Origin of the sequence: Virgibacillus subterraneus, from assembly GCF_900110695.1 — a bacterium.
Lineage (GTDB): Bacteria > Bacillota > Bacilli > Bacillales > Amphibacillaceae > Lentibacillus > Lentibacillus subterraneus.
Genome location: NZ_FOEH01000002.1, coordinates 230,686 through 346,028, shown reverse-complemented (window position 1 = coordinate 346,028; position 115,343 = coordinate 230,686). Strand labels below are relative to the sequence as shown.

Below are 115,343 nucleotides of genomic sequence, written 5' to 3'. Positions count from 1 at the left end.
TCTGCAGATCATACATCATTTCCATGGCACCTTGCACACTCTTAGGATCCTGATGTGGATGAATATAACTAAACCCGTCAAGTCTTGCAATATCTTCATTTATTTTTGGGTTATATTTCATTGTACAAGAACCCAATGGATAAAATCCGGAATCTACACCATAATTTCGCTTTGATAAAGCTGTATAGTGACGCATAATTTCCAGCTCACTTACTTCAGGTAAATCGGGTGCTTCCTTTCGAATATATGAATCTTCAAATTCATTTTCTAAGTTGAATTCCGGAACATCAAATTCTGGAAAACTATAACCGGTTCTTCCTTCTTTACTACGTTCGAAAATTAACGGAAAATCTGTATTAGCCATGAATATCCCCCAATTCTTTTACAAAAGTATCAATTTCTTCTTTTGTACGAATTTCTGTTACAGCAATCAGCATATGTCCTTTTAAGTCAGGGTAAGCCTGTTCCAGATCATACCCGCCGATTATGCCTTTGTCTAAGAGCTTTTCATTTACATTTGCAACATTTTCAGAGAGTTTTACAACTAATTCATTGAAAAATGCCCCCTGTGATATTACTTCAATACCAGTTTCCTCTAATTTTTGCTTAGCGTAACGCGCTTTTTGCATATTCAATACAGCCATTTTTTTGATACCATTCTTACCAATTGAACTCATTGCTACAGAACTCGCAAGTGCATTTAACGCTTGATTTGAACATATATTCGATGTGGCCTTATCGCGTCTGATATGCTGCTCTCTTGCCTGTAGTGTAAGTACAAACCCACGTTGCCCATCTTCATCTGTTGTTTGGCCAACTAAACGTCCAGGAACTTTACGCATTAATTTATGAGTTGTCGCAAAATATCCACAGTGCGGACCGCCAAATTGTGCAGGAATACCAAATACTTGAGTGTCCCCTACAACAATATCAGCGCCAAACTCACCTGGGGGCGTCAAATACCCTAATGCTAATGGGTTACTGGATACAATAAACATTGTTTTCTTTTGTTGACTGATCATTTCGTTTACTTCATGCAATGGTTCGATTTGGCCAAAGAAGTTTGGATACTGCATAACGACACTTGCAGTATTTTCATCTAATTCATCATTTAGTTGCTTCAAATCTGTGCGCCCATTATGATGATCAATTTCAACAATTTCAAGGTTTGGTCCTTTCGCGTATGAATCTATAACTGCTCTTGACTCAGGATGGATAGCCTTTGATACAAGAATTTTTTTACGCTTGGTTTGACCAGCACTTAAATTTACAGCTTCCGCTAATGCTGTTCCGCCATCATACATGGAAGAGTTGGCGACCCCCATACCAGTTAATTCACAAATCATTGTCTGAAATTCAAAAATTGCTTGTAATTCCCCTTGTGATATTTCGGGCTGGTATGGTGTATAAGCTGTATAAAATTCTGATCTTGAAATCACATGATCAACAACTGAAGGAATAAAATGATCATAAACGCCGGCACCTAAAAATGAACTGTATTCTATCAGGTTTGCGTTTTTCTTGGCCATAGCTGCTAGTTCTTTTTTTAACTGTGCTTCATTTGCCGGTTTTTTGAGCTCCAATTCACCTTTAAAACGAACTTGATCGGGAATATCAGAAAATAGTTCTTCAGATGACCCAACACCAATTGTTTCAAGCATTTCCTTTTTATCAGTTTCAGTCATTGGTAAATAACGAAATTCCATGTAAAAAACCCTCCCTATTTATCGCGTTTGTAAAATGGCGTTTTAACAACTTCTGCCTTTAGTCTTCGTTTGCGTACTTGTACAAACAGCTCTGTCCCAAGTTCAGCAAACTCGCTTTTCACTAGTGCTAGCCCGACATTCTTTTGCAATGTTGGTGACTGTGTTCCAGTAGTAACAAATCCTACTTCAGAATTTTCGGCGTACAACTGATATCCCGTACGAGGAATACCTTTATCAATCATTTCAATACCTACAAGCTTTCTGTCAGGACCATTTTCTGCCTGATGCTTCAGCACTTCTTTTCCAATAAAGTCTGCTTCTTTGTTGACTTTAACTGCAAACTTCATACCTGCCTCAATTGGGGTTATGTCTTTTGAGAGCTCCTGACCGTATAATGCTAATTTCGCCTCAAAACGAAGTGTATCTCTTGCGCCAAGCCCGATTGGTTCCACACCATCATCCTCACCTGCTTCAAGAATCAGCTTCCACAGATCACTTCCTTTATCGGCAGCGATATAGATCTCAAATCCGTCTTCACCTGTATACCCAGTCCTGGATACAATTGCACCTGAATCGATTGTAGAAAAGTAAACAGAGTTTTCAAAACGGAAAAATTTTATTTCACTTAGATCGGTATCTGTCAAGCGTTGAAGAATTAATTCAGCCTGTGGGCCTTGAAGTGCGAGCTGTACATACTCAGATGATACGTTTTCAATTGAAACCCCTGTGTCATTGTTTTCTGTTAACCATTCAAAATCTTTTTCTGTATTGGCTGCATTCACAACTAATAAATAGTGGTCTTCCTCCAGCATGTAAATAATAAAATCATCAACTGTTCCACCATCGTGATAACACATAAATGTATATTGTGCACGCTTTGGAGTTAATGTGGAAACATCGTTTGTTGTTACTTTCTGTAAAAAATCCTTGCTGTTTGAACCTTTTACCATAATTTCGCCCATGTGCGAAACATCAAATAATCCAGCTTTTGTTCTGGTAACTTCATGCTCATGCTTTATACCCTTGAATTGTACCGGTAAGTCCCATCCTCCAAAATCGACTGTCTTCCCCCCTGCTTTTTCATATTCAGGAAACAATGGGGTTCTTTTCAGCTCACTCATTCCATCCACTCCTTTAATTAATCTTCCACATAAAAATAGAGATTTCTCTGATATACAGGGAAATCTCTGTCCTTCAACCTGAAAGTTGCATGCCAAGGAACTGAATACAAATTCCTAAAAGCATTTGCTTCGTTGGTGGTTTACCAAAAGTAAACACTCTCCAGAGTTGCGTCATACAAGAGTCTTTTTGCCTGAGAGATTCACACAATGTTTGCTCCTTCGGCGTTACATAAAAGTAAGCTCTCCCCTTGTACTCATTCGCATAATGAAATTAGTTATTTTGGTTATACTATGTATCAGTTACTAAGAAATATCTACCTTATTATAAGTCTCATTATAGCATATGAATAAGGTAAAAAGTAGAGATAAGATAACTCTTTTAAAAGGAAGTATGTTATGGACCGCATTGAACTTCAAAAAGATTCCCTCTTTATAGATAAATTCGAAACAACTCTTGAAAAAGAAGGACCTTTCTCACCCTGGGAGCTTTTCCAAATGACCTATCAAGCCGAGTTAACTACTATGGCGCCATCGTTTGAAGGGTTAAAATCACTAGATTATTTGCCACATATGGAATTTCTTGAACACCAAATATCCTGTGCTAATCAAGTTATAGAAGAAATGAATGGCCGAGCAATTTTAGCTGATGAAGTAGGGCTTGGAAAAACAATAGAAGCTGGTCTTATTTTAAAAGAATATATGCTGAGAGGACTTGTAAAAAAAGTACTCATACTGGTTCCTGCTTCCCTCGTAAATCAATGGGCCAAGGAATTAAATGAAAAATTTTATATTCCAGCAATTCCACATCGAAAGAATTATTCATGGGATCAGACTGAAATTATGATTACATCTATTGACACAGCTAAGCGTTCTCCACATCGCGAACATATACTTGATATTGACTATGACTTTATATTAATTGATGAAGCCCATAAACTGAAGAACCACAAAACAAAAAACTTTGCGTTTGTTCGATCGTTAAAGAAAAAATATTGTTTATTATTAACTGCTACACCAGTTCAAAATCGTTTAGTGGAAATATTCAATTTGGTATCCATTTTAAAACCAGGTCACTTAGGCGATTACGACAGCTTCCTGGAACAGTATGGTAAGGACCGTAAAAAAATAAAACAGGATAAATACCTGAAACAATTAGTCCAAAAAGTAATGATTCGAAATACACGAAAAAACACGGAATTTGATAAGGTAAAAAGAAAAATCGAGACGATATGGATTGATTTTAAAAAAGAAGAACAGGATGTCTATTCACACCTGCAAAGTGTAACAGAGGTCTTTGCTACATTCTCAAAAATCACATTACTTAGAGAGCTCTGTTCATCGAGAGAAGCATGCTTCTTATCACTACAGAAGATGATGACAAGCAATGAAAAAGTAGATGTAATAAAACCAATCACAGATAAAATTGAACAGCTTCCCCAACATGTAAAGGCTGAAAAAGCAGTAGAAGTCATTAAACAATTAGGCGATGAAAAAGTAATTATTTTTACTGAATACCGTGCTACACAATTATACTTACAATGGTATCTGAAAGAGAACGATATTACATCAGTACCTTTTAGAGGCGGATTCAAAAAAGGTAAAAAAGATTGGATGAAGCAATTGTTTGAAAATCATGCACAAGTATTGATTGCGACCGAGGCTGGTGGTGAGGGAATTAACCTCCAATTTTGCAACCATCTGATTAATTATGATTTGCCATGGAATCCGATGCGATTAGAACAGCGAATTGGCAGGATACACCGCTATGGTCAGCAAAATGATGTTCATATTTACAATTTGGCAATTCGCGGTACCGTGGAGGAGCATATTATGACGCTTTTGTATGAAAAAATAAATTTATTTGAACAAGTTATTGGCCAATTAGACAGTATTTTGGCCGAACTGAATATAAATGACATAGAATCGGAAATACAATCCATTTTTTCTGAATCCTCTTCTACTGGTGAGGCAAGAATAAAACTGGATAACCTTTCTTCAATCATCAAATTGACACATGATCAGACAGAGCAGAAGGAGCAGCAATATGGCAATTAAAAATTTACACCACTTTTTAGAGTCTTATTTTACAGCAAACCACTGTAAATTTGTCTATAACAATGAAGGTGTTCTTACTGTTCAGTTAACAGAGAATATGGATCGTGCTTTAATGAATCGGCCGTTTTATTGGCATTACATTAAAAAGATTGGTAATCCCGGAGACCCTATGCAGCTCACGTTAATCACAAACCCTGAAAAAAGAGATGAAAAAGGGGAATGGGTTCATTTCGGGAGTCCACGATTACAACAGATTCTCAATAAGTTAAGACAGGAAGAAACGTATACGAAACTTTTTGAACGTATAGACACGAATCAGAAAACAGCTTTATTTCCATGGCTGGTTACGAACATTAAAATCAGTTATCAAGGGAAGCAGAAAAGAGATGAAATCTTTTCAATTGGTCTGCACCTGGTAAATGGCTCCATGAAAACAGATATGATGGAGCTTTTAGAAGAGAAAACACTACATTTGACGATCTCAGATTACTGCTATACTATTTCGCCGATAATCAGACTAAAAAGCGGATTTACCAGGATTGAATCTGTTCTTGAAAGTTATATTCATAATCAAACACACGATTGGGCAGAAAAATCAATTGAAACAATGGAAGAAGAAATTAAACTGCTAACCCATTTTTACAGTAGAAATGATAATGAAGAAAATACGCAACAAGAAATGTATAAGGAAATTGGAGAAATTAAAAAGCGGTATAATCCACGCATAACTTTCAAAGTTATAAATGGCGGTATATTTTATTTAGCAGAAAACGCTATTAGTTAAAAAAGGCAAACCTTATAAGGTTTGCCTTTCATTGAGTCTTTTTTAGCAAGAGTTTAAAAGCAAATGGTAAAATGCCTAGCCACTTGGATGAATAAACTGGTGGATCTGTTTTATGCCGTGACTTTCTCAGTTTTTTTTCTTCCGCTGGAGTGTCAATATATGTTGTAATCTGTTCTGTCATATACTTTATATATTCATTCCCAGACATAATAACCACCTCAATTCATTTAGGTATTATTATTTTTAACAGCATGTAGAAATTTTATTCTTTAATTACTTTCAGATTAATAAAGCTTTAACTTCTTCAGTTATCTCTATAGCTGTTTTATTGTCTGTATGTACTATTATGTCTGCATCTTTCTCATATAATTTTTTACGATGAATAAATAAATCCTTCTTTTCCTGGACATTATTACTCCATAATGGCCTTGTCTGGTCATCTTCCAAACGTTTAGCTATCTCATCAAATGAAGTTTCTAAATAAACCACGACTCCGTTTTCCTTCATAAATAAAACGTTTTCTCCCTTTTCTACAATACCCCCACCCGTTGATATAACGCAATTTTGTAAAGGTGTATTTTTTAAAACTTCAGACTCGTACATTCGAAAAGTGCCTTCCCCATTATTTTGAAAGATCGCAGCTATTGTTTGTCCATACACTTCCTCAACCATATGATCAGTATCAATATGTGAAACACGTAATGAACTACTCAACATCTCACCTATAGTGCTTTTACCACTACCCATAAATCCAATTAAATAAAGTGTTTTCATGATTTTAACCCGCCTTAAAAAATTAATAATATTATTTTTTAAAAAAAGAAGGAGTTGTGCAAACTATGTCGAATATAGTCTAACTAAGGAGGTGAAATATTATTGAACACAGCTTCAAGTCTTTCACAACAGCTTCTTCAATCTGCTATTACTACCAATGCTTCGGATATTCATTTCTACCCTTTCCCGAACCAAGCAAACATCTATTTTCGTATATTCGGAAAAAGAATCCTTCACAAAACGATTCCCATTAATCAGTACCAATTATTACTTACTTACTATAAGTTTACATCAGGAATGGATATAGGTGAAGTTCGCAAACCACAAGATGGAACAATTGACCATGATACTATGACAAATCGTTATTCCCTACGATTATCCACGCTTCCCTTAAACCATATGGAAAGCCTTGCAATCCGAATTCTCCCGCAGGAAGACAACCTTACCCTTGATAGGCTATTTCTTTTTCCAAACCAATTAAACAAACTTAACGAATGGATCTCAAATCGCGCAGGCATCATTCTGTTTACAGGTCCAACAGGAAGTGGTAAAACAACAACGTTATATGCCTTGCTTCAAACCATTTTAACAGAAAAATCTTATCAGACCATTACCTTGGAAGATCCGATTGAAAAGGATATAAATGACATCCTGCAGGTCCAAGTAAATGAAAAAGCGGGAATCACATATCAGACTGGATTAAAGGCCGCTCTTAGACATGATCCTGACATTATAATGGTGGGTGAAATAAGAGACAGTTTTACTGCACAGTTTGCTTTTGATGCTTCCTTAACTGGTCATTTAGTTCTCAGTACGTTACACGCCAATAATGCATTGGGAACGATTCATCGCTTACTGGAGATGGGTCTGAAGCGCTCTGATTTAAAACAATCACTTATTTCAGTTGCAGCATTACAGCTACTACCTGTTCACGTTAATAATACTACTACAAGACGTGGTGCAATAATCGAGCTATTGGATGGAACCTTGCTGGAAAACACACTGGATGGGATTGATATTAGTTCCAAGGAACAATTTCATACATTTCATCACTTACGAAAGAAGGCTTTTGCTTATGGTTTTATCTCTGAAGAAACTTATTACTCAACTGGGAAATAAATCACCCAAAAAGGAAATTCAATTACGCTTTTTAAAACGCGTGGAACGGTTATTGACAAACGGTTACCCACTGATATCAGCTCTTGAAATTATTGATTGGGATAACCAACTTAAATCGATTTCCACCTCCGTTATTACTTCACTAAAAGCCGGTAACTCACTTGATCAAGCATTAGAAAAAGAGAACTTCAACCCATTAATTACATCCTACTTATACTTTGTTCGGGCTAATGGCGATCTTCAAGCAAACATTGAGAAATGTATCTCTATGTATGAGCAACGTGTACTTTATGTAAAGAAGTTTCAGGAAACAATACGCTACCCATTGATTTTGCTATTCGTATTTGCACTACTGCTCTATTTTGTTAAGCAATCGGTCCTCCCCTCATTTATGGATCTATTTAATAACAACACTGGAACAGCTTCAACAGTTATGTTTTCCATTGTTTTAATTGAACTATTAGGAAGGTTACTAACTATCATGATACTGATTACTGTTCTATCTCTTGTTCTGTGGCAAGTAATTAAACACAAAGTCAGTATCGAGAATCAAATTAAATTTTACCGATTAATACCTATCTATCATCAATATAAAAGAATGCAAACTTCATTTTTATTTGCCACACACGTCAGTTCTTTACTGAAAACAGGTATGTCGATAAAGCAAATACTCTTTAATTTGTCACAGCAGCGAAAACAGCCGATCCTTTCATATTTTGCCTTATTAATGACCGAAGAGTTATCAAATGGAGTTTATATAACGAATTTATTGGCGAATTTACCACTTCTTGATAAACAGCTATCAACTATTTTTCAAAAAAATGCAGATGTAAATGCACTTGAGAAGGACTTAACAATTTATGCAGAATTACAAACGGAAGAAATACACCGAAAAGTTATGAAAGTTATTACCTATATGCAACCGGTTTTTTTTATCATTTTAGCAAGCTTCATCATTTTTATTTACGTCACATTGATGTGGCCTATGTTTCAGTTAATTAAAACAATATAGAGGAGTTGGAAATTTTGTTCAATAGTCAAAAAGGATTCACTTTAATAGAAATGCTCATTGTCCTTATGATCATTTCCGTACTAATTATTCTAATGGTCCCAAATTTAAGTGACAAGAGTAAGGAAGTGTATGAAAAAGGGTGCAACGCCTTGGTAAATGTAGTCCAGGCACAGGTCGATGCGTATTATATAGAAAAAAATAGTTATCCAGTCGACCTAGAGGTTTTGGAAACTTCAGGTTACATTACTGAAGAGCAGAAGAAATGTCCTAATAATACTGAATTGCAAATCACAAATACAGACGGTAAAGCAATTGTCAGTATCCCCTCTGGAATTTAATGCAGTCTAAAAACGGTTTTACTTTAATCGAAGTTTTATTCGTTCTTGCCCTTTGGTCCGTATTACTACTTATTAGTGCCCCACTACAATTTTCCATTCTAGAAAAACAGGAAGAAGATAATTTTATGGATACATTCGAAATGGATTTACTATATATGCAAAACAAATCATATGGTTCAAGAAATTACTTTCGTTTAATATTTACCGAAAATAAAAGCTATACGATAACAAAAAATTCCAATTTAAAAATATTGATAGAACGTAGAATTCCTAAAGGATGGAAGATAGATTATTTAAACCTGCAAGTTATATCATTTAATCATAGAGGAACTATTGTTGATCCTGGGAGTTTTATGATTCAAACAATAAATAACAACTATAAAGTTACCTGTCCACTTGGGAAAGGGAGGTGCTATATTGTTAAACAATAAAGGCTTTTCTCTTATTGAATCCCTTGTGGCCGTAACTCTCCTAATGATGATGATTTCAACTCTTATACCGATTACAAATTTATTGATATACGAACGGGAAATACTGCATCAAAAACGACTGTTTGGAAATGAATTACATGCTGAACTTCAGCCATATTTGTGGGATGGTCAGGATAGTATCCCAACTGAATATTTCAAAACAGTTAATGAAACAAAACTTAAATTTATTTTTTTAGCTGAAAATCAACTGCTGAAAGGTTGTGTAGAATGGAAGAATGTTAAAAATAAAACTAATCAAATTTGCCTGTATGGATATTCTGCAAAATGAAAAAGGTTTTTCTTTTCTATCAGTTATTTTGACTAGTACCATTTTATTTATAATAATACCCTTCACCGGTTACCTATTAAATGGGGTTAATTTTACATCCAACTATGAAGAACTATCCGTTCAACAGTTCTATTACTTTCTGCGAGATGATGTAATAAAATCAACTGACATAAAAGTTGAACCAACCAAAATCATTCTCAATCAGCACGACGGTTCAGTTGTTACAATTGAAAAATATCAAGATTTGATTAGGAGACAAGTCAATTCTGAAGGTCATGAAATATACTTACGGCATGTACAAAACATTAATTATAAATCAACTGCATACGGCTTTCACGCCTCCATCACATCCACAAAAGGTGAACACTTTGAAAAAACAATTATCTTTTACCGGTAATAGTAGAGGATTTATTCTCCCTTATGTTCTCTTTATAATAGCAATTGCGTTAATTATCATTACAGCAAGTATTAATATGTATCAAAATGAAATACAGATAACCAATAACCAAACTGATCAACTAAAAATAGAAACATTAATACAAATGGCACGAACAACATTTAAAGAAGAAATACTACTTGGAAAAGAAATGAATAGTAATCCTGTTTATTACCAGTTCCCTTATGGCTATGTACAAGTGGATTATATAGAATTAGATGAAAAAGAATATCATCTATTTTTCAATATTACAACTGATTCTGAGGCCACCTTTACAATAACCAATAGACTACATTTAGAATAATAATTTCAATATGTATCATAATATCAACTATAAAGTTGTGTACATTTTTTAACAAATAAGCAATTTCACACATCTCACCATTAATATTCACTATAATGATAGTAACAAACATAGTGAGGTGATAATCGGTGGAACAAACACTAAAAGTAACGAATGTACTGAGTGACCCAACCAGATATAATATTTACCAGTATTTAATAAAGCACCACCAGGAAGTGTCTGTTGTTGAGATTGCCGAATTATTCGATATCCATCCGAACGTAGCCAGACTTCATCTATCAAAACTGGAAGACATAAATATTGTTGAATCCTACTCCCAAAAAACTGGAAAAGGTGGTCGGCCAAGTAGAGTTTATCGACTTTCAAATGAAGTAATCGAGTTAAATTTCCCGCATAGGGATTATAAATTACTTTCTACAATTGCAATTGAATCATTTGTTGAATTGGGAGAAGCCGGAAAACATGCATTATACCAAACTGGTTATAAATACGGGAATAAAGTAATTGAGCGATATAACAACGGCCCCTTGTTTGAGGAACTTACAAAAGAACAAAAAATTAACATATTAGAAGATGCTGGCACAATGCTTGGAATGTATCCGGACTTTCAATATAATGCTGATAAAAACAGTGTAACTTTTCAAATTAAAAACTGTCCCTTCAAAGAGGTCGCATCAACTAACCACGCTATGGTTTGTAAATTACACAACAACTTTTTAAAAGGTATGTTTGAAGCGTTGTTTACGAGTGTAGACTTAATAGAAAACGAAAATATGTTCAATGGATGTGAAAATTGCACGTATGTGGCAAAACTTTCTATTGTTTAATAAAATTTATTTTACATTATCCTAATCGTCGTTTATAATAACAATGATAAGGTTACCTAAAAGGAGGGGGAAAACATGGATCGAATGTTTCGTGTCCTTGCCTTTTGGACAGGTATTTTCACAGTAATGTTTTATGTAGGAGACATGCAGAAAACAGCACTACTATTCCTAGTTCAAACGGCATTTTTCCTAACAGTAAGTTATCTGAAATTATCAGAACGCATGTATATGTATTTATTCGGAGCTTACTGTACTGTATTTTTTATTGGATTTACATGGTATTCAGAATTCATATTAGTGCCTGGATTCGGGCATTAAACCAAAAACCCTGCTTACATATAATGATGCAGGGTTTTTTATTTTTTTGTGTTTACACTATTGACATGTTGTTAATATACAATTATAGTAATAACAGTAGCTTAACTTTTATCCCTAACCAACAAAAGAGCAGAGCACATCCCCCCTAAAGCCCTTCTTATAAAAGAAGGGCTTTTTTGTTGCTTAGTGGCCTATAAAGTCTAAGATAACTGTACTTCCGAATCAACACGCTCAGCCCGACGTACAGGACTGACTAGTGTCGGTGATGCCACAGGACCTAGCATCAGCTGCTAGCGTCTATTGTACTCCCCTCCCCCGGTCTACGTTAAGATATCAAGGATGTTCGACAAAAATCGCCGTTTCTCAACCCACCAGCGATTAACGGGCGCAGTCCATACGGCGTTGAACAGGCGCTGTTGTTCGGCTTCTTAACGGGTTGAGAAAAATGGATTATTCTGTTTTTCATTTCCGATAGTTGTCTCTGGCCCATGACCAGGACTTACAGTATAGGATTCCGGCAATTTATAAAGGTCATTACGTATACTTTGCTCAAGCTGCTTAATATCCCCACCCGGCAAATCAGTTCTGCCTATACCTCGATTAAATAATACATCTCCACTTATAACATGTTCTTGCTCATGGAATATAAAACTAACACTACCAGGCGAATGTCCGGGGGTATGTATTATATCGAATGATATTGTTCCTATCTGTAATTTTCCTGGGGTTAAATAATGCTCGGCACTTTTAGTTTTAATCTCGCTCCCGATAAATAGTAATGACCCATTTAACTTTGGGTTCTCCAGCCATGCCGATTCCTCCTCGTGAATATAAACATTGATGTCATAGTAATTCCTAACTTGATCAACGCCACCAATATGATCGAAATGTCCATGGGTTAGTAAAATCGCTTTTGGTGTAATATTTTTATCATTCAAATACTTTATTATTTTCTCAGGATCGCCACTGGGATCAATCACTATTGCATCATTAACGTTATGTACGATATAGCAATTCGTTCCTAGTGGACCTAAAGACATGCTTTTAAAGATCATTATCAACCCTCCATTGAATTTTTGTTCAATATTTTCGTTACAATATAACTCGACAAATCCCATTTTATACTATAAAATAAGAATAGGAAACTGCTTGTTACATAATAATAAATTGAAGAACTCATAGTAAATTATCACAATCAAAGAAAGTTCACAAGGAGGATATTTTCATATGATTTTAGCAGTAATACTTTTGCTTGTTACACTGTTGTCAGTAGTATCAGTAATCCGTCAATTGAAAATTAAAAATGTATTCGCACTTGGTTTCTCGGCCATTTCAGCACTAACTTTTGGCTTCTTCTCCATTGCGACCATCATTACCGAAATAGGAAATTTATAACCATAAACAATAAAAACTAACTATTACAGTTAGTTTTTTTTTTATGGTAAAAAGCTGATCCACATAATGGATCAGCTTTTTCAATTCACTTATTTACTTTTTGAAAAATCCACGAATCTAAATAGATCCCCATAAATTATCTCGTCTGAATATCCTAGTTCTTCTTCTACTTTTTCCTTAATAGGATCACATGCGGACTCTGCTTTACTTTCAGAAGTTGCGTTTTCTTTAGGTTCTACTGGTTCTCCAGTTTTACGATTATAGCAAATGTCACTTGTCGAAACATATTTCTGACTTACAAAGTCTCCATTTCGTAATGCTATATAATCTTTGCGGTCTTTACTGAACAAGTCATTACCGAAGTATATATCATTTTTAGTTGATACACCCAACATGTGTAGCAATGTTGGTTTAATATCTATTTGACCAGATACTTGAGACATTACTTTACCATCTTCATGTCCTGGTATATGAATAAACATTGGTACTTCTTGTAACTGTACATGATCATATGGTGTGATTTCTTCTTTGTCTAAATATTGACTCATAGCTTTATTGTGGTTTTCACTAATACCATAGTGGTCACCCATAATAACAATGATAGAGTCTTCATATATTCCAGCATCTTTTAACTGTTGAAAGAATTTCTCAATTGCTTCATCAGTATATCGGACTGTTGGAAAATAATTATTCAGCGTATTGGAATTTGAATCATATTTATCAATTGAGCTATCTTCTTCACTTAATTCAAATGGAAAGTGATTTGTAAGTGTAATAAACTTTGAATAGAATGGCTTTTCCATCGACTGTAAATACTTGATCGATTGTTCGAAAAATGGTTTATCCTTCAAACCCCATCCGACAGAATTTTCTTCATTCACTTCATAGGCTTCTTCACCATAAAAGTGATCGAATCCTAAGCTGTCATACATTTGATCTCTATTCCAAAAGCTTTTGTTATTTGAATGAAATACCGATGAGTTATATCCTTCTTCCTTCAAGATCTCTGGCATTGCGTTATACTCATTCTGACCGTGCGTAAAGAAAACGGCACCTCTCGATAACGGATAAAGTGAGTTTTCCGTCAAGAATTCAGAATCAGAAGTTTTTCCTTGTAGTGTTTGATGATAGAAGTTTTCGAAATAATAGGTACTATCATCATTAACTAAACTGTTTAAAAATGGTGTTACTTCTTTACCATTTACTTTTTTATTTATCACAAAGTTTTGGACAGATTCCGCTGAAATAAAGATAACGTTCTTATCCTCTGCAATACCATGTAAAGGTGATTTACTGTCACTTTGAATATTTTGGTTTACATACTCTTTAATATCAGGTAATTCGTTGCCATCTGCAAAGACCCGCTGCGTTTTCACTTTTGAATGAACTGCTAAATCGTAAACATGATAATTAAACAGCCCAATATTTTTCACCAAATATTCACGGTCAAATGCACGAGTGAATAATTGAGGTCTTTCCATCTCAGCTAGGAAAAAGTTCCCTGCAAGTAGCATTAATGACATCGCTAATGCAAATACTCTTCCACTTTTTTGATAGCTGACTGACATAGCATTTGGTATTTTCTTACTTAAATACCATATAATTGCTACATCCACAACGAATAAAATATCGTATACTTCAATCAACGTAAAAATACTTGAGCCCAAGTCACCCATATTACTTGCCTGGAATAATTGTGGCACTGTTATAAAGTCGGTAAAAGAACGGTAGAACACAAGATTAAAGTATATAATAAACGTTCCAATTAATGCTGTGTAACGTATAAATTTCATTTGTCGAGACTGTTTTTTAAACCATACACTTATTGAAAAGAATAAAAAAGCAGAAACAAATGGATTTATAAACAGGATAAATTCCTGCATCGTATTTTCCAAGTCAATACTAAATAAAAATCGATATATAAAATAAGTCTTTAATCCAAATAATAATGTTGCAATTATAAACAACGGCATTTTGACTCGTTTTAAGTTCATCTTAGACCTCCTACAGTAAAACTTTTAACATTCTACATTACTATACTTATTCATTTCATTCAATACCCGTAACTATATTTTTAAAACGTGGCAAAAGACCTATACTACTATATGACGTTTATCTCCATCAAAAAGTTTCATAGAATTTATATTTTTTTATTTTAACGGTAATTAGTTAACAAATTATTATATTAATAGAAGAACTTCAAAAAGTAAAGGTTAAAATGTAGTGTTCGTTAACTTTTGTTTCACTAAAAATGCTGCACCAATTATTCCAGCATCATTCCCAAGCTGAGCCACTTTTAGATCGCATACTTCACTTACTCTGCCCAGAGCATATTTACGGAAAGCATTATCAATACTATTTATAAATCCTTCCCCAGCTTTTGAAACACCACCGCCTATAAGAATCTTGGATGGATTTATAATTGTTGCAAGATTTGCGATTACTAACCCAAGAACATCTGCTGTATGGTCAATAACTTCTTTACTTAAAGCATCACCGTTATTTGCTAATTCAAAAATATCTTTAGTCGTTAAACTTCCATTCTCTCGATATAAGGATGCTAAACGACTTGTTGGATTTGTTCCAATTATATTCCTAGCTTGTCGAACTATTCCAGTCGCTGAAGCAATCGTTTCTAAACACCCTCTACGACCACAATTGCACTGATAACCGTCTTTTTCAATGGTAATGTGACCAATTTCTCCTGCTGTTCCATTTTCACCATTTAAAATAGTACCATTGGCGATTATTCCGCCACCAACTCCTGTTCCAAGGGTGATAGCGATAAGATTTCTGGATTGCTCACCGGCACCTCGCCAATTTTCGCCTAGTACTGCGATGTTTGCATCATTTTGTACAAATACAGGCAAATTAGATATAATTTTTAATTCATTCGCTATTTCCATATTCTTCCATCCGATATTAACAGCTTCATACACTCTTCCTGACTCTTCATGTATAAACCCGGGAGCACCTAGTCCAATACCAGTAATTGAATCTTTGTTTAATTGACCTATTTCAATTTTTTGTCTAAGTGAGTTCCAAATATCAGTCAGAATTGAAGTACCGCTGTTGGTGGCATTAGTTGGAATTTCCCACTTATCTAGGATATTCCCCGCTTCATTAATTATGCCAAATTTAATTGTTGTACCACCAACATCTATACCTATAATGTTTTGATCCATTAGGAACTCTCTCCTTTATCAACTCGTATTCGAGATGCTTCTTGTCGAAGGAGTAATGTAGCCTCCTGATATTCGTTTGGTTCAATAAATTGTGACTGATATAATTCTTTAACTTCAGCTTCCATTAGTTCAAGATCTGCTAAACGATCACCAATGTATAAAATTGTTCCGAACTTTTTCAATAATTGTCGTACATCATATATAGTTTTCATTTAATCACCATTTACCATTATACCAAAATGTGTTGAAATAAGGAACAACAAAAAACCAGACCGAAAATATTAACGATCTGGATCCTTTGGATGTAAAAATGCTGGCCTTCTGTTTTTTAATGGCATGGGTGAACGAAGGAACACGTCACGAAATGCCCGAAATGAAAAAGGTAGTAACGGCCAAAAATATGCAGTTTTGAATGAATTCATTCTTACTAAATACAGAATCCAGAGTGTGATTCCAACTGCATATCCAATTGGTCCAAAGTATGCTGTTACTAATAGTAGAAACATTCGAACCAATCGATTTGCCAAACTCAATTCATAACTTGGTGTCGCATAAGTACCTATTGCAGCTACAGCTAAATAAAGAACAACCTCACTGGAGAACAAACCAACTTCCACTGCAACTTGTCCCATTAATATTGCTGCAACTAGACCAAGTGCAGTTGCCAAGGATGATGGGGTATGAATTGCAGCCAGCCTCAACATATCAATTCCTACTTCAGCTATTAAAAATTGTGCAATCAATGGAATAGATCCAGGTTCTGATGGACCTATAAATTCTAGACCGGTTGGTAAAAACTCTGGACTTGTGGAAAAAAGGTAATAAAGCGGTAATATGAATAGTGATACAAAAACTGCAATAAATCGAATAAATCTTAGATAAGCACCAACCAATGGTTTTTGCCGATAGTCTTCAGCATGCTGTAAATGATGCCAATATGTTGCTGGGGTAATCATTACACTTGGTGATCCATCGATAATGAGGAGTATATGTCCCTCATATAAATGAGCTGCAGCTGTATCGGGTCTTTCCGTATACCGGACAGTCGGATATGGATTCCAATGTCGCCCACTTATAAATTCATCAATTGTCTTTTCAGCCATTGGCAAACCATCAGTATCTATCTTCTGTAACACTGTTTTCAGCTTCTGCACGCGATCCTGATCTGCAATATCGTCAAGGTAACAGATACAAACATCTGTCATAGATCTTCTGCCGATTTGCAGGTATTCCATGCGTAAAGATCGATCACGAACCCTTCTCCTGGTGAGGGCTGTATTAAAAACAATAGTTTCAACATAGCCATCTCGCGAGCCTCGCACAACTCTTTCTAAGTCTGGTTCAGCTGGTGCCCTTACTGGGTAGGTCCTTGCATCAATCATGATTATTTCTTCAATACCTTCAACAATCAAAGCTGCTGGTCCACCAAGAACCAAATCAGCCGCCTTGTTTAAATCTTCCAGACGATCTATCTCTATATAGGGTATATATGTTTTGAAAAGTTTTGTTAATGGATCCGGTTCCAGCTGCTTTGGTTCCAGCTGTGCCAATAATTTCATTATATAGTGCAGAATCTCATCTTTTGCAAATCCATCAATCAGAAATAAAGCCATCTTTCTTCCTGCGTACTCTAAATCCAGAGAAATTACATCAAAGCTTTTATCTACAGCCAACCTATCTTTCATATAGTCGACGTTCTTATGAAACGAAGAAAATAACGATTTTTTTTCTCTTTCCATTAATGTGTCACCCTCATTTAGAAATCTATAACTAGTTTGTTACAAGTCATTTATTCTATTCTTGAATTAGCATAAACGGTTGTCCAAACTCATACATTTTATTTTAAGTGGGAATTACAGAGGATGATAATTGAAATGAATAAGAGGCTTTTAGTTTATATAGTAATATTACTTATAATATTGCCTGTATTTGTCTACATCATGCAGGTAAAGACTGTTCCAACTATTACGTTTTTTCCAATGGACGAAAAGACGAGCTTTGAAATGGCAAATACCCGTCTTGATTTGATATCTGAAAAAACCAATGACTCCTATGAGATAATCTGGGAAAATGATTCAAAAAGTGATAAGGAAATATATTTAAGGCAAGATGCTTCCTTGATATTTGATAATGGCATGTTAAGAGGTATTCGAAGTAAATGGATGGAAGATACAGATAGAATCCAGACAAAGGAAAAAATTTACGGAGAGGATAGCAGCTATTTTCAAGCAATATCCTATCATCATGGAGAGATTCATTATCCAGACGATCAAATTAAAAGTATACACAAAATGACTTACGATCAATTATACGTTATCGATTCTCCAAACACTGTACTAGAGTCTTTTAAAACCCCTAATAATAAATATGAAACCGAGTGGGCAACATTACTAGATCATACAACACATCAGCAATTATTATATTCGTGGAAGTTGCTAATTCGTCACTTTGATATTGCCAGTGAATCTTACATTTCCGTTCCACTTACAGAGCTTTACAAATATAATAATGAGCCTCTTCCATCACTAACACAAAAACAAACAAATCAGATTATTGGCCAACTATGGGAAGGAATCTATAAAAATTATATTATAAATGCTAAGAATATTGAAAAAGACAAATTAAAAAGTTACGTGCCTTTAGTTTTGTTTGATAAACAGAATAAACATTTAATAGTTTTATATGAAATAAATGGTAATAAAGAAAGACTGATTCAGCAGTATCCTGAATTTAAATAAAAAGCTCTCACTGTGGGTGGTTAGGTGGTTACCCTCAAAAGTGAGCTTTTAGGCAATTTTTGTCAGTTTTGTAGTTTTTTAATTTTCGCAGTATACATTCTATTAAAAAATAGACTTCTGTTCGGTTCATTGATCAATAATCTTTTCATAAAACTTTTTAATATCATCACCGTTTGGTTTTATTTCATATGCCTTTTTAATTCGTTCTTGTGCTTTATTTACCTGTCCTTGGTTATAATATATAACCGCTAGATTAAAATGAGCCTCAGCAAACTCGTCGTTTATCTGTATTGTATCTTCCAAATCATCTATAGCCGAATCAATTTTATCCAGCTTTACATAAGCATAAGATCTTTGAAACAATAATTCATCTGCAAGGTCATCAGGATTCCTTAAACCAATTGTAGTAGCCTCTACTATTTCTTCATAATTTTGCACTGCTGCTAACTGCTCAGTTTTCATCAGCTGATAGGATGGGCTATTCAAATTATGTTGGATGCCAAATGTTATTAATCCAAAGATTATAATTGCATAAAGAAGGAGCGCAGAAAGCTGTATAGATATCTTTTTCATCCGAGGCAAATGCAAGATTGCCGAAGCAATAAATCCTGTAATTAATCCTCCCAGATGTGCTCCATTATCAACTTGAGGAACCATGAATCCAAATACAAGGTTTATTCCAATAATTATAAGTAAGTTTTTTCCCATCGTTTGGAAAAATAATTTTCTATGAATTAATCCAAAAAATAATAAAGCGCCGAAAAGACCAAATAACGCACCAGATGCACCCGCTGAGATGTTAGTGGTAAATGCAAAACTAGCCAGTCCACCACCTATACCTGCTAAAAAATATATTAAAATAAAACGGATTGAACCATATATTCGTTCAACAGCCATTCCTAAATAATAAACAGCAAACATATTCATAAATAAGTGCAGGAATCCAATATGCAGGAACATAGATGAGACGATACGCCACCATTCACCATTTTCAATAATAGCAGGATTATACTTTGCTCCATACTCAATTAAGGTTTCTATCGATTTACTACTACCATTTAGTTCAAGTAATAAAAACATGATAATGTTAATGCCCAATAAAAAATAGGTTAAAAATGGTTTACCATTAGAGAATACATTGTCCGCCTCATTTTCTTTATTCTTCAGAATATTGTTCAATTGGGATTTATAATAATCAACACGTTCTTCCATATCCTGTTCTATCACTTTATGTGAAATACTCACATTTGAACTATCAATTGCTTCCTGCAGCCGTGAATGTTCTACTTCTTTTTCTTCCTCCGATAAATAGTAAACCTTCATTTTCATTGGATTCTTTTCATTTAATTGCATTGGTTTCTTAAGTATGTCCCAGTCATCTACCGGTGAATGGGAAGATATATATACATTATGTATTTCAATATGTTTGCCCAGAAAAAAACGTTTCATTGCTTTTGCTTTTTGAAAAACGACCCTTATATCCTTTTTTAAATGATTTTTCCAATCAAATCCTTTATGTATTAAGCGAACTACATACGATGTTTTATTTTTATATTTTTCAAGCCATATTTCCTGACCATTTTCATTTATGTGCAGTATTTCGAAGTCATCTTCTGCAACTAAGTTATATGCTAGTTTATAAAATGTATATTGCTCAGATAGGTACATTCGTTTTCCTCCCTGAAACCATCTTACCAAAAATAAATTTATTTTTCTTTTATTGTATATTAAAAGAAGCCGTCGTAGAACTAAGTGGTTCAGTTACGGAGTACAAAAAAGAAATGGCGCTCTTTATTGCTCCATTTCGTGGCTAATCAACACCACCATTAGAGGATTGTTGTGGAATAGGAAAGAGCATCAAATTGCTCTACAATTCAATGCTCAATTTGTACTACATTCTTACTACCAGTGCTCCAAAGCTGATTACTTATCTTAGAACAGCTTTTTTAGAAAACTTGGCATTTGTTTAAGGGTTTCTTATGAAGATATATTTTGTTTTGTTAGAACTCCTTATACATTGGAGTGCAAGCCATGATAACACAAGTTCCATAGCTGCACTTATGCAATAAAAAGTATTTAAACTTTTTAACTGCTAAAATAAACAATCTAGTTTGTTGATCGACTGAACAAGTTTGGTAATATTTTATTACGGATTGCTGGCATGTTCATCGTAATCATAACTGCAATTCGTCGCAAGAAACTAATCGCCAATAGAGTGTTTACTATTCTATATCTCCATTTAAAGATTACTGTCACTACGGTCAATAAAAATGTAAGAACTAAAAAGATTCTCATCCTGACACCCTTTTCTCCTAATGATGTTGTGTTATTAATTGTTTTCAACATGTTGTGATTTTATGCATCAGGATCCAATATATCGATCATACCAAATTCTTGCCTGAACAGGGTCTTCAGTGCCTTGAACGAGAACACGCCCATCTTTGAAAATGACAAGACTTATAACTTCATTAAAAGTTGCTTTCAATAAAAATGGCGTACGTTGAACTATCGCTACTTTAGCTAATTGTTCTTCCCAGTTTTCCAAGTCCATATTTGATTTTTGATGAATTTGAACCGTATCACGCCCGCATAATACAGTCTCCCTATCTTGTGCAGTTCTTTGTAAGGCTGGATATTCATTTTTCTGGCATGTGCGACAGCTTGGGTCAGGACTTGACAATTTCATATCATATTGCTGGTTAAACCATATATCAACTGTTTTTAACGTGTTTCGTAAATTATTCTTATTTCCAGTCAAAAACTTTAGTGTTTCAGTCACCTGTAAAGAAGATATCATATCAACTGCAGGTGAAATCACGCCAACGGTATCACATGTTTGGCCGTTATCGGTACCTTCGTTTGTAATACAACGTAAACATGGTGTTTCTTGGGGAATAAAGAACGCAGTCATGCCTCTTGAACTGACAACTCCACCATATGAAAATGGAATATTATTTTTAATACAAATATCATTTAAAAGATAACGGGTAGAGAAATTATCTGTCCCATCCAATACTACATCAATGTCTTTTACTAATTCGTTTATATTTTCAATTGTAACGTTACCTACAATTGCTTCAATTGAGACAGAACTATTCATTTTTTCCAATTTATTTTTTGCGGCAATAGCTTTTGGCATTGCTTTTTTAGCATCTTCTTCATCAAAGAGCATTTGTCGCTGCAAATTACTAAGTTCAACATAATCACGGTCTATCAGGCGTACTTTACCAATACCTGCTCGTACAAGATGATTACATATCACAGTACCTAGTGCACCAGCACCAACAACAAGAACGGAACTCTTTGTCAACTTTTCTTGTCCTGATTCCTGTATTGGAGCAAACAACATTTGCCTTGAATAACGTGTCGAATTCACCATTGTATCTCTCCTTATCACAGAAACCCGCTTTCTGTAATTATTCTATCTACCGGAATATCGAATGGTTCAGCTGGTAATCCCTCTACTATTTGTTCATTGGAAGCAATGGATATTCTCTTATTTGGAAAATCACTCAAAAATCGATCATAATAACCTCCACCGAAGCCAATCCGAAATCCGTTACCATCAAATAAAAGACCTGGCACAATAAGTAACTCAATCATCCGTTTATCTATTTTTTCCGTTTTTTCAGGGATTGGCTCCAATAAATTATAATAAACCACTTCCAATTGTTCATATGTATTTATTTTATAAAATTCGAGTTTTCGGTCTTTTGGTCGGCATTTCGGCACACAGATAGACTTACCTTCATTCCAGGCGGTTTCAATGATTGGTTTTGTGTTCCATTCAAAACCATTGGAAATTGTAACACCCACAACAGCTGATTGCTTCCAAAAATCCGAGTTAACAACGTTTTGTGTCAGTTTCTCCTCGATATTCTTTCTTTCTTCTTCAGAAAAACCCTTTAACATAGATATAGCATTCTTGCGTAATTCTGATTTATCCATTTGCTCACCCCTATCAAAAGTATATACAATCTTCGGTAAAAAATAAAACTCTTGCCTTCAACAGTGGCAAGAGTTTTATTTCAAAAAATTATTATTTTGTTTCACGATGCAATGTGTGTTTTTTTAGACGTGGGCTATATTTCATAAGCTCTAAACGTTCCGGGTTAGTACGCTTATTTTTAGTAGAAATGTAGTTACGGTCGCCTGTTTCAGTACATGCTAAAGTAATATTTACGCGCATATATTTTCCCTCCAAACTATAAAGTCTTGCTTTGGCAGATAAGAAAGTATAAATCCTTTCTTACTGCATAAGTGCAACTAAGGCTTTCGCTTTCTCCATTAAGGCTAGACGATAAGCCAAGTTTTCTAATAGGCATCTTTTATTATATTCAGACTTAATTATAATAGCAGATGTTAGAGAAACAATCAAGAATCTACTTGTAAAATATTGATGATTTCTCTTTTTTAAATTATATGTTATAAATATAATTGTACATGAATGGAGGGAAGAAAAAAAATGATGTATGCGATAATTACTATTATTGTCATCGCTGTTGTATTACTTGTATTATCTTTCTTTATGAACGACAAATTTGACGAACTGGAAAGTGAATTAGAACAATTCTCAATTTCCACCATGCAGGATAATTACCAAATGAAAAAGAAAATTAAAATTTTAGAAGAAGAACTGCTTACCGATGACTTTTCCAATGATAACTTACATAATTAATAATTTAACTACTAGAGAGATAGGGGAAAATTATGAAACAACCAATTAGATCATTCGCACTTGGTCTCTTATCAGCTGGTATCCTCTTACTTGTAATGTTTTATTTTACAAATGATCCCAAAAGTAAAACTGAAAATATGTCAACTGATGACTTGATTAAAAGTGTTGAAGCTGAAGGGTACCGTGTTTTAACAGAATCTGAGTATATTTCTGTTTCGGTGAAATCAGACGAGGATAAAAATGCTGGCGAAAATGCTAATAGCGAATCTCAACCGAAAGAAGAACAAAAGAATAATTCGACTTCCGATGAAAGTCAGGAAACTGAGACAGAAGAAACTAATGGTGAAGAGAAAAATGACCCAATTACTGAGGAAAATAGTAAAGTAAACTATACATTAACAGTAAAATCCGGGATGGCACCATCGACTATCAGCAGCACATTGGCTGAAAATGGTATTATCGAAGACCGTGATGAATTTACTCAGTATATGGAAGAACAAGGGTATACAACGAGGGTTCAACTTGGTGATTTTGAATTAACAAGTAATATGAGCCATTACGAAATTGCTGAAAAACTAACTAATTAAGCTGTATTGCCACCGCAATACAGCTTTTTCTATCAAACTAGTTAAGTTTATAAGATTCTCCCTTCACCAGAAACAAAATACTTTCTCCGATATTGGTAATATGATCAGCAAATCGTTCGATATATCTGGCACTGAAAGCCATTTGCATTACAAATTGAATTTTTTCTGAATTTGTAGCTGTTTCGGTCAATAATTCGTGAATAATTCGTTCGTATAGTTTGTCAACTTGATCGTCCATCTCAGATAACTTACCTGCTATAGAAATATCTTCATATTGAAATGCATGCATAGCAGTATGAACCATTTCTACAGCCATGTCACGCATCTGTTTTATTTCATGATGGATTGTCAAACGGTGGTTCTCTCCTAAATGAATCGTCGATTTCGCAATATTTTTAGCATTGTCCCCCATCCGCTCTAAATCTGTTGTAATTCTTAATGCTATTATTAATCGGCGTAAGTCGGTTGCAACTGGCTGCTGTTTTGCAATCAGTAAAATCGTTTTATCGTTAATAGAATGCTCTTGTTCATCTATTTCATTATCCCGATCAATAACTTGATTTGCTAATTCAATATCCTGGTTATACAACGCATCAACAGCTTCACACAAGGCATTTTCTGTAGTTTGGGATAACACCATTATTTTCTCTTTAATATTGCTTAGGTCAGTTTCAAATTGTTCTCTAGCAACCATCAAAGTCCTCCTTTTATCTTTTTATCCGAAGCGTCCGGTGATATAGTCTTCTGTACGCTTATCTTCAGGATTGGAGAAAAGTTCATCTGTATTGCTGTACTCTATTACTTCCCCATTCAGGAAGAAAGCAGTTTTATCCGAAATTCTGGCTGCCTGCTGCATGTTATGCGTAACTATTACGATACTGTAATCTTCCTTTAATTTTTGAACCAGTTCTTCTATTTTTGCTGTTGATATAGGATCTAACGCAGACGTTGGCTCATCCATTAATATAACATCCGGTTCAATTGCTAAACATCTGGCGATACAAAGTCTTTGCTGCTGACCACCTGACAAACCGAAAGCATTCTCCTGCAAACGATCTTTCACTTCATCCCATAGCGCTGCACCTTTAAGACTTTTTTCAACAATCTCATCAAGTACCTTTTTCTTTTTAATACCATGAATTTTAGGTCCATATGCAACATTTTCATAAATAGACTTCGGAAATGGATTTGGGTTTTGAAAAACCATTCCAACATTTGTCCTTAGTTCTTCAACTTTATACTTAGGACTGAAAATATCTTTTCCATTATAGTTAATACTTCCCAACATCTTTACGGATGGGACTAATTCCACCATACGATTTAGTGCCTTAATGAATGTCGATTTACCACATCCGGACGGCCCAATTATGGCTGTTACATTATTAGCCGGGATATCAAATTGAACATCATATAGTGCCTGATCGCTTCCATACCACAGACTAAAGTTCTGAATGGAATAAATTGATTTAGAATCTCTACTTTTTGGTTTAATCGTTGTATTTGGAACTGGTACATGTTTGGTCTCAGCTGCACTATTCATATTAAAAAACCTCCTAATTAAAATCGCTTCGAAAACTTATTTCGTATGATGACGGCAATCGAGTTCATAAATAGCAATATGACTAGCAATATAATAATTCCTGTTGATGCCACTAAATGAAATTCCTCTTGTGGTCTTCCGGTCCAATTGAAGATTTGAATTGGTAACACAGTAAAACCAGACCAGACATTTTCCGGTAAATAAGCGATAAATGAGAGTGCGCCTATCATTAGTAGTGGTGCTGTTTCCCCTATTGCTCGTGATAGAGCTAATATACCACCAGTAAGAATGCCTGGTATTGCTGCAGGTAACACAACACGGCGAATGGTCTGCCATTTCGTGGCGCCCATTGCAAACGATGCCTCATACTGGTTCTTTGGAATAGCCCTTATTGCTTCCTGGGAAGATACAACAATTATCGGCAGAATTAATAAGCTCATCGTCAATCCACCCGCCATAATACTTCTTCCCATTTCCATTAATCGTACAAAAACTGTAAGACCCAACAAACCAAATACAATGGAAGGTACCCCAGCAAGATTTGAAATATTTATTTGAATAAAGCGTGTGAATTTGTTCCTACTTGCATATTCCTCTAAATATATAGCTGTTCCAACACCCAGTAAAAGAGATACCGGTGCAGTTACAGCCATTAACCATAACGAACCGACTATTGCTGCTTTTATCCCGGCTTCTTCAGGAAATCTTGATGCAAAGTTTGTTAAAAACCCCCAGTCCAAATGACCGATACCTTCTGAAAAAACCCGGTATAACAATACTATTAAAACCACTATTCCAAAAGCGGTAGCCGAAAAGAATAATTTATTCATAATCTGATTTTTAACTGATCTCTTACTCATTTTATTTTGAATAACCTGTTTATCGACCAAACTCATATTAGTATTCCTCCTTGAAACGACGGGAGATATATTGCGACAACAGATTCATTAATAACGTGAAAACAAACAACGTCATACCAACCGCATAAATACTGTAGTATGTGGTCGACCCATAAGACGCATCACCTAAACTTACCTGAACAATATAACCTGTCATGGTCTGAATAGACTCCGTAACATCTAATGAAAGCTTTGGTGTTGCTCCAGCTGCGACAGCTACAATCATCGTCTCGCCAATAGCGCGTGATATACCTAACACAAATGAAGCAATGATTCCAGATAAAGCAGCTGGGACTACCACCTTTAACGCTACTTCCAGTCTTGTTGATCCCATAGCCAAAGCTCCATCCCTCATTTCATTGGGGACAGAACTCATTGCATCTTCAGATAAAGATGCAATCATCGGAATAATCATTACCCCTACAACAATTCCGGGACTCAACGCATTAAAAATTGGTAAACTTGGAATGACGTTTTGAAGCATCGGTGTAACAAAAGTCAAAGCAAAAAAACCATATACAATTGTGGGAATACCGGCCAATACTTCCAAGATAGGTTTAACGATTTTGCGTATATTTGGTGAAGCAAATTCGCTTAGATAAATTGCTGAGGCAAGACCAATTGGAATTGCAACAGCCATTGCAATAACAGTGATTAATAGCGTTCCTGATATTAATGGAAGAATTCCAAAACTCGGGTTTTCTCCAAATGGCCACCATTTCGTTCCTGTTATGAAATCAATAAAAGATACACGGTTAAAGAAAGTGATAGTTTCCACTAATAACGTAAGTGTGATGCCAATTGTAGTCAGTACAGATATTATTGCACACAGCAAGAAAATCGTTGGTGCTGCCTTTTCTGAAAAACGAAGCAAGAAACGATTTGATTTATTTTTCTTCATCATGTCTTTAACGTTAACTGCCATATAAATACTCCTCTATAAAAACGTTTAGTTGCTGTCTGACAATAGCAATAACCTTAAACTATCTTAAGATGCAGGAAAGTGAAGGAGAAGCCTGTTCTGATTTAACTTCCCTCGCATGTTTTATTCCCGCAATCTTATTGTGTGAATTAGATTATTTACCTGCTAGTTCATCGATCTTTTCTAAGGCTTCTTCATATTTACTTTCCGGTTTAGCAACGTAACCTACAGCTTTTGCCATCTCACCAGCGTTTTCGAGTGTATATTTGGTGAATTCATATACTGAATCGTTTTGTAATGCTTCATTTTTCACATAGATAAACAGTGGTCTGGAGAATGGATTATATTCACCTGACTGAATTGTTTCCTGACTCGGTGTTACTGCTTCCTCATCACTGTTCACAATTGGTACTACCTTCAAATTATCTTTGTTTTCCGCGTAATAAGCATATCCAAAGTAACTGATACCATTCAGTGATCCAGTAACTCCCTGAACAAGGACATTATCATCTTCTGATAAAGAAGCGTCCTGACGAATTTGCGCATCTCCTAATACAACTTCACTGAAATAATCAAATGTTCCAGAATCTGCTCCTGGGCTATAGAATTTGATCTCTTTTTCAGGCCAGCCCTCTCGTACATCAGCCCAAGTCTTTACTCCACCATCTTCACTCCACATTTTAGTCAGTTCTTCGACTGTTAACTGGTCTACCCAATCATTTTCTTTATTTACTACAATTGATAATCCATCAAGAGCGACTTCAATTTCCGTATACTCAATTCCATTTTCCTCAAGTAGTGCTTTTTCATCTTCTTTGATAGGGCGGGAAGCATTTGAAATATGCGTCTCACCTGCGATAAACTTTTCAAAACCGCCACCGCTTCCGGAAACCCCTATATTTACTCTTGCATCCGGGTTCGCTGCCTGGTATTCCTCAGCAACAGCTTCCATAATCGGGAACACGGTAGACGATCCATCAACCATTATTTCTTTTGTACTTTCTTCTCCGTCACCGTTATTCTCACTGCCTTCTGCATTACCGCATGCGGCTAACAATACTAATAGTAATGACATTCCTAATGTTAAGATTAAAGACTTTGATTTCATTTTAATCCCCCTAATTATGGTAGTTTGTTAGAAAAGGAAAAATTTTATTCCCTCTCCTACAATGCAATCATAAATCACCAGTGTTAACTCCCCATTAATTAGTTGTAAAAATAATGTAAAGTTAGTAGATTAACAGAAATCAATTTTTCTATTCACTATTACAATCGAATCTGAAACAGAAAAAGTGTCATTAAAAGTTAAAATTTTAAATGACACTTCTTCACGTCGACATACGAGTGTAGTTATGAGTTATAATTTAGGGAATTTGGCTTATCGCCAGACCATAATGGCGAAAGCCTGGTTTGCACTTATGCAGTAAGAAAGAATTTTTGATTTCTTAACTGCTAAAAAAGCCCAAACCTTATTAATAAAGGTTTAGGCTTTTAGTGATAAAAAGGTTATTCTTCTTCTGTTTCTTCTTCTTGCAAATCAAAATAGGTATCTAAAATCTGTTCTCCAATTAATTTACTTGTTGGATGTGCATTTGGAATACCTGCATGTGGAACAACAACTGCAAAGGCGACTTCCGGATTGTCATATGGAGCATAACCAACAAGGCTATGATTTTCCGTATCCGTGGAAGATCCATTTTCATGAAAGATTGTATACTCGGCAGTACCAGTTTTCCCAGCTGCTCGATATTCTTTATCTGCAAAATTACCAGTTGCTGTTCCGCCGGGCTCTTGATATACTTGACGGAATCCTTCTTGAACACGCTCAATATAATTATCATCCATTACAATTTTGTTTAAAAAATTTGTATTCTTACTTTGATAAACCGATCCCAATTCATCTTCATGGGGAACGGGCATCCTTATTTCTTTCATAAAATGTGGCTGAACACGATAGCCATCATTAGCAATGGTAGAAACATATTGCGCCAGCTGCAGTGTTGTATACGTATCATACTGACCAATTGCAAAGTCTAATAAATTACCCGCCTGAGGATTTGGACCCTTATAACCTGTTGATTCATATGGAAAATCAACGCCTGTTTTCACTCCAAGTCCAAATTGGCTGAAGTAATTGCGCATTTCCTGAAATGCTGCAGGGTCGAATTTTAGCTTATCATTTCGCTGATAATTGAAGTCGCCACCCATACGCATTGCAATATAAAACATATATACGTTGGATGACCGTCTCAATGCATCCAGATCATTAACCCACTGTAGGTTGCTATACGAACTTTTTTCAGGCGTTCCGGCAATTTTTATTGGCGCATCATAAAACCTTTGTCCAGGCTCAATAACACCTGATTCATAGCCTGATAGCACTGTTGCACCTTTGACAGCGGACCCTGGTGGATGACCAGCGTACAAGGATTTCAGTCCAGCATTTTCAAATTCATTGTCATCCCTGTTATAGTGTTGTCCAGCAACAGCCAACAATTCACCTGTTTGCGGGTTCATTACAACAGCAAGAGCATCTTCCAAATATTTATTCTTAGCAGGAGCTTTTTGTATAGCCGTTTTCAGTTCTTTACGTAATATCTTATTTATCTCTTCTTGAAGTTCCATATCAATGGTCAGGATTAGGTCTTTACCGCGTTGACCTTCAACTACTACTTCAGATTCAACGACTTTCCCGCTTTTATTCGTTGTATATTGAATCTTTTCCTTTCGGCCTCTTAAAATATTCTCATACTGCTCTTCTAATCCACTTCTGCCAACACGATCATTTCTGCTATAGCCTCTTGTAAGGTAATACTCTTCCTTCTCAGCTAAAATCCCTTGTGACTGAGATGTTATGGTGCCTATAAAGTTACTAAAAGTTTTCCCGTATGGTTTTTCCCGATCCCAATCGGTAGTAGCATTGACCCCTGGTAAAACATCTAAATGTTCAGCCACACGTGCAAATTCTTTTGGTGTTACATTTTCGTTCTTAATAACTTGTGGCGTTAATGTCATCGCCTTATCCATTTCTTTTTTAATGGCCATTATTTCAAGCTGCTTTTCAGAGTAACCTTTGATTTCCTCCTCTTTTATTCGGTCAAGCATCGTATTATATTCTTCAGCATTATCCATTTCTTCTATTTCTTTATCCGTTAATCGAGATCTAGCTTCTTCCGTATTATTCAAATACCAATACTCTTTTTTATTACGTGTTGAAACACCATAATCCCGATTCCCATCTTTATCTTCATGTGGATCCATTGATATATATGTAGCTAATTTCTCGGCCACATCCAACCTGTCTTTTGCTTGAATACCCTTTGCAGGTGTATAAGTAATTGAATATAATGGGTTATTATCAACAATTAAATTATGGTTTCGATCATACATTTTCCCCCGAGGCACCGGTATCTCTGTATAATCATTTTCAGTTTTATCGATTTCTGCCTGGAATTCTTCCCCATTCAATATCTGCACGACACCTAGCTGCAAAATTAAAACTGAAAACAATAAAAAGACAATAAAAAATAGTATATTTAAACGAAAGGGAAGTTGAGACTTTTTCTTTTTCTTTTTTTGAACCATGCTTCGGTTTCTCCCCCTTATATATAAAATTATCTCAACCTATTATAGCATTTATCTCTTTAAATTCTAACAGATATTAACGATTTTTTTCATCTGTCAATTGTTCTTTAATCATGACCTCTTTTTTACGTGGACTGCCTAAATAAATATCTTTAACAAATACATAAATTATTAAATGTCCAAGCCCAAATGCTGCTAATAAAAACGGAATTATTTTTTCTGCGTCAAATAACGTAATAGCTAGCATGAAGATAACTATAGCTGTTACTCTCCCGGAATTGACAAATAGTTCTCGTACGACAATATATTCAACTCGAAAGTCTTTTGCCTTCCACGCTTTACCGATAACATCATATGTCATGGAAACATAAGGTACATTAATAATCGGATATGCAATACCTATTATTGCAGCATAAATAATAAGTTGGATATAACTTATACTGAACAGAATAATGTAGATAGAAAAATATAAAATTAATCCACCTGTAAGTATTGCCTTTTTTCGCATAGATGGTTTAATCCACTTCGTTACAATAAAGTAGAAAATAAAAGAGAGACCAGATAGGAATAAGTTAAACATCCCTAACGCAAATTCACTCTGAGTTGTAATGAATACCCAGATTGCAATAACAAACAGGAAAATCCCTTCACGCAAACCTTGAAAGACATGCGCATTAAGAATTTTTCTCCAATTATTATTATGTCTTCTCTCAGCTAATACCCGTTTAAAATGAAAAGCACCTTCTGCCTGACGACGTTTTAAGATAAAACTGCATCCAACTGCACCAATAAACAAACAGAAAGAAATTGTAAAGATCGTAGTATACCCAATATTTGCTTCCATGTTTGCTATAATCGTACCAGCTAACAACGGACCAATCATACCACTAAAAGATTGGAGGATGCCTAGAAACCCATTGAAAAAATCTCTTGATTCTGGTTCTGTAATTTCAAATGTAAGTACATTAAATGCTAACCAGTAGAACCCAAAACCTATACCCAATAAACCGCCCAATAAAAAGTTATAGGTTGCAGCCTTCTCGGCAATAATTAACACACTCAAAAAAAATAGAGATAAAAATATTACCCCTAATCGCAGCACAATAACCCGGTCAACCTTTTTAGCTATTTTCCCTGCCAAAATAAAAGTGATTGGCTGGAATAAATATATTCCTAAGTTATACATAGCAATTGTAATGTAATCACCGGATTGCTTCCATAAATATATATTGACGAATGTATTAGAGAGAAATATTCCTAACGAATAAAGGCCCCCTATTACCAGCAAAAAAATGAGATCCCTGTTTATATCTACTTTTCCTGCTATATTTTGAAAGATTTTATGCATATCTTTTGCTCCTTTTTATCGTTTATAGTTTGAGCAAATAGGTGTTAGATATGCAATTTAATTACATTAGTAAACTTGGCCTTATGAAAGGTTATATTGCTTTCTTAGAACCCTTATACTTTGGAGTGCAAGCCTTAATATAGATAATCCTTGGTTGTACTTATCAGTAAGAAAGTATTTATTCTTTTTTAACTACAAAAAAGACACGGGAATTGTGCTCCCGTGTCTTTTAAAGACTAATTAATTACTTAGCGTTGTTATAATTTTTAGCTACTTCATCCCAATTTACTACATTCCAAAAAGCAGAAGCGTAATCAGGACGCTTGTTTTGATATTTAAGGTAATATGCGTGCTCCCAAACATCAAGCCCTAAGACTGGCGTTTTGCCATCCGATAACGGTGTGTCCTGGTTTGGAGTACTAGTTACTTCAAGCTCACCATTGTTTACTACTAGCCATGCCCAGCCGGAACCGAAACGGCCTTTTGCAGCTGTTTCAAATTCTTCTTTAAACTTATCAAAGCTGCCAAATTTAGCTTTTAATTTATCAGCTAATTCACCAGAAGGCTCGCCACCACCATTAGGTGACATAACTTTCCAGAATAAGCTATGGTTTGCATGGCCGCCACCATTGTTTCGAACAGCGGTGCGGATATTTTCAGGTACTGCATCAAGATTGCTCACAAGGTCTTCAATTGATTTATCCTGAAGGTCTGCGTGTCCATCTAAAGCACCGTTTAATTTTGTTACATAAGTATTATGATGCTTCGTGTGGTGAATGTTCATCGTTTCTTTATCGATTGTAGGTTCTAAAGCATCGTATGCATAAGGTAGTTCTGGTAGTTCAAATTTAGCCATTATAATTTCCTCCTTTAATAATTATGTTATTAAAAGGTTTGAATATTCACCCTTTAAAATAAAGATTATCAAAGCTATCACACACATGCAAATTATATGCATATTTTTACAGTGTGGATAGTGAAAATAATCCACATTAAATTATTCCCGGATTTTTGCATATGAAACATATATTCTGAGAAAGAAAAAAAGCGTAAGTGCCTGTTCAGCGGCGTATGGAATTCGCTCATCGCTTCGGGTGGGTCGACGTTGTCACAGGATGTGGTGATTTTAGTCGAACATCCTTTATTTCTTATCGTAGACATGGGGAGCAAAGTTCACTAGGCGCTGGACGTGGACGATTTAGAAGCACAGTTACCACAACACTTAAATTTCGTAGCTAAATAAAAAAACAAGCGATTTGCTTGTTTAAGGATGGCTCCGGACGGAATCGAACCGCCGACACAAGGATTTTCAGTCCTTTGCTCTACCGACTGAGCTACAGAGCCATATGAGGTTTTAGATTTAATAATTAGTGCTCAACGTGCGTTGTAAGTTATCTCGGCGATGTTGCACTCCTCGCAGACCTGCAAATGCTTCACCTCATGTTAGATTACTCTTGTGGCTTCTTGTTGACGGTTTTAAAAACCGTTTTAAATATGTATGGAGGAGGAAGAGGGATTCGAACCCCCGCGGGCTTTGACACCCCTGTCGGTTTTCAAGACCGATCCCTTCAGCCAGACTTGGGTATTCCTCCGAGTTTTAATGGTGGACCCTGCAGGACTCGAACCTGCGACCGATCGGTTATGAGCCGATAGCTCTAACCAGCTGAGCTAAGGGTCCTCTCTAAGTATCTTAATGGGGCGACCGGTGGGGATTGAACCCACGAATGCCGGAGCCACAATCCGGTGCGTTAACCACTTCGCCACGACCGCCATTAATATATAGTTTATGGTAGCGGCGGAGGGGATCGAACCCCCGACCTCACGGGTATGAACCGTACGCTCTCGCCAGCTGAGCTACACCGCCATATGGCTCCACAGGTAGGAATCGAACCTACGACCGATCGGTTAACAGCCGATTGCTCTACCGCTGAGCTACTGTGGAATAATCTTAAGTAAATTATCAAGGTGTTACAACCTTATTTTTCGTGCTCTTCGTGTTGAAAATTGATTTGAAATTAATTAGCGACGAAATATAATTTACCATGTACGACAGAATCTGTCAATAACTTAGACGTTAATTTTTATTTATGTATGAAAATCTTATGAAGAAGCACCAATTAGAAGCACCATTAAACACTATAGCATTTTATTGAGAGGTTTTCAATAAAAATAAAGAGGTGCATTGCACCTCCTCAAATATTACTCACCTAATACTTCCTCAGCGATATTAACTGCGTGATCACCAATTCGTTCCAGATTACTAATTATGTCGACAAATACTATTCCGGCTGAACCACTGCATAAGCCTTCATTCATACGAATGATATGCTTCTTCCGGTAAGTACGTTCCATCTTGTCTATTTCGTCCTCTTTTTGTACTACCGCAAGTGCTTCCTCGCGGTCCATTTGATCAAGAGCTTTTATTGCTTGTTTGACTGTTAATATAGTTAAATCAAACATATTATTTAAATCTTCTTCAGCTTGTTCTGTCAAGTAAACTTTATTTGAAATTTTATAATCAATTAACTCGATGATGTTCTCAAAGTGATCCCCAATTCGTTCAATATCACGAACAGAGTCTATTAACGCTGTGTGTTTCGCGCTCTCCAGTTCAGACATGGACTCTCCAGATAATTCAATTAAATAATCCGTAATTCTTTGATCCAGGTTATTAAGCGCACCTTCTATTTGCATTGCCATTTCTGAATGTTTCTGGCTTTGTGTTGTCAAATATAAGTTTGTTTCTTCAAGTCCTTTATATGCATATTCTCCCATGCGAATCACTTCTGATTTTGCCTGATCTAACGCTAAAGTAGAAGATTGTTGGATAAATATAGGGTCTAAATGTTTTGGTTTATATTCGACAATGGTATCGTCTCCTGGAATAATTTTGGTTACAATCCAGGCTAAAGCACCAATAAATGGAAATTGCACTATTGTGTTTACTAAGTTAAAGCTACCATGTGCAAAGGCAATAGTCATCTCTGGATTCAAACCTAAACTTGACTGCAAATATAAAACATATTGAGTAAAAAGCCCCAAAAGAACAAGAAATACAGTTGTACCTGCCAAGTTAAAAATTACATGTACATAAGCTGCACGTTTTGCTGCTACACTTGCTCCGATTGACGCAAGAACAGCCGTAATAGTTGTACCAACATTATCACCAAATAAAACTGGTACTGCCGCCTTCAATTCAATTGCTCCTTCAGAAAACAACCCTTGCAGTATACCTATTGTAGCACTTGAACTTTGCACAATTACTGTGAACAATGTTCCTATTATAACGCCTAAAATAGGATTGGAACTCATATTTAAAGTTAATTCCTGAAATGCCTCCAGGCTACGTAATGGTGACATCCCGCTGCTCATTAACTCTAAACCAAAGAACAAGGAACCAAAACCAAATACGGTTTGTCCAATGTTGTTAACTTTTTGATTTTTAAAGAAAAACAAAAGGAAACAACCAACAGCTATTATTGGTAGTGCATAGGCACCTAAATCTATACCTATGATGAATGCAGTCACAGTGGTACCAATATTTGCGCCCATTATAACACCAATAGCTTGTCTAAGAGTCATAAAGCCTGCATTAACCAACCCGACTGTTAAGACCGTTGTACCAGAGCTACTTTGTATTAAGATAGTAACAATTATACCTGCTAATACACCTAGGAAAGGGTTACTAGTGAACTTATCAAGTATATCTCGTAGTCGATTGCCTGCTGTTTTCTGCAGACCCTCACCCATATACTTAATACCTAATAAGAATATTCCCAAACCACCAATAAACTCAAATATCATTTTCTGTACATCAATATCCAAACATTATACCACCCTTCGAATCCTGTTGAAAACTGTCACATACCTTGTCCATTATTAAAGATAAATTCACCGTTTGTAAAGTAATTATTTAAAACTTTACATAAAATTTACATTCATATGTATGCTAAAAATAATACTATACTTATTAACTACCCTAACTTAAGGCTTTTCATTCTTAAACGTAGAAAAATTGGTTTATCAATCAATGGTTCTAATAATGAAATTGCTTTGGCTTTGGTAGAGCCTTCAATAAAGACAAATTGATTTACAATAATTTTATCTTTGTATATCTCAAAAAAATAACACCCATGAACCAAGTCGATTCAATGAGTATTACCTTTTTATTCATTATTTGTATTTTCAACAAGAATTCTGGTCCCATCCACATCTACTACCTTTATCTTGGTATTCTCGGGGATCCATTGACCATTTGAAATAGCGCTGTAGTTTTTGTTTTTAATTCGAACCGTACCAACTGGGCGGAGGTTGCTTACTGTTTTACCTTCTTCATTCAATAACTGTTCATATTCCTCATTCATCGAGTTATACCCTGCTTCTTTAGTTAATTGATCTACTAACGTTAGTTTTGACCACATATCCCGCCGTTTAAATACTTTCAAGAAGAATAATGATGAAAATCCACCTAAAAGAACGCCAATAACTGCGTACATGCCTGCATAGAGATTTGGTGCAGTTAATGCTACAGCTGTAAGCATACAAGCTAAACCAATTGTTGCAAGAGTACCATCATTAATTACTTTACCATCAATAATAATAAGTAATAATCCAAGTAAATAAACAATAAGCATAATAATAAAGGAGCCTGTTTCCAGATAAACTGCAAAATATACAGTTATAAACCCTAACCCCATAAGTCCGAAAAATCCACGCATATTGACCAGCATTTCACCGATAAGAAATAAAGTCCCAAATCCAGTGATAATGAAGCCTATCCAATCTAATGAAAAAATATCCATGTACAAGCCTCCTTTTTCCGTCAATTATTGTACGTATTAATGATATAAATTGTTTCAAAAGAGGGGTAAAAAAATGAATAATATTTTAAAAACTTTTATATATATTTTAATTGCATTATTTTTTATAAGTATATATAAAGATTTAAGTATTGGAACAACTCTCACATCAATAAATAAAACTAAGCAACCACAAGAAGAATATGTAACAAATACCAAAAATATATCAGTAATGGAAGTGAAAGTTCATCATGGAGATACACTTCTTACAATAGTTGAAAAAATAAATCCACAACTAACTAATAATTTAGATGTTACTAAAATTGTAGCAGACTTTAAAGTTTTAAACCCCACCGTAGACCCTAAAAAATTACAACCTAACGAATTTTACTCATTTCCAATATATGAAAAAGAGGCTGATAATTAATCAGCCTCTCTTTTCTAAACATATGGAAGAACAAAAAGTGTAATAAGAATTGAAGCTGCACCTGCAATTATTGCAGTGTTACCAAGTGTTTCTGCATCCCGGTTTCTTGCTATAAAACCTACTATTATCCCGGCTCCTCCAAGAATTATTGGCATGATAAAGAATGAAATAATGGATAGTGCTAAAGCCATCCATCCAAAAGCACTGTTTGCTTGAGTGCCTTCGGTATCTTCTTCATTTTTAACTGTGTCGCCTATATCATCTGCTGTCATTTCAGCAGCAAATTCTTCATCATCCCTTCTACTGTTTGCAGCTGGGGTTTCTGGTACATCTTCTGATTCAACAGGTGGCTGTCCGCTTAAATTTGTTCCAACCATGTCCATATCACGTGTTTCTGGTTGTTGCTTCTTGTTCAGATCATCTTCCACATTGTTTTGACGGGTAAACTCATCCATATTCAAGACCTCTCTTTCCTTTAAATGAGGTGCGTTCATAGTTTATGGAGAACTTGATGATTATAATGATGGTAGTTGATGGTAACCATCATTTTGCATTTGTAAATTGCTTATAATCTTCAGCATTATTCTTAATTTCAAGCGCATACCAGCTTTTGGCATGTCCATTTTTATCAAGATAGTTTTTTAATCCTCCTATGCCACGATGGTATGCAGTTAGCGCTTTATCCCAATTGCCATATTGTTTATGAAGAAAATCCAAATATACGAACGTTAAATGAATGGAATAGTATGGATTGAATAATAATTCTTCATTATATGGTATCCCAGACATCTCAGCAATCCAAGGTGCTGTATTCTTCATAATTTGCCCCATTCCATACGCTTTACCATATTTAGTTTCAGGGCCCACGAGATTAGGATCAAACGTATTACCTGTTTCAACTCTAAATAGTTCGTAAGCTATATATGGGCTTATATCAAATGATTCAGCCTCCTGAACTAAATATATAGCCCAGGACTTTTTAAACTTGCCATTACTATCTTTAACCAATTTATTAGCTTGTTTATTTACATAAGTCCATGAGTAATAACTATTTTTTTTTGCATCAAGTAACTGCTCTGAATCTAAATAATCATTTTCTAATGTTAATTTTTGATTCTCTGCTTCAAGATGGTTGTTTCTAGAATCTAATTGGTTATTTTCTTGTAAGTACGAATAAGATATAACGGTAAATATAGTACTAATACATATAAATACAATAAGTTGTTTAAATAATTGTGAATGTTGTTGATCCATAATTACCTCCTTTAGTTTACTGAACAAGTAAATTTTTTAATTGGTTTTGCATATAGTAAATCAGTATTCATTTTAGAGGAGTATGGAAATGTCAAAATTTATTAAAGATTTGGCCATCAAAAAAATGAAGCAGCTTTCAACGGAAGAACTGCTCCATTACAGTAAGCAAAATGGTGTTATTATTACTCGTTTACAGGCTCAGCAGATTATATCCTACTTACAAAATCATTCCGTGGATCCATTTGACGATCAAGGTAGGCATAAAATGTTAATAGAACTATCACGAATCACCGATAGGGAGACAGCAAAAAAATCAGAAAAACTATTTCACGAACTTATCAAGGCTTATGGGTTAGAACACTTATTTAATTAATACCCTAATTATTGCTTTCTAAACCAGGGCTCTTTTGATAAATATTGTCAATTTATAATATTTACTAAAACAGCCTAAATTAGAAAACTTGACTCACCAATCCTTAATTGCCTGCAAAAAAAGGGAATGACATATTAAACGTCATTCCCTTCGAGTTTATTGGCTTACTATTTTTTCTTTTAAGTCAGGAATAAAATTGCCTTCTTTAATCATGTCAATTTCGAATTTATATGGGGGTTTCTTATTCTTTTTATCTTCACCGACAAAAGGCGTTTCCAATATTTTAGGTAAATGCTTTAATTGTGGATGATGAATAACATGTTGTAATGCCTCGAACCCAATATGACCAAAGCCAATGTTTTCATGACGGTCTTTATGGGCACCTTGTTCATTCTTACTGTCATTCACATGAATTACCTTTAATCGATTTATACCTATAATCTTATCGAATTCATCCAAAACGCCATCAAAATCATTCACAACATTGTATCCAGCGTCATGTATGTGACATGTGTCCATACAGACCGATAATTTTTCATTATGTGTAACACCATCAAAAATTCGTGCTAATTCATCAAAGGTACGCCCAACCTCTGATCCTTTACCAGCCATTGTTTCCAATGCAATTTGTACATCTTTATCTTTTTCTAGGACTTCATTTAATCCTTCGATTATTCTTTCAATACCTTTATCAGCTCCTTCACCGACATGTGAACCGGGGTGAAGAACGATTTGCTTGGCTCCAATTGCAGCAGTACGATCTATTTCATTTCGTAAAAAAGTTACACCTAGTTCGAATGTTTCTTTTTTAACTGTATTCCCTATATTTATTATATAAGGAGCGTGAACAACGATGTCCTCTATTCCATTGTCTTTCATGTGTTCTCTTCCTGCTGTTATATTTAGCTCTTCAATAGGCTTTCTTCTTGTATTTTGTGGTGCACCAGTATAAATCATAAATGCATTAGAACCATATGATTCCGCTAGTTCACTTGAGCCTAATAACATTTTCTTCCCACTCATCGATACGTGTGATCCAATTTTTAGCAATTACTCCACCTCAATTTATCTTTTCTTTTTATTAGTTTTTTTTACCATTTGTTTTTTTATATTTTCTTGTTCCCTTTTCATCTTTTTCTTATATCCAGGTTTTACCTTTTTAGTCTTTTTAACCTGTTTCCAAGCTTGTGAATCAATATCTGTTTTCGTTTTAGTACGTAATTCACGCTCATTCCATGACTTTGCTTCTTTCCACTCTCCATTCTTAATATCAAAAAATGTGAACGTCAAGCCTTTTTGCTCCAGCCTTTGAATCAGGTTTATGTCCTGATCAGCATATAAACTGATTGCTGTACCTTCCATCCCGGCACGAGCTGTTCGTCCCACACGATGCACATAAAAATCTTCTTCTTTAGGGAGTTGTGCGTTTATGACATGACTTACCCCTTTTATATCTATTCCGCGTGAGGCTAGATCAGTTGCAACAATATATTGGTATCGAAGGCTTTGGATATCCTTTAGTACTCGTTTACGTTCCCTTGGCTTTAATCCGCCATGTATGAGCCCAACATCAAGTCCCTTTTGCTGCAAAGAAGCTGCAAGTGTATTAGCAATATCCTTACCATTTGTAAAAATAATTGCCAGATAGGGCTGTATCGTTTTGGAAATTTCTATAATAACATCGGATTCATCCCTGTGTTTTAAAGCAATTAATCGATGCTCCATCGTTTCAGGCGAAAGTTGATCATCAATTTTTACATGTAAAGGGTTCTCTAGGTATTTTTTGAAAAAATGCTCTAATCGCTGTGGAATAGTCGCTGAAAATACAAGTAACTGAACGTCTTTTCTTGCTCGCACCAGTAATTGGTCAACCTCATTAATAAACCCTAAATCAAGCATAAGATCTGCTTCATCGATAACAAACGAATTTGCAGAATATAAAGAAAGGGCATCTTCTTTGACTATATCCAATATTCGGCCAGGCGTACCAATGATAATATGTGGTGGTTCCTTTAGTTTCTCCATCATTTTCTGCTTATCAGTTCCACCAACCAATAACTTGGCATTCCAAATTTCTTTCTTTCCTGCATAATGAATAATCTTTTTAACTTCTTCATGTATCTGCATTGCCAGTTCTCGAGTCGGAGCAGTAATAACAAACTGCACTTCGCGTTTGCTAGCGTCTATCTGATTAAATAAAGGTAATAAATATGCATGTGTTTTTCCGGACCCTGTATGTGACTGTCCTACAACACTTTTACCTTTAAGAATTGCTGGCATCACCTTTTGCTGTATTTCAGTCGGGTGTTTAAATCCTAAGTGATCGATAGTGTCTGACAATACTGGGTGAAATACAAACTGCTTAAAATTATTTTCCATATAATAGTACTCCTTTTTGATGATAATCAATCATCCAATAGCTTAGAAAACCTGTTATCGTTATAGGGCTTTTGTAGAAAGCGTATTTCACTTTCTCAACTGCCTACAAATACCAGCTTATATCTATTATAATGTAGTTTAACATTACATGCATTATATAAACTGAAACGGTTCAGTGTTTGAGTTGGACAGAATAACTTCTATATTCTTATTATTGAGGTGATTATCCAAATATTCCTTTGCTCCTTCTTTCATTACTTTTTCTACATGATGTCCCGGATCGATAACTGATAACCCCATTTGCCAGGCATCCTGAGCGGCATGAAATGTCATATCACCTGTAATGAATACATCTGCCCCCATTTTTTTAGCTGTATGAATTAATTTTTCACCACTACCACCTAAAATAGCTACTTTTCTTACCTTTTTAGTTAAATCACCGGTAACGCGCAAGGATGGAACCTCAAGTACACGTTTAACTTGCTCCGAAAAGTCTTGCAAAGTTAATCCTTTATCTAATGTTCCAATACGACCAATACCATAAGTTTGCCCTGAATTATGAAGTGGCATTACATCGTAGGCAGCTTCTTCGTATGGATGTGCATTAATCATTGCCTCAACAACACGTGCTAATTTAGGCTGTGGTATAATTGATTCAACCTTAACTTCATCCACGAATGTTAAACTGTTAGCTGTACCGATATACGGATTTGCCCCTTCCTGCGGCATAAATGTCCCTTGACCTTCTGTTTGAAATGTACAATGACTATAGTCACCAATATATCCTGCTCCATTTTCACTCATGGCTTCTCGCACTTCGTTCATATGTGTCTTTGGTACAAATACTGAAATTTTTACCAGTTCCTCCTGATAGGTCTGTTGTAATACTTCTGTTCGATTAATATTAAGCAAATCACAAAGCATATCATTTACGCCACCGTCAGCAGTATCAAGGTTTGTATGGGAAGCGTATACAGAAATATTGTGCTGTATTAACTTTTGAATAATTCGGCCTTGAAATGTGTCCACATTTACTTGTTTCACCGATTTAAATAATAGAGGATGGTGTGCAATTATTAAGTCAACATTCTTTTCTATTGCTTCATCCACTACAGATTCCAGGACATCCAAAGTTACCATCACCTTGGTTACTTGATTATTGAATGATCCAACCTGTAATCCAACATTATCCCAATCGTATGCCAGATGCTTTGGTGCCCATTTTTCCATCAACTGAAAAATATCACTGTTTCGAGTTGTCACCGCCATTTTTTAAAACCTCCTGTACCCAAGACAATTCTTTTTCAAATTCGCTTATTTTATTCTGATTTTGTTCTCTTGCCTTTTTCATTTCATCGATAACTCTGATTCGCTTCGAAAGCTCATTTTTCCATTTTTTAATAAACGTTTCTGTTTTATGTTCTAATAACAGTGGTCCGAATAATAGCTGTTTTTGCAATAGATCCATTTTATACGGACTTCTAGCGGCATTTCTGTCTGCTACAATTATTTCGTAAATATGTCCATTTTCCTCTAGTATTTCCTCGCAGGTAATGGTGTAGTTGTTTTCATAAAGCCATTTTCGAACATTTCGTTCATTTACATTTGGCTGTGCGATAATTCGTTGCACACCGCATAATCTGTCCTTACCTTCTTCGAGAATGGATCTTATAAGCGTACCGCCCATACCTGCAACAACAAGCAGATTTACTTCTCTGTCTTGTATAACGTGCAATCCATCACCTAATCGTACTTGTACCCTAGATGATAGATCATATTTATTAACTGTCTCAATAGCACTTTTGAAAGGTCCTTCTTTTACTTCACCTGCAATTGCATGTGCTTTGCTGTCATATAAACAAACGTAGCATGGTAAATACGCATGATCAGATCCGATATCTGCAAAAACAGCACCTTCCGTGATAAACGTTGCAACGGTACTCAATCGTTCAGAAAGTTTAATTATGTTATTCATTATTTTCTCCTTCATTATTGACACACGTCTAATAGCATAAAAGAGCAAGCCTTCTGCATGATATCAGTCAGCTTACTCTTTTAGCATAATAAACTATAAGTATCCTAAAAATCTACTTTTGTTCGGAAAGCCATTTTGCAACAGCATCGGCTTTTTCACCCTGTATGATATTTCCTTGCATACCAGCATCAGGAAAACCAGTTTTGATAATTTCTCTAATCTCCTCTTGGGAGTACTTACTTCCAACTTTATTTAATGCTGGTCCCATTCCACCAGAAAGATCTGCACCATGACAGCTAGCACAATTACTTTCAAAAACTTTAGAAGGGTCACTAGTGGTTTCTCCCTCTTGTGACTTTTCTTCCGTATTTTCGCCACCATTTTTCTCTTTTTTTTCAATAGTCTGACGTTGATCCAGGCCAACAAACGATATAACAACTACTAAGAGTATCCCTATTACAGCAATAGTTGCATAAGGGATGACTGGGTTCTTCTTCATCGTAGTTCCTCCTTATGTAATCCCCTTAATCTCTATTTTGTTTCAAAAGCTATATATATTTTACTCGAAAAACAAATTTGTTTAAAGGGATAAGATGTGAATTTTTTGTAAAACAATATATAAAATGACAAATGCTATACCAAATATGCTAACAATTTTAAGGTATTTAATATCGATTCGCCGACTAAAAAAATACCATGAAATTACATTTATAATCATCACAAATTGCAGAAACCATTGATTAGCAGTAAATAATGTACTTATATATATCGACATTAAAAGCAACAACAGCAGAAAAGTTACTATAGAAAGATGATAATAGATCGTAAGCTTTTGACTGTAGACTCTAGACATCCAATAAGAATATGTTACAAATAAAAATAAGGTACTTACTTGTAGTGAAGCAGGAAATTCGGTAAAATAAATAACTAGGAAAGCAAATGGTAATAATAAGCTTAATAAAGTTAATTGAATAGCTGTTAAGATATTTATCCTATTTTTTCCAGTATTTTCTTCTCCGACACCCTCACCATTTGTATATATAGCCAAAAGAAAATCACAGTACACATCGGGTAGTAAATTATGCTCTTTCCAATAATGGATTTCTTCAACAACTGTTGCGATTCGCCTATCCGACATAAGAATCACCCCGATGCAGTTATAACCTACAACTTATCAAATTTTTTTATAAAAATGTAAACAGTCATTGAACACTAGAAAATTTGGCTTATCGTTAAAGAGATTTGTTTTCAAATCGTAAATTATCTTCTTAGAACACCTTATACTCTGGTGTGCATGCAAGCCTTAGTCGCACTTATGCAGTTAGAAAGTATCTATACTTTCTTAACTGCCAACAAATAGTGCTTAATGACTGAAACGATTTATTCCAAAAAATCTTTTAATCGTTTACTACGACTAGGATGTCTAAGCTTCCGTAAAGCTTTTGCTTCAATTTGACGAATTCGTTCTCTTGTAACGCCAAACACTTTACCAACTTCCTCCAGTGTTCTTGTTCGTCCATCATCTAAACCAAAACGTAAACGTAATACATTCTCTTCCCGGTCAGTAAGTGTATCTAGAACATCCTCCAGTTGTTCTTTTAAAAGTTCATAAGCAGCATGATCTGACGGAGAAACTGCTTCTTGATCTTCTATGAAATCACCTAAATGGGAGTCATCTTCTTCCCCTATTGGTGTTTCAAGTGAGACTGGCTCCTGAGCTATCTTTAGGATGTCACGAACCTTATCAGGAGAAAGTTCCATTTCTTTTCCGATTTCTTCTGGTGTTGGTTCTCTTCCAAGGTCTTGTAACAATTGGCGCTGTACGCGAATAAGTTTGTTAATCGTTTCAACCATATGGACTGGTATCCGTATTGTTCTCGCTTGGTCCGCAATTGCTCTTGTAATTGCTTGACGAATCCACCATGTAGCATACGTACTAAACTTAAACCCTTTACGATAATCGAATTTTTCAACAGCTTTGATAAGACCCATATTACCTTCCTGAATTAAATCAAGAAAAAGCATACCTCGACCAACATATCGCTTTGCAATACTAACTACAAGACGCAAGTTAGCCTCAGCTAGACGTCTTTTTGCCTCATCTTCATTATTTTCAATTCGATGAGCTAGATCGATTTCTTCAGCAGCCGAAAGTAAATCCACTCTCCCTATTTCTTTTAAATACATTCTAACGGGATCATTTATCTTTATACCGAGTGGTACACTTAAATCATTTAAATCAAATTCTTCTTCTTTTGCAATTTGCTGCATTTTAGGATCTTCTTCTGAATCACCAATAACCTCTACACCTTGCTCTGCTAGGTACCCATAAAATTCATCCATCTGCTCGGATTCAATTTCGAAGCTAGATAAACGATCAGCAACTTCTTCATAAGCCAGTGCTCCGCGCTTTTTTCCTATTTCAAGCAATTGATCTTTTGCTTGATCCAGTGTTAGTTCATTTTCATTTTCTTTTGTTTGTGAAGGCTTATTTTCGGCCATGAGTCCCCCTCCTTCCAACTACAATATCAATTTAATTTCTTTAACTGCTTCTGCAATTCAATAATCTCCATTGCAATCCTTGCAGCCTTTATTGGGTCGTTTTGTTGTTCGGCTAATTTTTGTTCTTCTTTAAGTGCCTGAATACTATCTTTACTGCTATTTTCAGCACGAATTATCCGAATATAATCACTGATTTCCTTATCACTTATATTTTCAAGAACAGGAATCATTGCAACCTCTGTAACTAAACGCCTTAAATTGTCATCAGTCAACGTTTCAATAAACATACTGACATCGGCTTGATGACCTTCTTCATAGAATGCATACAAATGTGTAGCAATAATTTTATGCTCATCAACATTAAAGGATGCACCTATTTCCTCCTGCACTTTATCAGTAATAGAAGTGTCTTGCAACATATATGCAATAAGCTGTCTTTCTGCATTATGAAAAGCTGGTAGTAATTTTTTTGTTTGTTGAAATTGTGGTGCCCTATTAGTATATCTGTTCTTTTCTCTCTTATCCTTACCAATGCCCATCTTTTGCCGATGGCTCTGGATTTCTTGTGTTAATGATTCCATTGTTACATTATATTCATTACTTATTTCTTTTAAGTAATATTCCCGTTCAACAGAACTCTCAATCATTGCAAGCTGTTTAAGTACACTTTCAATATATTGTATACGGTCACTTTCAAGACTAAGGTTGAAATCCTTTTTAAGATATTGCATGTAAAAGCTCGTAAACGTATTACTTGCTTTAATAACCTCATCTTTAAATGCAGTAGCACCAAATTCGTGTATAAAACTATCTGGATCCATGTTTTCCCTTAAATTTGCTATTTTTACATGACACCCAATCTTTTGTAACAAAACAGCAGCTTTGTATGTTGCTTCAGTGCCTGCATTATCAGCGTCATAACAGATAGTCACTGTATCAACATAACGCCTTAATAGTTTTGCTTGTGATTCTGTAAGTGAAGTTCCTAAAGTTGCTACAGCATTTTTTACCTCTGCCTGATATGCTGAAATAACATCCATATACCCTTCGAATAGAACTACTTCGCTTTGTTTACGAATGTGTTTTTTGGCTAAATCAAAATTGTATAAGATACGTCCCTTTTGAAACAATTCACTTTCAGAGCTGTTCAGATATTTTGGCTCCTGATCTCCAATTGTTCGACCACCAAAACCTATGGACTTCCCTAAGTGATTCCGAATTGGAAATATGACTCTGCTTCGAAATCGGTCAGTTACACTATTATCTTCATTTAGAGAAAGTAAACCAGCTTTAACAAGTATCTGTTGATGAAAGCCTTTTTTCTGAAGAAACTCAGCTGTAAAGTCTTTTACATTTGGTGCAAATCCTAATTGAAAAACATCAATCGTTTCGTCAGTGATACCTCGGTCTTTAAAGTATTGATAGCCCTCTTTACCATCTTTCGTATATCGTAATAAGTGATGATAAAGTTTAGTAATCCATTCGTAAGCAGATAGTATATTTTGATTTTCTTCCGACATGGATGATTCTTTGTTCATCCCTGTTTCAGGTAAGTCTACTCCACTTCTGCTGGCTAGAAACTTTAGAGCCTCATAAAAAGAGTAATCTTCCATCTCTATTAGAAACGTCAATACATTTCCACCTTTACCACAACCAAAACAATGAAAAATCTGCTTCTCTTGCGTCACCGAAAAGGATGGAGTATTTTCACCATGAAATGGACAAAGTCCGAAAAAGTTTCTTCCCTGTTTTTTTAATTGAACATATTCTCCAATGACGTCAACAATATCATTGGATTTACGTACTTCTTCAATTACCTCTTCCGGTATTTGATTTGGCATTTTTACCACCATGCTTTAATATAATTCGATACTTGTTAAGAAAATCCTTCATGATTCGACAAAGTTTTTTTAGAAAGTCGAAAAAATTTCCTTCTATGGAGTATAAAACTTAGAAGGACTTGTTTAACTTGTTGTATTATTGTACCTCTTGACAGGCTTGTATAAACCCTATGACAAACTATTATAATGCCTATACACTGTATTTCTACATAGTTGAGTAATATTCCTTCCTATATCTTAATGTTTTATTTTTCTGAATACGTCAGATGCTCAACATTGCATAGTTTATTATTTTATTTTGACACAAAAAATAATTATAATACAAAATCATTAGGATTGCCATTAAAAAACATTCTACTTATTCATAGAATGTTTTTAATATAAGTTAAGCTATTTTTTAATCATATGAGAGATAATATTGGCTGTCTCTTCCACAGCTTTATTGGATACATCTACAGTCCTGCATCCAATTTTATTAACTAGATCATCAAAACACTCTAGCTCTTGGTGTATTCTTTCCATATTCGCGTATGTTGCTTGGTCACCAAGTCCTAATGCCTTTAATCTTTCTCTTCTTATTTCATTGAGTTTTTCAGGACTTATTTGCAATCCAATACATTTTCTCGGATCTACTTCATATAGCTCCTCAGGTGGATCAACTTCAGGAACAATGGGTACGTTGGCAACCTTCAGCCTTTTGTGTGCCAAATACTGTGATAAAGGGGTTTTAGAAGTGCGTGAAACACCAATTAAAATAATATCAGCTCTAGCAATACCACGTGGGTCCCTGCCATCATCGTATTTAACCGCAAATTCAATTGCTTCTACACGTTTAAAATAGTCTTCATCTAATTTATGGACTAATCCAGGCTCAAGGCGCGGGTTATGATCGAAGAATTTCTCCATTGCATCCATCATTGGACCCATAATATCAATTGCTTCAATATCTTTTTCCTTTGCCTTTGTATTTAAATATTTTCGTAGAATTGGATCTACGAGTGTAAATCCGATAATTCCTTGCTTTTCTTGTACAATCTGTACGGTTTCATCAATCGTTTTTTTATCCTCTACATATGGCACTCGCTGTATATTATATTCCCCATTATTGAATTGACTCAAACCTGCTTTTATTACTAATTCAGCAGTTTCTCCAACGGAATCGGACAAAACATAAACTAGTGGTTTTACACCCATGGTTCGGCTCCTCTCTTATAAATGCTCATCCATTATTAACTCCACAAACGCTTTCGTTATAGTCGTTTTCGTAATACGCCCTACAATTTCTACGCCCTTTTCAGTATCTTTGACGATAGGAAGCCCATCAATTTGTTTATCAATCAGCTTCTTTGCAGCATCTATCATTAAATCCTCACGATAACATACAGTAATATTAGGCATTCTAGTCATGATAATATGTACCGGTACAGCGTTTAAATCCTGATTTCCGATGCTCGCTCTTAATAAGTCTTTTCTTGATAAAACACCTATTAGACATGCGTTATTATCTACTACAAAAAGCGTTCCAACATCTTCTAAAAACATTGTTGAAATAGCATCATAAACAGAAGCATCTTCCTTAACGACTATAGGGACTGACTGGTATTCCTGTACTTTAAATTGTTTAATCTTTTCGGTCAGTAGTTCAGTTCCAGTCTTACCTGTATAAAAATACCCTACCCTTGGTCTTGCATCAAGAAAACCAGCCATGGTCAATATAGCTAAATCTGGCCGTAATGTTGCTCTTGTCAAACCAAGACGTTCGGCTATATTCTCACCAGTAATCGGGCCATTTTCTTTAACAATTACAATAATTTGCTCTTGTCTATTTGATAACTCCACTTTTTCACCACCTAAAAACTTAATGTGACATACTATTTATTAAATATTATAGACTAAATATAGTGAAAAAGAAATAATGTTACCTTAAAATAATGATCTGAGAATTTCTATATAATAAACGTTTTTACACCTGCTTGGATTAGAATTGCTGCTTCCATTCGATTGCGGATAAATCAGCAAAGTCGAAAGTTAATGTTGCTATTAGATTCAAGAGTGACAGTCGATTATTACGGATTTGATCATCGTCTGCCATAACCATGTTATGCTCAAAGAAGTTGTGAATTGGTTCTGCCAATTTCCCTAGCTGTAAAAGGGCATCCTCAGCTTGCTGGTTACTATTAGAATTAATATAAGAATCCTTTACTGCCAAATAAACCTGATATAGTTCCTTTTCGGAAGGTGTTTCAAAAAGGTCTGGATTAATAGTATTTTGATTTGTTTTCTTGGACAGGTTAATCACTCTTACAAGTGCTTGTTGAACAGATTTAAAATCATGATCATTACGTTTGCGGGATAAAATACTCGCTTTTGCTAACGTATATGCAATAATACCTATCTCTTGATGCAATACAGATTGAATAACATCTTGCTCAGCCTTTACTTCCTTAAGTATATACGTGGCACGTAAACCAAAGAACTGTTCTAATTCATTTCTCACTTTATTAATATCATTTTGTTCAATTGCTTGATCACGAAATAAATTCTGTGTTAAATCCAGTAATGATTCAACCGTAATATTCCATTTATTTTCTTTTAATATTTTCAAAATACCTACCGATTGACGTCTAAGACCATAAGGATCCTGTGAACCAGTTGGTGTTAAGCCTACTGAAATACAACCTACAATCGTATCCAGTTTATCAGCAACACTTACAATAGCACCTTCAATATTCTCCGGTAAACGATCATCAGCATGAACCGGTAAATAATGATCAGCAACTGCTTTAGCAACTTCTTTTGCCTCGCCAAAATTCAGTGCATATGTTTGTCCGATAATTCCTTGAAGCTCTGTGAATTCATTCACCATGTTCGTTGGTAAATCAAACTTGCAAATTTCAGCAGCCCTGACTGCTTTTTCTTTTGTCTCTTCAGAAAGATTTAGCTGTTGTGCCAATTGATCTGTAATCCTAACAACACGTGACACTTTATCACTTATTGTTCCTAATTTTTCTTGAAAAACAACCCGCTCCAACTTCTCCAAATAATAATCTATAGAATGTTTTTGATCTTCTTCAAAGAAGAATTGTGCATCAGATAACCTGGCATGTAGAACTTTTTCGTTGCCTTTGATTACAGTATTTAATGCTTTGTCATCACCATTTCTAACTCCGACAAAGTAAGGCAGCAATTCTCCATTCTTTGACTTTACAGGGAAATACCGCTGGTGTTCTTTCATAGATATTATTAACACATCTGATGGTAACTTTAAAAAGGATTCTTCATATGAGCCAATAAATACCGTTGGGTACTCAACGAGATTACGTACCTCATTCAATAAACCATTATCAATTGGAATTTGAAATCCATATTCTTTTTCTATTTGTATTATTCCCTCTGTAATTAAATGTTCACGTTCATTTGGATCTGATATAACGTAATTATCTTTCAGGTCAAATTGATAGTCTGTTGGTGATTTTAAAATGATTTTGCTTCCTAAAAACCGATGTCCGAACGTAAAATTGCTAGTTGTAACATCAGCAATTTCAAAAGGTATTACTTGATCTTCATATAATGCAGCAATCCAACGAATTGGACGTGCATATCGAAGGCTTTGTTCGGCCCAGCGCATATTTTTGGGAAATTGAATGGATTCTATAATTCCTTTGAATGTAGGAAGTAATTCATAAGTATCTTTACCGATAACCTGATTTTTCACAAATATATATTTTGTCCCTTTTATTTCTTTAGTATAAATGTCTTCTACAGTCTTTCCTTGACCTTTTGTAAAACCAATTGCTGCTTTTGTCCAGCTTCCTTCATCATCTTTCGCTATTTTAACAGCTGGCCCTTTTACTTCCTCTTCAAGTGACGTTTGCGTTTCGGCAACATCCTTAATTAAAACGGCAAGTCTTCTTGGTGTAGAGAATGAAGTAATAGAGTCATACGAAATACGTAATTCATCTAGCCAATCCTTTGTCTTACTAATAAGTTGGCTTTCTGCCTTATCAATAAATCGTGCAGGCAATTCTTCTAACCCTATTTCAAACAATACATCTTTAGCCATTATTCTGCCTCCTTTGTTAACATAGGAAATCCTAACCCTTCACGTTCTGCTACGTAAGCTTTAGCAATATTCCTAGCTAGGTTTCGTATTCTTGAAATATATCCTGTTCGTTCTGTTACTGAAATGACACCCTTAGCATCAAGTAAATTAAATGTATGCGAACATTTTAATACATAATCATAGGATGGAAATACCAATCCTTTTTCCATTGTAGCCTTAGCTTCTTTTTCATACATAGAAAATAACTTAAATAGCATGTCTGTATTAGACTCTTCAAACGTATATTTTGAATGTTCGTATTCAGGCTGAAAAAAGATATCTTTAACCGTTACACCATCTGTCCACTCCAAATCAAATACATTTTCTTTATCTTGAATATACGATGCCAAACGTTCAATCCCATACGTAAGTTCAACTGTTACCGGACTTGCTTCAAGCCCGCCAATTTGCTGAAAGTATGTAAATTGTGTTATTTCCATTCCGTCCAGCCACACTTCCCATCCTAATCCTGCAGCACCCAGAGTTGGATTTTCCCAATTATCCTCTACAAAACGTATGTCATGCTCCAACGGGTTAATTCCAAGCGCTTTTAATGAATCTAGATACAATTCTTGAATATTGTCTGGCGACGGCTTCATAATTACTTGGAATTGGTGATGCTGATAAAGTCGATTTGGATTTTGCCCATATCGACCATCTGCTGGTCTTCTTGATGGCTCAACATACGCTACATTCCACGGTTCTGGACCTAGACTTCTTAACAGTGTCATTGGAGACATTGTTCCGGCTCCCTTTTCAACGTCATACGCCTGCATCAATATACAATCTTGGTCTGACCAATATTTTTGCAAAGTTAAAATCATTTCCTGTATTTTCATTTTTAATAACCTCCATAGTTGCTTTATTAGAAAATTAGGCTTATCCCCAAGCTTTAATGGCGAAAGCTTAAGTTGCACTTATGCAGTAAGGAAGAATTTATATTTTCTTAACTGCTTGAATAAAAAAACCGTCCCTATGTCATTTTAAATGACATAGGGACGGTTTTTATACCGCGGTTCCACCCTACTTGCTCTATACAAGAGCCACTTTATACCGTTTGCTCAGAAGCGCCATTCCTCATCGTCCTATTATCCAGCTTCCACTAATCTGGACTCGCTCAAAATAGCAATCAATAAGTACTATTCTTCCTCAACACAATTATGTTTTTATTCGAAATATGTACAAATAATACTGTATTAACACCTATATTGTCAACAAAAGTAGCTTATCTTAATTTATCCAATTGATTTAAAAATCGTTTAGATTTAAGATAATAGCCGCCATATTGGTCGTAATAGGCATCTATTAACTGTCGCAATAAATTCTTATTTGCTGATTTCACTGATATTTTACCAACTCTTTCCAATTCTACACTTACAAAGATATGCAACAATTTTGCTATCTTATCTGGCAGCATTATTGCTTCAGAGTCAATATGGTTACATCGCGAACAAAGTAAACCACCTTCAGATATCGAAAAATATAAAGGAGTATCTTTCCTGCCACAACTCACACAATTACTTACTGTCGGTGCAAACCCGCCTTTTGCAAATAATTTTAACTCATACATCATCATTGGAATATCAGCATCTGCATCATCATGTTCAGCGATCCAGGATAATGTCTGGTATAGCTGGTCAAATAAATATTTATCCGGTAAATGTGAATCAACTAATTTATCGGTCAACTCAACTATATATGCAGCATAAGCTGTCTTAATAATATCTTCCCTAATAAAACGGAGCGAATCAACAACATCTCCCTGCTGAATAGTACTTAATCCCGAATTGATATAGATAAAAAATTCACCAAGTATGAATGGCTGCGTAACTGCAGCCATTCTGCTTTTTGGTTTCTTGGCTCCTCTGGCAATTGCAGAGATTTTACCTAGTTTATTACTATAAATCGTAACTATTTTATGTGATTCACTGTAATCTTGCGTTTTAATGACAATACCTTTCATTTTTTCAAGCAAATAGTATCACCTTCTTAGGTCAAACCATTGAAAAATTCCCATGTACTATAATTTTGTGTCAATCGATGATACTTCCTCATCTTCCTGTTGGACCGAATTTCCCTTACCTCGTGCTCTTTCTTCTAACTCTTTCAATAATAAATAGGTTTCAATGTTTCCTGTTTGACTAAATAATCTCCAGGTTAAGTCGATCACAAGAAACCCCACCTTTCTTTATAGCATGTTGAAAAAGTACTTACTAATAGAATTACCATACATGTTAAATCAATGAGTTTTAAATTTTACCAAGTTTAATATTCATCACTACGGAACCCAAACTCACGCAGCTGCGATTGCTTGTTGCGCCAGTCTTTTTGGACTTTGACCCAAAGTTCTAAATAAACTTTTGATCCTAACAATGCTTCAATATCTTTTCGAGCTTTTTTACCGATATCTTTTAACATACTTCCTTGTTTACCGATAATAATTCCTTTTTGCGTTTTCCGTTCCACAACAATTGCTGCCTGAATAAAAACTGCATTTGAGTCTCTTGTTTCAATGTTTTCAATCACAACTGCTATTGAATGCGGTACCTCTTCTCTGGTTAATTGCAATGCTTTTTCCCGTATTAACTCGCCAATGATGAACCGTTCAGGATGATCTGTTATTTGATCTTCAGGGTAATATTGAGGCCCTTCCGGCAGATGTGCCTTTAATATATCAAGTAAATGTGTAACATTATTACCATGAAGCGCTGAAATTGGAATAATTTCCTCAAAATTGTACTTATTTTTATAGCGCTCTATTAAAGGGAACAAATCATCTGGATGAATTAAGTCCACTTTATTGATGATCAGGAAAACCGGGCGTTTTACTTGCTGCAGCCGGTCGATTATATATTGATCACCTTTTCCATAACCTTCATCAGCGTTAATCATAAAAAGAATTGCATCCACTTCATTCAATGTATCCTCAGCTATTTTCACCATAAAATCACCTAAACGATGCTTGGGTTTATGGATTCCTGGTGTATCGATGAATACTATCTGTGCATCTTCTTCTGTTAAAACACCCTGAATTTTATTTCGTGTTGTTTGTGCCTTATCACTCATTATCGCTATTTTTTGCCCTATTACATTGTTCATAAATGTTGACTTGCCTACGTTAGGTCTACCAATAATTGCTAGGAATCCTGATTTAAATTTAGTGTCCATGTTATTTCCTCCGAAGCAGTTATGTCTATTTGATATAATCATCATACTACAAAATCCAGCTAGTTTCATGTATCCGACAAAACCTTTAAAAAGTTTCTATAATTCTTCAGAAAATGACATGTAATGATTAGAAGAACTTGGCTTATCGTTAAAGGGGTTTTTATGAAATCAAACTTTACTTCTCATAGAATCCCTTATGCTTTGAAGCGCAGAACTAAATGGAAAGTTCTTAGTTTCACTTATGCAGTAATTATTTATACTTTCCTAACTGCTAAAAAAACCTTCGTATAATGAAGGTTTTGCTAAAATAATCCATATATTTTCGGTAAAAATATAATCATACCAACGATTAGCGCAGTTAAAGCAGCTAATAAAACTGCCCCTGCAGCAACATCCTTAATTGTTTTAGCTAACGGATGTGTATCAGGTTTCACATAATCAATCAGCTTTTCAACGGCTGCATTAGTAGCTTCAGCAACTAATACTAACCCAATTGTAAGCATAATAATTGCCCACTCAATTAAGGTTAACTGTATTAGAATACCTGCTATAATAACTGTTATTGTAGCTATTAAATGTATCTTAAAATTCCGTTCAGTTTTCGTTACTTCTTTAAGACCATTCCACGCATGAGAAAAACCAATAGATTTTTTCCTTTGATTACCGTTCAATGCCAAATTCACCCAAAATTTCTTCCTGCCTTTTAAACATTTTCTGTTCATCATCTTTATCCATATGGTCATATCCAAGTAGATGCAAGAAACCATGAACCGTTAGAAATCCCAATTCCCTCTCTAGCGAATGGTCATAATCCTTAGCCTGTTCCTCTGCTTTTTCAACAGATATAACAATATCGCCAAGAACAAGGGGAATATCTTCACCAACAATATCCAATTCATCATCAGCTTGCTCCTGCATTGCAAAAGATAATACATCGGTTGGTTTGTTAAGCTGTCTATAATTTCGATTAATTTCTTGGATTTCATTGTTACTGACAAAGTTTATTGATACCTCAGCCTCCATAGAAATACCTTCTTTTTTTGCTGTAAAAATAAGTAAACGTTGGAGCATATCAATATAATCGGTAGGTACAGAATTTGTTTGGTCATGAAAATCAATATACATTTATTTTGCCTCCTTCATGGGATATTGTATTCTTGAATGAAAAATTCCCTTTAATGATTCACAGATTGTTTGATGAACTTTATCCAACTCCTTTAAAGTCAGTGGACATTCATTTAATTGTCCATCCATCAGACGATCATTTACAATGGAAGACACAATTTCTTCAATCTTATCCTCTGTTGGCTCATTTAATGACCTTACAGCGGCTTCCACAGAGTCACAAATACATATTATTGCAGCTTCTTTAGTTTGTGGCTTTGGACCTGGATACCTGAAGTTGTTTTCCTTCACATAGCGGTTACTTTCCTTTTCCTTATAATAAAAATATTTTAATAAAGTAGTTCCATGATGTTGCATTGCAATATTGATAATTTCTTTTGGAAGTTTGTGTTTTTTAAGCATTGCAACTCCATCATAAGGATGATTAATAATAATTTCTGCACTTTGTCTTGGTTCAATTATATCATGAGGATTAGAAATCGATAACTGATTTTCAATAAAATAATGTGGTCTTACTGTCTTACCAATATCATGATAATATGATCCTACCCTTGCAAGAAGCCCATTTGCTCCAATCACCTCACAAGCCGTTTCACTGAGATTGGCCACCATCACAGAATGATGATACGTACCTGGTGACTCAGTTAGGATTTTTCGAAGTAATGGCTGATTCGGACTTGCTAATGATAGTAATTTAATATCTGATAATATACCCAAACCGGTTTCGAAAAATGGCAATAAGCCAATTGCTAACACTGCTGACAGAAATGCAGATGCTATTCCAAATCCAGAATAAATTAATAATTCGCCTACTGAATACTTTTCAAAAGAAAGAAAAAGGAATAATAATACTGTAATAATGTTAATAGCAGTTACACCAACACCTGCCTTAAGAATGGCCAAGCGATCTTTGACATTTGTCAGAAATATAATACCAGCCATTTGTGAAAAGAAGAAGTAAATACCAGCCTCTATATTTAATGCACCCGGAATTTGTCCGTTAAAAATTATGCTCCCCAAAATGGCATACAATATAGAGAGTACAATTGCAAACCTTTCATTGAGCAATTGTTTTACAAGTAAGGTTCCTATTGCAACAGGGACTACGAAAAATAATTGGCTTACAGGAACTGTTATCATACTTACCACTTTCATTAGTGCTACAACTATAATACTTATTAGTATTATAGAAGAGATTTTACCTTTATCTAGGCTATTAACTTTTGAAAGGAGATTCATTTCATATCCAATAACAAAGATTATTAAAAATATTAATAGAGCCAAACCTATTACTGGATAAATATTTCTTTCTTCATCCAATAAGCCAGCTAATTTTAAGTCCTGATAAAGCTGATTTGTAATTACTTGGCCTTCCCTGACAATTATTTCACCTGCTCGAATTACAACAGGTTCTACGCTGCTCGCTGCATCCTTTCTTGCATCCATTGTCTTTTCAACATCAAAGAATGAATTTTCCACCACTGCAAACTCACTTAATTTTACTAGCGGTTCTTTTATGCCGTTTGGCAGATTGGAATACTTTATATCTTGTTCAATTTTGGTTATACCACTTTGAATATTTTCAACACGGACACCATTTACTAAAACTTCTTTCAATGAAGAGATTAACAATTCCTTGCCCTCTGCACGCATTTGTGGCTGTGCTTCTGCAAGTTCATATAATATTCCATCATTAACCTCTTCTGTTATATTTGGAGATAATATTTGCTTTAATCGCCGAACTTTTTCCTGGCTTGTCATTACACCTACGTTATTCTCATTAGGTGAATCTGGTGAACTTTCAGAATCCTCCGCATCTACTTTATCGATTGCATCAAATATTTCTTCCACATATGCTACTTGCTCTTTAGTCGTTTCAGTTGATATATCAAATCTATCTTCAACAGATTGAACCGTTTCGCGGGTTTTCCGTTTCGTTTCCTGCTCATTTTCTACTGTAATTGGAGAACGAATAGTCTCCTTGGCACTGGTAAATCGTTCAATATCATATGTTTCTGTAAACACGTTATTAACAGTTACAAGGAAAAAAAAGACACCTAAAATAGACACCGGCAAAATAACTGTTAGCCATTTTGTTCGGATCTTAAATAGTGCCTTTACAAAGTTTCGCAACATTTTCCCCATAATTTTCACCTCGTAACTGATCAAATCAAAAACGCAGGCATTACAATTAACTATGTATATATAGAAATAAGACCCACTATTGGGGGTCTTACACTATTTCATCGACTAGTTCGTTTTTTCATATACATCAATAATTTTTTGTACTAACGGATGCCTTACAACATCAGTTTGGTTTAAATGAATAATTGAAATTCCATTTACAGATGACAATAACTGGTTTGCTACCTGTAACCCTGATTTAACACCTTTGGGTAAGTCGATTTGGGTGATGTCTCCAGTAATTATCATTTTAGAGCCAAAGCCTAAGCGTGTCAAAAACATCTTCATTTGTTCAGGTGTAGTATTCTGCGCTTCATCTAATATAACAAATGCATCATCAAGTGTTCGTCCACGCATATAGGCTAATGGGGCAATTTCAATGGTATCCCTCTCGATTAAACGCATTGTATGTTCAGTCCCCAGCACATCGTGTAATGCATCGTATAATGGCCTTAAATAGGGATCAACCTTTTCCTTCAGATCACCAGGCAAAAATCCGAGGCTTTCCCCAGCTTCAACTGCAGGGCGTGTTAAGACAATTCTTTTCACTTCACCATTTTTTAATGCATGGACAGCCATTACGACAGCCAGATACGTTTTTCCAGTACCAGCGGGACCAATACCAAACACAAGGTCATGAGTTTTAATTGCTGATACATAACTCTTTTGTCCTAATGTTTTTACTCTAATTGATTTCCCCTTAACATTTTTGGTTATCTCATCTTCAAAAAGTGTTTCAAATTGATTAATTTTACCTTTTTTTGCGAGATCCACTGAATATACTACATCTCGCTCTGTTATATTCAATCCTTTTCGTACAATTGTAAGAAGAGTTGATAAAATCTCCTCAACAAGTTCAATCTCTTCTTTAGCGCCAGAAACACCTACTTGCTCTCCTCTTGTAACAATGGATACATTTAATTGTTCTTCTATCTGCTTTAAATATTTATCATTTGTACCAAACAAAGCTAATGCTTCATTAGTATTGGTTAATTGTAACTCAATTGTTTTCAAGTTTTCTGACATAATCAATCTCCTTGATCTATTGATTCCTCTTTTACAATATTTTCTTCCACAGCCATATATAAGATTAGTTTTACTTTACCATTCTCAATTGTTTCATGCAAAACTTTTTCAGAAACAATTCTCGCATCAGGTCCCAGTTGCAACTGTAACTCGTTTTTTGCTTGTTGAATTCCAATATCAATCGCTTCATTTTTACTTCTCTCTATTTTATTATACCTTTTTTCACTTAAAATAGTTTCAATTATTTTAACAGGAAGCTTCCACTTCAAAAAATAAAGGTCTCTTTCATTTCTTTCTCGATGAATATCATTAAAATCAGGTGAACTGAATCCCCATACAGGTAGCTCGAATTCATTGATACTTAAATGATATTTACTCTCACGATTTCCTGTCAATAGTTCATGATTAGCTTCTAACGGAATGGTCACTTCTGTTTCATACCATGTCTTCGCAATTATTTCTCCTTCAGCAGCTACTAAATCATATTTTTTGTCCTCTTTGCTATCGTCAAAATTAAGCTTTCCTGAAACAAGTACCTGTCCAGGTTCAACATAGTCATTGACTTGAACTTTTGGGAGTCCTTTAGATACATACATTTTTTGAATTACGCCTTTTTTTGTAGCTACTAAATTTCGAGGACCTTGTACTTCCTCTTCTTTTACTATCGTTTTTTCTACACCTTCAAGAACATAGGATGTCCCTTTTTGGTGCACTCCAACCCACAGTAATTCAGGTACATCATTTACTAATTGTTGTTGCACTTCACTAGGTGGATCCAGTGTAAAAGTCCATGCACCCTGATGAATTCCGTATTCAGTCAGTTGTTCACTTATTTTTTCCTCTATATCTTTTGGTACACCTATTATCTTAACTTCCCAAATTATATTAGATAGAAAGAAAATAAGCATGATACTTAACAACAACCCAACCATAACTTCTTTTTTACGAGTATATTGTTTAAATAAAAATGGTAAACCTCTTTTGTTTATAAAAGTTAGTTTATAACTTGTCCGACGTTTAATATCCTTCAATATATCAATATCACTTAATTTGACGTTACCTTTACATGCATTCTCGGATACTTTTTTAATATTCCAAACTGTAATACCTTGATCGATACAAAATTGAAAGAAAAGTTCTGGATTTCTTCCCTTGATTAAAATAGTCATGTATCCAGTAATAAATGAACCTTGAATATGTTTCATGTCCTCCTCCTTAATATTTTAATCTGGAATAAATTTGACTTCAGTTATCAATCCTTCCAGTAATATTTCTTCAGGCAGCATCATTTTCAATACAAAAGATGATCCTGAAATCTGTATATAACCCTTATTGGTTTTAAGCTTCAATTCGGTATCTGAGTAAACAATAAGTCCTTTATGATTCTCAATATAAACATGAATTTGACCAATCATTGTTATCCGCGGCAGCTCCAACATGACATCAGTTGGAAGCGCAAGATGATTCATTAACCATGGACCAATTCGTTGTTGCCATTTCTTCACTGATGTGGCCCCCTCTCACATACATATTTATGAAATCACCGACAGGATAAGAACAAAAAAAAGAACCACTACCGGCATAAGCATCTATAGCTCATTAGATAGTGGTTCTTTATTTAAGTTAGTCATTTTCTTCGTTGCTTTACAACACTTTGATATGGCTTGGTTGCTCTAGGAGAGCCTAAAACCTCTGCCATAATAACGCCGTTTACTAAACCTTTTTGATTCAAGTTATTTTTTATCCGTCTTTTAAATCTTTTTTGTTCAGCAGATAATTCTCTGTCAGGTTCCCTATTCTCACTATTGTCAGTAATAATTGCATCATGTTTACGTTCATCCAGTGCTTTTTGTGTATCTGTATTCATACGGTCAGCCAAGCGTTCGCGTTGTTCTTGCTGTTGTTCTTCAATTGACGTTTTGGCTACTGTACTTTGTGGCTGATTATTACTGACTGTTTCACCGGCCCCACCGAAAGGAGCCGGTGAAGGTCTAGGTGAACTAGCTGTTCGTTTTTGTTTATTGGAATTAGTATCAGACTTATCTTTTAAAAAACCTGCAAGTCCCCCAATAATTGCAAGGATTATAAGAATGACATCCATAATAACCCTCCTGTATCCTCTAATACATTATTTATTGTCATTGTCTTCTTTTTCATTATCAGACAATTTTCCAATTGTACCGCGCATATCTGTATCAGCATCAATATTTTTATAGTTCATATAATCCATTACACCAAGATTTCCGGACCGTAGTGCTTCCGCAAGCGCAAGTGGAACATCCGCCTCTGCTTCAACAACTTTTGCACGCATCTCTTCAACTCGAGCAACCATTTCCTGCTCTTGTGCAACAGCCATCGCTCTTCTTTCTTCCGCTTTAGCCTGAGCAATATTTTTATCCGCTTCAGCTTGATCTGTTTGCAGAATAGCTCCGATATTCTTGCCGATATCAACATCAGCAATATCAATTGATAAAATTTCAAATGCTGTTCCTGCATCCAATCCTTTGCTTAGAACATTTTGTGAGATTGAATCAGGGTTTTCCAGCACTTTTGTATGTGCTTCTGAACTACCAATTGTACTTACAACGCCTTCACCTACACGGGCAATTACTGTTTCTTCTCCAGCACCACCGACAAGGCGGTCAATATTTGCACGTACCGTAATACGAGCTTTTGCTTTCACTTCAATACCATCCATCGCGATACCTGCAATAAATGGCGTTTCAATTACCTTTGGATTAACACTCATTTGAACAGCTTCTAGTACATCACGACCTGCTAAATCAATTGCTGCTCCTCTTTCGAAGGATAGTTCAATATTTGCTCTATGTGCAGCGATAAGTGCGTTTACTACTCTATCTACATTACCACCTGCTAAGTAATGACTTTCCAGCTGATTTGTAGTTAATTCTAATCCTGCTTTATGTGCCTTAATTAACGGATTGATTACTCTTGAAGGTACAACCCGACGTAATCGCATACCAACAAGTGTGAAGATACCTACTTTAACACCAGCAGCTAAGGCACTAATCCATAACATTACTGGAATAAATGTAAATAATACTGCAACAACAATTAATATTACCGCAATTATTATTACCGGCATAAGTTCTTGTAATTCCATTTAAATTCCTCCTATAAATCTTTTTATATTATACTTCTCTAACTACCACTCGAACTCCTTCTACCTTAACCACCTTTACTGGCCTATTACTCTGAATAAACCCTCCTTCTGATACAACATCTAAGCGTTCATCATCAAGTATAGCTGTACCTGATGGACGTAACTGAGTTACCGTTACACCTTCCAACCCAATTAATTCCAACCTATTTACAGTGGAAACATACCCAAGCTCTGTTGATGTCTGGTCCTTTAATATAATATGGCGAAAAAACCCTTTTTCCATTCCCATCGTTTTAAACAATATAATAGAAGCAATTATAGCTACTATAAATGCAATACCAATGCTCATTGACATATGACCAATATCCTGTCCTGATATAATCAATGAACCAACTACAGAAGCAACACCAAGCAATCCTGCAATTCCTCCAGGAACAAAGAACTCTGCAATTATCAATACTAAGCCTAAGATTAATAAAATAATGGCTTCCATTCCTGCCAGACCTGCAACTACATGTCCATAGAAGAACAAAATTAACGATAGCAATCCCATTATACCTGGTATACCAAAACCAGGTGAATACAACTCCACAATCAACCCAAGACTTGCTATGGACAATAATATAGGGACTACAACCGGGTTAGTTATGAATCTAGCTATATTTTCAGATATTGTGGGTTCTTTCTCAATAATAGTTGCATTGCTCAGCCCTAAGTCGTTCAACATTTCTGTCCGATCTTGAACAGTGGCTTTTGAATAACCAACCTTAACAGCTGATTCAGGATCCAGTGTAAGATACTTACCTTTCTCAGCACCATATTCCGGGAGATCTATACTCGGATCTGCCATTGCAGCCGCATATAACTTATCCCTTCCTTTTGACTCAGCTGCACTTTTCATTGCACTTAGCCATGCGGATTCTGCCTTTTTATCTGCCGCAGTTCCATCCTGATTAATCACTCCACTAGCTCCCATGTTGGCTTGTGGTTTCATATAGATATTATCTGTGTTTAATGCAATATAAGAACCTGCTGACAATGCCTGATTAATAACAAAGGAAGTAGTAGGTAGCTCAAGATCCTGTAGCAGTTCTGCAATTTGTCTTGCAGAATCCACTCTTCCCCCAGGTGTATCGATTTCAAATATTATATGATCCGCACCTTTTGCTTCCGCCTCTTTTGTAGTTCGTGAAAGAAAGGCTTCAAGTCCACGTTCCACTTCATTTTCTATCGGAATAACATAGACTACCTTTCCGCTACCATTGTTTTGTGCTTTAATTACTGAAATTGCGCTAAACAGTGACGCTGATATAAAAAATACAAGCACTAAAATTATGTATTGCTTAAGTCTATTAACAGGCACACAGCATCCCCCCCTTTCTATTTTACCTTCATTTTTACATACGATTCATAAATGTAAATGGTTTCATTTCAGCCATATTAGTTAAATAGTATCACAATTAGGTCAAAAGATGGTGTATTTCTAAAAAAGTTAAATGAAAAAGCCTCGTCAAATCTGACAAGGCCTTTTATATTACTAATTAATTTAAATTTTTTTGAACAAGCCTGTTAATTTGTGCACCATCAGCCTGACCCTTAACTTTAGGCATGATTGCACTCATAACTTTCCCCATATCTTTTTTGGAAGTTGCATTTACTTCCTGAATCGTAGACTGAACTAATGCCTCTAACTCATCTTCTGATATCTGTTCTGGCATATATTCTTGTAAAATATTGATTTCAATTTCAAGTTTTTTAACAAGATCATCGCGTCCAACTGATTTAAACTCTTGGAGGGAATCTTTCCTTTGTTTTAACTCTTTGGATAGAACAGTTAATTCTTCGTCTTCAGAAAGTTCTTTATTACCAAGTTTTATCGATTCATTTTGTAGTGAAGCTTTAACCATTCGAACAACACCAAGGGTGTCTTTATCCTTCTTTTTCATGGCTTGCTTCATATCTTGGTTTAGCTGTTCTAATATTGTCATGCTCTTGCACCCTCTTTAGAATTTACGCTTTCTAGCAGCTTCAGACTTCTTCTTGCGTTTAACGCTAGGCTTTTCATAGTGTTCACGCTTACGATATTCCTGTAGTGTACCACTTTTTGACACACTACGCTTAAAGCGACGAAGAGCATCCTCAAGGTTCTCGTTTTTACGAATGCGAGTTGTATTTGACATGCTAATTTCCCTCCCTCCGAAGCAAAAAACAAAAATGTACAGACATGGATAATATCTCATGTCTCTGCCAATTATAATATAACCCCACTTACAGGTCAACTTAAAAATAGTACTTATATACATATAAATTTATAATAAACAGTTAAGAAACCAATATGGCAGCCGAGTCCGCGCCACCATCTACTATGAAAAAAAGGCAGACTGAAAATTAACCTGAATAAGTGATATTACATTAGATATCCCAATTAACTTCATAGCTGTTTAAAAATGTCTTTTTTTTTACAAAGTAATAAAATACTTTCTTACAGCCTAAGTGAAACTAAGGCTTGCACCATTAAGCTGTACTACAAAGTAGATAGAGTTCTAATAAAGCAAAATCACGCTTTCATAAAAAAAACTTTATCGATATGCTACGTTTTCTAATAATTATCTGCCCCTTTATTTCCAGCAATTATATCAACACCTGCACTAGCACCAATCCTAGTGGCACCCGCATCGATCATGGCTTTTGTGGATTCAAGATCACGAATACCGCCTGACGCCTTAACGCCCATTTCGCTTCCAACTGCTTCACGCATAAGCTTAATATCATGAGCAGATGCACCACCACCAGAAAATCCTGTGGAAGTTTTCACAAAATCTGCTCCAGCCTGTTTAGCAAATTGGCAAGCTCGTACTTTTTCATCATCGGTCAACAATGAAGTCTCAATAATAACCTTTGTTAGCGCATTCCCTTCTGCAGCTTCAACTACAGATTTAATATCATTTTTAACTGCTTCATCATTGTTCGACTTTAATTCCCCAACGTTAATAACCATATCCACTTCTGTTGCCCCATCTTTAATAGCTTGCTTTGTTTCAAACACTTTTGTTTCTGTAGATGTAGCTCCTAATGGGAAGCCAATAACAGTACACACTTTAACTTCAGTATTCTTTAAATTCTCGTAACAAAAAGGTACCCAATACGGATTAACACAAACCGAAGCAAAACCGTTTTCACTTGCTTCTTTTACAATCTGGGCAATCTTCTCTTTTTTTGTATCTGGCTTTAATTGGGTGTGATCAATATATTTTGCTAAATCCATATTCATGTATCTCTTCCTTTCATATATGGTTGTACCTACTAAATTAAATCCTATTTATCTTGCATAATGATTTATAAAACATGAGTGTTCGATTTAAGAAGTGGCTTTAATATTTGAGTTTGTGGCACTCTCCATAACACGGACAAATGTACCTTCGTTATACGGATAGCCGGATTTATTTATCTTTATACGAACGATTTTTCCAATTAAATCCTGTGTACCTTTGAAACGCACTTTTAAATAATTATCTGTATAGCCAACCAAATAGTCTGTATTTTCTTCAGATACACGTTCTTCCGGTATAACTTCCAGCACTTCATTTTCATAGTCTGAAGCATACTCTTTTGCTAATTGGTTTGAAAGTTCAATCATTTGATGTACACGATCATTTTTTACGTCCTCATCAACTTGATCTTTCATGCGTGCCGCAGGTGTACCCGTCCGTCTCGAAAACGGAAAGACGTGCAGTTCTGAATAGCCAACATCTTTAATAAAGTTGTAAGTTTCCATAAACTCTTCATCCGTTTCCCCCGGAAAGCCAACGATTACATCTGATGTGATTGCCAAGCCAGGTAGAGCATTTCGAATCTTGTCTACCTTCTGTTTATAAAATGCGCTAGAATACTTTCTCCGCATACGATTTAATACAGTATCAGACCCTGATTGCAATGGAATGTGCAAATGGCGTACAATTTTAGTTGATTTATCAAGTACATCGATTACTTCATCTGTAATTTGGCTTGCCTCGATAGATGAGATACGAATCCGTTTCAGTCCCTCAACATTCGTTTCTAATTCATGAAGTAGTTTTGCAAAGTTATAATCATTCATATCTTCCCCATATCCTGCAGTATGGATACCGGTTAAAACAATTTCCTTATACCCTGCGTCAACTAAATTCTGAGCTTGTGATACTACATTTCCAGGGTCTCTGGACCGTAACAATCCTCTTGACCAAGGAATAATACAGAACGTACAGAAATTGTTGCATCCTTCTTGAATTTTTAGTGAAGCGCGTGTACGATCAGTAAATTCAGGTACATCCATCTCCTCAAATACACGGTTTTTCATTATATTTGTTACACCATTAATCGGTTCGCGTGTTTTTTGGTGTTCTTCAATGTAGTTAATCATTTGTTTTCTGTTTTGTGTCCCGACAATAACGTCAACACCCGGTATCTCCATTATCTCACCTGGAGAGGTTTGGGCATAGCAGCCTGTTACACAAATAACTGCTTCAGGGTTTTTGCGGACAGCTCTTCTGATTACTTGTCTGCTTTTTTTATCCCCTGTGTTTGTCACTGTACATGTATTTATTACATATACATCAGACTGATGATTAAAATCGACACGTTCATAACCGTTATCTTTAAACATGTTCCAAATTCCTTCAGTCTCATAATGATTCACTTTGCATCCTAAAGTGTGAAATGCTACTGTCGGCATTATCTGCACCTCAATTCTTCAAATTGGTAAGAAATACTCGCTAACACATATAGAGAAGCAGTTTCAGTCCGTAATATACGTGGGCCTAACCGAACGGAAGTAAAACCATGCTGCTTTAATTGATCTGCCTCTTTTTCTGAGAAACCACCTTCTGGGCCGATACAAACTAACACTCGATTCCCAGAATCCATTTCACTTATTATCGTTCCAAATGATTGAAATTCTGAAGTTTTTGCTTCTTCTTCATATGCAAACAATTTTTTATCATAATTAGAACTTTCTTCAATTAACTTTTCTATGGTTGTTACATCATTAATTTGTGGTATTTTGGTTCGGTGACTTTGTTCACTTGCTTCTTTGACAATTTTTGAATATCGTTTAAATTTCTTTTCGGCTTTTTTATCATCCCAAACTACTATAGAACGTTCTGCTTGTATCGGTGTGAATGCAGTTGCACCAAGTTCTGTACCTTTTTGTAATACCAATTCAAACTTATCACTTTTAGGTAATCCTTGAGCGATTGTAACTTCAATTGGTAGTTCAGAGGACTCTTCCAACCATTCCATTATAACCAACTGGACACCATCATTACCTGATGAAGTGATTTCACATATTGCTGCTATACCATCTGGGTGATTACATATGATTTTGTCTCCGGCCTGTAATCTCATCACTCGATTTATATGATGTGCATCATCTGCATTAATAATAACTTCATCTTTTCCCCAATTAGTTTCAGGAACAAAATAGCGTTGCAAGCTAAGCACCACTTTTCTATTGATTCTTTCTAGCTATTATAGAAACCCAATCTTCCATTTCATTTATTTCCAAAATTCGAAAACCCTGTTGGTTCAATTTATCAACCACCATTTGTTTCTTTGCTTGGATAATGCCGGATGTAATAAATATACCGTTCGTTTTCAGATTATGCCATGCATCCTCCACAAACCTGACGATTATCTCAGCTAAAATATTGGAAACAATCATATCTGCTTTCATACTCACACGATCAAGAAGGTTATTCTGTTTCGTGACAATTTTTTTATCTACCTTATTCAGCTTAGCATTCAATTTGGTGCTCTTCACTGCTATTTCATCCAAATCAAATGCATAAACTTCCTTGGCGCCCAATAAGCCTGCAGCAATACTTAATACTCCAGAACCACAGCCCACATCTATTACATTATCATTTTCTTCTATATACCGTTCTATACCTTGAATACTTAAAACTGTTGTTGGATGTGTTCCAGTACCAAACGCCATACCTGGATCAAGCTCGATAATCACTTCATCACTCGATACAGCCTCATAGTCTTCCCAAGTTGGAATAATCGTAATCTTTTTTGAGATTTTAACTGGTTTATAGTATTTTTTCCATGCTGTTGCCCATTCTTCTTCATGTATTTCGCTTAAGGTTATTTGGTTTCTGCCTAAATTAATATCGTAAAGCATTAAATTGTTAATAGCCTGCTTAATTTCATTAACTGTTTCACCCAAAAAACTATTTACTGGTAAGTATGCTTTTATATAGACGCCCTCTTCTGGGTATTCATCCACATTTAATTCATATATCTCACCAAAAAAATCATCACGTTCAGCAGTCAAATCAAGCGGGTCTTCAATAACAACACCACTGGATCCGGTTTCATGTAGAATATTAGAAATTGGTTCAATAGCTTCATTAGTCGTATGAATGCATATTTCTGACCATTTCAAATCAATCCACTCATTTCTTTAAAAAGTTAAATCTTTTATGTAAGCGGTGTTGCTGTAACACCGCTCTTAATTCTTGACTCTTTTCATAAGTTTTGTTTCTTTAAAATATTCGAAGTTGATATAAACTGCGACATAATGTGGAAAAATACTTGCCTTCACAGTGACTTCTTAGCCATGTGAAACATTTCAGCCTCTAATCAAAAATCTTAATCGGTGGAGGCAGAATACGTAGACTCCTATGGGAACAGCACGTTCGGAATACCCCGGAAGAAGCGTTTTTAGCGTCACAAGGAGGCTGAGGTCGTGCCCATGGAAAGCTAAGTATTCTGCCGGAACGAGTCGAAGCACTCTACCATCTTTAGAACTAGAGATAAGTCTAAAAAAATTTTCACTATATCGCAGTTTTTAGAAAAAGTTCAACAATCATTTAGAAATAGTCTAGCTTTTAAATGCGTTCTTAAACCGTTGGAAAAAGGAACTTTCTTGTTCATCCGTTGCTTCGTTTCCACTAATATCATTAAATTCACGCAACAGTTCCTTTTGACGATCTGTTAATTTATTTGGTGTAATTACTCGTACCTGTACATGTTGATCACCGTGACCAGTTCCACGAACATTTGGGGCTCCTTTGCCCTTCAGTCGAAAGACTTTGCCTGTTTGTGTTCCGGCAGTTATTTTCAGCATAACATTACCATGTACGGTTGGTACTTCTATTTCATCACCAAGTGCTGCTTGAACGAAGGTTACAGGTAACTCACAGAATATATGATCACCTTCACGCTCAAAGAAATCGTGTGATTTCACTTGAATCACAACATACAAATCCCCTGGTGGTCCACCGTTAACACCTGCTTCACCTTTGCCAGAGACACGAATTTGCTGTCCTTCATCAATTCCTGCAGGGATTGAGATATGGATTTTATCTTGCTTTCTTTCCTTCCCTGTTCCGCCACATGTATTACATTTTTCAGGAATAATCCTCCCTGTACCATTACAATGATGACACACACGACGGTTAACAACACGGCCAAATGGAGTGTTTTGTTCCGTATTTAATTGGCCCGATCCCTCACAATGTGAACATGTTTTTGTCTTTGTACCAGGCTTAGCACCTGATCCGTCACACGTTTCACACTCTTCTTCCTTTGGTATACTTACATCTGTTTCCTTACCAAAGATAGCTTCTTCAAATTCTAAAATCATAGAATACTGTAAATCAGCACCTTGTTGCGGGGCATTTGGATCACGTCTGCGACCGCCACCGCCAAAGAACATATCGAAAATATCACCAAAGCCACCGAAGTCCTGTGCTCCGCCTCCAAAGCCACCAAATCCTTGGCCTTGTGCGCCTGCATGACCAAATTGATCATATTGTTGACGTTTTTGGTCATTACTTAATACTTCATATGCCTCTTTTGCTTCTTTAAACTTTTCTGCAGAATCTTCTTCACTATTCACATCTGGATGGTACTGTCTTGCCATTTTACGATATGCCTTTTTTATTTCATCTTTTGAAGCACCTTTTTCGACTCCAAGTATTTCATAATAATCTCGCTTACTCACTTGTAAATCACTCTCCCGGACACTATTGCATAAATTTTATCTTATCATCAATTACTCCTTTATAGCAAATAAACTATTAAAAGAGTAAAAAGTCAAAGCCAAGAGACTCCTGACTTTGACTTTAATCAATTGATTCAGCTTAATTATTTGTTATTTTCTTCGTCGTCAACTTCTTTGTAATCAGCATCTTCTACATCTTCAGAACCTTGTCCTTCTTCCTGACCCTGTTCTGCTTCCGCATCTTGCTGCATTTGTTCATATAACTTAACAGAAAGCTGTTGTACTTGTTCTTGTAATGTTTCTTTCTTTTCTTTTATTTGTTCAATATCATCTGCATCAATTGCTTTTTGCAGTTCTTCCTTAGCATCTTCAGCATTTTGTTTTTCTTCGTCAGATACTTTTTCACCAAGGTCCTTAATTGTTTTATCAGTGGTAAAGATAAGCTGTTCTGCTTCATTACGCAATTCTATTTCTTCACGACGTTTCTTATCTTCCTCTGCATTCTCTTCTGCATCTTTAACCATTTGTTCAACCTCTTCATCTGATAAACCTGAAGAAGATTTAATTGTAATGGACTGCTCTTTGTTTGTTCCCTTGTCTTTCGCACGAACATTTACAATTCCATTAGCATCAATATCAAATGACACTTCGATTTGAGGTACACCTCTTGGTGCTGGTGGAATATCTGTTAATTGGAAACGTCCTAATGTTTTATTATCTGCTGCCATTTCACGTTCACCTTGAAGCACATGAATATCTACAGCTGTTTGATTGTCTGCAGCGGTTGAGAATACTTGTGACTCACTTGTTGGAATTGTTGTATTTCGCTCAATTAGCTTAGTAGTTACTGAGCCCATTGTTTCAATACCAAGTGAAAGAGGTGTAACGTCCAACAATACAACATCTTTTACATCACCTTGAAGCACGCCACCTTGAATTGCAGCACCTAGTGCAACAACTTCATCAGGGTTTACACCTTTAGAAGGTTCACTACCAATTTCACGCTTAATTGCATCCTGTACTGCTGGAATCCGTGTTGACCCACCAACAAGAATTACTTTATTAATCTTACCAGCTGATAAATCAGCGTCTTTCAATGCTTTACGAGTTGGTTTCATTGTACGCTCAACCAAATCAGAGGACAGTTCATCGAATTTAGCACGAGTCAAGTTCATTTCCATATGCAATGGACCAGCATCACCTGCAGTGATAAATGGAAGTGAAATTTGAGTTTGTGATACGCCTGATAAGTCTTTTTTGGCTTTTTCCGCTGCATCTTTCAAGCGTTGTCTAGCCATTTTATCCTGTGAAAGGTCAATACCATTCTCTTTTTTGAATTCTTTAACCATGTGGTCAATGATAACTTCGTCAAAGTCATCCCCGCCTAAGCGATTATCGCCAGCTGTTGAAACAACTTCAAAAGTACCATCACCAATATCTAGGATGGACACGTCAAATGTTCCTCCACCTAAGTCATATACAAGAATTGTTTGATCCTGATCTTCTTTGTCAATTCCGTATGCTAATGCTGCAGCTGTAGGTTCGTTGATAATACGTTCAACTTCCAAACCAGCGATTTTACCAGCATCTTTTGTTGCTTGGCGTTCTGCATCATTAAAGTATGCAGGAACAGTGATAACAGCTTTTTCTACTTCTTCACCTAAGTAATCTTCTGCATAGGATTTGATGTGCTGCAAGATAATTGCTGAAACTTCCTGTGGTGTATACTCTTTATCTTCAATTTTCACTTTATAATCTGTACCCATATGACGTTTAATTGATTGAATTGTATTAGGGTTTGTAATTGCTTGACGTTTTGCTACTTCCCCAACTTGACGTTCGCCATTTTTAAATGCTACTACTGATGGTGTAGTACGGTTACCTTCCGGATTCGGAATAACTACCGCTTCTCCACCTTCCATTACTGATACACATGAATTTGTTGTACCTAAATCAATTCCAATTATTTTACTCATGATAAACTTCCTCCTTCACTACTTATCCATTTACTTATTTACTTTAACCATTGCTGGTCGAATAACTTTATCTTTTAACATATAACCTTTTTGCAACTCTTCCGTAACTGTATTAGATTCTGTATCTTCTTCTTCTACTTGCATAACGGCATGATGTACAGTTGGGTCAAATGTTTCGCCTACACATTCTATTTCTTCAACACCATGTGCTTTTAATGCGTCTTTTAATTGTCGGTAAACCATCGATATACCATCAACAAATCCTTCACTAGCATCATTTACATCTGCCTGTAATGCTCGCTCAAAATTGTCAATTGCCGGAAGTAATTCATTTACGATGTCTTCGGCTTTATATTTACGTTCTGCTTCTTTTTCTTTTTGCGAACGTTTTTTGAAGTTATCAAATTCTGCTTGTGTTCGAAGCACTCGCTGATGAAGTTCATCTTTCTCCTGTTTGAGTTGGTCTACTTCTGCTTTTAGGCTTTCCATCTTGCTTTCATCAGAGCCCATTTGCTGCTCTCCATCTTGTTCAGTATTGTCGATTACTTCAGTAATATTTTCCTCATCTTTCTCAGTTGTTTGCGTTGTATCCCTATTCTGTTCTTCCATTTACTGCCACCTCCTCTTATAAAATTGCCATGTTAGAATATATCACGAATAGCTTTATAAATAAACAAATATACATAAAGAAATGGGAAAAGTCTTCTATAAATTCGGTATCCCTGCAGAGTCTTACTTCACTCGTTATTTTTGTACCACATGTATAATGCATCTGACATTTCATGTGATAAAGTGTTCAGTAGATTAACAACCCGCTTATACTCCATACGGGTAGGACCTAGTAGAGCTATTGTACCCATTTGATCTTCATTTAATTGATACGTAGCCGTGATTAGGCTTAGATCTTTGATAGCATCCACTTTGTTCTCATGGCCTATACTCACTTTGATACCATTCGTAGTATCTTTTAGCAGGTTGGCTATTTCATCTTCCTTTTCCATCATGGAATAAAAAGACCGAATTTTATCAATATCCTTAAACTCGGGCTGCATTAAAATGTTTGTTTTGCCACCAAAATATAATTTAACAGGATTTTCATTAAAAAAGGCAGCTTTCAAATAATCATACGATTTTTCAAAATCTGTAATGTACTTATTCATAAGATGTACAATTTCAGTATTTAACTTTTCAGGTAACCTTACAATTGGCACACCATACAACCGGTCATTGAGAATATTCACCATTTTTTCCAAATCTGACGTGCTTATTTCCTTTGGAATAGAAAATGAACGATGTTCCACGTGTCCCGTATTAGTAACTAAGATTGCAACAGCAGTTTGCGATGATAATGTGACAATCTGCAATTGTTTTAATTTTGTCTCAAATACTTCTGGTCCTAATATTATTGATGTGTAATTAGTAATATCAGAAAGTATTTGAGCAGACTTTTGAACAATCTGTTCAAATTCGAAAAAACCATCTTGTATAACGTTATTAATTAGCTTTTTATCACCTTCTGTTACTTGTGGTGAGACGAGGTGGTCGACATAGTAACGATACCCCTTTTCAGAAGGAATACGACCAGAGGATGAGTGCGTTTTTTCCAAAAACCCCATCTCTTCCAAATCAGCCATTACATTCCGAATGGTGGCGGAACTAATAGCTATATCACCTTTTTTAGATATAGCACGTGAACCTATTGGTTGTGCTGACTCAATGAAATCATCAATTATGACTTGTAATATCAGTAATTGTCTTTCTGTTAACATGATGATCACCTCTGTTAGCACTCCATCCACTCGAGTGCTAATGCTAATAATAAATTATCAAATCCTTATTTTTTTGTCAACGTACATGCATTAAATCTTTTTCTTCTAATAAAAATTGCTCGAATACCTCATTACCAAATAACATACCTTGGTCGGTTAGATAAATGTTACTAGCATTCTCAGCAAGCCATCCTTTTTGGATTAAGGAAGAAACTGCATGCTTGTAGATTGTCTCATATGAAAAGCCAAATTTCTTATGAAAATGATTCTTATTAATACCTTTCGTTTTACGTAAGCCAAGGAACATTTCTTCTTCAACCATTTCTTTAATACTAATTTCTTCCGTATTCAATATCGGCTTCCCTGTTTTCATAGCTTCTTTTACATAAGCGGGTAAAGGTCTGATATTTCCTGTCCGTTTACCAGCGAGATATCCATGAGCTCCAGCTCCAAACCCGTAATAATATTCATTATTCCAATAGGTGAGATTGTGTTGACTTTCGTAACCGGTTTTTGCAAAGTTACTTATTTCATAGTGATTTACACCTTCTAGGTGCATTGTATTTTTCAAAATTTCATACATTTGTACTTCCGACTCTTCCGGAGGACGGTGCAGTTTGCCTTTTTTATGCCGCTGATAAAAGACAGTTTTGGGTTCAATTTGTAATGCGTATGTTGAGTAATGAGGTAACCCGAATGATACTGCTTCATCCAAAGACTGTTTAAATTGTTCAACTGTCTGATTCGGCAGTGCGTATATAAGATCAATACTAATATTATAAAAACCGTGTTGCTGTAATTGATTAATGGTACTATATACGTCTTTCACCGTATGCAGTCGCCCTAATTCTTCCAGCATCGCATCGTCAAATACTTGCACACCTAAAGAAATCCTGTTAACACCATAGCTCCTTAACAGTTTAATTTTCTCTTTGTCAAAATCACCAGGATTTGATTCAATCGTAAATTCTTTACAATTTTCAACGTCAAACTTATTATCAATAATTTGCATTAAAGAACGCAACTGTTCCATGTTTAATGAAGTAGGGGTGCCTCCACCAATAAATATTGTATTTACCTTGTTCTTCGTACCATTAACATTTGTGTTTATTTCATTTGAAAGTGCCTCTATATATTCTGTAGCTAATTTCTCATTGTAGAAAAACTTTGTGAAATCACAATAATGACAAATCTGCTGACAAAATGGTATATGAATATAAACGGATTTAACCACAATTATCCTCTCCAATGCTTAGAAAACTTGGTTACTCATAAAAGGGATTCTTACAAAAGCGTATTTTGCTTTTTTAGAACCCCTCATAGTTTGGAGTGCAAGCTATAATGGCGAAAGCCTAAGTTGCACTTACTTTCTTAACTGCTAAGAAAAGGGATGAACTACAAGCAGGAATGCCTTAAGTTCTCCCTTAATAAATTAATTAATCATCATCCATTTGTAAAACAGCCATAAACGCTTCTTGCGGAACTTCAACCGATCCTACCATTTTCATACGTTTTTTTCCTTCTTTTTGTTTTTCCAATAATTTACGTTTACGTGTTATGTCTCCGCCATAACATTTGGACAAAACATTTTTGCGCATTGCTTTAATAGTGGAACGTGCGACAATTTTATTTCCGATTGCCGCCTGGACAGGCACTTCAAATTGCTGTCTTGGAATAAGGTCCTTCAATTTATCAACAATCAGTTTCCCTCGTTCATAAGCAAAATCACGATGAACGATAAACGATAATGCGTCAATCGTTTCGCCATTTAACCATATATCCATCTTAACAAGGTTTGATGGACGGTAGCCAATTAAATCATAATCAAAAGAGGCATAACCTTTTGTGTGAGATTTTAATTGATCAAAGAAGTCGTACACAATTTCAGAAAGAGGAATTTGATAAACAACGTTCACACGTACATCATCCAAATATTCCATATCGATAAATTGTCCACGCTTTTTTTGGGCGATTTCCATCACAGGCCCAACATAATCATTCGGAACCATGATGGTCGCCTTTACGAATGGTTCATGAATTTCTTTAACAATTTGAGGGTCTGGCATAATGGATGGGTTATCCACTACAATTGTTGTGTCATCAGTCTGCTCTACCTCGTATATTACACTTGGTGCTGTTGTAATTAGATCGATATTAAACTCACGTTCGATCCTTTCCTGAATGATTTCCATATGTAACAAACCAAGAAATCCACAACGAAATCCAAATCCTAGTGCCTGTGATGTTTCTGCTTCATATTGTAATGATGAGTCGTTTAACTCTAATCGTTCTAGGGCTTCACGTAAATCATTATATTTATTAGAATCGATCGGGAATAATCCGCAAAATACCATAGGATTTAACCTGCGGTACCCAGGTAGTGGTGTTTCAGCCTGGTTATTGGAATGTGTTACAGTATCACCAACCTGCGTATCACCCACATTTTTAATAGACGCAGTAAGAAACCCTACATCTCCAACAGTTAATTCATCTTTTGCTACTGGTTTTGGTGTAAAGACACCAATTTCATTAACTTCAAACTCCTTTTCAGTTGCCATCATTTTAATTTTGTCGCCAATCTTTACGGAACCATCTTTAATACATACATAAGCGATAACACCGCGATAAGGATCATACAGCGAATCAAAAATAAGTGCCTTTAAAGGGGAGTCTGGATCACCGGAAGGAGCAGGTATATCTGTAACAATCCGATTCAGGATTTCATCAACTCCAATATTATCTTTCGCAGAAGCTAAAATAACATCGTCTTTATCAATACCGATAACATCTTCCAGCTCTTGTGCAACACGTTCAGGATCAGCATTTGGAAGATCTATTTTATTAATAACGGGTATAATTTCCAATTCGTTATCCAACGCAAGGTACACATTCGCTAATGTCTGGGCTTCGATTCCCTGTGCCGCATCAACTACCAATATTGCACCTTCACATGCCGCGAGACTTCTCGATACTTCATATGTAAAATCGACATGTCCAGGCGTATCTATTAAATGAAATGTGTAATCTTCACCAGTTTTATTTTCATAATGAAGCTGCACAGCGTTTAATTTTATTGTTATACCACGTTCCCTTTCTAAGTCCATCGCATCAAGAAATTGTTCTTTCATTTCCCGCTGCGTAAGTGCTTTTGTATTTTCTAGAATCCGATCAGCCAACGTTGATTTTCCGTGATCAATATGTGCTATAATCGAAAAATTACGTACATTATCTTGTTTCTTCACCATAAGTGATGCTCACTCCTACTTGACTTTTACCGTTTTACCAATAAAAGCGCAAATTTAAGACGTCAATTACTAGCATTGATTATAGCAACTGCATTGCATACATTCAAGGACTAAAGGAGTGAGCAATAAAAATCATATAAAAAAACTTAGCTTATCACTAAGCCTTAATGGTGAAAGACTTAGTTGCACTTATACAGTATGGAAGTACCTTAACTACTTAAAAAAATACTTGAACGATTTGATAAATGACTTCGACAATTATTTCATAAAATCCTTGTACACTAGCTTCCAAAAATTTGGCTATCTTCTGAGTGAATTGCACTGGAGCTTCTGCTGTCATTATATTTTCACTAGTTGTTTGTTCTACTACCACAACCTGTTTTTCTTCCACTTCCTCCGTTCTCACCGTATTTTCAGTCATTGGGTCAGTTGCACTTTCTCCACGATCTAATCCTACTACTATACCAACTAGAAAGAATAGTGCGAGTAATAACAAAACAACTAGAGAGCGCATAATAATTTCCTCCTACTGATTTTTATTTACCTTTTCAGCATTCCAGTATAACTCGCTAAATACCTCCGCAACGGCATCTGCTGTGCGATATAATTCATCTAGATTATTGTCGACCCCTCCGAATTCTACTACAAGCGAATTTTGAGATAGATCCTGGTTATATATACCATTACTTCTAGGACCTTTTTTCTTAATTACCCCCCTGCTGAGTCCGGGGTATTTTTCTTCAATCAAATTGTGAAGTTTCGTTGCAAAAGCTAGATTTTTTTCATGAGATGCATGTTCTGCCCCAACAACAAAGGCAATTTTCGCATATGGTTTTCCATTTATGACTTTTGTTGTTTTATCCCTTCTTTGAGAGTCACGATGTAAATCAAAGACATATTGTATATCATCATTAGATGTAAAGGCTTCTTGTACAATTTTTCTTGACGCCGAATAAGATTGACCATACTTCCATCCATTATTGTTTAATATTTCCATAATATCTGTATCATCAACGGTCGTACCTATTCCATCTGTTTCTAACGACTTAGAAAGCCTATCGCTGACCTTGGTAATATTCACTTCACCATGTTGTGCTAAATCAGGGTCATTAACATCAGGCAAATGTGGCAAAAAAGATTCTCTATTATGTGTATTGTAAATAAATACTACATCCTTATCGCCGGTGTCTAACTGCTCTTTATCTGTATCTGTATCTGGTTCTTTTTTTGGTTCTTCAGATTCAGTTGAATCATCAACAACTGCTTCTCTATCTTTCAAAATTTCATCAAGAGGTGGTGCGGATTCGACTGGTAAGTTGGTGTAATTGGTTCCTTCACCAGCAATAATTATTTCGTTTTCAAAGGTAGAGAACCCTGGTAACTCCTGCCCGAGTAAACTTCGTGTATCATTTGGTTTAATACTTGTAGCCATTTGAAATACGACGCTTGATAAGTTTGGTAAAGCCTTATCTTCTGGATATGCTTCTTTAAATGCTCTATTCTCCATTCCCATAAGATAGAGAAAGGTGGAACTATCAAGGTCACTAGTCCAAGTTGTAATAGTATGGGAAGAGAAACGATATGCTGGCGCTACTGTAGTTAAAAATCCTATAACAACGAATAAAACAATCAAACATATAAAGTAAACGCCGCTTTTTTTATAGAAATGATTAAATACTTTTTTCTTCCCATTATTTTGTTTGTTCCCAAGATACATGGTTCCACCCCTTCTGAAGTAATCCTCAATGGTAAAATCTATGAAATAACTTCAGGAGATAGAACAAATTCTTTTAAAATTTTTAAAAATGATAGAGATATACAAGAGTCATTATCTTGTATAAGAAGCGAAGTTTTCTACAGTTATTTTTTCATGAAGAGCTGCGTTTAAGCCAGTTGCAATTAAAGTTGCCATATCCTTCATAAATCCATCTACTTCTTTAGGAGTTACCATTAGATTATGACCTATTGGTGTAAGCACTTCTTTAATTAATGACTTCTTTTCTTCTTCTGTTAAATTACCTACTATTCCAAGAAAGGTTTCACGTTTTTCTTCATCTGGTAAGTCTTCTTCTGTAAATTCTTTGTTCCCAAAAGACAATGAAGCAGGCGCTAACGATTTGGAAGGGTTCTCTTTTTCTTTCCATTCCCTTCCAAAGTGCTTTAAGATAAAATCGATAGTATCACTCGTAATCGTCACTGCATCAACAACTGTTGGAACTCCTACTGCAAAAACGGGAATTCCCAATGTTTCCTGACTAAGCTCTTTCCGTTTATTTCCTACACCAGACCCTGGGTGAATTCCTGTATCAGAAAGTTGGATTGTTTCATTCACACGTTCAATCGACCTTGATGCTAATGCATCAACTGCAATAACAAAGTCAGGATTAAATTTCTCTACAATACCAAAAATGATATCACTTGTTTCCATTCCAGTTACTCCCATTACACCAGGAGTGACTGCTGCAACAGGTCGATAACCTTCCGATACTGATTCATGTTCCAATTGAAACAAATGGCTTGTTACCATAATTTTATCAACCGTCATTGGCCCAAGTGCATCTGGAGTTACATTCCAATTTCCTAGTCCTACTATTAGACCGTTGCCATCCAGCGGAACTTCATTTTTCTTGAGCAATTGTTCTAACTCGCCTGCAAATATCTTTGCAGCTGACTCCTGTCGCTTCGTATCCTGCTTCTTAACGCCATCAGCATAGATTGTGACATATGATCCTGGTTTTTTGCCAATCAGCTTTTCGCCTTCAGCATCTACCTCGACATAAGATATAGTTATATTATCTTCTTGTCGTTCTTTAACCGTAACTCCTTTTAACTGCTTTTGTTCATCCTCTTTATCCACATACATATCCTTTGCTTCTACAGCAAGATCTGTTCTTACTTGATATTCCTTTTCAATATCTTTCATTACCGAAACCCCTTTTTAATTTTTTAGGCTATTTCCCTATATATAGGCTTAACTATTTCAATAAAAAACATACGAGAGCGAAATAAACCTATTGAAAAGGTTAAGTTCGTTTGGTAGAATGTCATTTGTTAGCAGTTAAGAAAGTATAAATCCTTTCTTACTGCATAAGTGCAACTAAGGCACTCGCCATTAAGGCTTGGCGTATGCCAAGTTTTCTAATAATGTAACGATATGGTGTTTAATTAGGAGGTGAAACAATGGCTAATATTAAATCTGCAGTTAAACGTGTAGAAACAAATAAAACAAAACATGAACAAAACTTGCAATATAAATCAGATATGCGTTCACAAATTAAACGTGTTGAAAAATTGGTTGAGAATAAAGATGTTGAAAGTGCAAAAACTGCATTAGAAACTACAATCAAGAAAATTGATAAAGCTGTACAAAAAGGTGTAATTCATCAAAATAACGGTGATCGCCAAAAATCTCGCTTAAGTAAAAAGGTAAATGAGCTAAGCGCATAATAAACAAACAAAACGATCCCTTTTAAAGGATCGTTTTTTTGTTTATTTTAGTGATATATCTTGTCTTTATGGCTGTACTAAATCATGTAATAGTAGCTCAAAAGCAAGTTCTTTCTCCATTTTCCCTTGCTTTATATTTGCATCAGCTTCTGTTAATTTCACAATGATATCCTGTAATCTGCCAACAGTAAACTTACTTTCCCTGCTCATTGCGATTTTTATTACATATGGATGAGTAGAAAGCTGTTTTTGCATTTGTGCCTGACTGTACCCTTTTTGCTTTAAAAGTTTAACTCGTAATATGGTCCGAAATTGAAAGGCCAGTAAAGCAATCAACCCAATTGGTTCTTCTTTCATCTTTTCTAAATCTTTGTAAATGGAAATAGCTTTAAATAAGTTGTGTTCAATTACGGCATCTACCAGAAGCAAAGAAGAGTTGCTCGCGGTATGTGATATTAGATTTACAGCGATTTCTTTGGTAACGACCCCGCCTTCTCCAACATACAATGCGAGTTTGGTTAATTCATTTCGTAACAAATGCAGGTCAGTTGAGAGCTCTGTCTCGAGCATTTCATATGCATCTTCTTCAATTGTTATTTTCAAGCTTCCTGCAAGATTTGTAATCCAACTCTTCAGTTCATAATCCTTTATTGGGTTACAAGCTGCAACAACTCCATTTTTCTTAAGTGCTTTACTTACTTTTTTTCGTTCGTCAATCTTTTCATACGGTGCTATTAATACGATTACTGAATATTCTACAGGATTTGTTAAGTAATGACTTAATACTTCCAGATCATGTTCAAAAGACAACTTATCTGGCTTAGCTTTCAAAAATGTAGCGTTACTGGCGATTATTAGCTTTTTTTCTCCAAAAAATGGATAGGTTTCAGCGTCAGCGATTACTTCTTGGATTGATGTCTCTTCCAGATCATATGTGGATAAGTTATCATTGCTTTCATCTGGTAATACTGCTTTTGTTATGTACTTTGTAATATTTTGTATGAAATAAGATTCTGTTCCATATAATAAATATACTGGCTTTATTTGCTTTTTTTTTACTTGCTGTAATACCTCCGAGTATGCCATACTAATCACTCCAATACGATATAAATAATCGTAAAACGTATCCCACGGAATAGCAAGGATTTTTTTAAGAAGGCTGTTTCTATTTGATTGTCGCTGTTGATTAAAAAACTTGGCACTTGCTCGGTCTTGTAGTGAATGCCATAAATCTATAAACAATACCTTAACATACCACTTCGAAATACACGGTTCTTCAGTGACGCAATTTATTACCGCGAAGATTAAAAAGCAACAAACCATACAAATAAATCCAAGATGAAAAGGAAAGAGGGGAATCAATAATAATTCCCCTCCGCAATCTATATAAACGCTTAAAATTCAGCCCTAGAAACTGTATTTTAAACGATGTTTGTTTAGTTATAGAATTACCTTTAAAATCAAAAGTATAGATGTTAACTCTTACTAAATATGGTGACTTTTATTTTTGTGTGAATTTTTTAGGTCAAAAGTAGATTTTTTTATGTATTTATTTTATACTTGAGTCTGTATAGGAGGGGTAGATGTGAACGAATTTGAAAAGGACGTACAGTCAAAAAATAATGATGTTGTAGATTCAATTAAAGGTTTTGGATTCTCATTTCTTTTCTTTGTCCTAATTTTTACCATAGGTGCAGTAATTAGTGTAGCTGGTTCTTAATAGTAATTAAATGAATGCTTAGAAAACTTGACTTTTCGCCAAGCCTTAATGGCGAAAGCCTTAGTTGCACTTATGCAGTAAGAAAGTATTAACTGCTAAGAAAGAGACTGACATTATGCAGTCTCTTTTTGTGTACATTTACAGCCTATGGGAAATGCGTAAAAAATGTTCCATCATCGTCTTTAAAATAATACTGTATTGCACCGTGCTTATCGGTTCTGAATATTACCAAGTTCTTCTCTTCAAGCGTTTTAATTACTTCGTTGTGCGGATGCCCATAACTATTATTTAAGCCTACAGATATTAGTGCATATGTAGGCTTAATTTGTTTAAGAAAATCCTTATCTGTTGAGGAATTACTGCCATGATGCGCGACCTTTAATACGTCAACTTTTAAGTTAGGATATAAAGCAATAATTTCTTTTTCTGTTTCCCTTCCAATGTCACCCGTAAAAAGCCAGGACTTTCCTCCAAGAGCTGTATATAGTACGAGTGAATTTTCATTTGTGTTTTGTTTATCCTGATTTGGCGAAATCACGTAAAAATCCTGTTCCCCAACCACTATTTCATTATCTGTTTTAAATCGTTCAACTTGTGTTTCTGTTTTAACTAATAGACGGGTTAATTGATCGTCAAATTCATAGTACTCACTAACAATTACCTTATTAACGTCAACATTATCTAACATAAACGGTAAGCTCCCCATATGGTCACTATCTTCATGTGAAATGAACAGTGCATCTATCTCCCGAATGCCCCTGGAAAATAAGTATGGTTTTAAAATTTGCTTATAAACACCTGGTGTAGTCTGGCCATCTTCAAAAGACATTCTTGCTCCTGCATCGATTAAAATAATACCTTTTCGGTAGGGAAGTTCAACAACCATTGCATCTCCCTGGCCAATGTCAAGCATCGTTACAGATCCAACTGGAGAAAAATACGGCCTTAGAGAAATAGCCATGATTACCAGACTCAGAAAACATCCATATAAAAAAGACTGTTTTAGCTTTGCAAGTTCCAGTTTTTTCAGAAATATAAGCAAGATCGAGTAATAAACTATAGTACTACCAAGCGAAAACGATCCTATAACCCATGGATAGTATGCAAATTGATCCACAAAATATATAAACGATATGAAATGTTCATGGATACGGTTAAAAAGTATCTCAATGTACGGTAATAGAATTCCCGCAAATAAAGACAGTGGTAGCAGTAGGAACATAATTGGAATTACAAAGAACGAGAAATAAGGGACAACTATGACATTCAATAAAATGGAAAGTGGCTGAAAAGTGGAAAAGTATAATAACTGAAGTGGTAATATTACCATCTGGGCAAGAAAACTTATTTTAAGAATCGAGAAGAAGGATACATTTGTTTGCGCTAACCACCTTTTTGACAAAAGCAGCCCCATAGTGACACTAAAGGATAATTGAAATCCAATGCTGTAGATAATATATTTATCCATTAAAATCTGCAGGATAAACACAATACTGAGTACATCAGTTACGCTGAATTTATACCGCACTTTATTTATTAACAGAAATAGTAATACCATTGAACTTGCCCGCCAAACCGACGGCTCTCCACCAGCGATTAAAGCGTACAATGGTAAAAAGAAGATTATCACCCACTGTGCTTTTTCCTTTGTTAGGATATTAAGCTTAATAAGCAGGAAATATAGTAATCCAACTATCAATCCAACGTGAAGTCCGGATATGGCTAACAAATGTGACAAATTCCAACGCTGAAATAATTCAATAGTCTCTTCAGGTAGTTGAGAATCATCTCCTAATACAAGTGCATTTAACCATATTGACGTCTGTGGACTAAGCTTATCCGATGTATAACTTATTACGCTTGATCGAATAGTATGAATTTTATTTAGAGTTGATGAACCGCTGCAATTAATACTATCTAATGAGTTAATTACCACTTCATGTGTAATTCCTTTTGACAACAAAAAATGCTGATAATCAAATTGACCTGGATTTCTTCTTTGACTAGGTAATTCTGGAGTACCCTCAATATTACAAGTGGCTCCAAATTTCAAATTATGTTTTATCTCCTGCTTATTTTTATAGTAAACAATAAGTAATTTTTTGTTTGAAGTATACTCTTCCAATTCAAAATCAATTTTTGAAGATGATTCATTAATGGGACTAGCTATTCGTCCTGCTACGTCAGTTTCATAAGATGTATTAGTTACTTCTTTATGGAGGATTGTTTCTAAATTGGGGATATAAAAGTAGAAAAAGATGGAAAGGGCTATAGAAGTAAGAGTAATTAACTTCCCTAGCCGTTTATCATAGTACAAAACAAGCAGCCAGATAAAAAATACCAGTATAAACCAATTGCTATGGTAGATGATGGATAACGCACTGCTGACAATTCCTAATGCCGGAACATACCAATACCCTTTCATGTCAGCTCCTTATAAATCAAATAAATTATGGGCTTCTATTTTTAACGCATCATATTTTGGCTTGTTATTCGTTTGTGATCTAAGTTCCTGAAGCAGATTATTTATGTATGCTTCTTTTTCCTGATATTGCGTATCCACTGCTAAATATGTCAATTCAACCTTTTTGGTTTGCACCCCAGCATCCTCAAATAGCTCAATAGCATATGGATGGTTTTTATAATCTTCAGCATAATATATGGTTTTAATCCCGCTCTGGATAATCTGTTTGCAGCACTGCAAGCACGGGAAGTGTGTTACGTACATCTCAGCACCTTCTGTTGGAACTCCAAATTTGGCACATTGTAATAAAGCATTAGCCTCTGCATGTACTGTACGTACACAATGGCCATCTATAACATAACAGCCTTCATCAATACAATGAACACTTCCGGAAACACTTCCATTGTATCCCCCTGCTATAATTCGCTTTTCCCGTACAATTGTTGCACCAACCATAAGCCTAGTACATGTACTTCTAAGTGCCAATAAATGACTTTGTGCCATATAATATTGATCCCATGTTATCCTTTCCATCATAAAAACCACCTTTATATAATATTATTTTTTCAGTTTACAATTACTCTATTATTTTGGTCAACAATCCTATGGAATTTGTACATCATCCTTCAGATTTTCAAGCGTCTTCTGACCAATCCCTGAAACCAGTAGCAGATCATCAATTGTTTTAAAAAATCCATTTTCTTCGCGATACTGCAGGATGGCCTGTGCCTTCGATGGTCCTATTCCATTTAAACCCTCGATTTCTGCTTTAGTAGCATAATTTATCCTTACCTTGCCGTTTCCACTCACATTCTGTTCGTTAGCTGTTGAAGTTTCCCCTGTTTTTGGAATAACTATGATCATTTCATCTTGAACTTTTAGAGCAAGATTAACCATTGTCTGATCTGCACTTTTGGTAAAGCCACCAGCTAACTGAATTACGTCATCAACACGAAATTGTGAATCTATTTCATAAACTCCTGGCTGCAGAACTTCGCCTTTTACGTCAACAATAACTGTTGAAGGCTGGTCTGGAATTTCTTCTTTCAATATCTCGGTAGAGGTAGATACAGAATTTAATTGGGGTGCTTTTTCATCAATATCATCATTATTAAATAACAAAAAACCACTAATAGCTATAACAATGACAATCAAAAATATATTTTTTTTGAGGAGTTCAAGCAATTTGAAGTCACTTCCTTTGAGGTATATTTAGGGGATATTTGAAGGGTCTATAATTATCTATTCGACATTCTTTTTAATAATCCTCTTTCAAAATGAAACGATCGGAAATTATTTGTCCGACCGTTTTTCAGCTACTATAAAGATTCTTTCGGATTCTGCATTAATATTTTCATTTTTTAACGAAAAATCACCAGATAGATGCTTTATTTCACATCCTGCGTCGTTTAATAACCTTGCATAAAAATCAATTGAATATGTACGTTGATGGTGAAATTCATCAAACCGGGAATACTTCTCCTGGTCAGATACAAAGAATGTTAAGTCGTGATACATTTCTCCTTGTTCTTCACCCTCCGAACAAAACCAGATATATGAAACATCATCATTTACTTCCCCAAACGTCTGATTTACCATGTTATGCTCAACGTGAAAAAGGGAGTGAACATCAAAAATAAACAGTCCACCTATTTTCAATGAATCCGCTACATTTTGAAAAACAGTTCGCAGCTCGTCCTCTTGCGTTACATAATTCATTACATCACAGTAACTTACTGCTACATCCTGATTTATAATTCCATTTAAATTATTTAAATCCTGATGAATCCACTGTACAGGAAGCCTTTCCATGCTTGCACGCTGTTCAGCATAGCTCAGCATATCACTAGAGTAATCAACACCTGTCATATGATATCCTTTGCGAGCCAACCTTGTAGTAATCTGGCCTGTGCCACATCCTAAATCAACTATTGTCTCGACTGTTTTCCCTAATTGGCTGATAATATTAATTGTAAATGATTGCCACTGGTCATATGGAGCGTCATTCATTAATCGATCGTATATAGTTGACATTTGTTGATAACTCCTAGGACTATCCATTGTGTCCAACACTTATTTCAACTTTTGATGCGTCGCCCCATAATCGTTCTAAATTATAATATGAGCGCTCTTCCTTATGGAAAACATGACATACAATATCGCCTAAATCGACTAAAATCCAGCGAGCCTGTTCATAGCCTTCCAGCCGCTTAATTATAATACCCTCTTCTTCCATAGAATCTTTTATCGACCTCGCAATTGCTTGGACTTGACGTTCATTACTTCCATGACAGATTAGAAAGTAGTCCGTCATTAACGATACATCCTGCATATCCAATGCAACAATATCTTCCGCTCGTTTATCATCACATGCATTTGCAATTAGTTGTATAATTTCTTTGTTATCCATTAATTTAATTACCTCCGTTTAAACGTCTTGTTAAGTCATTATATGCATAAAAGGTGTCAGGATAAACAGGAACATGTTTACTAACCAGGAATTGAATTGTATTCCGTAACGCCATCCAAGTAGCACGATACAGGTCTACTTCAGCCATTTCCCGAACCTCTTCAACACCTGGAAATGATCGTCCAGGCTCAATATAATCAGCTGTAAAGATGATCATATCCATCTGACTCATATCTGCTTTACCTGTTGTATGATAGTGAATTGCACTTTGTATACCAGTATCGGATATACCAAATTCACGATCTATTATTATTGAAGCTACTGGTCCATGCCATAATTCATGATGATGGTCGAGTAAATCCTGTGGCAACTCACCTTTTTTAATCACCTGTTTCATATATTCCAATGAAAAATATTTGGCATAATCATGAAAAATGGCAGCAAGTTCCACCTTATCGACAGGTTCGCTGTACATATTCGCTAGTTTCACCGCAGTTTCAGCTACACGTAATGTGTGTTCAAACCTCTCCGTTTTCAGGTAAGGTTTCACAAGACTAATCGCATCCTCTTTTTTCATACAACTGCTTCTCCTTTATATAGTCTTCAACCGAACCTGGAAGCCTATATCTAACTGATTTATTATTGGTTAATCGCTCTTTTATTTTAGTTGAAGATATCTCTATGAGTGGGACATCCACTTCAATAATTGGATATTCACTGTTTAATTTATATCCCTGGCGTTTGACACCAACAAATTTAACCATGTTTAATAATTCATCAATATTTTTCCAATTTGGTAAATACTCTACCATATCCGCGCCAATAATAAAATGAAATACAACGTTGGGATTATCTTTAGTCAATAATTTCATTGTATTAAACGTAAAAGACTTGCCTAAACGATCTACTTCAATCGTGCTTAATTTAAAATTCGGGTTACTATCAATTGCTCTTTTCACCATTTCAACCCGATGCGTTGCCCCAATGAAAGCCTTTTTTTTGTGTGGCGGCTCTTGTGAAGGAATAAACCAGACTTCATCAAGCTTTAATGCAACACGCACTTCTTCAGCTATTATCAAATGACCAAGATGTGGCGGATCGAATGTACCGCCCAATATACCTATATATTTCATTCCATACTCCTTTAAGGTAACTGAATATGTTTATTTTCCTGGGACTCTTTGTAAAGTACAATATTATTGCCTATAATCTGAGCTACTTCCGCTTCCGCCCCAGCCGATAACTTTTCAGCAACTGTGTTTTTGTCTTCCATACAGTTCTGTAAGATACTAACCTTAATTAATTCTCTCTTTTCAAGTGCTTCACTAATCTGCTCAATCATATTCTCATTAACACCTGTTTTACCTACTTGAAATATAGGCTTTAATTGGTTTGCTTTTGAACGCAAAAATCGTTTTTGTTTTCCTGTTAGCATACTTTATCTTCCTTCCAAAATAGTTTTAAGCTGCTGATCCATATTATCAATAGGCATTTTCTTGTTTGTCCAAAGTTCAAATGCATACTGTGCTTGATACAATAACATCGTATGACCATAATGAATAGACGCCCCTGTTTTCTTTGCATCCATCAAAAACTTAGTGTTTAACGGCTGGTAAATAATATCACTGACAACACTCTTTTGATTAAGTGATTTGATTGGTATTATTGTATCTTCAGTATTTGGTTTCATCCCAACTGATGTCGTTTGAATAATTAAATTATAGCTATTAATGGATTCATGTGCTTCATCCAGTGTCAATATTGATGTCTCAACATTATTATCTCCAAGAATTGCAATTGCTTTCGCACTTGAATGTGTACGGTTTGCTATATCAATCTGCGTAAACCCTTCTGATTTCAACCCGTAATAAATTCCATAAGCAGCACCACCGGCACCGATAATTAGAATTCTATTTGTCTTATCGCGAAAAATTTCCGGAAATTTATTTCTTAGGGCGATAACATACCCAATTCCATCGGTATTATAGCCTACCCATTTACCATTTTTGCAAACTACTGTGTTCACCGCCCCAATTATTTCAGCATTTTTATCCAAATCATCCAGATAATTTATTATTTGCTTTTTATATGGAACGGTAACATTAAACCCATCAATTCCATTTTCTTTCATTCGCTCCAATTCTTGCTCAAACGAATCATCTGGACTGATTTCCATAATTGAATATGTGCCTTTTATTCCAGATTTATCCAAAAATTGATTATGAATCCAAGGAGACAGAGAGTGTTTTATGGGGAAACCAATAAGCCCCAGCTTCAATTGCATACTAGTCCTCCTATAAAAATGACCTTCGGATTGAAACATTAACATCCTTAGGACTGTGCGCAGCAACTGTTACATTTCCAGTTGGAATAGTTACCCAACCCAGTCCGGGGAAAACAATGTCTGTTTGTTTATCTGTAATTCGATACGTACTTTCGGTCAACCTAGGTAAAGTTTCAATAGATTTATCATCTGGCGGAGATAAAAGGCCACCTTTATGTTCACTTAATAGCTGATCAGCCTTTTCTAACTTTGTCCGATGGATCGATAAGTCATTCGAAAAATAACATACAAACGACTGCCTCTCACCTTTAACGAAGTCCAAACGTGCCAAACCTCCAAAATAGAGCGTTTGTTGATCATTCAATTGGTATACCCTGGGCTTGATTTCTTTGTTTGGTGTTATTAGCTTGAGATCATTATCTGATATATAATGTGCTATTTGCTGTTTATTTACGATACCAGGTGTATCAATTATTGACGTATCTCTATCCAAAGGTATCTCTATAAATCCTAAAGTTGTGCCAGGAAAATAGGAAGTAGTTATCACATCATTTACGCCATTTGATTGCTGTATCAGCCGATTTATGAAAGTGGATTTCCCAACATTTGTTGTACCAACAATATAAACATCATTTTTGTTTCGATACTTTTCAATAGCCTCAGTCAATTCTGCTAAGCCATATCCTTTTACTGATGAAATAAGGTATATACCTTCCACTTTTATTCCAGCTTCATTAGCAGCTGTTTGGAGCCATTGTGTTAATTTACGCTTATTAGTGGATTTGGGTAACAAATCAATCTTATTGCCAACCAATAGAACTGATTTATTGCCGATAATTCGGGGAAGACTTTTTATCATACTTCCATTAACATCGAATATATCTATTAAGTGAACAACAAGTCCATCAGTATCCCGAATCTGGCTTACCATTGTCAAGAAGTCATCATCTGTAATGGCAACATCTTGTATTTCGTTATAATGCTTCAAGCGAAAACAACGTTTACATAGAACAGTATCCTTATCAAGTGTCGATTTTGGTGTGTATCCGACTTCATCAGGATTAGTTGATTGTATTAGGGCTCCACAACCTTGACAGTATATTTTCTCCATTCTCATTCCTCCCAGCTTATCTTACCTTTTTTATTCATGTAACTAAGTATTCTCCGTTCAATTTTTCGATTAATACGGGTGATTTTTCCATCAGTTTGAACAATAGGTACAACTAGTATCGTGTGAAATCCTGCGAAATTACCACCAAGCACGTCCGTTAAAAGCTGATCACCGATTACTACTATTTCACCCTTTTTCAGCCTCATTTCTTTAGCCGCACTCTTAAAAGCTTGGCTTAATGGCTTCCTTGCACTAAACACAAATGGTGTATCAAGTGGTTCCGAAAATATTTTAACGCGTTCCTGTTTATTATTCGAAATAATTGTTACTTTAATATCTTGTTCTTTCATCTGTTCAAACCACTGGATGACTTCTGGAGTAGCATCCTTTACATCCCAAGCCACAAGTGTATTATCCAAATCAGTAATAATTCCATTAATTCCTTTTTTTTTCAGCAAAGCTGGATGTATATCAAAAATGGTCTTCACATGTTCATTTGGCAAAAATTTTTTTAACAATAGGTACACCTCTTCATTTATGCTGAAAATGCATTGTATTCTAAGTAATATTTCGTGCCCAGGATATTATTTCTATAGATACAGGTGCAAGTAAATATTATAACTTAATCGTATAATAACTTTCTACATTAATAAAGAAATAATCCAATCCAAAAGTGTTATTTTTATTAATAATCATCTCATTTATGCCAAAAACCGTTCGACAATTTCTTTCAAATTTCGAGTTGTGGATAACTCTGTCAACAAAATCCACAGTGAAAAATCAACATTTTCGACGGATTTTTACCTTTTATACACAAGTTATCTACAAGTGATTGTAGATAACTATAACCTTGTTCTACCTATCAATTCATGGTAAATTATTATATAACAAAAGGAGATACTAGATATTAGAAAAACATGGCTTCTCGCTAAGCCTTAGATGCACTTATGCAGTAAAGGATTTTTATTTTCTTAATTGCTTAAAAAGTTAGGGGAGGGCTGATTTTATGGAACATTTGTCAGACGAACTGTTATTAGAATCATACCATAAAGCAAATGAATTAAATTTGAGCCCCGACTTTGTATATCTTATTGAAAAAGAAATCAGGAAAAGATCATTAACACACAAAATCAAATGCTCAAGTTGAATCAGTTTACCAATATAATAATCGTGACTATACTCATCCCTATCAATTAAATGATAGGGGTTTTTTATTTTATCCAGTATCAAATTATGATAAGCTATCTTGGTATAATAATAAAAATAAAGCTAGTCACGTAAATTAACTAAATGGATTCCCCGTTTCGTTCATACTTACCTACCCGTATTCAATAAGGAGGACTACAATCAAATGATTTACATAGTATTAATCCCGCTTTTGCTTGCTTGTTTTATTCCATTTATAAGTAAGTTTAAAGACAAGATACATACTGGTATTTTTGTATTCATTATTCCCTTTACGATATTTCTATACTTTATTCGTTTCATTGGGAACGAATTTTCACCAATTCATCAAACATATAAATGGATCCCATCTCTTGATATTAATTTCAATTTTTATTTAGATGGTCTCAGCCTCCTGTTTGTATTACTGATAAGTGGAATCGGTGCACTTGTTGTTCTTTATTCTATTTATTACCTTGATAATTCAGAGCGTTTAGGTCATTTTTACGTTTACTTAATCATGTTCATGGCCGCAATGCTTGGTGTAGTTTTATCCGATAACATCTTTGTTCTTTATACATTTTGGGAATTAACATCAATTTCATCGTTTTTACTAATTGGATATTGGCATTTCAACGAACGGTCTAGATACGGTGCAATGAAGTCAATGTTAATTACTATTTTCGGTGGTTTAAGTATGTTTGGCGGATTTATATTATTATCTGTCATCACTGGGACTACCAGTATTCAAGCGATGATTGCGCAAGCTGATATTATTTTAGACAGCAAATACTTGCCACTTATTTTAGGATTTATACTTCTAGGGGCATTTACTAAATCAGCACAATTCCCTTTCCATATCTGGCTGCCAGATGCAATGGAAGCACCTACACCTGTAAGTGCCTACCTCCATTCTGCAACAATGGTTAAGGCAGGACTCTTCCTGGTTGCACGTTTTTCTCCTATTTTTTCTGGTTATGAGTGGTTTTTTATTATCGTAAGTATAGCTGGAATTGTTACGTTATGCTGGGGGTCTTATATGGCCGTGCGCCAAACTGATTTAAAGGCAATTCTTGCGTTCTCAACAATCAGTCAGTTGGGTATGATTATGGCAATGCTTGGATTTGGGACAAAAATTGCTGTCTTTGCTGCAGTGTTTCACATCTTAAACCATGCTACGTTCAAAGGAAGTTTATTTATGGTCGCAGGTATTGTAGACCATGAAACAGGCACACGCGACATTCGAAAACTTGGAGGTCTATTAACCTTCATGCCAATGACAGCCACGCTAGCGTTATTTGGCACGTTTTCTATGGCAGGTGTTCCATTACCATTTCTAAATGGGTTTTACAGTAAAGAACTGTTTTTTGATTCCGCTATTCATTTAACAGAGGGAATAAGCGGTACAGCAAGTTTTCTGATACAGGTGATCCCTTACCTGGCAGTATTAGGCAGCATTTTCACATTTGTCTACTCGCTGTATTTCTTCTTCGGTGTCTTTAGAGGAAAAACACAACTAAACCAGTTACCTAAAAAACCACATGAAGCACCGTTTGGTATGCTGATATCTCCAATCGTGCTTGTCTTAGGTGTTATCTTAATTGGACTGTTCCCTAATTTAGTCAATGGAACATTTATTGCCCATGCTGCAGAATCAGTGTATGGAAGTGAGGTTGTTAAAGAACTTAAATTCTGGCACGGCATTGATTCGACTGCATTCCAAATGTCACTTGTTGTAGTAGGGATTGGTACAATTCTTGTTTCAACACGAAAAAAATGGAATGGAGTTTATAAGTTACTCCCAGGAAAATTGAGTTTTAATAAAGCATACGATTGGTTAATCAGCATGTTGGATGTGTATTCAAATCGAATCACACGTTCTTATATGACGGGATCCATCAGGTTCTACTTCGCTGCAATTCTTGCTACAACATTAGTAGTTACATTCACATTCATGTTTGTGACCAATGGTTTCACGATTCAATTTAATGAGTTGGCTGAGGTAACAATTGTTGAAATAGCAGTTGTTCTGCTTATGATTGCAGCTGCAATTGGCACAATCTTTACCAAGCATAATGTAGCCGCTATTTTAACTGTGGGAGTTGTTGGCTATGGTGTAGCAATCCTGTTCGTCATCTACCGTGCCCCAGATTTGGCATTAACACAATTGGTAATAGAAACAGTTTCTGTCGCATTATTTCTGCTTTGTTTCTATCACTTGCCTAAACTTGAAAAAAATGATGAAACATTAAGTACCAAAACAATAAATATATTTATTTCGGTTGGCTTTGGTACATTGTTAACATTGATTGCAATAGCTTCCCATAGCACCAACAGTTTCAATAAAATTTCAGATTATTTTATTGAAACCTCTCATTCACTGGGTGGCGGTGATAATGTGGTTAACGTTATTTTAGTAGATATGCGCGGATTGGATACATTATTTGAAATTGCCGTTCTAGGTATTGCGGCACTCGCCATCTATAGCATGATTAACCTAAGAAACAATAAGGAGGAGAAATAATGGAAATTATTATCTCAATCCTAGCAGGTACACTATTTGCCACGGGAATTTATAATCTATTACAAAAGCAATTGTTGCGGATTATAATTGGCACAGTACTACTTTCACATGGTGCACACTTATTTATATTAACAATGGGGAAATTAAAAACAGGTGCCCCACCAATTCTAATAGAAGGTGTTAACGAATATACTGACCCATTACCACAGGCGCTGATACTAACTTCTATTGTTATTAGTTTTGGTATAACCAGCTTACTGCTAGTGCTTGCCTATCGTACAGTAAACGAAAATAATACAGATAATATGGAACAGTTAAGGGGTAACGAACATGAGTAATTTAGCAGTTTTACCAATCATTATTCCGTTAATTGCTGGAATAATCCTAGCTTTTTTTCCAAAAAAATTAGTTTTGATCAGATTTTTAACAAAAGTTTTTTCTATTATAAATCTAGTTACAGTTAGCTATATAACCTGGACAGTCTTTACTAGTGGATCCATCATAATGGAAACAGGTGGATGGGACGCTCCATTTGGAATTGTTCTGGTTGCTGACTCACTGGCAATACTGCTAGTTTTTACAACAAACATTCTTGCAGTAGCTTGTGCTTTTTACGCTCCATATTCATTAACTGATCGAAAAGAACAATATTATTTCTATTCGTTCTTTTTCTTCTTAATATCTGGGGTTTCAGGTGCCTTTCTTACAGGTGATTTATTCAACTTATTCGTTTTCTTTGAAGTATTATTAATGGCTTCCTATGCACTGATCGTTTTGGGTGGCGAAAAAGTACAGCTTCAAGAATCGATTAAATATGTATTAATAAACTTATTTTCATCCATCCTGTTTGTAACTGCTATTGCATTTTTATATTCTGTTGTAGGAACTGTTAACATGGCACAGATTGCCCAACGTGTACAAGATGTTGAACAGCAAGGCATCTTAACAACTATTGGAATACTTTTATTCTTTGTGTTCGCAACAAAGGCTGCATTATTTCCTCTATATTACTGGATGCCTAAGTCATATTTTGTACCGAACCCTGTTATTTCAGCTCTATTTGGGGCATTACTTACTAAAGTCGGCATCTACTCTATAATTCGTGTATTTTCGTTAATTTTTGTATATAAGATTGACTTAACGCATGAAATGTTTATATGGATTGCTGGATTGTCCATGATTTTTGGAATAATCGGAGCTCTATCAACCAATAATATCAAATTAATTGTTGCGTACAACATTATACCTGCAATTGGTTTTATTCTTATGGGGATTGGTATTTTTAACGAAGATTCCATGAGTGGATCTGTTTATTACTTAATTCATGACATGCTTATCAAGACAGCACTATTCTTAATCGTAGGAACGATAACCTATGTTGCTGGCACATCTGATTTGCGGAAATTCAGTGGACTAATTCACTATTATCCTTTATTAGGCTGGCTTCTGTTTGTTGCTGCATTTGTTTTAGCCGGTATTCCCCCATTCAGTGGATTTATTGGTAAATTACTATTACTAAAAGGAGCCTTATCAAGTGGTGAGATCGCTATTGTTATTATAGGTTTACTGTCAAGCTTACTAATTCTTTATTCCATTATGAAAATATTTATTAAAGGATTCTGGGGAGAAAAGGATGAATCGCTTGAACATAAATCCACAAAAGGACTAATTGCTCCAATCGTATTTCTATTATCTTTATCTGTTATGCTAGGAATAGGAGCTGAATTTGTTTATCCATCTATCGAATCTATTTCTGCATATTTGTTAAATCCAGAAGTATATATTGATTCTGTTTTAAAGGAGTAGTGTATTATGACCTTTCAAGTAGTTATTAACTTAATAATCGCGATTATGTGGATGTTTTTAAGTGAAAGCTATTCCGGAGCAAGCTTTATTGCCGGATATATACTGGGAATACTTTTGTTGCTTGTGTTAAATCGTTTTATTCCGGATGCCTTTTATTTAAGACGCGTATATAAAATTATTTATTTAATGTTTTTATTTATAAAAGAATTGATATCATCAAACTTCGATATCGTTAAACTTGTTTATAAACCTAAGCTTGAGTTTGAACCAGGAATTTTTGCAATGCCTACCGAATTAAAAAGTAATTGGGAGATCACTTTACTTGCAAACTTAATTTCTTTAACACCTGGTACGCTATCCGTGGCTATTTCCAGTGACAACACCCATATTTATATCCATGCCATGCATATTGATGATATTGAAGATGAAATTTACTCTATCAAAAACACATTTGAAAAAGCTATTTCTGAGGTGACACGATGACAGAATTACTATCAATAACTGGAACCATACTTGAGATTGTTACAAAAGTATGTGTAATAGGTATTTCCATATCACTACTGCTGCTATTATATAGAATCATTGATGGGCCAACAAATGCCGATCGAGCTGTGGCACTCGATGCAATAGGTATCAATCTAATGGGCCTGGCAGCTTTGGTTGCAATTATTATTTCAACAACCATGTTGAATGATGTTATCTTACTTATTGGAATCCTATTATTCATTGGGACGATAGCAATTGCAAAATACTTGGAAAAGGGTGTTATAATTGATAGAAATTTGGATTAAAGTCATTTTTAATTTAATAATCGCCTTCTTTTTACTATCAGGAACATTTTTCATTCTATCAAGTTCCATTGGAATTGTTCGTTTTCCTGATGTTTATACACGACTACATGCAGCTACCAAAGCTTCAACACTTGGTATTGCAGGTATATTAATTGGTGCATTTCTATTTTTATACGTATCAGACAGTATAGTTAGCGGAAAATTACTATTAGCTATTGTATTTACACTGTTAACCGCCCCTGTCTCAGGTCATATGATATCAAGAGCAGCCCATCGGAACGGAGTAAAGCCCGTTACTAAAAATAGAACAGACGAATATGAAGAAGCTATTCAAAAGCATACCCAACATTAAAAAGTAACTTTTTATATAAAAGTTACTTTTTTTGTACCATAATAAAGTAATTTGGGAATTTTGAATTAGATTAAAACTTTGAATGATTGGGTATAAAACATATTATAAAAATATATTTAATATAAATTTGGACATAGTAAGAAGAGATTTTATAGATGAGAGGTTCTAAAATGAATACACAATTTTTATTATCCGCTTTAAAAGTAAAACAAGTATATGGAACTATACCTAATGAAGTAATTGCTATTGAACAAGATTCACGCCAGGCAGTAACTGGATGTTTATTTATATGTACAACAGGATTTACCTTTGATGGGCACGACTTTTATAAAGAGGCATTGGAAAATGGAGCATCTATAATTGTTTCAGAGAAATACCTGGATATGGACCTTGAAAAGTCCGCGTTAGTCATTGTCAGCGATTCAAAAAAAGCAATGGCAATACTCGCAAATAGGTTTTTCGACTACCCTTCTACAAAGATGACTACATTCGGTGTGACCGGAACAAATGGTAAAACTACTGTAACCAATCTAATTTATTCTATGCTGCGAGAAGAGAAAATTCAGGCTGGATTATCGGGAACAAACGGAATAACAATAAACGATGAATTAAAATCAACTGAAAATACGACTTGTGACACGATAACAAATCAGCGAATGTTAAAGAGTGCACTAAATAATGGCATTAGCCATATGATAATGGAAGTGTCCTCCCATGGTATTGCACAAGGAAGACTAAACGGAATTGATTTTGGTATTGTTACGTTCACAAACCTTTCACATGATCATTTGGATTTTCACGGTACAATGGAGCAATATGGGTACACAAAAGGCATCCTTTTTTCCCAATTGGGAAATGATCTAACCAAGTCTAAATATATCGTGTTAAATTACGATGATCCATGGTTTGAAACGTATAAAAACTTATCTGCCCATGAGGTCATTTCATATGGTCTGCAGGAGCAGTCAGACTTTTACGCTAACAAGATTATTTTCCACGAAGATTTTACTGAATTCACCTTGCATACACCCGAGGGTACATATCATGCAAAAATGCGTTTGTTAGGTACCTTTAATATATATAACGCGATGGCCGCAATTGCTTCCTTGTATGCAAATGGATCATCTGTTGAAAGACTCGTAACTATTTTGCAATCAATATCACCAATCAGTGGCAGATTAGAAAAATTAGATATAAATGCTCCAGTAACCTTGTATCTTGACTATGCCCATACACCAAATGCAATAGAAAGTTCGATACAAGCTGTATTACCTTTCAAAACAAATAGACTTATTTACCTTGCTGGTACTGGAGGTGATAGAGATGATGCTAAGAGGCCACTTATGGCAGAAAAGGCATCAAAAGCAGATTATGTTATTTTAACTATTAATGATCCCAGATATGAAAATACTGAGAAGATACTTAGAAATATGGAGAAAGGCATGCAGCATGATAATTATGTCTTAATTGCAGATCGCAAGGAAGCAATTACATATGCAATAGAAATTTCTGAACCAGGTGATATATTAATATTTGCTGGTAAGGGGCAAGAAAATTACCAAATTATTGAGAACACAAAACAACCATATAGCGATACTAGTATTATTAAAGAGGTATCATATAGAAAATATAAAAAGTGTATACCCCACCCTGAATAAAAAAGTTAATAAACCAGGCTAAAATTTATCCGGACAGACACAAAACCATCCCTTCCTTCATAAAGATGTTATATAGGCAATAGCCCAGCCAGTAATTGAAGGAGGTGCTTGTGTTTGTCTGGAATATTAAGTGTTCTTGCATTGCTGATCAAAGAAGCGCTCTTTTTTGTCTCCTACGTAAAAAACCACGCGTTCCCACAACCATTACCACCAGAAGATGAAGCAAGGTATATTCAGGCAATGCAAAATGGTGATGAGACCGCTCGAAATAAATTAATTGAACACAACTTACGGCTGGTTGCGCACATCGTCAAGAAGTTTGAAAATACTGGAGAGGATATGGAGGACTTAATTTCTATTGGGACGATTGGGTTAATTAAAGGAATTGAGAGTTACTCTACAGACAAAGGAACTAAATTAGCCACATACGCGGCTCGGTGTATAGAAAATGAGATACTGATGCATTTACGTGCATTAAAGAAGGTGAAGAAAGACGTCTCCCTTCACGATCCAATCGGCCAAGATAAAGAAGGAAATGAAATAAGTCTAATTGATATCTTAGAAGCTGAAAATGAAAACATTATTGAATATATTCAGCTAAACATGGAAATCGATAAACTGAAACACTATCTATCTATCCTTGACAGCAGGGAAAGAGAAGTTATCATTTACCGATATGGGTTAGGAAAGCAAAAAGAGATGACCCAGCGGGAAATTGCTGACAAATTAAATATTTCCCGAAGTTATGTATCCCGTATAGAGAAAAGAGCGTTGATGAAAGTTTTTCATGAATACTATCGGAAAGAAAAAAGAGCTTAAATAAAATATGGCATTCGTCAAAGTATTCTTATGAAAGCGTACTTCGCTTTCTTATTACACTATATACATTTGAGTGCAAGTTTTAATATAGATAAGCCTTTAGTTGCACATATGCAGTAAGAAATGCGAACAAAAAAGCGCGATGACAAAAAATCATACGCGCTCATTTTCCTGTATTTTTATTTTCAGACGATGAGAATGATAGATTAGCCATCCAGCAACGAATGTTGTTGCAAAAGCCAGTAGTGTTAGTGAACTCCCATCTGGGGATTGACGAATATACGTATTAATAATTGCACCCATATATAGATATGAAGCCAATATTAACAATGTTGCTGTAAAACGGCGATAGTCCTTTAATTTTAATTCTAATTGTTCTATATTCAACTTCATAGTATCTCCCCTTCCTATATAAGAATCATAACATATGAAACTATTACTATAGGAAGGTAATTCTTGGATGCATTAAATCGTTTTAATCATTTTCATTATTAAGTTAGCTGCATTCTTAGCTGCATCTTCAAGGAAAGCATCAAATGAGCTAGACGACTGTTTTCCAGCTATGTCAGATAATGCTCGGATTATGACAAATGGTTTATCGTATTGATAGCAAACTTGTGCAACTGCTGCTGCTTCCATTTCCGCTGCAAGCATCGTAGGAAACTTTTTGTGTACAAACGCTACTCTTTCCGGATCATCCATAAAAGAATCGCCTGTTGCAATAACACCTTCGTTAAAATTAATATCCAAGTCTTTTATTGCTTGTGTAGTTTTTGCAATTAATTCTGTATCCGCAGCATACATTGCCGGCATATCAGGAACCTGACCATATGCATAATCAAAAGCTGTAACATCTACATCATGATGGACAACCTGTGTTGAAATAACAATGTCGCCAACCTCTAAATCATTTGAAAAACCACCAGCGGAGCCTGTGTTAATCACCTTAGATGGTGCATATCTTTCATGCATAATCGTCGTTGCCATTGCAGCATTTACTTTTCCAATACCTGATTTAAGTAAGACTACATCCTGACCAAGTAATTCGCCATGCACATACAAGCAATTAGCAATAGTAGTTTCTTTTTTGTTTGTCATCTCATCCATTAACAAAGCTATTTCTTCATCCATTGCTCCTATTATTCCAATCGTCATAGCAGTGCCTCCATTATGAAATATGCCTATTCAAATCGATATTTTTGGTCATTTTCTTTTAGTTTCTCTACTTTAGTTGGTTTCCATCCTTGACCTTCAACCCAAGTTAGATATACTCGGTAAATTTTTGATTCACTCGGATTTGATGTTGTCGTTTTAACCTTCTGATTTCCATTACGTTCAATCCACCACATAGTAAAACTATCTTCATTTAAATCAGTCGCTAACGCAACAGCTTTTCGCATTTCTTTTCTATCCTGGGAATTCTCAGTATAATTTATTGTATGCTGGCCAGTCTGTTCTGTCCCAACAGGTTCCCAATTTCCAGTATATGCCTCTGTAACGTTGTCATCAGAGGGTTCAGCCTGCTCTGTTTCTACATCATTATTATTTTCTTCTTCTGTACCGGTATCATTCGAACTATCTGACGTACTGTTGCTATTCTCTGATTCATTTTCTTCTGTAACCGATTGCTCGTCCTCTTTAGGAGTTGACTCATCTTCATCTTCAGGTTGTTCTGACTCATCTGGTGCTGCATTTGATTGATTTTCAGCAGATTGATCAGCCTCATCATCACCTCCAAAAATAATTACTCCAAGTAATACAATAATAAGTATACTACCCAATACTAGAAAAACCGATAATGATTTAGTATTCTTTCTTCGCTTTTCAAATTTATCCACACGTGAATAATCGTTGAAATCAGACATTGCCTATACCCTCCCATACTATACACTACTATAATATCATATTTTGCCAGAGAAGATATATGTCATATTTAGAATAGATATTTTTGACTATATTATTATGGAAGTCTGTTTTCTAAACGAATTCTGCTTTTTTCCAAGCAACGGAATCATATTAACTAATGCGACGTAATGTTGAAAGATAAACTTAATTGCTATGACATCGCTCCGGGAATACACTACGATTTCCGCCGGCAACGTCAGCTTCCTCGGAAGCAAAAACAACGTAATCGGTTACTCTTAATCTGTATCGCATTCTATATCGATAGCGATAAACATTTAGAAAACAGGAATAATAGCCCACATGGGACTCGTATATCCTGCAAGTCGAAACCTGTCGGAAGTTCTTCTCTCTAATGTATTTAAACTAACAGCCATTAAAAAAAGCGGAATGAATAGTCATCCGCTTTTTCTTAGAAATTAATCAATTTTTACGATTTGTACCTGGATATCTCCACCAGGTGTGGCCACTGATACTTCAGTACCAATTTCATGGCCAAGTAAACTTTTGGCCATTGGGGAGTCATTCGAAATCTTTCCCTCAAATGGATCGGCCTCAGCGCTGCCTACAATGGTATAGGATTCTTCTTCTCCATCAGGGTACTCTTTGAACGTCACAGTTTTCCCTAATGATACTATGTCTGGATTATCATTATCATTTTCTATTATCACTGCATTGCGAATCATTGTTTCGACATGGCTAATACGTGATTCAACAAATGCCTGTTCATCTTTAGCTGCATCGTACTCGGAGTTCTCAGATAAATCACCAAATCCGCGTGCTTCTTTTATTCGTTCAACTACCTCTTGCCTTCTCTCCGTTTTCAAGTAATGCAGTTCATTTTCTAACTTCTCTTTCCCCTCTTGGGTCATATAAAAACTTTTCTCTATTGCCATTTAAAATACACTCCTTCTATCTAACAGTTCAAATAAAATCATAAAACAATATGATATTACTGCATTTATGTCTTTAATATCCTGTGAATAGTTATACTAAACACTACTATGGCAGATTTAATTTAAATTTTCAATACTTTTACATTAATTATTTTGTCGATTTTTAGATAATATTTTCTCAATTTTAGTGGCCATAATATCAATAGCCACATGATTTTGACCACCCTCTGGAATTATGATATCTGCATATCTTTTAGTCGGTTCCACAAATTGCAGATGCATCGGTCGAACATTATTAGTATATTGATCAATAACAGAATCCAAAGTTCTCCCGCGCTCCTTAATATCTCTTAAAAGTCGGCGAATAATACGTACATCCGAGTCTGTATCAACAAACACCTTTATATCCATTAAATCAACTAAACGAGGATCTTCCAGAATTAGAATACCCTCCAGAATTATAACCTCTTTAGGTTCAACTGGAATCACTTCTGTAGAGCGTGTATGAACCTTGTAATCATATACCGGCTTCTCGATTGTTTTACCATTCATAAGATCATGCAAATGTTCTTTTAATAAATCATTATCAAAGGCTAATGGATGGTCGTAATTAGTATTCAGTCTCTCTTCAAACGGTAAATGACTCTGATCTTTATAATAATAATCTTGTTCTATTACAAGAATTGTTTTATCTTGGAAACGTTGACAGATGGAACGGGTTACGGTCGTTTTACCGCTCCCGCTACCTCCAGCAACACCTATAACAACTGGTTTTTCAGGCATGAGAATAGGTTCTCCCTTCTTCTACTTTTTATTACTTATAGCTACTCCATCTCCAATTGGAACAATTGTTGTTACATAATCGGGGTGTTGAATTAGCCATTCGTTGTACTCTCTAATTTTCCTAGCTAATTTCTGAAATCTGGGATGTTCTTTCTCTGGATCAGCTACAAAGCCTTTGAATAAAACATTATCTGAAAGGATAAATCCATTTTCGGATAAAAGTGGACTGGAGAGCTCAAAAAAACGTTTATACTGTCCTTTGGCTGCATCAATAAACACTAAATCAAATTTGTTATCCTCTTTAAGTTCACTCAGTATTTCTATAGCATCTCCGAAAATGATTTGTATATTATCCTGAACACCTAATTTCCAAACGTTTTGAACTGCTTGATTGTACCTTTGCTCATCCCGTTCGACTGTCACAATAGTAGCATTCGGATTTGCTTCCAGCATTCTTAGTGCTGAATATCCAATAGCAGAACCTACCTCTAATATTCTATTAGGCCTCTTTAAGCGTATTAATTGCATTACAAAGTTTATGCCTATTGGATCCATAATTGGTACATTTTCATCTTCTGCAATTCGCTCAAGTTCCTCTACCCAATCGTCTGTAGGAGGTAAAGATCGAGTTAAATAACTTCTTAACTTTTCATCCATTACAACAACCTCTTTTATTAGAAAACTTGGCAATCGTTAAAGGAAGTCTTATGAAAACGTATTTTGCTTTCATAGGAACCTTTATATTTTGGAGTGCAAGCCTTAACATAGATATGCCTTAGCTATACTTATGCAGTAAGAAAGTAATTTCTTTACTGCCCAAAAATAGGAAATGTGAATTTCTAATCCACACTCCCTTTTGACATTAATCTATATACTGTGCTTTATATTCTAGATGCTGGTCATGCGTTTCTGAAAAATACACATTTCCTTCACCATCATGTAAGAAATACTTATATTCAGATTCCGCTGGATTTAGAGCTGCGTGCAAAGAATTTTTAGCGAAATTTGATATCGGTCCTACAGGTAAAGATTTGACTTGATACGTATTATATGGTGATTGTATTTCCAAGTCTTTTGATAATACTTTTTCTTTATGCTTACCAAGTGCGTATAAAACAGTTGGATCTGTTTGCAGCGCCATACCTTCATCGAGTCGATTATAAAATACGCTTGCGATATTATCTCGTTGATCTTCAGAGCTTGATTCTTTTTCAACCAGCGATGCCATTGTTAAAGCTTCATGTACAGTAAAATCGCGTGCAGAAATTTCATCCAGATAAGGTGTAACAACCTCCACTGTCTTGTCGAGCATTTGTTCAACTACGAATTGTACACTAGGTTCCTCTTCATAAAAATTGTATGTTGCTGCAAATAAATACCCTTCTAACGGTGTACGAATATCAGGATTCAATATATTGTTCGTTAATATATCCGGGTAAGTATTTATAAGTATTTCAATATACTCTGGATCATTTACTGCATCCAGGAAATCATCTTTACTAAAAGGAAGTTTTCCAGCGTATATTCCAGCTATCTCATCAATGGTCTTTCCTTCAGGGATAGTAATTGTATATACCGGTTCTTCCAAAACTCTACCATTTTTTAAAGCCGTAATTATTTCATCTATTTTCATCGATGGTGTAAATGTATATTCTCCTGCTTGAAAATTAGACTCATTTTTAAATTTTATGTAAAACCTGAAAACACGGCTGTCTTTTATAATCCCGTTTTCTTCAAGAACATTTGCGATGCTAGACGTTGAAGAACCCATTGGAATTTCAACCTTTACTTCTTTTTCACTATCAGGATTGACAGGCTGTAAGGCAGATTTGATATATGTGTATCCAGATATTCCACCTACGACAAGTATAAGGATTAATGAGATAATAATAATGGCAACAATTTTTCTAACCGTTCTAGCATCGTCGTTGCGCTTTATTAAATTGTCCTTATAACCACCTGACTTTTTCTTCTTGAACATTCTTTTATCCCCCTCACCCGGTACATTATACTAAAAAAAATAAAATTTAGCTATGATAAAAGAAAAGCTGACATCATTATTTGACATCAGCTAAATAATCTATTATTTGTTGCCTTTAATACTTATTCGTTCTCTTCTTCATTAGCTAGTGTATTCAGCATTTCCTCAACAATTTCCCATTCCTGTTCTGATTCAATCGGGAAGAGAGAAAGATCATTGTCATCTTTTTCCTTTTCTTCATAACGAAATGCATAAACTTCAACTTCTTCGTCGTCTTTTTGTTCAACTGGTACAACTGCAATGTAAGATTGTTCAGTTTGATCTACATCGAAGGTAAATAATACTTCAAATAAATGTTCTTCACCATTTTCATCTGGTATGATAATACGTTCTTTTTCCTCTAGGGCCATTACTACACTCCTTTAATTCTGTTGATCAAGATATCCTTGTAAAATCATTACAGCTGCCATCTTGTCTATTACTTTCTTTCTTTTCTTTCTACTAACATCCGCCTGCAGAAGGACACGTTCAGCAGCAATAGTAGTAAGTCTTTCATCCCATAGAATTGTGGGGATCTTGTGTGTCTCTTCAATATGTTTTGCATATTTTTGAGATGCCTTTCCACGTTCACCTATAGTATTGTTCATATTTTTGGGCAATCCTATTACAGCTTTTTCAATTTCATGCTCTTTCAAAATTTTTTCTAGCTGTTCATCGGCGGAATGTAATTCCTGTTCATCCCACTTTATCGTGGTCAAACCTTGTGCGGTCCAGCCAAAAGCGTCACTTACCGCAATACCGATTGTTTTGGAGCCAACATCTAATCCAATTATTTTCATTTATCTATCCTTTTGCTGTTCTTCTAAATAAAATTTAACTAATTCCTCAATTACCTCGTCACGCTCAATTTTACGAATTAAGTTCCGTGCATCATTATACCTTGGTATATATGCAGGGTCACCAGATAATAAATAACCCACAATTTGATTGATCGGATTATAACCTTTTTCCTTAAGCGCACCATGGACAGTAAACAGAATTTCCTTTATGTCCTGATCAAAAGGTTCCTCCGAAAAATTAAATTTCATTGTTTTATCAATAGAGCTCATAGTGACACCTCATTCCATGTTTTGCCTTATTCATATTCTAACATGTTTACTCTTATTATTATATCTTTTTTTGTTAGATAGAATACAAGCTATTTTTTAGTTAATTTTTTCTTTAACATATTGCTTGGCAAGCTTTAATGCTTCGTTAATTTTACTGGAATCTTTACCACCGGCCTGAGCCATATCAGGGCGACCGCCACCTCCACCGCCACATAGTTCAGCGGCTTCTTTTATTAAGTTACCAGCATGTAACCCTTTTTCAATTAAATCTTTTGATACACCGGATGCCAGCTGTACTTTTTGGTTATTCTCTGCTGCCAGTAGTATTACGCCTGAATCTAATTTTTGTTTTAGATCATCAACCATATTTCGTAGCTGATTCATGTCCTTAACATTCACTTGTTGTGTTAGTACGTTAACACCCTTAACCGTTTCTACTTGTTCCAGTACAGATGATGCTTCTGCATTTGATAGCTTTGCATTCAACGATTCATTGGTTTTCTGCAATGACTTTATTTCCTGGAACAATACCTCCACTCTTTCTGGAGTCTTTTCTTCATTTGTTTTTAGAAGCTGTGCTGTTGATTGTAACACGTTAAGCTTTTTATTTACATACTCATATGCCTGTTTACTCGAAATTGCTTCAATTCTCCTTGTGCCAGCACCTATACCAGTTTCAGACACCAGTTTAAATAAGCCAATTTCAGCTGTATTTTGAACATGACATCCACCACATAATTCAATACTATAATCTCCTATTTGAACAACACGAACAATGTCCCCATATTTTTCACCAAATAAAGCCATTGCTCCCATTTCTTTAGCTTCGTCTATTTTCTTAATATCAATTTCTAATGGTAATGAGGCCCATATTTTCTCATTAACGATTTGTTCAATATGCTGTAATTCTTCTTCTTTTACAGATCCGAAATGTGAAAAATCAAATCGTAATCGATCTGGAGTCACCATAGAACCAGCTTGATTGACATGGTCACCAAGCACATCTTTTAAAGCCTGATGCAACAAATGTGTTGCGGTATGATTCTTGATAATAGCTGTTCGGAATCCTTTATCAACTATTGCTTTTACACTGTTTCCAGTATGCAGTTCACCATCTTTCACACGCACCCGATGAATATGCTGACCTTTTGGAGCTTTTTGTACATCTTCAACATATGCTGAGGCAGTATCCGTGTAAATCCAGCCATTATCTGCAATCTGACCACCACTCTCGGCATAGAAAGGTGTTTCCTGTAAGAATAGCATTACTTCCTCTCCAGCTTTGGCTGATTCAGCCATATCACTTCCATTGACGATTGCTGTAATCGCAGTATCTGTTTCTAATTGATTATAACCAATAAACGTACTATCTGCTTCTATCTCACTTAATATACCATCCTGTACTTGCATAGAGTCAACTTTTTGACGTGCATTTCTAGCTCGCTCACGCTGTTTTTCCATCTCTTCTTTAAAACCCTTCTCATCGATGGTGAATCCTTGTTCCGCCACATATTCTTCGGTTAATTCTTTCGGAAACCCATACGTATCATACAGTCTAAACACTTCACTGCCAGGAAAAACATCGCTTCCTTTATTTTTTTCTTTTTCCATAATGGATGTTAGAATATCCAAGCCATCATTTAACGTTTCATGGAAGCGTTGTTCCTCGACTTTAACAATATTTTCAATATGCTCTTGTTGTTTAACTACTTCAGGGTAAAAGTCTTTCATAATTTGACCAACTGTTGGGACCAACTGATACATAAATGGCTTATCAATACCAATTTGCTTAGCAAAACGAATCGCACGACGCAATAGCCTTCTTAACACATATCCTCTGCCCTCGTTTGAGGGAAGTGCATTATCACCTATTGCAAATGTTACTGTTCTGATATGATCTGCAATGACTTTAAATGCTGTATCATGTGCAGTGTTTTTTCCATATACACTCCCGGATAATTCCTCAGTTTTCTTTATTATTGGCATGAACAGGTCTGTTTCAAAATTAGTCGGAACATCTTGAATAACGGAAACCATTCGTTCTAGCCCCATACCGGTATCTATATTTTTCTTAGGTAATGGTGAATAGGTATCGTCCGGGTTATGATTAAATTGAGAAAATACTAAATTCCATATCTCCAGATATCGATCATTTTCACCACCCGGATATAGTTCGGGATCATTTTGATCACTTCCATATTTCTCACCACGGTCATAGAAAATCTCTGTATTTGGTCCACTAGGTCCCTCACCTATGTCCCAAAAGTTCTCTTCAAGACGAATAATACGTTCTTCCGGGATTTTAACATCATGCAGCCAAATATCATATGCTTCATCATCTTCAGGATGGACAGTGACAGCTAATAGATCAGGGTCAAAACCAATCCACTTATCACTGGTTAAAAACTCCCAACCCCATTCAATTGCTTCTTTTTTAAAATAATCACCAATAGAGAAATTGCCAAGCATTTCAAAAAAGGTATGATGTCTTGCTGTAAATCCTACGTTTTCAATATCATTTGTCCGAATTGATTTTTGTGCATTAACCATTCTCGGATTATCTGGGATAACCCGTCCATCAAAATACTTTTTTAATGTAGCGACACCACTATTAATCCATAACAATGTTGGATCCTCTTTTGGTACTAATGATTCACTTGGTTCTATACGGTGTCCTTTTTCGTTAAAGAAATCTAAAAACATTTGTCGTACCTGTGCTGAAGTTAACTGTTTCATACTTTTTCCTCCATTTTTGATTTTATTTTAAGCACTACTTTTACAATTAGAAAAACGTATACCTGTACGTCGGGGTTGGGAGTAGCTGATGCTGAAGTCCAATTATCCACATCACTTTAACTTTTTCCAACAATTAAAAAAATCCCCTCTCTGCATTTATGCAGGGACGAGATATTCGCGGTACCACCCTAATTATGAACGAAATGTTCGTCCATCACTTTGTCATAGTAACGGTATGAGACCGACGGGGATTAACCGTACTCCAGTTTAGCTTTCCATGCCCCTACATTAGGATTTCTTACAGCCCAAAGGAAATCCCTCTCTTAAATTAGAGTATCATGTACTTAGAACCTTCAATGTATTCTCATATAATTATTATAAATAATAATTTACTAGTTAAGCGATATTATAGAAAACTAAAGCAGAAATGTCAATTATATCGTTTAATTGCAATTAAGTGTGTTGTGACTACATTCATTATTGTTAATACTGGTACTGCCAATATCATTCCGAGCACACCACTTAATTGTCCACCTAACAATAAGGCAAAAATGATGGCAATTGGATGTATATTGATACTTTTTCCAACGATATAAGGAGATAATAAGTTTCCTTCAATTAACTGTATGATAAAAATGGTTAATAATACCATTAGTACCAATTTGCCAGAAGCCGCAGCAGTTATAGCTACTGCAGGAACCGCACCGATAATCGGTCCGAAATATGGTATGATATTTGTTAACCCGATGATTATTGCTAACAACAATGCATATTTAACGTCCAGGATATAAAAAGCTGCAAATGTTGTAAATGCTACAAATAGACAAACAAGTAATTGCCCACGAATATACTTTCCTAAGCTTTTATCTACTGCTTGAACTAAATCACCAACTTGAGTTTGATACTTCGATGGAACCCATTTTTTAAAATAGTTTTTTATTTTGACAAAATCCTTCAGAAAATAAAAAACTAATACAGGTATTACAGTGAGGAACACGATCAAATCGAATACTTTCGTAAATCCTCTTACAAGGTTGGTTAGAAGATTCTCAATAAAAGATTCTATATCGTAAATCAGCTCATCCATCTTGTCATGAACTGTTTCCGGCAAAAAGGCAGTGTACTCGTATAAGCTGTACACAAAATTGCGGTACATTTCAATTAAGTGCGGTAATTGCTTATTTAAATCACTTAGCTGATGAATGATAGCAGGGTAAACCCGATAAATTAAATAAGCGGTGCCACCAAAAAATAAGAGATAGATTATTAAGATAGCAATACTTTTAGGTATATTAAAATGATGCATCTTTTTGATGACGGGATAGACGAGATAAGCAATTAGAATAGCAATTAGAAAAGGAGAAAGCAAATACCAAAGAAATGAAAAGAAATCTCCAAAAATAGGGGAAAGTTTTACAAATAGAAATATAAACAGAAAAACAACAATTCCGGTAATGGCCCAATACAGCAAATCTAACGGTTTTATACCTTTGAACATACCTTACACTCCCTAGCAGAAATATAGCTTTCATTTACTACTGAGGGTTACCATTGAATTTTCCGTTCATCTTCAGAAAACAGGTCATCAAGTGAACTTAAAGATCCGTCTGCTTCAACCTGATGGATAGTTAATTCATTTCCAAACACTGACAGCTCGATAAAACAAGTCCAGCAATAATATTGCTGAGAACCTATTTTCCCTATATCTTTACCATTGCAATTTGGGCACACGAACATAATCAAAGCTCCTTTTTTGGCATATAAGAAAGTATAATTATTTTCTTACTGCTTAAATGAACTAAGGCTTTCACCATTAAAAGTATGGCAATAAGCCAAGTTTTCTAAACTTTTTTCTTATGCTTGCCCAAATATTAAAAAATATACTACTAAATTACATGAAATCATATGGCGAGATTTCTTTTTCATCCTCATCCTCATACATATCTATTGGAATATCCTGTAACCTATCATTCAATTGTTCTGGCAATGTGGTATAACGCCTATTTGTATCCAGTGTACTTACGCCACGTATAAATGCATTCTGCTGTCCGCAAATAATTAATGACTTTTTACTTCTAGTTATGGCAGTATATAGTAGATTTTTACGCAGCATCCTATTATACGAAGATACTACTGGCATAATTACAATTGGAAATTCGCTCCCCTGGGATTTATGAATTGAAATACAGTAAGCATGCATGATATTCACATAATCTTTCCGTTCATAGACTACCTCTTTGCCCTCAAAGTCAATCACCAACTGTTCTACATGATCTACGTTTTCATCTTCTTCAAATATAGCTACAACTTCCCCAATATCACCGTTAAAAACACCATTTTCCGGTTTATTAACAAGCTGGAGTACTTTATCACCTGTTCGGTATACAACATCATTCGTTTTAACTTCACGCTTCGTCGACGATTTAGGATTAACCAGTGTTTGTAACTGTTGATTAATGATTGTGATTCCAGCTTGTGAGCGATACATCGGTGCTAATACTTGAATATCTCTTAATTCAACACCTTTATCTCTCGCTTTATGAAACACCTTTGTAATGACATCAATCATTTGATGCTCCGTACAAGGGATAAAACTGAAATCCTTATCATTAATCAGGGAGTCCTCGGTACATGTATCATGTTTAATCAAATGTGCCAATTGGATTATTTTTGAACCTTCTTTTTGCCTGTAGACCTCATTAAGACTTACGATAGGAATTAACTCACTTCCTAACAAATCGGCTAATACTTGGCCGGGTCCAACCGATGGAAGTTGGTCTTCATCACCAACAAGCAATACTTGCATATCATCTGGAATTGCCTTAAATAGACTATTTGCCAGCCATATATCAACCATAGAAAATTCATCTATGATTAAAAACTTTCCAGACAACTGCTCATTTTCATTTTTTTCAAAACCATCTCTTCCGTCCCAGCCTAACAAACGATGAATAGTCACTGCAGGAAGGCCTGTTGATTCTGTTAAGCGCTTAGATGCTCTTCCAGTAGGTGCTGTTAATATAAACGGATAATCTGACTCAGAATCATAATCAGTTGGATCAGTCGAAATATTATGTATTGCTGCATATGCTTTCAAGATTCCTTTAATAACAGTAGTCTTTCCAGTTCCAGGCCCCCCAGTAACAATCATTAATTTTGACTTTAATGAATGGTTTATTGCATTAAATTGCTCTTTACCATAACTTAATACTTCTGATTCCTCAATATCTCCAATAATTTTCATCAATTCGGCCATTGATGTATCCTGTTCAATAGGTTTTATCATCAGACGTTTAATATTAGAAGCAAACCCATCTTCTGCGTAATAAAGTGAAGGCAGATAAACGTTTCCATCCTTCATAATAACTGTTTTATCCTTATTTAAATCTTCCAGACGGTTTGAAACCATATCGGCTGTCAACGACTGTTCAGGGTTTAACAGCAAGTCCAGCACCTGTTTAATACAATTATCGATAGGTAAATAAACATGCCCGTCCTGAATATTTTTTTGTAAAACATAAATACACCCAGCACCAATTCTGTTTGGATGAGTTAGCGATAAACCATTTTGCTGGGCGATCTGATCGGCTGTTCTAAAGCCGAAACCTTCAATATCAAATACGTATTGATATGGGTCGTTTTGCAATACATCAATAGCCTCATCTTTATATTCCTGGTATATCTTTTGAGCCATTTTTAATCCAATACCATAATTGGATAAATACACAACTATGTGTTCAAAACCCTGATTTTCTTGTAATGTTTTGCTCAGTAGTTCAGCTTTTTCTTTTTTTAATCCAGGGATGTCATTTAACACTTCATCGTTACTTAAAATTTTGGAGATTGCACTATCTCCTAACACATCAACTACCTTCGTAGCAGTCTTTTCACCTATACCAAAAAACAAATCACTGGATAAATAAGCAATCAACCCGTCTTTTGTATCTGGAATATATGTCTCATAGGATTTAACTTGATATTGCATCCCAAACTTAGCATGCTTTTCAAAATCACCATAAAAACAATAAACAGTTGCATCCTGCAGATTAGCAAAATACCCTTTCACAACTATTTCCTTGTCTTTATAATTTTCATTCGTATCATGAACCTTTATTTTGGCTATCGAAAAGTGCTCACTTTTATTTTGAAAAATCATATACAAAAGTTCACCTTTTATAAAGCCTTGTTCTGTATTAGATTGCTCATCCAGTATCATTTAAACAACCTCACAATTCTACAAGTCCGTGTTATTCAGCAACTCTTCAATCTGGCTTTTTCCATTTGCGGCAAGTGTGTGTTCTGGCTGGATTTCCAGCGCTTTAGCAAAATGGTCTAACGCATCTGAAAGATTCTCATCATATATCGCAATTACACCTAAATTATAATGTGCGTCACTATGCTGCTCCTCCAATTTCAGAACATTTTCAAAAACCTTCTTAGCATCTTTAATATGATCACTCTGCGCCAACGTCAGGCCGTATTGGAATAATACTTCCTCATCATCCGGGTCAAGCTCGGTTGCCCTTAATAAATATGGTAATCCAAGTTTGAAATGCTCCTCATGATAAAAGGTCATTCCTAGCATGAAATAAACATCTGCTTCAACAAGACCGATATCTATAGCCTTCTGAAAGTTTTCTTGTGCTTTCGGATAAACAGACTCTTCATAATAAACATTACCCAGCCCATAATATGCAGTAGCGGCATGCTCATCAAGTTCTATTGCCTTCTCAAAGAATCGCTGTGCACGTTCAAGGTCATTCACATGAAGGAGTAAGTTTCCAAAATTAATATAGCCAAGGGGGTCTTTTGGGTTTTCATCGATGACTTTATTGAAGATTTCTGCAGCTTCTTCGTATTTCTGTTCCTTCATTAGATTAATTGCTTCCTGATTTCGATCCATCTTTTTTAAACCTCCAATAATTAAAAACTTGGCTCATCGTCAGGCTTTAATATAGATAAGCCTTAGTTGTGCTTTTTCAGTAACAAAAAAATAAAATAGATGGGACCATCTACATGATCCCTCTAAATTACCCTACGTAGTCCAAATAAGTTTCATCTTTTATAACTTCATCAATCGTACCTCCACCTAAACATACCTCTCCATCATAAAATACAACTGCTTGCCCGGGTGTAATAGCCCGTTGCTTTTCATGAAATTCAACATGTACTTGATTATCATCCAATTTGTGAACTGTAACCGTGCTATCTTTTTGGCGATATCGGAATTTAGCTGTACATGTGATGGAATTCTCTCTAGAAGTTTTTATCCAGTTTACATCAGCTGCTATCAATCCGTCTGAGTATAATTTTTCATTATCAAAACCTTGCTCCACATATAAAACATTTTCCTCCAGGTTTTTCCCTACAACAAACCACGGATCACCTGAACCACCTATACCAAGACCTTGACGCTGGCCTATTGTGTAATACATAAGACCATCATGCTTTCCTTTTTCAACACCCGTTAACGTCTTCATCAGACCAGGTTGTGCAGGTAAATACTCACTTAAGAACTCTTTGAAGTTTCGTTCGCCAATGAAGCAAATACCAGTACTGTCTTTCTTGGTTGCCGTAACAAGATTATGCTCCATGGCAATCTCACGTACCTCTTTCTTATTCATATGCCCCAAAGGAAACATAACTTTCTCCAATACATTCTCTGTCAGTTGATTCAAAAAGTATGTCTGATCTTTA

The 115,343-nt window shown here is 35.4% G+C and carries 121 protein-coding genes, 6 tRNA genes, 1 riboswitch and 2 other annotated features (2 of these 130 only partly in view); of the genes, 28 read left to right on the top strand and 99 right to left on the bottom strand.

All coding sequences use genetic code 11. The features are described from left to right. The 3 genes in view from gcvPB to gcvT are tightly spaced (at most 14 nt apart) and all read right to left on the bottom strand, a layout consistent with a single transcriptional unit that may run on beyond the window. Positions 1 to 364, bottom strand: partial view of an aminomethyl-transferring glycine dehydrogenase subunit GcvPB gene (gene gcvPB / locus BMY13_RS08175; RefSeq protein ID WP_092503805.1) — the 5' portion only. It extends 1,094 nt beyond the left edge of the window; only the first 364 of its 1,458 coding nucleotides appear in the window; the start codon lies at positions 362 to 364; the stop codon falls past the left edge of the window. After that, entirely contained in the window at positions 357 to 1,706 is a 1,350-nt protein-coding gene (gene gcvPA / locus BMY13_RS08170) for an aminomethyl-transferring glycine dehydrogenase subunit GcvPA (RefSeq protein ID WP_092503803.1), read from the bottom strand. Before gcvPA ends, gcvPB begins: the two co-directional genes overlap by 8 nt. A 14-nt stretch (positions 1,707 to 1,720) precedes the next feature. Continuing rightward, positions 1,721 to 2,827 (bottom strand): glycine cleavage system aminomethyltransferase GcvT, encoded by a 1,107-nt coding sequence (gcvT, locus tag BMY13_RS08165; RefSeq protein WP_092492584.1) that lies wholly within the window; start codon positions 2,825 to 2,827, stop codon positions 1,721 to 1,723. A gap of 169 nt (positions 2,828 to 2,996) precedes the next feature. Continuing rightward, a riboswitch (glycine riboswitch) is annotated at positions 2,997 to 3,085 on the bottom strand. Between the two features lie 138 nt (positions 3,086 to 3,223). Here gcvT and BMY13_RS08160 point away from each other — a divergent pair. Next, the gene (locus BMY13_RS08160) at positions 3,224 to 4,882 is read left to right on the top strand and encodes a DEAD/DEAH box helicase (RefSeq protein WP_092492583.1); all 1,659 of its coding nucleotides are present in this window, start codon (positions 3,224 to 3,226) and stop codon (positions 4,880 to 4,882) included. Further along, positions 4,872 to 5,666: a YqhG family protein gene (locus tag BMY13_RS08155; RefSeq protein WP_092503801.1), complete on the top strand. Its 795-nt coding sequence runs from the start codon at positions 4,872 to 4,874 to the stop codon at positions 5,664 to 5,666. Before BMY13_RS08160 ends, BMY13_RS08155 begins: the two co-directional genes overlap by 11 nt. 28 nt (positions 5,667 to 5,694) lie before the next feature. Here the strand turns inward: BMY13_RS08155 and BMY13_RS08150 are convergent, their stop codons facing one another. Further along, positions 5,695 to 5,874 carry a YqzE family protein gene (locus tag BMY13_RS08150; RefSeq protein ID WP_092492581.1) on the bottom strand — a complete coding sequence of 60 codons (180 nt, stop codon included), beginning with the start codon at positions 5,872 to 5,874 and terminating at the stop codon, positions 5,695 to 5,697. A 71-nt stretch (positions 5,875 to 5,945) separates the two neighbouring features. Further along, a complete protein-coding gene (locus BMY13_RS08145; RefSeq protein ID WP_092492580.1) occupies positions 5,946 to 6,440 on the bottom strand; it encodes a shikimate kinase in 495 nt (164 codons plus the stop codon). 102 nt (positions 6,441 to 6,542) lie between these two features. On the opposite strand from BMY13_RS08145, the gene comGA reads away from it, so the two are divergent. The 9 genes from comGA to BMY13_RS08100 all read left to right on the top strand — a co-directional run bounded on the left by comGA (position 6,543) and on the right by BMY13_RS08100 (position 11,553). Further along, the gene (comGA, locus tag BMY13_RS08140; RefSeq protein WP_092503799.1) at positions 6,543 to 7,559 is read left to right on the top strand and encodes a competence type IV pilus ATPase ComGA; all 1,017 of its coding nucleotides are present in this window, start codon (positions 6,543 to 6,545) and stop codon (positions 7,557 to 7,559) included. Next, positions 7,516 to 8,571: a type II secretion system F family protein gene (locus BMY13_RS08135; protein ID WP_092492578.1), complete on the top strand. Its 1,056-nt coding sequence runs from the start codon at positions 7,516 to 7,518 to the stop codon at positions 8,569 to 8,571. Before comGA ends, BMY13_RS08135 begins: the two co-directional genes overlap by 44 nt. Before the next feature lie 14 nt (positions 8,572 to 8,585). After that, a complete protein-coding gene (gene comGC, locus BMY13_RS08130) occupies positions 8,586 to 8,909 on the top strand; it encodes a competence type IV pilus major pilin ComGC (protein ID WP_092492577.1) in 324 nt (107 codons plus the stop codon). Then, entirely contained in the window at positions 8,909 to 9,340 is a 432-nt protein-coding gene (gene comGD / locus BMY13_RS08125; protein ID WP_092492576.1) for a competence type IV pilus minor pilin ComGD, read from the top strand. Before comGC ends, comGD begins: the two co-directional genes overlap by 1 nt. Further along, positions 9,327 to 9,668: a type II secretion system protein gene (locus BMY13_RS08120; RefSeq protein WP_092503796.1), complete on the top strand. Its 342-nt coding sequence runs from the start codon at positions 9,327 to 9,329 to the stop codon at positions 9,666 to 9,668. Before comGD ends, BMY13_RS08120 begins: the two co-directional genes overlap by 14 nt. Next, on the top strand, positions 9,616 to 10,065 hold the full coding sequence (locus BMY13_RS08115) for a competence type IV pilus minor pilin ComGF (protein ID WP_092503794.1): 450 nt from the start codon (positions 9,616 to 9,618) through the stop codon (positions 10,063 to 10,065). Before BMY13_RS08120 ends, BMY13_RS08115 begins: the two co-directional genes overlap by 53 nt. Then, a complete protein-coding gene (locus BMY13_RS08110; RefSeq protein ID WP_092503792.1) occupies positions 10,037 to 10,408 on the top strand; it encodes a hypothetical protein in 372 nt (123 codons plus the stop codon). The genes BMY13_RS08115 and BMY13_RS08110 overlap by 29 nt, the downstream gene beginning before the upstream one ends. 128 nt (positions 10,409 to 10,536) lie before the next feature. After that, complete coding sequence (locus BMY13_RS08105) at positions 10,537 to 11,235, top strand: helix-turn-helix transcriptional regulator (RefSeq protein WP_092503789.1); 699 nt, start codon at positions 10,537 to 10,539, stop codon at positions 11,233 to 11,235. 75 nt (positions 11,236 to 11,310) lie between these two features. Continuing rightward, the gene (locus BMY13_RS08100) at positions 11,311 to 11,553 is read left to right on the top strand and encodes a DUF2626 domain-containing protein (protein ID WP_092492571.1); all 243 of its coding nucleotides are present in this window, start codon (positions 11,311 to 11,313) and stop codon (positions 11,551 to 11,553) included. A gap of 428 nt (positions 11,554 to 11,981) precedes the next feature. Here BMY13_RS08100 and BMY13_RS08095 read toward each other — a convergent pair whose 3' ends face one another. After that, positions 11,982 to 12,608, bottom strand: coding sequence for an MBL fold metallo-hydrolase (locus BMY13_RS08095; RefSeq protein ID WP_092503786.1), 627 nt, complete (start codon positions 12,606 to 12,608; stop codon positions 11,982 to 11,984). Between the two features lie 172 nt (positions 12,609 to 12,780). Between BMY13_RS08095 and BMY13_RS08090 the strand changes: the two genes are divergently transcribed. Beyond that, complete coding sequence (locus tag BMY13_RS08090) at positions 12,781 to 12,948, top strand: DUF2759 family protein (RefSeq protein ID WP_092492569.1); 168 nt, start codon at positions 12,781 to 12,783, stop codon at positions 12,946 to 12,948. Positions 12,949 to 13,037: 89 nt separating this feature from the next. Here the strand turns inward: BMY13_RS08090 and BMY13_RS08085 are convergent, their stop codons facing one another. From BMY13_RS08085 to BMY13_RS08070, 4 genes are all read right to left on the bottom strand, one after another. Further along, positions 13,038 to 14,942 (bottom strand): LTA synthase family protein, encoded by a 1,905-nt coding sequence (locus BMY13_RS08085; RefSeq protein ID WP_092503784.1) that lies wholly within the window; start codon positions 14,940 to 14,942, stop codon positions 13,038 to 13,040. Between the two features lie 219 nt (positions 14,943 to 15,161). Continuing rightward, positions 15,162 to 16,133 (bottom strand): ROK family glucokinase, encoded by a 972-nt coding sequence (locus tag BMY13_RS08080; RefSeq protein WP_092503782.1) that lies wholly within the window; start codon positions 16,131 to 16,133, stop codon positions 15,162 to 15,164. Next, positions 16,133 to 16,345, bottom strand: a complete 213-nt coding sequence (locus tag BMY13_RS08075; protein ID WP_092503780.1) for a YqgQ family protein — start codon at positions 16,343 to 16,345, stop codon at positions 16,133 to 16,135. The genes BMY13_RS08080 and BMY13_RS08075 overlap by 1 nt, the downstream gene beginning before the upstream one ends. A gap of 69 nt (positions 16,346 to 16,414) precedes the next feature. Then, positions 16,415 to 17,872 (bottom strand): spore germination protein, encoded by a 1,458-nt coding sequence (locus BMY13_RS08070; protein WP_092503778.1) that lies wholly within the window; start codon positions 17,870 to 17,872, stop codon positions 16,415 to 16,417. Positions 17,873 to 18,007: 135 nt separating this feature from the next. Here BMY13_RS08070 and BMY13_RS08065 point away from each other — a divergent pair, with 135 nt between their 5' ends. Continuing rightward, positions 18,008 to 18,871: a hypothetical protein gene (locus BMY13_RS08065; RefSeq protein ID WP_092493227.1), complete on the top strand. Its 864-nt coding sequence runs from the start codon at positions 18,008 to 18,010 to the stop codon at positions 18,869 to 18,871. A 126-nt stretch (positions 18,872 to 18,997) separates the two neighbouring features. Here BMY13_RS08065 and BMY13_RS08060 read toward each other — a convergent pair whose 3' ends face one another. The 4 genes from BMY13_RS08060 to rpmG form a co-directional block, all read right to left on the bottom strand. Next, positions 18,998 to 20,539, bottom strand: a complete 1,542-nt coding sequence (locus BMY13_RS08060; protein WP_092503776.1) for a rhomboid family intramembrane serine protease — start codon at positions 20,537 to 20,539, stop codon at positions 18,998 to 19,000. 694 nt (positions 20,540 to 21,233) lie between these two features. Continuing rightward, positions 21,234 to 22,250, bottom strand: a complete 1,017-nt coding sequence (locus BMY13_RS08050; RefSeq protein WP_092503774.1) for a ThiF family adenylyltransferase — start codon at positions 22,248 to 22,250, stop codon at positions 21,234 to 21,236. A gap of 14 nt (positions 22,251 to 22,264) precedes the next feature. Then, complete coding sequence (locus tag BMY13_RS08045; protein ID WP_092503772.1) at positions 22,265 to 22,819, bottom strand: 5-formyltetrahydrofolate cyclo-ligase; 555 nt, start codon at positions 22,817 to 22,819, stop codon at positions 22,265 to 22,267. A gap of 91 nt (positions 22,820 to 22,910) precedes the next feature. After that, positions 22,911 to 23,060 (bottom strand): 50S ribosomal protein L33, encoded by a 150-nt coding sequence (gene rpmG, locus BMY13_RS08040; RefSeq protein ID WP_010530995.1) that lies wholly within the window; start codon positions 23,058 to 23,060, stop codon positions 22,911 to 22,913. 276 nt (positions 23,061 to 23,336) lie between these two features. Here rpmG and BMY13_RS08035 point away from each other — a divergent pair, with 276 nt between their 5' ends. Together BMY13_RS08035 and BMY13_RS19700 are read left to right on the top strand one after the other, a co-directional pair. Continuing rightward, on the top strand, positions 23,337 to 23,549 hold the full coding sequence (locus BMY13_RS08035; RefSeq protein ID WP_092492561.1) for a hypothetical protein: 213 nt from the start codon (positions 23,337 to 23,339) through the stop codon (positions 23,547 to 23,549). A 32-nt stretch (positions 23,550 to 23,581) separates the two neighbouring features. Then, positions 23,582 to 24,136, top strand: coding sequence for an endolytic transglycosylase MltG (locus BMY13_RS19700; protein ID WP_092503770.1), 555 nt, complete (start codon positions 23,582 to 23,584; stop codon positions 24,134 to 24,136). 37 nt (positions 24,137 to 24,173) lie between these two features. Here BMY13_RS19700 and phoU read toward each other — a convergent pair whose 3' ends face one another. From phoU to BMY13_RS07950, 16 genes are all read right to left on the bottom strand, one after another. Further along, positions 24,174 to 24,830 (bottom strand): phosphate signaling complex protein PhoU, encoded by a 657-nt coding sequence (gene phoU / locus BMY13_RS08025; protein WP_092503768.1) that lies wholly within the window; start codon positions 24,828 to 24,830, stop codon positions 24,174 to 24,176. 21 nt (positions 24,831 to 24,851) lie between these two features. Further along, entirely contained in the window at positions 24,852 to 25,676 is an 825-nt protein-coding gene (gene pstB / locus BMY13_RS08020; RefSeq protein ID WP_092503766.1) for a phosphate ABC transporter ATP-binding protein PstB, read from the bottom strand. Positions 25,677 to 25,693: 17 nt separating this feature from the next. Further along, positions 25,694 to 26,572: a phosphate ABC transporter permease PstA gene (pstA, locus tag BMY13_RS08015; protein ID WP_092503764.1), complete on the bottom strand. Its 879-nt coding sequence runs from the start codon at positions 26,570 to 26,572 to the stop codon at positions 25,694 to 25,696. 1 nt (position 26,573) lies between these two features. Continuing rightward, complete coding sequence (gene pstC / locus BMY13_RS08010; RefSeq protein ID WP_092492556.1) at positions 26,574 to 27,500, bottom strand: phosphate ABC transporter permease subunit PstC; 927 nt, start codon at positions 27,498 to 27,500, stop codon at positions 26,574 to 26,576. Between the two features lie 151 nt (positions 27,501 to 27,651). Then, positions 27,652 to 28,605, bottom strand: coding sequence for a PstS family phosphate ABC transporter substrate-binding protein (locus tag BMY13_RS08005; RefSeq protein WP_092503762.1), 954 nt, complete (start codon positions 28,603 to 28,605; stop codon positions 27,652 to 27,654). A gap of 398 nt (positions 28,606 to 29,003) precedes the next feature. Continuing rightward, the gene (locus BMY13_RS08000) at positions 29,004 to 31,082 is read right to left on the bottom strand and encodes a peptidoglycan D,D-transpeptidase FtsI family protein (protein WP_092503760.1); all 2,079 of its coding nucleotides are present in this window, start codon (positions 31,080 to 31,082) and stop codon (positions 29,004 to 29,006) included. 76 nt (positions 31,083 to 31,158) lie between these two features. Next, the gene (locus BMY13_RS07995) at positions 31,159 to 32,430 is read right to left on the bottom strand and encodes an MFS transporter (protein ID WP_092503758.1); all 1,272 of its coding nucleotides are present in this window, start codon (positions 32,428 to 32,430) and stop codon (positions 31,159 to 31,161) included. Positions 32,431 to 32,674: 244 nt separating this feature from the next. Continuing rightward, positions 32,675 to 33,286: a superoxide dismutase gene (locus BMY13_RS07990; protein WP_092492552.1), complete on the bottom strand. Its 612-nt coding sequence runs from the start codon at positions 33,284 to 33,286 to the stop codon at positions 32,675 to 32,677. Positions 33,287 to 33,701: 415 nt separating this feature from the next. Continuing rightward, positions 33,702 to 33,774, bottom strand: a tRNA-Phe gene (locus BMY13_RS07985). A 155-nt stretch (positions 33,775 to 33,929) separates the two neighbouring features. After that, positions 33,930 to 34,022, bottom strand: a tRNA-Ser gene (locus tag BMY13_RS07980). Positions 34,023 to 34,031: 9 nt separating this feature from the next. Further along, positions 34,032 to 34,108 (bottom strand) — tRNA-Ile (locus BMY13_RS07975). Between the two features lie 16 nt (positions 34,109 to 34,124). Beyond that, positions 34,125 to 34,200: transfer RNA gene (locus BMY13_RS07970), tRNA-His, on the bottom strand. A gap of 17 nt (positions 34,201 to 34,217) precedes the next feature. After that, a tRNA-Met gene (locus tag BMY13_RS07965) sits at positions 34,218 to 34,294 on the bottom strand. Between the two features lie 3 nt (positions 34,295 to 34,297). Further along, a tRNA-Asn gene (locus BMY13_RS07960) sits at positions 34,298 to 34,372 on the bottom strand. 257 nt (positions 34,373 to 34,629) lie between these two features. Continuing rightward, positions 34,630 to 36,255: a Na/Pi cotransporter family protein gene (locus BMY13_RS07955; RefSeq protein WP_092492551.1), complete on the bottom strand. Its 1,626-nt coding sequence runs from the start codon at positions 36,253 to 36,255 to the stop codon at positions 34,630 to 34,632. A gap of 341 nt (positions 36,256 to 36,596) precedes the next feature. Next, positions 36,597 to 37,232 (bottom strand): NfeD family protein, encoded by a 636-nt coding sequence (locus BMY13_RS07950; protein WP_092492549.1) that lies wholly within the window; start codon positions 37,230 to 37,232, stop codon positions 36,597 to 36,599. A gap of 73 nt (positions 37,233 to 37,305) precedes the next feature. Between BMY13_RS07950 and BMY13_RS07945 the strand changes: the two genes are divergently transcribed. Further along, positions 37,306 to 37,656: a hypothetical protein gene (locus BMY13_RS07945; protein ID WP_092492548.1), complete on the top strand. Its 351-nt coding sequence runs from the start codon at positions 37,306 to 37,308 to the stop codon at positions 37,654 to 37,656. A gap of 14 nt (positions 37,657 to 37,670) precedes the next feature. Here BMY13_RS07945 and BMY13_RS07940 read toward each other — a convergent pair whose 3' ends face one another. Together BMY13_RS07940 and BMY13_RS07935 are read right to left on the bottom strand one after the other, a co-directional pair. Then, positions 37,671 to 38,111: an MATE family efflux transporter gene (locus tag BMY13_RS07940; protein ID WP_092503756.1), complete on the bottom strand. Its 441-nt coding sequence runs from the start codon at positions 38,109 to 38,111 to the stop codon at positions 37,671 to 37,673. 88 nt (positions 38,112 to 38,199) lie between these two features. After that, positions 38,200 to 38,910, bottom strand: a complete 711-nt coding sequence (locus tag BMY13_RS07935; RefSeq protein WP_092503754.1) for a lytic transglycosylase domain-containing protein — start codon at positions 38,908 to 38,910, stop codon at positions 38,200 to 38,202. 88 nt (positions 38,911 to 38,998) lie between these two features. On the opposite strand from BMY13_RS07935, the gene BMY13_RS07930 reads away from it, so the two are divergent. Further along, complete coding sequence (locus BMY13_RS07930) at positions 38,999 to 39,283, top strand: DUF2624 family protein (RefSeq protein ID WP_092492545.1); 285 nt, start codon at positions 38,999 to 39,001, stop codon at positions 39,281 to 39,283. Between the two features lie 156 nt (positions 39,284 to 39,439). On the opposite strand, the gene BMY13_RS07925 is transcribed toward BMY13_RS07930, so the two are convergent. The 39 genes from BMY13_RS07925 to gpr form a co-directional block, all read right to left on the bottom strand. Further along, complete coding sequence (locus BMY13_RS07925) at positions 39,440 to 40,333, bottom strand: deoxyribonuclease IV (protein WP_092492544.1); 894 nt, start codon at positions 40,331 to 40,333, stop codon at positions 39,440 to 39,442. A 15-nt stretch (positions 40,334 to 40,348) separates the two neighbouring features. After that, complete coding sequence (locus BMY13_RS07920; protein ID WP_092492543.1) at positions 40,349 to 41,662, bottom strand: DEAD/DEAH box helicase; 1,314 nt, start codon at positions 41,660 to 41,662, stop codon at positions 40,349 to 40,351. A 153-nt stretch (positions 41,663 to 41,815) separates the two neighbouring features. Next, on the bottom strand, positions 41,816 to 42,931 hold the full coding sequence (locus BMY13_RS07915) for a Nif3-like dinuclear metal center hexameric protein (RefSeq protein ID WP_092503752.1): 1,116 nt from the start codon (positions 42,929 to 42,931) through the stop codon (positions 41,816 to 41,818). Further along, the gene (locus tag BMY13_RS07910) at positions 42,906 to 43,637 is read right to left on the bottom strand and encodes a tRNA (adenine(22)-N(1))-methyltransferase (protein ID WP_092503750.1); all 732 of its coding nucleotides are present in this window, start codon (positions 43,635 to 43,637) and stop codon (positions 42,906 to 42,908) included. The genes BMY13_RS07915 and BMY13_RS07910 overlap by 26 nt, the downstream gene beginning before the upstream one ends. Positions 43,638 to 43,749: 112 nt before the next feature. Beyond that, a complete protein-coding gene (cccA, locus tag BMY13_RS07905) occupies positions 43,750 to 44,136 on the bottom strand; it encodes a cytochrome c550 (RefSeq protein ID WP_092503748.1) in 387 nt (128 codons plus the stop codon). 81 nt (positions 44,137 to 44,217) lie between these two features. Continuing rightward, positions 44,218 to 44,775, bottom strand: a complete 558-nt coding sequence (locus BMY13_RS07900) for a hypothetical protein (RefSeq protein WP_092503746.1) — start codon at positions 44,773 to 44,775, stop codon at positions 44,218 to 44,220. Between the two features lie 242 nt (positions 44,776 to 45,017). Further along, on the bottom strand, positions 45,018 to 46,139 hold the full coding sequence (gene rpoD, locus BMY13_RS07895; RefSeq protein ID WP_092492538.1) for an RNA polymerase sigma factor RpoD: 1,122 nt from the start codon (positions 46,137 to 46,139) through the stop codon (positions 45,018 to 45,020). Positions 46,140 to 46,165: 26 nt separating this feature from the next. Continuing rightward, positions 46,166 to 47,980, bottom strand: coding sequence for a DNA primase (gene dnaG / locus BMY13_RS07890; protein WP_092503744.1), 1,815 nt, complete (start codon positions 47,978 to 47,980; stop codon positions 46,166 to 46,168). 390 nt (positions 47,981 to 48,370) lie between these two features. After that, positions 48,371 to 49,174 (bottom strand): pyruvate, water dikinase regulatory protein, encoded by an 804-nt coding sequence (locus tag BMY13_RS07885; RefSeq protein WP_092492536.1) that lies wholly within the window; start codon positions 49,172 to 49,174, stop codon positions 48,371 to 48,373. Positions 49,175 to 49,189: 15 nt separating this feature from the next. Next, entirely contained in the window at positions 49,190 to 49,819 is a 630-nt protein-coding gene (ccpN, locus tag BMY13_RS07880) for a transcriptional regulator CcpN (protein ID WP_092492535.1), read from the bottom strand. Between the two features lie 139 nt (positions 49,820 to 49,958). Further along, positions 49,959 to 52,043: a glycine--tRNA ligase subunit beta gene (gene glyS / locus BMY13_RS07875; RefSeq protein ID WP_092492534.1), complete on the bottom strand. Its 2,085-nt coding sequence runs from the start codon at positions 52,041 to 52,043 to the stop codon at positions 49,959 to 49,961. Continuing rightward, positions 52,043 to 52,921 (bottom strand): glycine--tRNA ligase subunit alpha, encoded by an 879-nt coding sequence (gene glyQ / locus BMY13_RS07870; protein ID WP_092503742.1) that lies wholly within the window; start codon positions 52,919 to 52,921, stop codon positions 52,043 to 52,045. Before glyQ ends, glyS begins: the two co-directional genes overlap by 1 nt. A 152-nt stretch (positions 52,922 to 53,073) precedes the next feature. After that, positions 53,074 to 53,244, bottom strand: a binding site (T-box leader). Between the two features lie 63 nt (positions 53,245 to 53,307). Beyond that, positions 53,308 to 54,057 carry a DNA repair protein RecO gene (gene recO, locus BMY13_RS07865; RefSeq protein WP_092492532.1) on the bottom strand — a complete coding sequence of 250 codons (750 nt, stop codon included), beginning with the start codon at positions 54,055 to 54,057 and terminating at the stop codon, positions 53,308 to 53,310. A 45-nt stretch (positions 54,058 to 54,102) separates the two neighbouring features. Next, positions 54,103 to 54,252 (bottom strand): YqzL family protein, encoded by a 150-nt coding sequence (locus tag BMY13_RS07860; RefSeq protein WP_092492531.1) that lies wholly within the window; start codon positions 54,250 to 54,252, stop codon positions 54,103 to 54,105. Between the two features lie 95 nt (positions 54,253 to 54,347). Next, positions 54,348 to 55,250: a GTPase Era gene (gene era / locus BMY13_RS07855; protein WP_092492530.1), complete on the bottom strand. Its 903-nt coding sequence runs from the start codon at positions 55,248 to 55,250 to the stop codon at positions 54,348 to 54,350. A 302-nt stretch (positions 55,251 to 55,552) separates the two neighbouring features. Further along, the gene (locus BMY13_RS07850; protein WP_092504197.1) at positions 55,553 to 55,921 is read right to left on the bottom strand and encodes a diacylglycerol kinase family protein; all 369 of its coding nucleotides are present in this window, start codon (positions 55,919 to 55,921) and stop codon (positions 55,553 to 55,555) included. After that, positions 55,911 to 56,375 (bottom strand): rRNA maturation RNase YbeY, encoded by a 465-nt coding sequence (gene ybeY, locus BMY13_RS07845; protein WP_092492528.1) that lies wholly within the window; start codon positions 56,373 to 56,375, stop codon positions 55,911 to 55,913. The genes BMY13_RS07850 and ybeY overlap by 11 nt, the downstream gene beginning before the upstream one ends. After that, a complete protein-coding gene (locus BMY13_RS07840) occupies positions 56,376 to 58,520 on the bottom strand; it encodes an HD family phosphohydrolase (RefSeq protein WP_092503740.1) in 2,145 nt (714 codons plus the stop codon). A gap of 105 nt (positions 58,521 to 58,625) precedes the next feature. Continuing rightward, on the bottom strand, positions 58,626 to 59,585 hold the full coding sequence (locus BMY13_RS07835) for a PhoH family protein (protein ID WP_092503738.1): 960 nt from the start codon (positions 59,583 to 59,585) through the stop codon (positions 58,626 to 58,628). A gap of 2 nt (positions 59,586 to 59,587) precedes the next feature. Continuing rightward, positions 59,588 to 60,790 (bottom strand): sporulation protein YqfD, encoded by a 1,203-nt coding sequence (yqfD, locus tag BMY13_RS07830; protein WP_092492525.1) that lies wholly within the window; start codon positions 60,788 to 60,790, stop codon positions 59,588 to 59,590. A gap of 18 nt (positions 60,791 to 60,808) precedes the next feature. Further along, positions 60,809 to 61,090, bottom strand: coding sequence for a sporulation protein YqfC (gene yqfC / locus BMY13_RS07825; RefSeq protein ID WP_092492524.1), 282 nt, complete (start codon positions 61,088 to 61,090; stop codon positions 60,809 to 60,811). A gap of 122 nt (positions 61,091 to 61,212) precedes the next feature. Then, positions 61,213 to 61,686: a hypothetical protein gene (locus tag BMY13_RS07820; RefSeq protein WP_092492523.1), complete on the bottom strand. Its 474-nt coding sequence runs from the start codon at positions 61,684 to 61,686 to the stop codon at positions 61,213 to 61,215. 27 nt (positions 61,687 to 61,713) lie between these two features. Continuing rightward, entirely contained in the window at positions 61,714 to 62,709 is a 996-nt protein-coding gene (gene floA / locus BMY13_RS07815; protein ID WP_092492522.1) for a flotillin-like protein FloA, read from the bottom strand. Between the two features lie 28 nt (positions 62,710 to 62,737). Then, positions 62,738 to 64,072 carry an NfeD family protein gene (locus BMY13_RS07810; RefSeq protein ID WP_092503736.1) on the bottom strand — a complete coding sequence of 445 codons (1,335 nt, stop codon included), beginning with the start codon at positions 64,070 to 64,072 and terminating at the stop codon, positions 62,738 to 62,740. Positions 64,073 to 64,250: 178 nt separating this feature from the next. After that, positions 64,251 to 64,697 (bottom strand): GatB/YqeY domain-containing protein, encoded by a 447-nt coding sequence (locus tag BMY13_RS07805; protein ID WP_092503734.1) that lies wholly within the window; start codon positions 64,695 to 64,697, stop codon positions 64,251 to 64,253. Positions 64,698 to 64,712: 15 nt separating this feature from the next. Next, positions 64,713 to 64,889 carry a 30S ribosomal protein S21 gene (gene rpsU / locus BMY13_RS07800; RefSeq protein WP_092492519.1) on the bottom strand — a complete coding sequence of 59 codons (177 nt, stop codon included), beginning with the start codon at positions 64,887 to 64,889 and terminating at the stop codon, positions 64,713 to 64,715. Between the two features lie 419 nt (positions 64,890 to 65,308). Then, positions 65,309 to 65,980, bottom strand: a complete 672-nt coding sequence (gene deoC / locus BMY13_RS07795) for a deoxyribose-phosphate aldolase (RefSeq protein ID WP_175476745.1) — start codon at positions 65,978 to 65,980, stop codon at positions 65,309 to 65,311. 87 nt (positions 65,981 to 66,067) lie between these two features. Next, positions 66,068 to 67,420, bottom strand: a complete 1,353-nt coding sequence (mtaB, locus tag BMY13_RS07790; protein ID WP_092492518.1) for a tRNA (N(6)-L-threonylcarbamoyladenosine(37)-C(2))-methylthiotransferase MtaB — start codon at positions 67,418 to 67,420, stop codon at positions 66,068 to 66,070. Continuing rightward, the gene (locus BMY13_RS07785; protein ID WP_092492517.1) at positions 67,420 to 68,178 is read right to left on the bottom strand and encodes a 16S rRNA (uracil(1498)-N(3))-methyltransferase; all 759 of its coding nucleotides are present in this window, start codon (positions 68,176 to 68,178) and stop codon (positions 67,420 to 67,422) included. Before BMY13_RS07785 ends, mtaB begins: the two co-directional genes overlap by 1 nt. 16 nt (positions 68,179 to 68,194) lie before the next feature. Beyond that, entirely contained in the window at positions 68,195 to 69,136 is a 942-nt protein-coding gene (gene prmA / locus BMY13_RS07780; protein ID WP_092492516.1) for a 50S ribosomal protein L11 methyltransferase, read from the bottom strand. Positions 69,137 to 69,574: 438 nt separating this feature from the next. Continuing rightward, on the bottom strand, positions 69,575 to 70,699 hold the full coding sequence (gene dnaJ, locus BMY13_RS07775; RefSeq protein WP_092492515.1) for a molecular chaperone DnaJ: 1,125 nt from the start codon (positions 70,697 to 70,699) through the stop codon (positions 69,575 to 69,577). Between the two features lie 143 nt (positions 70,700 to 70,842). Continuing rightward, positions 70,843 to 72,675 (bottom strand): molecular chaperone DnaK, encoded by a 1,833-nt coding sequence (dnaK, locus tag BMY13_RS07770; RefSeq protein WP_092492514.1) that lies wholly within the window; start codon positions 72,673 to 72,675, stop codon positions 70,843 to 70,845. Positions 72,676 to 72,705: 30 nt separating this feature from the next. Next, positions 72,706 to 73,284: a nucleotide exchange factor GrpE gene (grpE, locus tag BMY13_RS07765; RefSeq protein ID WP_092492513.1), complete on the bottom strand. Its 579-nt coding sequence runs from the start codon at positions 73,282 to 73,284 to the stop codon at positions 72,706 to 72,708. 128 nt (positions 73,285 to 73,412) lie between these two features. Continuing rightward, positions 73,413 to 74,444 (bottom strand): heat-inducible transcriptional repressor HrcA, encoded by a 1,032-nt coding sequence (gene hrcA / locus BMY13_RS07760; RefSeq protein WP_092492512.1) that lies wholly within the window; start codon positions 74,442 to 74,444, stop codon positions 73,413 to 73,415. A 76-nt stretch (positions 74,445 to 74,520) separates the two neighbouring features. Continuing rightward, entirely contained in the window at positions 74,521 to 75,681 is a 1,161-nt protein-coding gene (gene hemW / locus BMY13_RS07755; protein WP_092504195.1) for a radical SAM family heme chaperone HemW, read from the bottom strand. Positions 75,682 to 75,880: 199 nt separating this feature from the next. After that, the gene (gene lepA / locus BMY13_RS07750; RefSeq protein WP_092492511.1) at positions 75,881 to 77,689 is read right to left on the bottom strand and encodes a translation elongation factor 4; all 1,809 of its coding nucleotides are present in this window, start codon (positions 77,687 to 77,689) and stop codon (positions 75,881 to 75,883) included. A gap of 217 nt (positions 77,690 to 77,906) precedes the next feature. Further along, positions 77,907 to 78,203, bottom strand: coding sequence for a hypothetical protein (locus BMY13_RS07745; RefSeq protein ID WP_092503732.1), 297 nt, complete (start codon positions 78,201 to 78,203; stop codon positions 77,907 to 77,909). Between the two features lie 12 nt (positions 78,204 to 78,215). After that, the gene (gene spoIIP, locus BMY13_RS07740; protein WP_092503730.1) at positions 78,216 to 79,406 is read right to left on the bottom strand and encodes a stage II sporulation protein P; all 1,191 of its coding nucleotides are present in this window, start codon (positions 79,404 to 79,406) and stop codon (positions 78,216 to 78,218) included. 111 nt (positions 79,407 to 79,517) lie between these two features. Further along, complete coding sequence (gene gpr, locus BMY13_RS07735) at positions 79,518 to 80,612, bottom strand: GPR endopeptidase (RefSeq protein ID WP_092503728.1); 1,095 nt, start codon at positions 80,610 to 80,612, stop codon at positions 79,518 to 79,520. 257 nt (positions 80,613 to 80,869) lie between these two features. Between gpr and rpsT the strand changes: the two genes are divergently transcribed. Continuing rightward, a complete protein-coding gene (rpsT, locus tag BMY13_RS07730) occupies positions 80,870 to 81,136 on the top strand; it encodes a 30S ribosomal protein S20 (protein WP_092492507.1) in 267 nt (88 codons plus the stop codon). Between the two features lie 66 nt (positions 81,137 to 81,202). On the opposite strand, the gene holA is transcribed toward rpsT, so the two are convergent. After that, positions 81,203 to 82,222 carry a DNA polymerase III subunit delta gene (gene holA / locus BMY13_RS07725; RefSeq protein ID WP_092503726.1) on the bottom strand — a complete coding sequence of 340 codons (1,020 nt, stop codon included), beginning with the start codon at positions 82,220 to 82,222 and terminating at the stop codon, positions 81,203 to 81,205. Positions 82,223 to 82,721: 499 nt separating this feature from the next. Here holA and BMY13_RS07720 point away from each other — a divergent pair, with 499 nt between their 5' ends. Beyond that, the gene (locus BMY13_RS07720; protein ID WP_092492505.1) at positions 82,722 to 82,856 is read left to right on the top strand and encodes a YqzM family protein; all 135 of its coding nucleotides are present in this window, start codon (positions 82,722 to 82,724) and stop codon (positions 82,854 to 82,856) included. A 145-nt stretch (positions 82,857 to 83,001) separates the two neighbouring features. Here the strand turns inward: BMY13_RS07720 and BMY13_RS07715 are convergent, their stop codons facing one another. The 11 genes from BMY13_RS07715 to BMY13_RS07665 form a co-directional block, all read right to left on the bottom strand. Continuing rightward, positions 83,002 to 85,281, bottom strand: coding sequence for a DNA internalization-related competence protein ComEC/Rec2 (locus tag BMY13_RS07715; RefSeq protein WP_092503723.1), 2,280 nt, complete (start codon positions 85,279 to 85,281; stop codon positions 83,002 to 83,004). Positions 85,282 to 85,290: 9 nt separating this feature from the next. Then, on the bottom strand, positions 85,291 to 85,854 hold the full coding sequence (locus tag BMY13_RS07710) for a ComE operon protein 2 (protein ID WP_092492503.1): 564 nt from the start codon (positions 85,852 to 85,854) through the stop codon (positions 85,291 to 85,293). 69 nt (positions 85,855 to 85,923) lie between these two features. Next, positions 85,924 to 86,505 (bottom strand): helix-hairpin-helix domain-containing protein, encoded by a 582-nt coding sequence (locus BMY13_RS07705; protein WP_092503721.1) that lies wholly within the window; start codon positions 86,503 to 86,505, stop codon positions 85,924 to 85,926. A 108-nt stretch (positions 86,506 to 86,613) separates the two neighbouring features. Further along, positions 86,614 to 87,354 carry a class I SAM-dependent DNA methyltransferase gene (locus BMY13_RS07700; RefSeq protein ID WP_245736058.1) on the bottom strand — a complete coding sequence of 247 codons (741 nt, stop codon included), beginning with the start codon at positions 87,352 to 87,354 and terminating at the stop codon, positions 86,614 to 86,616. 19 nt (positions 87,355 to 87,373) lie between these two features. Further along, positions 87,374 to 87,730 (bottom strand): ribosome silencing factor, encoded by a 357-nt coding sequence (gene rsfS, locus BMY13_RS07695; protein WP_092492500.1) that lies wholly within the window; start codon positions 87,728 to 87,730, stop codon positions 87,374 to 87,376. 4 nt (positions 87,731 to 87,734) lie between these two features. Next, a complete protein-coding gene (yqeK, locus tag BMY13_RS07690) occupies positions 87,735 to 88,307 on the bottom strand; it encodes a bis(5'-nucleosyl)-tetraphosphatase (symmetrical) YqeK (protein ID WP_092503717.1) in 573 nt (190 codons plus the stop codon). Beyond that, entirely contained in the window at positions 88,285 to 88,863 is a 579-nt protein-coding gene (locus tag BMY13_RS07685; RefSeq protein WP_092503715.1) for a nicotinate-nucleotide adenylyltransferase, read from the bottom strand. Before BMY13_RS07685 ends, yqeK begins: the two co-directional genes overlap by 23 nt. 11 nt (positions 88,864 to 88,874) lie before the next feature. Then, positions 88,875 to 89,165: a ribosome assembly RNA-binding protein YhbY gene (gene yhbY / locus BMY13_RS07680; protein ID WP_092492497.1), complete on the bottom strand. Its 291-nt coding sequence runs from the start codon at positions 89,163 to 89,165 to the stop codon at positions 88,875 to 88,877. 3 nt (positions 89,166 to 89,168) lie between these two features. Continuing rightward, positions 89,169 to 90,014: a shikimate dehydrogenase gene (gene aroE, locus BMY13_RS07675; RefSeq protein WP_092503713.1), complete on the bottom strand. Its 846-nt coding sequence runs from the start codon at positions 90,012 to 90,014 to the stop codon at positions 89,169 to 89,171. A 10-nt stretch (positions 90,015 to 90,024) separates the two neighbouring features. Further along, a complete protein-coding gene (yqeH, locus tag BMY13_RS07670) occupies positions 90,025 to 91,125 on the bottom strand; it encodes a ribosome biogenesis GTPase YqeH (protein WP_092503711.1) in 1,101 nt (366 codons plus the stop codon). Between the two features lie 2 nt (positions 91,126 to 91,127). Next, positions 91,128 to 91,643, bottom strand: a complete 516-nt coding sequence (locus BMY13_RS07665) for a YqeG family HAD IIIA-type phosphatase (protein ID WP_092503709.1) — start codon at positions 91,641 to 91,643, stop codon at positions 91,128 to 91,130. A gap of 488 nt (positions 91,644 to 92,131) precedes the next feature. Here BMY13_RS07665 and sda point away from each other — a divergent pair, with 488 nt between their 5' ends. From sda to sigK, 9 genes are all read left to right on the top strand, one after another. Next, positions 92,132 to 92,272 carry a sporulation histidine kinase inhibitor Sda gene (gene sda / locus BMY13_RS07660; RefSeq protein ID WP_092492493.1) on the top strand — a complete coding sequence of 47 codons (141 nt, stop codon included), beginning with the start codon at positions 92,132 to 92,134 and terminating at the stop codon, positions 92,270 to 92,272. Positions 92,273 to 92,476: 204 nt separating this feature from the next. Then, positions 92,477 to 94,813 (top strand): Na+/H+ antiporter subunit A, encoded by a 2,337-nt coding sequence (locus tag BMY13_RS07655; protein WP_092503707.1) that lies wholly within the window; start codon positions 92,477 to 92,479, stop codon positions 94,811 to 94,813. Further along, positions 94,813 to 95,151, top strand: coding sequence for a Na(+)/H(+) antiporter subunit C (locus BMY13_RS07650; protein ID WP_092492491.1), 339 nt, complete (start codon positions 94,813 to 94,815; stop codon positions 95,149 to 95,151). The genes BMY13_RS07655 and BMY13_RS07650 overlap by 1 nt, the downstream gene beginning before the upstream one ends. Next, positions 95,144 to 96,619, top strand: a complete 1,476-nt coding sequence (locus tag BMY13_RS07645) for a Na+/H+ antiporter subunit D (protein ID WP_092503705.1) — start codon at positions 95,144 to 95,146, stop codon at positions 96,617 to 96,619. The genes BMY13_RS07650 and BMY13_RS07645 overlap by 8 nt, the downstream gene beginning before the upstream one ends. Before the next feature lie 6 nt (positions 96,620 to 96,625). Next, positions 96,626 to 97,102: a Na+/H+ antiporter subunit E gene (locus BMY13_RS07640; RefSeq protein WP_092492489.1), complete on the top strand. Its 477-nt coding sequence runs from the start codon at positions 96,626 to 96,628 to the stop codon at positions 97,100 to 97,102. After that, positions 97,099 to 97,410 carry a Na(+)/H(+) antiporter subunit F1 gene (locus BMY13_RS07635; protein WP_092492488.1) on the top strand — a complete coding sequence of 104 codons (312 nt, stop codon included), beginning with the start codon at positions 97,099 to 97,101 and terminating at the stop codon, positions 97,408 to 97,410. The genes BMY13_RS07640 and BMY13_RS07635 overlap by 4 nt, the downstream gene beginning before the upstream one ends. Next, complete coding sequence (gene mnhG / locus BMY13_RS07630; RefSeq protein ID WP_092503703.1) at positions 97,391 to 97,762, top strand: monovalent cation/H(+) antiporter subunit G; 372 nt, start codon at positions 97,391 to 97,393, stop codon at positions 97,760 to 97,762. Before BMY13_RS07635 ends, mnhG begins: the two co-directional genes overlap by 20 nt. A 170-nt stretch (positions 97,763 to 97,932) precedes the next feature. Continuing rightward, a complete protein-coding gene (locus tag BMY13_RS07625) occupies positions 97,933 to 99,420 on the top strand; it encodes a UDP-N-acetylmuramoyl-L-alanyl-D-glutamate--2,6-diaminopimelate ligase (protein WP_092503701.1) in 1,488 nt (495 codons plus the stop codon). Between the two features lie 114 nt (positions 99,421 to 99,534). Beyond that, positions 99,535 to 100,239, top strand: a complete 705-nt coding sequence (sigK, locus tag BMY13_RS07620; RefSeq protein ID WP_092492485.1) for an RNA polymerase sporulation sigma factor SigK — start codon at positions 99,535 to 99,537, stop codon at positions 100,237 to 100,239. Between the two features lie 153 nt (positions 100,240 to 100,392). Here the strand turns inward: sigK and BMY13_RS07615 are convergent, their stop codons facing one another. The 16 genes from BMY13_RS07615 to mnmA form a co-directional block, all read right to left on the bottom strand. After that, positions 100,393 to 100,632 (bottom strand): YrhC family protein, encoded by a 240-nt coding sequence (locus BMY13_RS07615; protein WP_092492484.1) that lies wholly within the window; start codon positions 100,630 to 100,632, stop codon positions 100,393 to 100,395. Between the two features lie 72 nt (positions 100,633 to 100,704). Continuing rightward, positions 100,705 to 101,394: a 5'-methylthioadenosine/S-adenosylhomocysteine nucleosidase gene (gene mtnN, locus BMY13_RS07610; RefSeq protein ID WP_092503699.1), complete on the bottom strand. Its 690-nt coding sequence runs from the start codon at positions 101,392 to 101,394 to the stop codon at positions 100,705 to 100,707. A gap of 26 nt (positions 101,395 to 101,420) precedes the next feature. Beyond that, positions 101,421 to 102,104, bottom strand: a complete 684-nt coding sequence (locus BMY13_RS07605; protein WP_092492482.1) for a YrrS family protein — start codon at positions 102,102 to 102,104, stop codon at positions 101,421 to 101,423. 456 nt (positions 102,105 to 102,560) lie between these two features. Next, positions 102,561 to 103,037 carry a transcription elongation factor GreA gene (gene greA / locus BMY13_RS07600; protein ID WP_092492481.1) on the bottom strand — a complete coding sequence of 159 codons (477 nt, stop codon included), beginning with the start codon at positions 103,035 to 103,037 and terminating at the stop codon, positions 102,561 to 102,563. Positions 103,038 to 103,181: 144 nt separating this feature from the next. Further along, a complete protein-coding gene (udk, locus tag BMY13_RS07595) occupies positions 103,182 to 103,820 on the bottom strand; it encodes a uridine kinase (protein ID WP_092492480.1) in 639 nt (212 codons plus the stop codon). Positions 103,821 to 103,841: 21 nt separating this feature from the next. Continuing rightward, the gene (locus tag BMY13_RS07590) at positions 103,842 to 104,477 is read right to left on the bottom strand and encodes an O-methyltransferase (RefSeq protein ID WP_092503697.1); all 636 of its coding nucleotides are present in this window, start codon (positions 104,475 to 104,477) and stop codon (positions 103,842 to 103,844) included. A gap of 205 nt (positions 104,478 to 104,682) precedes the next feature. After that, positions 104,683 to 105,801, bottom strand: coding sequence for an endolytic transglycosylase MltG (gene mltG / locus BMY13_RS07585; protein WP_092492478.1), 1,119 nt, complete (start codon positions 105,799 to 105,801; stop codon positions 104,683 to 104,685). Positions 105,802 to 105,923: 122 nt separating this feature from the next. Then, a complete protein-coding gene (locus BMY13_RS07580) occupies positions 105,924 to 106,211 on the bottom strand; it encodes a DUF1292 domain-containing protein (protein WP_092492477.1) in 288 nt (95 codons plus the stop codon). A gap of 12 nt (positions 106,212 to 106,223) precedes the next feature. Next, positions 106,224 to 106,640 (bottom strand): Holliday junction resolvase RuvX, encoded by a 417-nt coding sequence (gene ruvX, locus BMY13_RS07575; protein ID WP_092492476.1) that lies wholly within the window; start codon positions 106,638 to 106,640, stop codon positions 106,224 to 106,226. Beyond that, positions 106,641 to 106,910, bottom strand: coding sequence for an IreB family regulatory phosphoprotein (locus tag BMY13_RS07570; RefSeq protein WP_092492475.1), 270 nt, complete (start codon positions 106,908 to 106,910; stop codon positions 106,641 to 106,643). Between the two features lie 96 nt (positions 106,911 to 107,006). Then, on the bottom strand, positions 107,007 to 109,646 hold the full coding sequence (gene alaS, locus BMY13_RS07565) for an alanine--tRNA ligase (RefSeq protein WP_092503695.1): 2,640 nt from the start codon (positions 109,644 to 109,646) through the stop codon (positions 107,007 to 107,009). Positions 109,647 to 109,805: 159 nt separating this feature from the next. Then, positions 109,806 to 110,012, bottom strand: a binding site (T-box leader). Between the two features lie 64 nt (positions 110,013 to 110,076). Beyond that, complete coding sequence (locus BMY13_RS07560; RefSeq protein ID WP_092492473.1) at positions 110,077 to 111,144, bottom strand: AI-2E family transporter; 1,068 nt, start codon at positions 111,142 to 111,144, stop codon at positions 110,077 to 110,079. A 47-nt stretch (positions 111,145 to 111,191) separates the two neighbouring features. After that, a complete protein-coding gene (locus BMY13_RS07555) occupies positions 111,192 to 111,383 on the bottom strand; it encodes a hypothetical protein (protein WP_092492472.1) in 192 nt (63 codons plus the stop codon). 154 nt (positions 111,384 to 111,537) lie between these two features. Continuing rightward, on the bottom strand, positions 111,538 to 113,862 hold the full coding sequence (gene recD2, locus BMY13_RS07550) for an SF1B family DNA helicase RecD2 (protein ID WP_092503693.1): 2,325 nt from the start codon (positions 113,860 to 113,862) through the stop codon (positions 111,538 to 111,540). A gap of 18 nt (positions 113,863 to 113,880) precedes the next feature. Continuing rightward, a complete protein-coding gene (locus BMY13_RS07545; RefSeq protein ID WP_092503691.1) occupies positions 113,881 to 114,549 on the bottom strand; it encodes a tetratricopeptide repeat protein in 669 nt (222 codons plus the stop codon). A gap of 127 nt (positions 114,550 to 114,676) precedes the next feature. After that, positions 114,677 to 115,343: the 3' portion of a tRNA 2-thiouridine(34) synthase MnmA gene (mnmA, locus tag BMY13_RS07540; RefSeq protein ID WP_092503689.1), read on the bottom strand. Its footprint extends 443 nt past the window's final position; the window shows 667 of its 1,110 coding nt (coding positions 444-1,110); its start codon lies beyond the right edge, outside the window — the gene reads right to left on this strand; its stop codon occupies positions 114,677 to 114,679.

Excerpts from the sequence above, each read along its gene's own strand:
- gcvPA (WP_092503803.1), bottom strand. The coding sequence starts at position 1,706 with ATGGAATTTCGTTATTTACCAATGACTGAAACTGATAAAAAGGAAATG.
- gcvT (WP_092492584.1), bottom strand. The coding sequence starts at position 2,827 with ATGAGTGAGCTGAAAAGAACCCCATTGTTTCCTGAATATGAAAAAGCA.
- BMY13_RS08160 (WP_092492583.1), top strand. The coding sequence starts at position 3,224 with ATGGACCGCATTGAACTTCAAAAAGATTCCCTCTTTATAGATAAATTC.
- BMY13_RS08155 (WP_092503801.1), top strand. The coding sequence starts at position 4,872 with ATGGCAATTAAAAATTTACACCACTTTTTAGAGTCTTATTTTACAGCA.
- BMY13_RS08150 (WP_092492581.1), bottom strand. The coding sequence starts at position 5,874 with ATGTCTGGGAATGAATATATAAAGTATATGACAGAACAGATTACAACA.
- BMY13_RS08145 (WP_092492580.1), bottom strand. The coding sequence starts at position 6,440 with ATGAAAACACTTTATTTAATTGGATTTATGGGTAGTGGTAAAAGCACT.
- BMY13_RS08135 (WP_092492578.1), top strand. The coding sequence starts at position 7,516 with ATGGTTTTATCTCTGAAGAAACTTATTACTCAACTGGGAAATAAATCA.
- comGD (WP_092492576.1), top strand. The coding sequence starts at position 8,909 with ATGCAGTCTAAAAACGGTTTTACTTTAATCGAAGTTTTATTCGTTCTT.
- BMY13_RS08115 (WP_092503794.1), top strand. The coding sequence starts at position 9,616 with ATGTTAAAAATAAAACTAATCAAATTTGCCTGTATGGATATTCTGCAA.
- BMY13_RS08100 (WP_092492571.1), top strand. The coding sequence starts at position 11,311 with ATGGATCGAATGTTTCGTGTCCTTGCCTTTTGGACAGGTATTTTCACA.
- BMY13_RS08095 (WP_092503786.1), bottom strand. The coding sequence starts at position 12,608 with ATGATCTTTAAAAGCATGTCTTTAGGTCCACTAGGAACGAATTGCTAT.
- BMY13_RS08090 (WP_092492569.1), top strand. The coding sequence starts at position 12,781 with ATGATTTTAGCAGTAATACTTTTGCTTGTTACACTGTTGTCAGTAGTA.
- BMY13_RS08085 (WP_092503784.1), bottom strand. The coding sequence starts at position 14,942 with ATGAACTTAAAACGAGTCAAAATGCCGTTGTTTATAATTGCAACATTA.
- BMY13_RS08080 (WP_092503782.1), bottom strand. The coding sequence starts at position 16,133 with ATGGATCAAAACATTATAGGTATAGATGTTGGTGGTACAACAATTAAA.
- BMY13_RS08075 (WP_092503780.1), bottom strand. The coding sequence starts at position 16,345 with ATGAAAACTATATATGATGTACGACAATTATTGAAAAAGTTCGGAACA.
- BMY13_RS08070 (WP_092503778.1), bottom strand. The coding sequence starts at position 17,872 with ATGGAAAGAGAAAAAAAATCGTTATTTTCTTCGTTTCATAAGAACGTC.
- BMY13_RS08065 (WP_092493227.1), top strand. The coding sequence starts at position 18,008 with ATGAATAAGAGGCTTTTAGTTTATATAGTAATATTACTTATAATATTG.
- BMY13_RS08060 (WP_092503776.1), bottom strand. The coding sequence starts at position 20,539 with ATGTACCTATCTGAGCAATATACATTTTATAAACTAGCATATAACTTA.
- BMY13_RS08050 (WP_092503774.1), bottom strand. The coding sequence starts at position 22,250 with ATGGTGAATTCGACACGTTATTCAAGGCAAATGTTGTTTGCTCCAATA.
- BMY13_RS08045 (WP_092503772.1), bottom strand. The coding sequence starts at position 22,819 with ATGGATAAATCAGAATTACGCAAGAATGCTATATCTATGTTAAAGGGT.
- rpmG (WP_010530995.1), bottom strand. The coding sequence starts at position 23,060 with ATGCGCGTAAATATTACTTTAGCATGTACTGAAACAGGCGACCGTAAC.
- BMY13_RS08035 (WP_092492561.1), top strand. The coding sequence starts at position 23,337 with ATGATGTATGCGATAATTACTATTATTGTCATCGCTGTTGTATTACTT.
- BMY13_RS19700 (WP_092503770.1), top strand. The coding sequence starts at position 23,582 with ATGAAACAACCAATTAGATCATTCGCACTTGGTCTCTTATCAGCTGGT.
- phoU (WP_092503768.1), bottom strand. The coding sequence starts at position 24,830 with ATGGTTGCTAGAGAACAATTTGAAACTGACCTAAGCAATATTAAAGAG.
- pstB (WP_092503766.1), bottom strand. The coding sequence starts at position 25,676 with ATGAATAGTGCAGCTGAGACCAAACATGTACCAGTTCCAAATACAACG.
- pstA (WP_092503764.1), bottom strand. The coding sequence starts at position 26,572 with ATGAGTTTGGTCGATAAACAGGTTATTCAAAATAAAATGAGTAAGAGA.
- pstC (WP_092492556.1), bottom strand. The coding sequence starts at position 27,500 with ATGGCAGTTAACGTTAAAGACATGATGAAGAAAAATAAATCAAATCGT.
- BMY13_RS08005 (WP_092503762.1), bottom strand. The coding sequence starts at position 28,605 with ATGAAATCAAAGTCTTTAATCTTAACATTAGGAATGTCATTACTATTA.
- BMY13_RS08000 (WP_092503760.1), bottom strand. The coding sequence starts at position 31,082 with ATGGTTCAAAAAAAGAAAAAGAAAAAGTCTCAACTTCCCTTTCGTTTA.
- BMY13_RS07995 (WP_092503758.1), bottom strand. The coding sequence starts at position 32,430 with ATGCATAAAATCTTTCAAAATATAGCAGGAAAAGTAGATATAAACAGG.
- BMY13_RS07990 (WP_092492552.1), bottom strand. The coding sequence starts at position 33,286 with ATGGCTAAATTTGAACTACCAGAACTACCTTATGCATACGATGCTTTA.
- BMY13_RS07950 (WP_092492549.1), bottom strand. The coding sequence starts at position 37,232 with ATGGATATTTTTTCATTAGATTGGATAGGCTTCATTATCACTGGATTT.
- BMY13_RS07945 (WP_092492548.1), top strand. The coding sequence starts at position 37,306 with ATGAATAATATTTTAAAAACTTTTATATATATTTTAATTGCATTATTT.
- BMY13_RS07940 (WP_092503756.1), bottom strand. The coding sequence starts at position 38,111 with ATGGATGAGTTTACCCGTCAAAACAATGTGGAAGATGATCTGAACAAG.
- BMY13_RS07935 (WP_092503754.1), bottom strand. The coding sequence starts at position 38,910 with ATGGATCAACAACATTCACAATTATTTAAACAACTTATTGTATTTATA.
- BMY13_RS07930 (WP_092492545.1), top strand. The coding sequence starts at position 38,999 with ATGTCAAAATTTATTAAAGATTTGGCCATCAAAAAAATGAAGCAGCTT.
- BMY13_RS07920 (WP_092492543.1), bottom strand. The coding sequence starts at position 41,662 with ATGGAAAATAATTTTAAGCAGTTTGTATTTCACCCAGTATTGTCAGAC.
- BMY13_RS07915 (WP_092503752.1), bottom strand. The coding sequence starts at position 42,931 with ATGGCGGTGACAACTCGAAACAGTGATATTTTTCAGTTGATGGAAAAA.
- BMY13_RS07910 (WP_092503750.1), bottom strand. The coding sequence starts at position 43,637 with ATGAATAACATAATTAAACTTTCTGAACGATTGAGTACCGTTGCAACG.
- cccA (WP_092503748.1), bottom strand. The coding sequence starts at position 44,136 with ATGAAGAAGAACCCAGTCATCCCTTATGCAACTATTGCTGTAATAGGG.
- BMY13_RS07900 (WP_092503746.1), bottom strand. The coding sequence starts at position 44,775 with ATGTCGGATAGGCGAATCGCAACAGTTGTTGAAGAAATCCATTATTGG.
- rpoD (WP_092492538.1), bottom strand. The coding sequence starts at position 46,139 with ATGGCCGAAAATAAGCCTTCACAAACAAAAGAAAATGAAAATGAACTA.
- dnaG (WP_092503744.1), bottom strand. The coding sequence starts at position 47,980 with ATGCCAAATCAAATACCGGAAGAGGTAATTGAAGAAGTACGTAAATCC.
- BMY13_RS07885 (WP_092492536.1), bottom strand. The coding sequence starts at position 49,174 with ATGGGTGTAAAACCACTAGTTTATGTTTTGTCCGATTCCGTTGGAGAA.
- glyS (WP_092492534.1), bottom strand. The coding sequence starts at position 52,043 with ATGGCTAAAGATGTATTGTTTGAAATAGGGTTAGAAGAATTGCCTGCA.
- glyQ (WP_092503742.1), bottom strand. The coding sequence starts at position 52,921 with ATGAAAATACAGGAAATGATTTTAACTTTGCAAAAATATTGGTCAGAC.
- era (WP_092492530.1), bottom strand. The coding sequence starts at position 55,250 with ATGGACACTAAATTTAAATCAGGATTCCTAGCAATTATTGGTAGACCT.
- ybeY (WP_092492528.1), bottom strand. The coding sequence starts at position 56,375 with ATGTATATTGATTTTCATGACCAAACAAATTCTGTACCTACCGATTAT.
- BMY13_RS07840 (WP_092503740.1), bottom strand. The coding sequence starts at position 58,520 with ATGGGGAAAATGTTGCGAAACTTTGTAAAGGCACTATTTAAGATCCGA.
- BMY13_RS07835 (WP_092503738.1), bottom strand. The coding sequence starts at position 59,585 with ATGTCAGAAAACTTGAAAACAATTGAGTTACAATTAACCAATACTAAT.
- yqfD (WP_092492525.1), bottom strand. The coding sequence starts at position 60,790 with ATGAAACATATTCAAGGTTCATTTATTACTGGATACATGACTATTTTA.
- BMY13_RS07820 (WP_092492523.1), bottom strand. The coding sequence starts at position 61,686 with ATGGATGTCATTCTTATAATCCTTGCAATTATTGGGGGACTTGCAGGT.
- floA (WP_092492522.1), bottom strand. The coding sequence starts at position 62,709 with ATGGAATTACAAGAACTTATGCCGGTAATAATAATTGCGGTAATATTA.
- BMY13_RS07805 (WP_092503734.1), bottom strand. The coding sequence starts at position 64,697 with ATGACAATATTAGAACAGCTAAACCAAGATATGAAGCAAGCCATGAAA.
- rpsU (WP_092492519.1), bottom strand. The coding sequence starts at position 64,889 with ATGTCAAATACAACTCGCATTCGTAAAAACGAGAACCTTGAGGATGCT.
- deoC (WP_175476745.1), bottom strand. The coding sequence starts at position 65,980 with ATGAATATGGATTTAGCAAAATATATTGATCACACCCAATTAAAGCCA.
- mtaB (WP_092492518.1), bottom strand. The coding sequence starts at position 67,420 with ATGCCGACAGTAGCATTTCACACTTTAGGATGCAAAGTGAATCATTAT.
- dnaK (WP_092492514.1), bottom strand. The coding sequence starts at position 72,675 with ATGAGTAAAATAATTGGAATTGATTTAGGTACAACAAATTCATGTGTA.
- grpE (WP_092492513.1), bottom strand. The coding sequence starts at position 73,284 with ATGGAAGAACAGAATAGGGATACAACGCAAACAACTGAGAAAGATGAG.
- hrcA (WP_092492512.1), bottom strand. The coding sequence starts at position 74,444 with ATGTTAACAGAAAGACAATTACTGATATTACAAGTCATAATTGATGAT.
- lepA (WP_092492511.1), bottom strand. The coding sequence starts at position 77,689 with ATGGTGAAGAAACAAGATAATGTACGTAATTTTTCGATTATAGCACAT.
- BMY13_RS07745 (WP_092503732.1), bottom strand. The coding sequence starts at position 78,203 with ATGCGCTCTCTAGTTGTTTTGTTATTACTCGCACTATTCTTTCTAGTT.
- spoIIP (WP_092503730.1), bottom strand. The coding sequence starts at position 79,406 with ATGTATCTTGGGAACAAACAAAATAATGGGAAGAAAAAAGTATTTAAT.
- gpr (WP_092503728.1), bottom strand. The coding sequence starts at position 80,612 with ATGAAAGATATTGAAAAGGAATATCAAGTAAGAACAGATCTTGCTGTA.
- rpsT (WP_092492507.1), top strand. The coding sequence starts at position 80,870 with ATGGCTAATATTAAATCTGCAGTTAAACGTGTAGAAACAAATAAAACA.
- holA (WP_092503726.1), bottom strand. The coding sequence starts at position 82,222 with ATGGCATACTCGGAGGTATTACAGCAAGTAAAAAAAAAGCAAATAAAG.
- BMY13_RS07715 (WP_092503723.1), bottom strand. The coding sequence starts at position 85,281 with ATGAAAGGGTATTGGTATGTTCCGGCATTAGGAATTGTCAGCAGTGCG.
- BMY13_RS07710 (WP_092492503.1), bottom strand. The coding sequence starts at position 85,854 with ATGGAAAGGATAACATGGGATCAATATTATATGGCACAAAGTCATTTA.
- BMY13_RS07700 (WP_245736058.1), bottom strand. The coding sequence starts at position 87,354 with ATGTCAACTATATACGATCGATTAATGAATGACGCTCCATATGACCAG.
- rsfS (WP_092492500.1), bottom strand. The coding sequence starts at position 87,730 with ATGGATAACAAAGAAATTATACAACTAATTGCAAATGCATGTGATGAT.
- yqeK (WP_092503717.1), bottom strand. The coding sequence starts at position 88,307 with ATGAAAAAAGAGGATGCGATTAGTCTTGTGAAACCTTACCTGAAAACG.
- BMY13_RS07685 (WP_092503715.1), bottom strand. The coding sequence starts at position 88,863 with ATGAAATATATAGGTATATTGGGCGGTACATTCGATCCGCCACATCTT.
- yhbY (WP_092492497.1), bottom strand. The coding sequence starts at position 89,165 with ATGCTAACAGGAAAACAAAAACGATTTTTGCGTTCAAAAGCAAACCAA.
- aroE (WP_092503713.1), bottom strand. The coding sequence starts at position 90,014 with ATGCAATTGAAGCTGGGGCTTATTGGTTTCCCCATAAAACACTCTCTG.
- yqeH (WP_092503711.1), bottom strand. The coding sequence starts at position 91,125 with ATGGAGAAAATATACTGTCAAGGTTGTGGAGCCCTAATACAATCAACT.
- sda (WP_092492493.1), top strand. The coding sequence starts at position 92,132 with ATGGAACATTTGTCAGACGAACTGTTATTAGAATCATACCATAAAGCA.
- BMY13_RS07655 (WP_092503707.1), top strand. The coding sequence starts at position 92,477 with ATGATTTACATAGTATTAATCCCGCTTTTGCTTGCTTGTTTTATTCCA.
- BMY13_RS07650 (WP_092492491.1), top strand. The coding sequence starts at position 94,813 with ATGGAAATTATTATCTCAATCCTAGCAGGTACACTATTTGCCACGGGA.
- BMY13_RS07645 (WP_092503705.1), top strand. The coding sequence starts at position 95,144 with ATGAGTAATTTAGCAGTTTTACCAATCATTATTCCGTTAATTGCTGGA.
- BMY13_RS07640 (WP_092492489.1), top strand. The coding sequence starts at position 96,626 with ATGACCTTTCAAGTAGTTATTAACTTAATAATCGCGATTATGTGGATG.
- BMY13_RS07635 (WP_092492488.1), top strand. The coding sequence starts at position 97,099 with ATGACAGAATTACTATCAATAACTGGAACCATACTTGAGATTGTTACA.
- BMY13_RS07625 (WP_092503701.1), top strand. The coding sequence starts at position 97,933 with ATGAATACACAATTTTTATTATCCGCTTTAAAAGTAAAACAAGTATAT.
- BMY13_RS07615 (WP_092492484.1), bottom strand. The coding sequence starts at position 100,632 with ATGAAGTTGAATATAGAACAATTAGAATTAAAATTAAAGGACTATCGC.
- mtnN (WP_092503699.1), bottom strand. The coding sequence starts at position 101,394 with ATGACGATTGGAATAATAGGAGCAATGGATGAAGAAATAGCTTTGTTA.
- BMY13_RS07605 (WP_092492482.1), bottom strand. The coding sequence starts at position 102,104 with ATGTCTGATTTCAACGATTATTCACGTGTGGATAAATTTGAAAAGCGA.
- greA (WP_092492481.1), bottom strand. The coding sequence starts at position 103,037 with ATGGCAATAGAGAAAAGTTTTTATATGACCCAAGAGGGGAAAGAGAAG.
- udk (WP_092492480.1), bottom strand. The coding sequence starts at position 103,820 with ATGCCTGAAAAACCAGTTGTTATAGGTGTTGCTGGAGGTAGCGGGAGC.
- BMY13_RS07590 (WP_092503697.1), bottom strand. The coding sequence starts at position 104,477 with ATGGATGAAAAGTTAAGAAGTTATTTAACTCGATCTTTACCTCCTACA.
- mltG (WP_092492478.1), bottom strand. The coding sequence starts at position 105,801 with ATGTTCAAGAAGAAAAAGTCAGGTGGTTATAAGGACAATTTAATAAAG.
- BMY13_RS07580 (WP_092492477.1), bottom strand. The coding sequence starts at position 106,211 with ATGGCCCTAGAGGAAAAAGAACGTATTATCATACCAGATGAAAATGGT.
- ruvX (WP_092492476.1), bottom strand. The coding sequence starts at position 106,640 with ATGAAAATAATTGGATTAGATGTTGGCTCCAAAACAATCGGTATTGCG.
- BMY13_RS07570 (WP_092492475.1), bottom strand. The coding sequence starts at position 106,910 with ATGAGCTCTATTGATAAAACAATGAAATTTAATTTTTCGGAGGAACCT.
- alaS (WP_092503695.1), bottom strand. The coding sequence starts at position 109,646 with ATGAAACAGTTAACTTCAGCACAGGTACGACAAATGTTTTTAGATTTC.
- BMY13_RS07560 (WP_092492473.1), bottom strand. The coding sequence starts at position 111,144 with ATGTTCAAAGGTATAAAACCGTTAGATTTGCTGTATTGGGCCATTACC.
- BMY13_RS07555 (WP_092492472.1), bottom strand. The coding sequence starts at position 111,383 with ATGTTCGTGTGCCCAAATTGCAATGGTAAAGATATAGGGAAAATAGGT.
- recD2 (WP_092503693.1), bottom strand. The coding sequence starts at position 113,862 with ATGATACTGGATGAGCAATCTAATACAGAACAAGGCTTTATAAAAGGT.
- BMY13_RS07545 (WP_092503691.1), bottom strand. The coding sequence starts at position 114,549 with ATGGATCGAAATCAGGAAGCAATTAATCTAATGAAGGAACAGAAATAC.